The organism is Noviherbaspirillum suwonense (assembly GCF_900182955.1).
Classification (GTDB): domain Bacteria; phylum Pseudomonadota; class Gammaproteobacteria; order Burkholderiales; family Burkholderiaceae_D; genus Noviherbaspirillum_A; species Noviherbaspirillum_A suwonense.
In genome coordinates, this window is the sequence record NZ_FXUL01000011.1 from 1 (window position 1) to 114,487 (window position 114,487).

Here is a 114,487-nt window from a genome sequence, read left to right on the forward strand (position 1 = left end):
CCGGCATTGCTGCCGGCGCACTCCATCAAGTGCCCACACTTATCGGCTGTTAGTTGTTAAAGAACCGTCATTCTGTCTGCTTCGGCGCCTGAAGGGCCGGGGCTGCGAAGCGTTGTGTTCGTCAGCAGCAGAGAGATGAGATTATGCGGCGTTTCTTGTAGGACGTCAATACCTTTTGGCGCTTTGCGTTCAAAAAATACTGCCGGACGACCGCTTCTTTCCTCGCCCCGCTGCGCTGTTCCGCGGCGGGGGACGAACTATAGCAAGAACCCGATTTGGCTTGCAAGCGACGAATGCGAATTGATTTGCTGCCGCGCTCAGGATCCCAGCAGAGGCGTCTTCACGGGGATCTGCGTGGCCAGCACCTTGTCGATACGCATGCCGTCGAGATCGACGATTTCAAAGCGCCACGATTCCCACGTGCAATGGTCGCCGGTCTGGGGCAATTTGCCCAGCAGTTGCATGACCATTCCGCTCAGCGTGTGATAGTGGCTCCGGCCTTCTTCAGGCACCGTGGTCAGGACCAGCAGGTCCTTGAGTTCAGGGATGGGGATCAGGCCGTCGAGCAGCCAGGAGCCATCTTCGCGCTGCACCGCCCATGCGTCTTCGGCATCCTGCGTCTTGAATTCGCCGGCGATGACTTCCATGATGTCCTGCGGCGTCACGATGCCCTGCACTTCGCCATATTCGTCGACCACGAAGGCAAACTGGACCGACGCATTGCGAAAATGCTCCAGCAGGTCCAGGCCGGTCAGGATCTCGGGCACGTAGATCGGCGCCTGAAGGCTGTCGAGCAGGCTGGGCTGCTGGCCGCGCAGCGTCTGGGCCAGCATCTCGCGGGCGCTGGCCACGCCGATGATGTCGTTCCAGCCACCGCGCAAGACCGGAAAACGGCTATGGCGGCTATGCTCGAACTGCTGCAGATTCTCTTCCAGCGGGCGGTTCACATCGAAATATTCGACCTCGCCGCGCGGCACCATGAAAGACGAGACCTGCCTGTCGTCGAGCCGGAAGATGTTGCGCACCATCTTGTGTTCCTGCTGTTCGATGATGCCCGACTGCGTGCTTTCGTCCAGCACCATATGCAGCTCTTCCTCGGTTAGCTGATGCCTGCCGCGGTCCCGCACGCCGATCAGCTTCAGCATCAGTTCGGTGGAGATCGACAGCAGGTGCACGAATGGCTTGGCGATCAGGGCCAGCCAGGTCATTGGACGGGAAACGCGGCGCGCGATCGGCTCAGGAGAGATCTGGCCGAGCCGCTTGGGCACCAGTTCGCCGAGAACGATCGAAAAATAGGTGATCATGATGACGACCAGCGCGGTCGCGGTGTAGCCGGCGTACGGCATTTCCATGCCCTGCGCCTGCAGCCAGATACCCAGCGGCCCGGCCAGCGTCGCTTCGCCGACGATGCCGTTGAGGATGCTGATCGAGGTGATGCCTATCTGTATGGTGGAAAGGAACTTGTTCGGGTCGTCGCCGAGCAGCATCGCGGCCCGCGCACCGTGGTCGCCCGCCTCGGAAAGCTTCTGCAGGCGTGCCTTTCGGGATGTCATCAGTGCAATTTCAGACATCGCGAACAGTCCGTTGAGCAGGACAAGTCCCAGTACTATCGCAATTTCCATCGTTGTTTCAGCGCTCGGTCAGGATCGAGCAGCCAATTCTACAGAGGAGCGGCGACAACGCCGCCCGGTGCAGGCAGCGGCTTTGATCCGGCACGGTGGCGGTTCAGGCGCCCACCGCGGCAAATGCGGAGGCGTTCTCGGCCAGCCAGCGGCTGGAAAGCGCACTTTCCTGCTGGGAAGGATGGAAATCCCGGCGCAGGTAATCGCGCCATGGGCGATATGCATTGCGTATCAGGCCACGCTTGCCGAACAGGTAGCTGGCGCCGCTTTTCCAGGTGCTCCACTTCCAGAGCGTGCCGTCCTGCCGGAGATTGCTGACCGTCTGGCGCAGCGTGTCGGCGAGGAACATCACGGTGACGCGGCGGAACCACTTGATCCGCCATTCATGGTTGCCGCCCAATGCCTGGTACAGGTCGAACGCGGTGCTCTTGTGCTCGGCTTCCTCGGCGCTGTGCCAGAGCCACAGGGTTTTCAGGCGAGGGTCGGCGCCATCGAGCAGGTCGCTGTTTTCAAGCATCCATTCGGCAAATATCGCGGTGAAATGTTCGTTGGCGGCAGTGATGCCCAGCCAGTGGCGCGGGTGCACGCCGTCCATTTTCTTCAGGCGGCGCTGGGAGCGCGGCGCCCAGTGATTGACCAGCCCCTGTTTTTCCAGGTGCCCGTTGAACAGCGCATGAAGCCGGCGGTGGGTTGCTTCCTGGCCGACGAAGCCCTGGACTTCGGCCTTATACTTCTGCTGCTCTGCAGCAGGGAGCTGCTTGTAGCCGTTACGCACCGAGTCGATGAAAAATTGCTCGCCGACCGGGAAGCTCATCGACAGCGCATTGAAAAACGCGGTGCGAAAAGCGTCGCCGTTGCACCAGTGGCGGTCGAACGGGGCTTCCAGGTCTATCAGCAGGCGACGGACGACGAGATCGGTCATGGCTAGGCTCACAAGAAAAAGTGCGGTGGCGGCAATCGGACAGCCGGTACAAATCAGTACCAGCGATCATGTCCTCAATCTTTGGTACTGTCAAGTACCAGCAGCATGGATCACTAGATGAAAACAGAAAAACCGGAATTGCCCGAAGATCCTAACGGTCACCGCAGGCGGCTGCTTGAAGGAATGGGAAAGGTCGTCGCGGAGAAGGGATATGCCGATGTGACCATAGCGGATATCGTCGCCGCGGCCGGGGTCTCGCGACGCACCTTCTATGAACATTTCAAGACCAAGGCGCAGTGCCTGACCGCGCTGTACGCGGCGGCCAGCTCCAATGCGCTGGACGTGCTGCGCAATGCGATCGACCCGACGCATGACTGGGAGACCCAGGTGGAAAAGGCGATTTCGGCCTACTTCGGCTGCCTTGCGCAGAACCCGGTGCTGTTGCGCACGCTGTTCATCGAGATACTGGGACTCGGCGTGGAAGGCCTGGCTGCGCGGCGGCGGGTCAACCAGGAGCTGGCGGATTTCATGCTGCAGGTCATCAATGTGCCCGCACGCGCCCGCAAGAACCGGCCGCCGCTGCATCCGGATATTGCGATGGCGGTGGTGGGCGGCATCAACGAGCTGATCCTGGACGCGATCGAGCGAAACCGGACCGACCGCCTGCAGGAACTGGTGTCGCCGTCGCTGCAGCTGGTCAGGGCCGTGACCTGATACCAAGTCCAGGTCATGGCGTAACGGATGAGCGGGATGGGTGCGATCCGTAGGGTGCAATAAGCGTAGCGCACTACCGCGCTGGCCAATCAGCCATCGTCGCCTGTTCCCTCCCGATGGTGTAATGCGCTTGTGCTTGTTACACCCCACGGAGTTTCATGGCGCCTCGTGAAACGGGGCTGGCATGAATTACTGGCCCTGCGATTTCCGGTATTCGCGCCGTTGCGCAGCCTGCTCGAACCGCCGCTTCTGGTCCTCGGTCGCGGGTTCCAGCGGCGGCACCTGCACCGGCTTGCGGTTTTCATCCACGGCGACCATGGTGAAATAGCAGCTGTTGGTATGCCGCACCAGGCCCTGCTGGATGTTTTCCGTGATGACCTTGATGCCGATTTCCATCGACGTGGCGCCGGTGTAATTGACTGCCGCCAGGAAGGTCACCAGTTCGCCGACATGGATGGGCTGCCTGAACACAACGCGGTCGACCGAGAGCGTGACCACGTAGCTGCCGGAATAGCGGCTGGCGCAGGCGTAGGCCACGCTGTCGAGGTACTTGAGGATCGCCCCGCCGTGCACATTGCCGGAAAAGTTGGCCATGTCGGGCGTCATCAGCACCGTCATGGAAAGCTCGTGATTGCGGATATTCATCAAACTCAGACGTCCTCGTCCGGGATCAGGTGGCCGAGCTTGGACGCCTTGGTCTGCAGGTAGCGGCGGTTGAACGGATTGCGGTTGACGATCAGCGAGACCCGTTCGGCAACCGCGACGCCGTATTGCTTGACCGCGTCGATCTTGCGCGGATTATTGGTCATCAGCCGCAGGCTGACGATGCCGAGCTTTTCCAGCATCGGCTTGCAATGGCTGTAGCTGCGCTGGTCGGCCTGGAAGCCGAGTTCATGATTGGCCTCCACCGTGTCGGCGCCGGCATCCTGCAGCCGGTAGGCGCGGACCTTGTTGATCAGGCCGATGCCGCGCCCTTCCTGGCGCATGTAGAGCACGACGCCGCGCCCTTCCGCGGCGATGCTGCGCAGCGCGCTCTCGAGCTGGGCGCCGCAGTCGCAGCGCTGGCTGAACAGCGCGTCGCCGGTCAGGCACTCGGAGTGGATGCGGCCCAGCACCGGCCTGCCGTCCGAGACATCGCCCAGCGTCAGCGCCAGATGCTCCTTGCCGCTCTGGGATTCCACGAACGCATGCAGCGTGAAGGTAGCCCACGGCATCGGCAGTTCGCAGGAAGTCACGTATTCCAGCGGGTCCGGCCCGGTTACGGCCGCGATGGTTTCTGGTTGGAGTTGCATGGCGCTTTGCTTGATGAGAGTCATTAGTGCGGCGAAACCGACAATATTAACCGATCGCGCCCTCCCCTATTAACCGTGCTGTAGCTGTGCGGCAATTTCAAACGACCGCAGGCGTGCATCGTGGTCATACATCAGGGCGGTCAGCATCAGTTCATCCGCGCCGGTCTGCTCGGTGATTGCGCGCAGCCTGGCCGCCACGGTGTCGGGCGAGCCGACCGCCGAACAGGCGAGCGAACGGTCGATGTGGCTCTTCTCATCCGGCGCCCACAGGCCGTCCATGCTGTCCACCGGGGGGTTCAGCTGGCCCGGCATGCCGCGCACCAGGTTCAGGAACTGCTGCTGGAGCGAGGTGAACAGCCTTTGCGCGGTCGCGTCGTCGTCGGCGGCGAACAGGTTGACGCCGACCATCACGTGCGGCTTCTGCAGCGCCGCCGATGGCTTGAAGCGGCTGCGGTAGATCTCGATGGCATGCTGCAAGTAGCCGGGCGCGAAATGGGACGCGAAGGCGAACGGCAGGCCCAGCTCGGCCGCAAGCTGGGCGCTGAACATGCTGGAGCCGAGCAGCCAGATCGGCACATCCAGCCCCGCGCCGGGAACGGCGCGCACGGCCTGGCCGGGTTTAGCAGGTTCGAAATAGGACTGCAGCTCGAGCACGTCCTGCGGGAAGGAATCGCCGGTGTCGCCCATGTTCCGGCGCAGCGCGCGCGCGGTGCGCTGGTCGGTGCCGGGCGCGCGGCCAAGGCCGAGGTCGATGCGGCCCGGGTACAGCGCGGCCAGCGTGCCGAACTGCTCGGCGATGACCAGCGGCGCATGATTGGGCAGCATGATGCCGCCGGCGCCTACCCGTATCGTGCTGGTGCCGGCGGCGATGTGCTGGATCACCAGCGCGGTGGCGGCGCTGGCGATGCCTTCCATGTTGTGATGCTCGGCTACCCAGAACCGGCGATAGCCCCAGCGCTCGGCATGCTGGGCAAGGTCGCGGGTATTGTTCAGCGCCTGGGCGGCGGTGCCACCCTTGACGATGGGGGAGAGATCGAGGATGGAAAAGACGGCCATGGTCTCATTCCTTTCTATGGTTGTTCATTCAGGTGGATGGGATGCCAGGCGCCTCCAGGGCGCCGATGAAGACAGCGATTTCTTCCAGCGCGCTGTGTTCGCGCGCGCAGCGGCAGCGCGCGAGCCCGTCGTTCAGCGGCAGCGGCGGCAGGCGGCATACCGTGGCGCGGACGCCGGCCGCCGCCAGGCGCGCGCCGTACTGTTCGGCTTCGTCGCAGAGCGGGTCTTCCTGCGCCGACAGGATCAGCGCGGGCGGCAGGCCCTTGAGCCGGCTCGACTGCAGCGGCGACGCATACGGATGCATGCGGTCCGCCACCCTCGGCAGGTAACCGCGGTATCCGGCCGCGCAGGCATCGGCCACGCCGGCGATGTCGGGGTTGCGCTTGAGCGCGCGCATCGAGCCGCTGGTGAGGCCGGGGTCCAGCATCGGCATGACCAGGATCTGGCCGGCCAGCGCCGGGCCGCCGCGGTCGCGCGCCATCAGCGCAGCCACCGCGGCGAGGTTGCCGCCGGCCTCGATGCCGGCGGTCAGCAGGCGTTCGCCGGTCCAGGAAAGGGTTTTCGGGCAGCGTGCCGCCCATTGCAGCACCGCATAGGCGTCCTCGACCGCCGCCGGAAACGGCTGCCGGCAAGCCAGCGTGTAGGAAGCGGACAGCACAGCGGCGCCGGAGCGCAGCGCGAGCGCGCGGGCAAACTCGTCGCACTCGTCGAGGCTGCCGCCGATGAAGCCGCCCTGGTGAAAAAACACAATCAGGCCGGACGACGGCGCCCTGGCGGCGCGCAACCTGTACAGCCGCGCCGGCAGCGGCCCCGTAGCGCCCTGCGCCTTGAGGGACTTGATCGTCAGGCCTGCATGGGCTTCCTGCCCGTCCTGGACATCGTTCATTTCGGCGCCGCGGGCTTGGCGATGCCGGCGCCGAACAGTTGCTTGGCAAGCGCATCGAAGCCGGCGTACTCGGCCTGGACCTGCTGGCTGCCATGCAGGTTGTCGGTGGCGACGGCCAGCAGCAGCAGGCTGGCAAGCAGCAGGACGATGGCAAGAAGTGCTGCGACAGGTTCGTGGTGGGACATCATGATGCGCTCCGCATTCGGGTGATTTTGCTGCATAGCACAAACTATAGGCATGATTTATCATCGGATAAAGAGCAGCAAACGGAATTGACTGTTCAGGATCCTGAACAATCCAGAAACAGGCCGGCGAAACGGCAATGGGCGCACATGGACAAGCTGCAGGCGATGGAAGTATTCATGAAGGTGGTCGACGCCGGCGGCTTCACGCGCGCGGCGGAGCAGCTGCATATGCCGAAGGCCACGGTGTCCACCCTCGTCCAGTCGCTGGAAAACCGGCTGTCGGTCAAGCTGCTCAACCGCACCACCCGCCAGGTCAATGTCACCGCCGACGGCGCCGCCTACTACGAGCATTGCCGGCGCATCCTGGCCGACATCCGCGACACCGAGGACTCGCTGTCGCGCACCCATGCGAGCCCCAGCGGGCGCTTGCGGGTCGAGGTGCCCAGCGGCCTGGGGCAACGGGTGATCATCCCGGCGCTGCCGGATTTCTACCGGCGCTATCCCGACATCGCGATGGAAATGGGCTGCGGCGACCGGCCGGTGCATCTGATCGAGGAAGGCGTCGACTGCGCGGTGCGCGGCGGCGCGCTGGCCGACTCGACGCTGATTGCGCGGCGCATCGGCATCCTGCATTTCATCACCTGCGCGACGCCGGCCTACCTGGCCCGGCATGGCCGGCCGGCGCACCCGGACCAGCTGGCGCAGCATGAATGCATCAACTACATCACGTCGACGACCAAGCAGCTGCTGGCCTGGGATTTCGAGCGTGATGGCGAAAGCCTGCGCAGCACGCCGCCCGGGCGTTTCGCCGTCAACAGTTCGGAAGCGCTGATGATGGCGGGGCTGGCCGGGCTGGGCATCCTCCAGCTGCCGTCGTTCCTGGTCGACGACTACCTGCGCAGCGGGGAGCTGGAGCGGGTGCTGGGCGACTGGGACACCGACCCGGTGCCGCTGCACGTGGTGTACCCGCAGAACCGGCATCTGTCGGCCACGGTGCGCGCGTTCGTCGAATGGGTGGCCGAGCTGTTCGCCGGCGACGCGCGGCTCAACGGCGCGCCGGCGAACGGCACGGACCGCTAGCCGGCGTCCCGCAGCAGGTTGCCGAGCACGCGGCCGGACATGCCGTCGGCGATCTCGCGCTCGCCCATGATGGTGTGATTGGCGCCCTGCTTCTCCAGGTGCAGCCGCTGCGCATTCGAATGGGCGCGCGCGATGATGTCGACGTCGGCATTGCGCTTGCGCGCCTCGGCGACGACCTGGCCGCCTTCCAGCGCGTCCGGGATGGCCAGCAGCAGCCAGCGCGCGCGCTCGACCTGGGCAAGTTCCAGCAGGCCCGGCGCCACCGCATTGCCGTACAGCGCGGGGATGCCGTCGCGCCGCAGCGCCTGGACCACGTCGAGGTCGTCCTCGATCACCACGAAAGGCTGCTGGTGCTCGGTGAGCGTCAGCGCCACCATGTGCCCGACGCGGCCGAAGCCGACCAGCACCGCGTGGCCGGACAGCTCGGGCAGCGGCGGCCCTGCCGGGTCGGCGGTATGCGCCTGTTCAAGCGGACTGCCCCTGCGTTCGCGCAGCCGGTCGATCGCGAAGAAAAGCAGCGGGTTGAGCAGGATGGAAATGATCGCGCCGCCCAGGATCAGGTCGCGCCCGTTTTCCGACAGCAGCCCGAGCGACAGGCCCAGCGTGGCGAGGATGAAGGAAAACTCGCCGATCTGCGCCAGGCTGGCGGCAATCGTCAGCGCCGTCGAGGACGGATGGCCGAACGCACGCACGATGGCCAGCGCCGCCAGCGACTTGCCGACGACGATGATGCCTACCGTGGCCAGCATCAGCAGCGGTTCGCGCAACAGGATGGACGGGTCGAACAGCATGCCGACCGAGACGAAGAACAGCACGGCGAACGCATCCCGCAGCGGCAGCGACTCCTCGGCCGCGCGGTGGCTGAGGTCGGACTCGCCCAGGATCATGCCGGCGAAGAAGGCGCCGAGCGCGAACGACACGCCGAACACATATGCGGCGCCCAGCGCGAAGCCGAGCGCGATGGCCAGCACCGCGAGCCGGAACAGCTCGCGCGAGCCGCTGGCGGCGACGCGCTCCAGTATCCACGGGATCAGGCGCCGGCCGACGACGAGCATGGCCAGCACGAAAGCCGCCACCTTGCCCAGCGTCGCCGCCAGCGTCCACAGCAGCGCGCTGGTCGACAGCGACTCGCCGCTGCCGCCGAGGATGCCGGACAGCGCCGGGATCAGCACCAGCGCCATCACCATCGCGATGTCCTCGACGATCAGCCAGCCGATCGCGATCTGGCCGCGCTTCGTTTCGACCAGACGCCGTTCCTGCAGCGCTGTCAGCAGCACCACGGTGCTGGCCACCGACAGCGCCAGCCCGAATACCAGTCCCTCGCCGACCGGCCAGCCGATGGCCCAGCCCAGCCCCATGCCCATCAGCGTCGCGATCACGATCTGCGCCAGCGCACCCGGGATCGCGATGCCCTTCACCGCCAGCAGGTCCTTCAGCGAAAAATGCAGGCCGACGCCGAACATCAGCAGGATCACGCCGATCTCCGCGAGCTGCTGCGCCAGGTTGACGTCGCCGACGAAGCCGGGCGTGAACGGACCGATGGCGATACCGGCCACCAGGTAGCCGAACAGCGGCGGCATCCTGAAGCGGTAGGCGATGCTGCCGAAGATAAAGGCCAGGACCAGGCCGCCTACGATGGTCGTGATGAGTGGAACGTCATGGGGCATGAGCGGTGGGATCCTTCGCATTGATGGCTGATGCGGGCCATTGTACCGGCAGGGTATCGGCGGCCGCGACGGCCGGTCCGGCAGAATGCGGTCAGGAGAGCGCCGGATAGCCGGCGCGGATCAGCCACGCATGGATGGGCAGGGTGCGCACGAAGTTGATTGCATGCAGCGTGTGGATGTCGTCGAACCAGACATGGTCGCCGACCATGAAGGCGGCCAGCCAGGCGAGGCCGACGATGATGATGTCGCAGCGCCCGCTGTTCCACAGGTTCAGCGAATGGCGGCCGGCAATCCATGGCACGCCGAGCGGATTGGGCCAGTCGGCCAGCAGGTGCATCAGGCCGCCGGCGGCGAAGCCCAGGGCCGGCACCGCCATCAGGTGCGTGCCGAGCGAGGTGTAGGACCAGTACAGCAGCGCCAGCCAGCCCACGCCCCAATGGGTCAATGTGCGGTGCGTGATCCAGAGGCGCCTGCGGCGGGTCCACCATGCCACTTCGAGCCAGTCCGGCGCGGTGCCGCCGAGGATGCCCATGCAGAACGCGAACATCGTGCCGATGTGATAGCTGCCGCCGGCGCCTTCATGGGCGACGACCGCCGCTGCGATCAGGCCGGCTGCCCAACCGGTGGCATGGTGTGCTTTGCTGGAAGCCATCGCGCTTGCGGCTATCGTGGAAGGTTTGAAAAAAGGACTGCAATATTGGCAGAAGGCTGCACAAAAATACAGCAGTCAGGCACCCTGCCCGCAAATATATTTCACATTTCCGGCGATTTCAGCGTCGCCGCGACGGTGTGCGGTTGCGATCGAAATATTCCGGGTCTTTTTTCCGCACCCAGCCGACGAATTTTCGTATTTCGTCGTTCTCCAGAAGGCGCTCCGGCGTGTGGTAATACCGCGCCAGTTCATGCTCGGAAAAGACCGTGTGGATCTTGCTGTGGCAGATGCGGTGCATGGTCACGGTGTCGCGCCCGCGGTGGCTGCGCGGCACCATGTGATGCTCGTTGACGGATGGACCCGGCACCAGCGGCCGGCCGCACAACGGGCAGGCTTGCAGGTCGGTTTCAGGCGGCTTCATTGCTGATCAGACAGCCGGCCGCCGGATTGGTGCCCGCCGTTCTACTTGGGCACCGCGTAATTCACCGGCAGCCACACATATCCGCGGCCGCTGGGCCGGACCCGTCCGATGCCGGGGAAGGACACGTGCGCGCCGGCCACCAGGTAGCCGTGCAGCGCGGCGTCGGCGAAGGCGCGCTTGCGCTGGGTCGCGGCGGCCCGGGTGTTGGTGTCGAAGGCGATCGTCACCGCGGGCTGGTCGAACTGCATCGCGCCGACGTGCAGCAGGTCGCCCCACAGCATCAGCTTCTGGCCGCGGCTTTCGACCAGGTAGGTGCTGTGGCCGGGGGTATGGCCATGGCGCGGCATGGCGGTGATGCCGCCCGCAAGCGGGGTGCGCCCGTCGAACGGACGGAAGCGATGCGTTTCGATGTAGGGCTGCAGCGATGCGCGCGCGCCTTCGAAGCCGGGCTTGTCCTCCCTTGCGGCCTTCTCGAGGTTGGTCTCGCTGAGCCAGAAATCGGCATCGGCGCGATCGGCGCGCACGACCGCATTCGGGAACGCCGCCGCGCCCTTGCTGGCCAGGCCGCCGACATGGTCGGGATGCAGGTGCGTCAGGTAGATTTCGTCGACCTGTTCGGGCTGGTAGCCGGCCGCCTTCAGGTTGTCGACCAGCCTGCCCAGCGTCGGGCCGAACAGTCCGGCCGCGCCGGCGTCGATCAGCACCAGCTTGTCGCCGGTGTTGACCAGGTAGCCATTGACCGAGGTTTCCAGCGGGCTGGACAGGCCTGAGCGGGCCAGCGCGCGGTCGACCCGCGCCCTGGTGGTGTTCGACAGCAGCCGGTTAACCGGCAGCATCACTGTGCCGTCCGACAGCGCGGTGATCTCGAAGTCGCCCAGCATCATCCGGTAATAGCCGGGCGCCTGGGTCTTCGCCATCGGCGCGGCAGCCTGCGCCACGGCGGCCCCGGAAAGCAGGAAGGCGAGGCACAGGCGCATGCAGCGTGGAATCATGGCGTTCTCCGGATTGGCTGAAATTGGACACGGGCGGCGAAACGGCAGGATGCCGGATCGACATGAATTATGCCCGCAAAGCGGCATGCCGACTGCGCACGCCGGCAAGGCGAGGAACATCGCTCCGGCGGCCGGGTCGAACCGTCTTTGCTTTCCGAAAGGAACATCATGCACACGCAATCGACTGCGGCCGTGACGGTTGCCACCGCTGCCGCCCCGGGCATCCCGGCGTCTTCCGGCCAGCGCAATCCCGGCGATGAATCGGCGTCCGGCGCGCCGCAGACGGCCGAGGACATTTGCCCGGAATGCCAGGGCAGCGGCAAGCTGGCGCAGGGTTCCTGCGCCAACTGCGGCGGCACCGGCCGCATTGTGAAGATCATCGGCGACGCCTGAGCCTGTCCGCCGGCCCGGAACTGATTGATTCAACTCAACGGCCTTCCGGGCCAGGCTCGTTACAGTAATGCACACATTCGACGGAGCCACCATGAAAGCATTGAGCAAGGAACAGCTGGCCGGATTCGAAAGCCGCCTGCAGCAGGACCGCAAGGCAGCGCTCGAGAGCGTGCAGGAAGAGATACGGCAGACCGGCGACCCGGACGACGCGTCGCTGGAAAAAGTCCCGAACGACACCGGCGACCGTTCCGAGATGGACCGCGAGACCGACACCACGATCACGATGGCGCAGCGGCATGCGGTCGAGCTGGAGGAAATCGACGCGGCGCTGGGCCGCATCGCCGAAGGCACGTATGGCGAATGCGAGGAATGCGGCGGCGACATCGGCACGGCGCGGCTGGAAGTGCAGCCGACCGCGCGGCTCTGCATCGAATGCCAGGAAAAGCTGGAACAGCGGCCGGGCGCGCCGGGCCATCCCACCATGTAGTCCCGAAACGCAACGCCCGTCGCACGGGCGCTGCGCAGCCTGCTGCTATCTTTCCAGCACGTAGCTGCCGGGCGCGTCGCACAGCGCCTTGCCCATCGCCGGCGGCGCCACCATCTCCCCCGCCCTCACGGCCAGCCAGCGCTCCCACACAGGCCACCACGATCCCTGGTGCACCGGCATGCTTTCCAGCCAGGTCTCCGGATCGATATACGGCGCATGATGCGAGCGCGTGCTGATCTGGTAACGCCGGTTGGCCTTGCCCGGCGGCGACACCACGCCGGCATTGTGGCCGCCGTTGGTCAGCAGGAAGGTGACCTCGGTGTCGGTCAGCAGGTGGATCTTGTAGGCCGAGCGCCAGGGCGCGACATGGTCCGTCAGCGTTCCCACCGCAAAGATCGGCGCGCGGATGTCCGTCAGCGCGATCGGCACGCCGTCGATCAGGTAGGCGCCTTCCGCCAGGTCGTTTTCCAGGAACAGGTGATGCAGGTATTCGCTGTGCATCCGGTAGGGCATGCGCGTGGCGTCGGCATTCCATGCCATCAGGTCGTTCTGGATGTCGGGCTGGCCCAGCAGGTACTGGTTCAGCAGGCGCGACCAGATCAGGTCGTTCGAGCGCAGCAGCTGGAAGGCGCCGGCCATCTGCGTGGTGTCGAGATAGCCCTGCTGCCACATCGACGCTTCCAGCATCGCGACCTGGCTTTCATCGATGAACAGGGACAGTTCGCCCGGGTCCTTGAAGTCAACCTGGGTCGCGAACAGCGACAGGCTGGCCAGCCTGTCGTCCTGCTCGCGCGCCATCGCGGCCGCGGCGATCGACAGCAGCGTGCCGCCCAGGCAGTAGCCGACCGCATTGACCCGGTCGGCGCCGGTGATCTCCCCGATGGCGCCCAGCGCGGCCATCACGCCAAGCTTGCGGTAGTCCTCCATGCCGAAGTCCCGTTCGGCCGCGCCGGGGTTCTTCCATGAAATCATGAACACGGTATGGCCCTGCCCGACCAGGTAGCGCACCAGCGAATTTTCGGGAGACAGGTCGAGGATGTAGTACTTCATGATCCATGCCGGCACGACCAGCATCGGCAGCGCATGGACTTGCGGCGTCGCCGGCGCGTACTGGATCAGCTCCATCAGCCGGTTGCGCAGCACCACCTTGCCGGGCGTGACCGCGACTTCCCTGCCCGGCCGGAACATGTCGCTGGCGGGCGGGCGCTGGCCCTTGAGGTAGTGCAGCCAGTCGGCCACCAGCTGGACCGCGCCCTGCGCCACATTGGCGCCGCCGGTCTGCAGCGTATGCCGCAGCAGCACCGGGCTGGTGGCGATGAAGTTGGATGGCGCGGCCATGTCCAGCAACTGGCGCACGGTGAAGGTCACCACGTCCTCGTGATGGGGCGCGACGCCGCGCACGCCGAAGGTGGCGCGGTGCCACCACTGCTGGGCCAGCAGGAAATTCTGTGAATAGACATTGAACGGCCATTGCTGCCAGCCCGGGTCGTCGAAGCGCCTGTCCTGCGGCAGCGGCGCGACCAGCGGCGCGCAAGGGGCCTGGCCGGGCGCGTGCGGCGCGGACAGCGCGTACAGGCCGAGCCGCAGCCAGCGATTGCCCAATTCCGCCAGCAGTTCCTGCTGCTTAGACGGCGAAACCTGCAGGTGCAGCGCCCAGTCGATGAAGGCCAGGATCAGCGACGTCGGCGAGACATGGCTGGAAAACCGGGCGATCCATGCATGCATCAGGCGGTCGATATCGGCGCCGGCCGGCTGCTGGCCCGGCGCGGCATGGCTGGGCGCCCCCAGCCATGCGCTGGCCTTGCGTTCTGGCAGCTGGTGCAACGGAAGCGGGGCCACGTCGTTCATCGCGGTGTCCTTCGGGAAGTGCCGGGGGAAGCCGCACCTTAACCGCCCTGCCCGCAACTAAAATTGACCCAGGTCAAGCGGCTCCATGAGCCTGGAAGCTGCCTTCCAGCAAGGCCGCCGCCCGCTCGCTCAGCACCAGCACCAGCTTCATGCGGGCCCGCGTCATGCCGACGAACAGCTTGCGCACCGTGCGGTCGTCCAGCGCCTCGAAATCGACCTCGGTGAAGATCACGGCCGGCGCGCTCTGGCCCTTGAACCGGTAGACCGATTCGGCAAGCAGCTGGCCGTCGCGATAGATCGGGACGCCGAGCAGGTCGTAGTCGCCGGTGAAGGAGCGCAGCGTGTGCTGCCCCAGCCGGTCGGCCTGCAGTAGCGCCGAATGGGCGCGGCCCTGGAAGGACAGCAGCGCAATGTCGCTGCGGGCGAAATTGGCGGCCAGGCAACGGGTGATGGCCTGCTTGGTGGCCTCGGCCATCGCCACCGCGTCGCCGGACGGATAGACCAGCCGCTCGACGTCGGGGCCGATGAAGGGGCTGGCGGGCTGGATGCGCTCGCTGTCCGGGATGATGCCGGCCAGCAGGTCGACGATCTGTCGCGGGCTGCGGTAGTTGGCCTGCGAATGCAGCGTGACCCAGCCTGGCAGCGGCACCGGCGCGCGGCCGTACAGGTTCTGCATCGGGTCTTCCAGCCATAAAGCCCGGCCTTCCGGATGCAGCAGGCGCAGCATCGCGTCGCGCCAGCTTTCCGCGAAATCCTGTCCTTCATCGATGATCAGCACGTCATGCATCCAGGACTCGGGCAGGGACGCGCTGTCGAACACCTTCTCGATCTCGGCAAAGGCCCCGGGCGCGCTGTAGTCGGGCGCCATGCCGGTCTCGCGGGCAAAGCTGTCGCACAGCATGTGGAAGGTGCCGACGCGGCCGCCCGGCGGCACCAGCTGCTGCACGTGGTCCGCCAGCGGCCGGTTGTAGCAGACGTACAGCGGACGCTTGCCGGCGTCGATCGCGGCGCGGTATTCCGCCAGCGCCAGCTGCGTCTTGCCGCTGCCGGCCGTGCCGACCACGCGCAGCCGGAACGGCGTGAACGACAGCTGCCGCGCCCATACGGCCAGGCCCTGCGACAGCCGCGTCACCAGTTCCTCGGCGCGGCCGGACATGGCGCTGGTGTCGGGCGTGAGCTGCAGCATGTCGCCCAGGAACTTGCGCACGCGGCCGTACTGCGCGGTCTCGGGCGTGACCGGCAGCAGCTGCGTGACCAGCTCCACCAGCCGCGTCCGGTTGCCCGCATCGACCACGCGCGACGGCTCGATGCCGGCCAGCGCCGGGTCCTTCACCTTGTAGTCGGGGAAGTACAGCAGGTAATCGATGTCGGGCCGGCCGCCGCCGCCCTTGTCGAAGCGGGCTGCCAGGCCGTCGACCATCTGCAGCATCTGCTGGCGCACGTGCTCGGTGCGGCCCGGATAGTTCTTGACCAGCCCGTCGGGCGTCTCCGACAGGAAACCCGCCTTCTGCTCGATCAGCAGCATCCGGCCATTGGGCGCGACGATGATGAAGTCGATCTCGCCATAGACCGAGAAGCCGTCCTCGAGCCGGGTCCAGTGCACGCCGTGGAAAACCGTCAGCGCATCCGGCAGGCGCGCGGCAAACAAATGGAGGGTCTCGATTTCACGGGCGGCGGCGCCGGTGACGGCCAGTTCGCGCCAGCCGGAAGGCAGTATCTGCGGCATGCAGGAGAGGCGCCCTGGAGCGCGTTGATGAGAATGACGCAATTGTATTGCAGGCTCCGCAAGGCAAGGCCGCCGGCATGCCCCAACCTTGCGCTGCGCATCACCGGCGTGCCCCGCAGGTCCGGTGAAATCCTCACTTTGTCCTACATCAGCTTGGTAGATACGCCGACAGACCTGCTCATCCGTATTGCCTAATATGCAATCCTTACTTAAATGAGGAGATCAACATGGCTGATACTTACGAAAACAAGAATCCCCGCATGGTGACTGGCCTGTTCAATGACCGTGACAGCGCCGAGCGCGCCTACAACGCCATTTCCGAGCGTGGCTATTCAAAAGACGACGTCAACCTCGTGATGTCCGATGAGACTCGCAGCCGCTACTTTTCCGGCGACCAGTCGATTGAAACCGAATTGGGCAGCAAGGCAGCAGAAGGCGCCGGCATCGGCGCAGGCATCGGCGGCGCGCTGGGCGCGATTGCCGCAGCCGTGGCTGCCGTGGGCACCTCGATTGCACTGCCTGGCCTGGGCCTGGTGATTGCCGGCCCGCTGGCCGCAGCACTGGCTGGCGCCGGCGCCGGCGGCGTGACCGGTGGCCTGCTGGGCGCACTGATCGGCTCCGGCATCCCGGAAGAGCGCGTCAAGCACTACGAAGAAGGCATCCGCAACGGCGGCATCCTGATGGGCGTGACCCCGCGTTCGGATGAAGACGCGATGCACCTCGAGCAGAAATGGCGTGAAAGCAGCGGCGAGCACATCGTCGGCACCGGCCTCGGCGCTGGCGGCGGCGCACTCGCGGGCGCTGCAATCGGCGCAGCGGCCGGCCCGGTAGGCATGGCGGCTGGCGCGGCGATCGGCGCAGTGTCCGGCGGCCTGGCTGGCAAGGGCGCGGCGGAAGTCGTGAACCCGAAGTCGGACGATGACCTGGGCGACCACAACATGGCCAAGGGCGTCGGCGCAGGCGGCGGCGCGATGGCTGGTGCGGCAGTCGGCGCTGCCGGCGGCCCGATCGGCATGGCGGCAGGTGCGGCAATCGGCGCAGTGGCAGGCGGCATGGCCGGCAAGGGCGCAGGCGAAGTGGTGAACTCGAATCCGCAGGATGACCGCGGCGAGCACAACCTGTCGACCGGTGTCGGCGCAGGCGGCGGCGCAATGGCCGGTGCGGCAGTCGGCGCAGCCGGCGGCCCGATCGGCATGGCGGCAGGCGCGGCAATCGGCGCACTGGCTGGCGGCGCAGCAGGACACGGCGCAGGCGCAGTGGTCAACCCGGCCGAGGAAGACGCGTACTGGCGCAATTCGTACGCGAACGAGCCCTACTATTCGAACAGCTACACGTACGACGACTACGCGCCGGCCTATGGGCTGGGCTACAACAGCCGTAGCCGCTACAACGGCGACTTCGACAGCGCAGAGCCAAGCATGCGCAACGAGTGGGAAAACGTGCGCGGCAATTCCCGCCTGAGCTGGGAACAGGCGAAGCAGGCGACGCGTGCCGCATGGCACCGTGTCGAGCGCGCCATCCCGGGCGACGCGGACCGCGACGGCAGGTAATCGCCGCCTGACGTTCCCGCAATAGAAAACCGGCCGTTCGCGGCCGGTTTTTTTTACGTCCGTGCCGCTCCGGACAAACCCTGCGCCGGCACTTCCGCCCGCCGCCGCAGTCACATGGCCGTCAACCCCGCAAAGGAGAAACGGCCATGTTCGACCGGGCAGTCATCAGGGCCATCAAAGCCGCCGCGGTTCCCCTCCATGGCGTGACGGACACCGACGCCATCGTCGAGGCGATAGGCGACGCTTCCATCGTGCTGCTGGGCGAAGCCACGCATGGCACCCACGAGTTCTATCGTTCACGCATGGAAATCAGCATGCGCCTGCTGCGCGACAAGGGCTTCGCCGGCATCGCCGTCGAGTCCGACTGGCCCGATGCGCTGGACGTGAGCCGCTATGTGCAGGGCCGCGGCGCGGCCGGCACGCCGCAGGAGGCGCTGAAGTCCTACGAACGCTTTCCGCGCTGGATGTGGCGCAATGACGATGTGCTGGAACTGGTGAAGCGGCTGCGCGCCTTCAACGACGGCATTGCCGACGAGACGCAGCGGGCCGGCTTCTTCGGGCTCGACCTGTACAGCCTGCGGCGCTCGATGCAGGCCGTGGTCGCCTATCTCGACCAGGTCGACCCGGACGCGGCGCAGCGCGCCCGCGCGCGCTACGAGTGCTTCGACCATCTCGCGGAAGACCCGCAGCGCTACGGCTACGCCACCACGTTCGGCATGAAGAAGGATTGCGAGGCCGAGGTGATGCGCCAGCTGATGGGCATGACCGCCAATTTCGAGCGTTACGCCGGCCTGGACGGCGCCGAAGGTTTCGATGAGGCGTTCTACGCGCAGCAGAATGCCCGGGTGGCGCAGAATGCCGAGTCGTACTACCGCGCGATGTTCGCGGGACGCCATGCATCATGGAATGTGCGGGACACGCATATGGCGGACACGCTGGACGCATTGCGCGAACACCTGACGCGGCGGCGCGGGTCGCCGGCCAGGATCGTGGTGTGGGCGCACAATTCCCACATCGGCGACGCCCGCGCCACCGAGATGGGCCGCCAGGGCGAAGTCAATCTCGGGCAGCTGGTGCGCCAGCGGCACGGCCCGGAACAGTGCTGCCTGCTCGGCTACACGACCCATGCGGGCACGGTCACCGCGGCGTCGGAATGGGAGCAGCCGGCCGAGCGAAAGAATGTGCTGCCTTCGCTGGAAGACAGCGTTGAAAACCTGATGCACCGCGCTGGCCACGATTTCCTGCTGCCGCTGTGCGGCAACGCGGAACTGCAGAAGCAGCTGGGGCAAAGGCTGGAACGGGCCATCGGCGTGATCTACCTGCCGCAGTCCGAGCGCATCAGCCATTACTTCCGGAGCGAGCCGGCCAGGCAGTTCGATGCGCTGATCCATTTCGACACGACCCGTGCGGTCAGGCCGATGGATGCGCCGGCCGAGATGCTGCATGAAGAGACGCCGGAGACTTATCCGACCGGCATCTAGCCAGGCCGGGCGCGGCGGCCATCGCGCCTTTCATTGATCGCGACGGGTATGCACGCGGGCGAAACGTTGAACCTGCGCCGCCCGCACGGCGTCTATCTGATTTATTTCATAACAACAGGACCAATATGCAAGTCAAGATCACCCACCAGATGGCCGACGGCACCAGCCAGGACTTCGGCACGCAGGCACTGAGCCACATGCCGCCCATCGGCGAGCCGTTCTCGGCGGATCACAAGACCTATTACAAGACCAAGGCTTATTTCGGGCCGGACGACAGCGGGCATTACCTTCTGGTGCTGGAAGGCGACCCGCTGCCAGAACGATCCTGACGCAAGGCCCGCCGCGGCGCCGCCCGGCGCTTGCGGGCGGCGGGTCAGACGGTAATGCTTTCCTCGCTGCCCTGGCCGTCCGACAGCAGGTTGGGCGACACGGTCTTGTGATGGTCCAGGATCACCGCGTGGATGAACCGCAGCTTGTTGCGCACCGTTGGCGACAGCGTAAACGGGTAGGCGTCCGGCATGCCGATGCTGCGGTTGAGGCTGTTGAGCACATAGGTCAGCGCAAACCAGTCGGCCATCATGTCATTGAAGGACGCGGTGCTGAGCGGCTGCTCTTCCAGCACCAGCTGCGGTTCGTCAGTGCGCTTGGGCTGCAGGGTCATGCCGCAGGCAAATGCGGTGTCCAGCGTATCGAGCATGTGCAGGTAATGCGCCCAGCTTTCGGCCCAGTCTTCCCATGGATGGGCGCTTGCGTAGGTGCTGATGTACTGCTCGTTCCAGTGGTCGGGCGGGCCTTCCTTGTAATGCCGCTGCAACGCGGCGCTGTAGTCGGCGCGCTCGTCGCCGAACAGCTTGCGGTACTGGTCAATCCACTTGCTTCCCACGATCAGCCGGTCGAAATAGTAATGCCCGCTTTCATGCCGGAAATGGCCGAGCAGCGTGCGGTACGGCTCATGCATCTGCTCCCTGACCTTTTCGCGGAAGGCTGGATCGGCTTCGGCGATGTTGAGCGTGATGAGGCCGTTGTCATGCCCTGTCATCACGCGCCGGGTCGGCAGGTCCTGCAGGAATTCGAAGGCCAGGCCGGTTTCAGGCGACTTGGCCTTGGAAACCGGCGTCAGGTTCAGCTCGATCAGCGAATACAGCAGGCGCCGTTTCGCCGCTTCCAGCCGGCGCCAGTACAGCCGGTTCTGTCCCGACAGCATCGGGATCGAATGCGTAAGCTGGCAGGACGCGCACAGCTCGTCGGAGGTTTCCGCCGGCAGCACCCAGTTGCACACCTCTTCGCGGGAATAGTTGATGCACTGCTTGAACAGGCGGCCGGCGTTGGCCGGGTTCAGGCTGCGCCACAGGCCGTCGCCGGCCGCCTCGAAGGTGGTGATGCTGCGCTGCTCGGGCTGGTAGCCCAGCATGCCGCCGCAGTTTTCACAGCGGATGTTTTCAAAGAAGACTTGCTGTGCGCAGCGATCGCAATGGAATGTTTTCATGGAGGCATGTTGCACGAAACGATGAATGCATCAGGGCTGGCAGCATCCATTCGCATCATATGATATTGAAAAGCGCCATCAGCCCGACTGCCAGAAGGATTGTCAGGAGGGCAAACGCGATGAGCATGCGCTTGTTGGAGAAGAGTCCAGGCATTTCGCTCGCCTTTTGTGTGAGGGAATCCGCGATTGCGCAACCTGAAGGCAGGTTGGCCCAGGCGGACAAAGACAAAAGTCTAACCGAGCGGAGCCAGGCACGGCGTCAGATAATTTCCTGATCGGGCGTAGGACAGCGCCTTGTTCGGCGGCCCCGGGGCCGCAACGCGGGAAAGCGGCGGGCGAATGCCAAAAAAAAGCCGCATCCGGCAATCCGGATGCGGCGATGGCGACGGCAGCCTTTTCCGGCCGCCCATCGGCCGGGTCAGCAGCGCATCAGCGGTTGACCACGTGCTTGGGCACGGTCAGCACGATGGCGGCCGCGGCCAGCAGCGACACGGCGATGCAGTACAGCCCGACGTCGGTGCTCAGTGTCAGGTCCTTGATCCAGCCGACCAGGTAGGGGCTGACGAAGCCCGCCAGGTTGCCCACCGAATTGATCAGCGCAATCCCGGCCGCCGCCGCGGCGCCGCCAAGAAACGCCGGCGGTATCGACCAGAACTGGCACAGCGCGCCCAGTATGCCGACGGTGGCGACGGTCAGCGACAGCACGGCCAGCACGGTGTTCTGCGGCACGAAGGTGCTGGCTGCCAGGCCGATTGCGCCCAGCACTGCCGGCAGCGCCACGTGCCAGCGCCGCTCCTTGTTACGGTCCGAGCTGCGTCCGATCGCGACCATCGCGACTGCCGCGGCGCCATACGGAATCATCGTCAGCAGGCCGACGTCGAAGCTGTCGGTGACGCCGGACGCCTTGATCAGCGTCGGCAGCCAGAAGCCGATGCCGTACAGGCCCATGATGATGCCGAAGTAGCAGGCGCTGAGCACCCAGACCCGCTTGTTGGTGAACGCGCCGGCGGCGCTATGCACTTCGATATGCCCCGATTCGCTGGCCAGGCCCTTTTCGAGCAACGCCTTTTCTTCCGCGCTGAGCCACTTGGCCGAGGCGATCCTGTCGTCGAGGTAGGCAAGGACCACGAAGCCGGTGACGATGGACGGGATGGCTTCCAGCAGGAACAGCCATTGCCATCCCGGCATGCCGCTCATGCCATGAAAATGGTTGAGGATCCACCCCGACAGCGGGCCGCCGATGACACCGGCGATCGGGATGCCCGTCATGAACAGCGCGGTGATCTTGGAACGGCGCGAGGCCGGGTACCAGTAGGTCAGGTACAGGATGATGCCCGGGAAAAAGCCTGCCTCCGCCACGCCCAGCAGGAAGCGCAGCACGTAGAACATGGTGGGCGATTTCACGAAGATCATCGACGCGGAAATCACGCCCCAGCTGATCATGATGCGGGCGATCCACTTGCGCGCGCCGAAGCGGTGCAGCGCGATATTGCTCGGCACCTCGAAGATGAAATAGCCGATGAAAAAGATGCCGGCGCCCAGGCCGTAGATGGTTTCGCTGAACTTCAGGTCGGACAGCATCTGCAGCTTCGCAAAGCCGACGTTGACGCGGTCGAGGTAGGCAAAGACGTAGCAAAGGAACAGGAAAGGGATCAGGCGCCAGGTCACCTTGGCATAGGTATCTTCCTCGCTGCTACGCTGCGCGACGGCGTCGCCGTAAGCGGTTTTCAACATGGTATCTCCGTTGCTTGTTATTGCAGGCGGAGCGCAGCCCGGGCCGCGCTCGCCTGTTCTTCATGCGGGCATGCTTAACTGAACATATCCGGGTTGGTCTGGACCAGCTGCTCGTAGATGGGCTGGAAATGCAGCCAGCCGATGTACTCGCTGCCGACATGCTCGCGGCTGTAGCGGGAGCTGTGCTCCGGCACCATCACCGGCTTGATGCCGGTCGCCTCGACCAGCAGCTGCTGCTGGCAGCAGCGCTCCAGCGCGATGAACCAGAATGCCGCCGCCTCGATGCTGTGGCGGCTCACGGTCAGCAGGCCATGGTTCTGGTGGATCGCGGCCTTCACGTCCTTGAAGTAATCAGCGACGGACAGGCCGGCCTTTTCCTCGACCGCAACGGCGCCGGCCTCGTCCCTGATGACCACGTGGTCCTCGAAGAATGCGGCCGCATCCTGCGTGATCGGGTCCAGCGGGCGTCCCAGCGCGGCGAACGCGGTGCCATACACCGAATGCGCGTGGCACATCGCCACGATGTCCGGATTGGCTTCATGCACCGCCGCATGCAGCACGAAACCCGCGCGGTTCAGCGCATGGCTTCCCTCGACGACCTTGCCGGTGTGGTCAGCCAGGATCAGGTTCGACAGCCTGACCTGCGAAAAATGCACGGCCATCGGGTTGGTCCAGTAAAGGTCCGGGTATTCCGGGTCGCGCACGGTCAGGTGGCCGGCAAAGCCATAGTCCAGGTTGTGCAGCGCAAATGCGCGGCATGCGGCGACCAGGCGCTCCTTGCGATGCTGCCTTTCCTCGGCAAAGGTGGAAAAGTCCGGGATGCTCGGGAATTTCAGGCCGGCCTGCTTGGGCCGGTAGATCGAATTATTCGACGGATGGGAAACGGTGCGCCGCAGTTCTGCCTGCTGCGCGCGCGTGTCGATCGGCGCCTTGCTGCTCATGCTTGCCTCCTGTGACTGGGGTGGAACGGGGATGAATGAATGGCGTCACGATAAGGCAGCCGCCGTCGCCGATCCAGACACGGGGCGCGATAAGATTTATTACAGCAGGGAATAAATAGCGGCTTGCCTGCCGGCCTCGGCCGCTATTGCGCATGCCAGGGCGGCTCGCGGAACGTGTCCACGAAGTAATCGATGAAGGCCCGTATCCGCGGCACCACCTGGCGTTCCGGCAGGTAGACCGCATGGATCGCGGTGTCGTCCTTCGCCTGGTATTCGGCAAGCAGCGGCACCAGCTTTCCGGCCCGGATCGCCGGCAGCGCAAGGTGTTCTGCCAGCCGCATGATGCCCACGCCGGCCACGCAGAGCTGGAACAGCGTCGTGCCGTCGGTGCTGCGGAAATTGCCGTGGACCGCGACTTTTTCGATTTGGCCGTTCAGCATGAACGGCCACTGGTTCAAGTGCTCGCGCGGCGATTCCCAGGTGAGGCAAGCATGCCGGGACAAGCCCTGCGGCGTCACTGGCTTGCCATGGGCCGCGACATATTGCGGCGCGGCGACGACCACCCGCTGGAGGTCGCACAGCTTGCGGCTGCGCAGCGAGGAGTCCTGCAGGCGTCCCATGCGCACGGCGACATCGAAATTGTCCTCGATCAGGTTGACGTTGGAGTCCGACAGCGAAAAATGCACGCACAGCTTCGGGTAGGCCGCGAGGAAGCGCGGCAGGGCCGGCACCAGCTGGTCCATGCCGAATGCATGCGAGGCGCTGATGCGCAGGTTGCCGGTGGGCTCGCCCGAGCGCACCTGGGCTTCCGCTTCCTCGACGCTGTCCAGCACCTGGCCGCATGACATCAGGAAGCGCTCGCCTTCGCTGGTCAGGCGCTGGGTCCGGGTCGAGCGGTGCAGCAGCTGCACGCCCAGCCTGCGCTCCAGGCTGTTGATGCTCTGGCTGACAAACGGCTGGCTGACATTGAGGAAATTGGCGGCGGCGGTGAAGCCGCCCGCCTCCACCACCGCCTTGAAGACGCGCATCTCCAGGAGTCGATCATCTTTCATCGCTAAAGTCTATTCGTAAGCAAGGCCGGATAATTTATACCAATCCTCATCCGTCGCGCGCCGCGGCGTTTCCGCGCGCTGCGCGGCCCGTATGGGCCGCAGGAATGTGCGACATTAATGGATCGCGGCGACGGCGCCATGCATATCCGGCAGCCGAGGGGCGGCCGGCATTCCCGGCGCCGGCAAACGCCGTAAACCAACCATCAAGGAGACGAACGATGACCGGCAAGAACACGATCTGCCTGTGGTACGAAGGCGGCGCCCATGACGCCGCGAGGTTTTACGCGAAGACATTCCCCGACAGCGCGGTCGGCACCGTGCACCGCGCGCCGGGCGACTACCCGGACGGCAAGGAGGGCGACGTGCTGACGGTCGAGTTCACGGTCGCCGGCATTCCCTGCATCGGGCTCAATGGCGGCCCGCATTTCAAGCATAACGAGGCATTCTCTTTCCAAATCGCGACCGACGACCAGGCAGAGACCGACCGCTTGTGGAATGCGATCGTCGACAACGGCGGCCAGGAAAGCGCATGCGGCTGGTGCAAGGACCGCTGGGGCGTGTCATGGCAGATCACGCCGCGCGCGCTGCTGGCCGCAGTGACGGACCCCGACCGCGCCGCCGCCCGGCGCGCGTTCGACGCGATGATGACGATGCGGAAGATCGACATCGCCGCGATCGAAGCGGCACGGGCAGGCCGCGCGCCGGACCCGGCCTGACCGGCTGCCGGGGCTTCCCGACGGCGCCCCTGCTTCAAGGCCCCCGGCCGGATTGCGCTGGCTGGCGGCGGCGAACCGGGTATTCCGGGTCGCATTGCGCCGGGCGACCTGGCAGCCAGGGATATTACTGAACGTTGTTCATCAGAACTTGTCAATTTGCTAGTCCCGTGGCGGCAAGGCCGGCATGGGGTCAAACGACAGGTGTCGGCTGGCGTCTTTCGCCGGCGACATGACTTCAACTTTTCCGACAGAGGCGCATATGGGCATACTCAGCAATATTTTCCACAAGATCTTCCCTTCTTCCCATCCCGCAGTCGCCCAGGCAGACACGACCGCCGCGGCGCCTGCGGCCGGCGCGGCCACCGCTCCCGCGGCCCCGGCCGCACCCGCATCCGCACCGGCCGCCGCGCCGGCGCAGAACATGCCGGAAGTCGATGTCGAACAAATCCTGAATGGCATGGCGCAGTCGGGAGGGCAAACCCTGAACTGGCGCACTTCCATCGTCGACCTGCTGAAACTGCTGAACCTCGACAGCAGCCTGCAATCCCGCAAGGAGCTTGCCGGCGAGCTGGGCTATAGCGGCGACACCAACGACTCGGCGTCGATGAACGTCTGGCTGCACCGCCAGGTGATGAACAAGCTGGCGGCGAACGGCGGCAAGGTGCCGGCAGACCTCAAGGACTGAAGTCCGGGCGTCTGCCCGCCGCATCGATCCCGTGGGATGAATTGAAGGGAGGGCTGGCCTGCTGCCTGCCAGCCTTTTGATCCACGGCGCCCGGCGCGTCCGGGAAACTGACACCCTCGAACGGGGAAATCCAATGACTCAAAAAGAAGGCGACGGCCACCAGGCGGCCGACAAGCGCCAGACGATTGCCGATTTCAAGCAGGCGGTCAACATGACGGCTGCCCAGCTGGAGAAATGGCTGGACAGCGAGGATTCGAAACGCGTGGGCCAAAAGCACGGCGATGGCGAATCGGTCGGACACCATTCCGGCCGGCGCATCATCGAGCTGCTGCATCGGCCTGCGCAGGAGTTAAGCGAGGACGACCTTGCCCACATGCGCAAGGTGGTCGGATACGTCCACCGGCACCTGGCGCAGGGGCCCAGCAAGAGCGATCCTGCGACGAGCGACTGGCGTTACTCGCTGATGAACTGGGGACACGATCCGCAAAAGGACTGATGCCGCGGCGGCCCAAGGCGATTGCGCCCTAGCGGCGGCCAGCCAGGATGGACAGCGTCAGCGCAGCCAGCGCGACGAAGTACAGCACCGCGCCGGCCGCATGCGAGTATTCCCACTGGCGCCGAAGCGCTTCCCACTGCGGCGGCAGCATGGTCCAGTTCTGCGTTGCCTGGTTTGCCGGAAAGGTGAACAGGAAGAACGCCGCGAGGCCGAGCGCGATGCATAGCGTGGCGGCAAGCGAAAGGTGGAAAGCGGCGCCCGCACGCCGCTGGAGCAGCGTCAGTACGGCGGTTGCGACGAGCGCGCCGACCACGAACACACCGAGCAGCGCCCAGCCCCGGTAGATCTGCTGCACCGTCAGGTAATCGTCGTGGGAGAGCGCCATCTTGGCCGGGAGTTCAAGCAGGTGCGCCCAGCCGGCGGCCATGGACACCGCGGTAAAGAGCATGGCGATGAACTGTACCGTCCTGATCATCATGACCTCCTGGCCTGCAGCGCGCCGTCAACACACGGTGCAGGCATCCACGCACCGGGAAAGACCCGTGCCGGCTAGCCCCGCTTCGGCCGCGTTGCCAGGGCCACTACCGTGATGCCCGCGGCGACGATCAGCGCGTCCTCTATCAGGCCGCTGCGGGTCTGGCCGATGCGCGCCATGGCCTGCTTGCGGCCGGCCAGCGTCAGGTAGGCAAGCGGCACCGCGGTGGCGACCGCGAGGGCCGCGCCGGCCTGCTCCTCGCCGCGCGGCGCCAGCGCCGCGCCGGCGATCCCCGCGCTGGCCACGCGCGCCAGCAGCCCGAGGAACACGGTGCGGTCAGGCGCGCTCTTCATCTTGTCGCCGAACAGCTCTCCGACGCCCATGGCCAGCGCGCCGAACTTGAACACCGGGTGGTCCAGGAGAACGAGTTCACCTGTCGTACGACGGCCGGCGAGGCGTGCCGCGGCTATCGTCGCCATTGGCGTCATCGACCGTGCGCTTGCAACGGCGCCGATCAGGACGGAGGAAAGCAGGCTGCGAATTTTCATTTTTATAACTCCTGTGCAAGTGGGATCTTGTCGAACCGCCGAAGCAGCCTTGAGGCGGCAAATCACGTCACCGGGGCAAGCGACGCAAGGTACGACGCCCCCCTGCACGATTCTATGAAAACTGGCTGAAGTCCGGCTTGCGCTTTTCGAAGAAAGCGGTGAACGCTTCCTTCGCTTCCGGCGCGGTCAGCATCCGGCGGAAGTGCTCGCCCTCCGCCGCCATCTGCTCGTCGATCTCGGCCGCGGCGCCGCGCTTCATCAACTGCTTGGTGATGCGCACCGACGAGGCCGGCAGCGCCGCCAGCTTGGCCGCCTGCGCCGCCACGAAGGACTGCAGTTCGTCGGCCGGCAGCACGCGGTTGACCAGGCCCATCTGCTGCGCCTCATCGGCCAGGAACGCTTCGCCGAGCATCAGCTTCTCGGCGGCGCGCTGGTAGCCGGCCAGGCGCGGCAGCAACAGGCTGGACGAGAATTCGGGGCACAGGCCCAGCTGGCTGAACGGCATCGAAAACCTGGCATTGTCGGCCGCATAGACCAGGTCGCAATGCAGAAGCATCGTGGTGCCCACGCCCACCGCCGCGCCGGCCACCGCGGCCACCACCGGCTTGCTGGCGCCTTTCAGCGCCGACATGAACTGGAACACCGGGCTGGCGCCGCCGGTCGGCGGCTGCTTCATGAAGTCCTCGAGGTCGTTCCCGGCCGTGAAGATGCCGGGATGGCCGGCCAGCACGATGACCCGCACCGACGGGTCGGCCTCGGCCGCGGTGAAGCCGTCGGCCATGCTCTGGTACATCGCCGCGGTGATCGCGTTCTTCTTTTCGGGCCGGTTGAAGCGGATGGTGCAGATGCCGTTTGCCTGTTCGATGCTGATATCCATGTCGTCTCCTCACTGTTCAATGAAAAAAGGCCGCGCGGCATGACGCCGCACGGCCCCTGGTCCAAGCGCTTACATCCGCTCGAAGATGCCTGCCGCGCCCATGCCGGTGCCCACGCACATGGTGACCATACCGTACTTCAGGTTCTTGCGGCGCAGCGCATGCACCACGGTGGCCGCGCGGATCGCGCCGGTGGCGCCCAGCGGATGGCCGAGCGCGATCGCGCCGCCCATCGGGTTGACCTTGGACGGGTCCAGGCCCAGGTCCTGGATCACCGCCAGCGCCTGCGCGGCGAACGCCTCGTTGAGCTCGAACCAGTCGATCTGGTCCTGCGTGATGTTGGCCGCGCGCAGCGCCGCGGGAATCGCTTCCTTCGGGCCGATGCCCATGATTTCCGGCGGCACGCCGCGCACCGCGAACGACGCAAAGCGCGCCAGCGGCGTCAGGTTGAACTGCTTCAGGATCTTTTCGCTGACCAGGATCAGCGCGCCCGCGCCGTCCGAGGTCTGCGAGCTGTTGCCGGCCGTGACCGAGCCCTTGGCCGCGAACACCGGGCGTAGCTTGGCCAGTCCCTGCAGGCTGGAATCGGCGCGCGGGCCTTCGTCGAGGCTGACGGTGCGGGTCTTGACGTCGATCTCGCCGGTGGCCAGGTTGGGGAATTTCTCGATGATGTCGACCGAGGTCATTTCATCGCTGAACTCGCCGGCCTGCTGCGCGGCCAGCGCCTTCAGGTGCGAGTCCAGCGCAAACTGGTCCTGCGCCTCGCGCGACACCTTCCATTGCTTCGCGACGTTTTCCGCGGTCAGGCCCATGCCGTAGGCCATGCCGATGTTCTCGTCCTTGAAGATGCCCATGTTCATCGATGGATGGTGGCCCATCATCGGCACCATGGACATCGACTCGGCGCCGGCCGCGATCATCACGTCGGCCTGGCCGACGCGGATGCGGTCGGCGGCCATCGCCACCGCGGTGATGCCGGAGGCGCAGTAGCGGTTGACGATGACGCCGCCCACGGTCTTGGGAAGGCCGGCCAGCAGCACCGCCATGCGGGCCAGGTTCAGGCCCTGCTCGGCTTCCGGGAACGAGCAGCCGACAATGGCGTCCTCGATCAGCGCCGGGTCCAGCCCCGGCACCTGGGCCACGGCCGACTGGATCGCACGCACCAGCAGGTCGTCCGGGCGGGTGTAGCGGAACATGCCGCGCGGCGCCTTGCCGATCGGCGTGCGGGTGGCGGCGACGATGTAGGCGTCCTGTAGTTGTTGGCTCATTTTCTGTTCTCCTTAATTACGGACCGGCTTGCCGGTCTGCATCATGCCCATGATCCGCTCTTGCGTCTTCGGATTGCCCAGCAGTTCCATGAAGGCTTTACGTTCCAGGTCCAGCAGCCATTGCTCCGACACCAGGCTGCCCGGCTCGATGTCGCCGCCGCTGACGATCTCGGCGATCATCATGCCCAGCTTGTAGTCATGCGCCGAGATGAAGCCGCCGTCGCGCATGTTGACCAGCTGCGCGCCGATGGTGGCCATGCCGTAGCGGCCCGTGACCGGCACCAGCGCCTTCGCCGGCGCGCGGTAGCCGGCGTCGAACAGCGCGCGGGCTTCCACTTTCGCCACGTGCAGCAGCTCGTACGGGTTGAAGACGATGGTGTCGCTGGCAGCCAGGTAGCCCATCTTCTTCGCTTCCAGCGCCGACTTCGACACCTGCGCGGTGGCGGCGTTGGTGAAGCCGTTCTTCAGGAACTGCAGCAGGTCGTTGCCCTTGGCGTCGGCCGCCGCGCGCAGCGCCGCTTCCTTCAGGCCGCCGCCGGCCGGCACCAGGCCGACGCCGACTTCGACCAGCCCCATATAGCTTTCCAGCGCGGCCACGCGCTTGGTTGCATGCAGCGCCAGCTCGCAGCCGCCGCCCAGCGCCAGGCCGGCCACCGCAGCCACGACAGGCACGTTGGCATACTTCATGCGCATCAGCACGTTCTGCAGCTTGGCGACCTCCGGCCCGATGGCCTTGATGCCGCCCGACATGAAGACCGGTAGCATGGCCTGCAGGTCGGCGCCGGCGGAGAATGCGCCGCCCTGCGCCGCATCGGCATTCCAGAGCACCAGGCCCTTGTAGTTCTGCTCGGCCTCGTCCAGCGCACGGCTCAGGCCGGCGATGACGCCGGGGCCGATCACGCGCATCTTGGTCTTCAGCGACAGCACCAGCACGTCGTCGCCCTGGTGCCATGCGCGCACCGAATCGTCCTCGAACACGGTCGTGCCGCCATTGGTGGCGTCGCTGCCGCCCTCGCCCAGCACCGGCGCGCGGAACGGCTGGCGGCCGTACACGGCGAGGCTGGAACGGGGGATATAGGCCTTCTTCGCCGGCGACCACGAACCTTCCGCGGTGTGCACGCCGGTGCGGTCGTCGAAGACCCAGCCAGGCAGCGGCGTGTCCGACAGCGCGCGTCCGGCGTCGATGTCTTCCTTGACCCAGGTGGCGACCTGCTGCCAGCCGGCTGCCTGCCAGCTCTCGAACGGCCCCTGGTTCCAGCCGAAACCCCAGCGCAGCGCGAAGTCGACATCGCGCGCATTGTCGGCGATGCTTTCCAGGTGCACCGCGATGTAATGGAAGGCGTCGCGGAAGATGGCCCACAGGAACTGCGCCTGCGGGTTGGTCGAGTCATGCAGCGCCTTCATGCGCTTGGCCGGGTCCTTTTCCTTCAGGATGCGGCCCACCAGGTCGTCGGCCTTGCCGCCGCCGGGCACGTAGTCGCCCTTGGCCGCGTCGAAGCGCTGGATGTCCTTGCCCACTTTCTTGTAGAAGCCGGCGCCGGCCTTCTGGCCCAGCGCGCCGGCCGCGACCAGCTTGCCCAGCAGCTCCGGCGTCTCGTAGACCGGGAAGAACGGGTCGTCCTTCAGGTTGTCCTGCATGGTCTTGATGACATGGCCCATGGTGTCCAGGCCCACCACGTCGGCGGTGCGGAAGGTGCCGGACTTGGCGCGGCCCAGCCGCGCGCCGGTCAGGTCGTCGACCACGTCCACCGACAGGCCGAACTTCGCGGCTTCGCGGATAGTCGCCAGCATGCCGAAGATGCCGACGCGGTTGGCGATGAAGTTGGGCGTGTCGATCGCCCGCACCACGCCCTTGCCCAGCGTGGACGCGAGGAAGCCTTCGAGCTGGTCGAGGATCTCCGGGCGGGTGGCCGCGGTCGGGATCAGTTCCACCAGGTGCATGTAGCGCGGCGGGTTGAAGAAGTGGACGCCGCAGAAACGGGCCTTGAGTTCGGCCTCGAAACCGTCGGACAGCGCCGTGATCGACAGGCCCGAGGTGTTGGACGCGAAGATCGCATTCGGCGCGATGTAGGGAGCGACCTTCTTGTACAGGTCATGCTTCCAGTCCATGCGCTCGGCGATGGCTTCGATGATCAGGTCGCAGTCCTTCAGTTCCTCGAGGTTGTCCTCGTAGTTGGCCACGCCGATCAGCGCGGCCTGGTCGCGGTCGCCCAGCGGCGCAGGGCTCAGCTTCTTCAGGTTTTCGATGGCGCGCAGCACGATGCCGTTCTTGTTGCCTTCTTTCGCTGGCAGGTCGAACAGCACGACCGGCACGCGGGCATTGACGCAGTGGGCGGCGATTTGCGCGCCCATGACGCCGGCGCCGAGCACGGCGACTTTCTTGACGATGAAATTTGACATGGTTGGATTCCTGGGACGTTGGATGCAGACCGCCGCGCCGGCCCGTCGTTGAAGACGGGTCGGCGGGCGGTGCGGCGGTTTCCTCTTGCTTGGACTTAGATCAGGTCGGCGTCGAGCGCCATCAGGCTGGCGGAGCCCGAACGCGCCTGGCGGATCAGCATCGCCGTTTCAGGCAGCAGGCGCGCGAAGTAGAAGCGCGCGGTGCCCAGCTTCGACTTGTAGAAGCTGTCGCCGGAGTCCTGCTTTTCGAGCGCGATCTTCGCCATGCGGGCGAAGAAGTAGGCGAACACCAGGTGGCCGGCAACCCGCAGGTAAGGCACGGCTGCGGCGCCGACCTCGTCCTGGTTCTGGAAGGCCTTCATGCCGATTTCCATGGTCAGCTTGGTGACCTTGTCGCCGAGGTCGGCCAGCGGCGTGATGAATTCGGACATCGCCTCGTCGCTGCCGTTTTCCTCGACGAAAGCCTGCACCTGGGCGCCGAACTTGCGCAGCTTCGCGCCATTGTCCATCAGCACCTTGCGTCCCAGCAGGTCGAGCGACTGGATGGTGTTGGTGCCTTCGTAGATCATGTTGATGCGCGAGTCGCGGACGTACTGCTCCATGCCCCACTCGGCGATGAAGCCGTGGCCGCCGTAGACCTGCATCGCCTCGGAGGTGGCGATCCAGCCGTTGTCCGTCAGGAAAGCCTTGATGATGGGCGTGAGCAGCGCAACCTGGTCGGCCGCGTCCTTGCGCACTTCCTCGTCCGGGTGATTCAGCTCGCGATCGATCATCAACGCGATGTAGTAGCTGAATGCGCGGCCGCCTTCGGCAAATGCCTTGGCGGTCAGCAGCATGCGGCGCACGTCCGGGTGCACGATGATCGGGTCGGCCGGCTTGTCCGGCGCCTTCACGCCCGACAGGCTGCGCATCTGCAGCCGGTCTTTTGCATAGACCAGCGCGTTCTGGTACGCCACTTCGGTCAGGCCCAGCGACTGCATGCCGACGCCGAGGCGCGCCGCGTTCATCATCACGAACATCGCGTTCAGGCCCTTGTTGGGCTGGCCGATCAGCCAGCCGGTGGCGCCGTCCATGTTGATCTGGCAGGTCGCGTTGCCGTGGATGCCCATCTTCTCTTCGATCGCGCCGCAGAAAATGCTGTTGCGCGCGCCCAGCGAACCGTCCGCGTTGGGCAGGAACTTGGGCACCAGGAACAGCGAGATGCCCTTGGTGCCGGCAGGCGCGTCCGGCAGGCGGGCCAGCACCAGGTGGATGATGTTCTCCACCATGTCATGCTCGCCGGCCGAGATGAAGATCTTGCCGCCGGTGATCTTGTAGGAGCCGTCTTCCTGCGGCTCAGCCTTGGAGCGCAGCATGCCCAGGTCGGTGCCGCAATGGGCTTCGGTCAGGCACATGGTGCCGGTCCATTCGCCGGACACCAGCTTGGGCAGGTACAGGGCCTTCTGCTCGTCGGTGCCATGCTCGTGCAGGCACTCGTAGGCGCCGTGCGACAGGCCCGGGTACATGGTCCAGGCCTGGTTGGACGAGTTCAGCATTTCATAGAAGGCGTTGTTCAGCACGACGGGCAGGCCCTGGCCGCCGTATTCCGGGTCGGCCGACAGCGACGGCCAGCCCGCCTCGATGTATTGCCGGTAGGCTTCCTTGAAACCCTTCGGCGTGGTCACTTCATGGGTTTCCTGGTTCAGCCTGCAACCTTCGTGGTCGCCCGTGCGGTTCAACGGGAACAGGATGTCGGAAGTGAACTTGCCGCCCTCCTCCAGCACCTGGTTGATGATGTCGGCATCGACTTCCGCATGCTTCGGCAATTGCTTCAGTTCGTTCTCGACTTGCAGCAGTTCGTGCAGCACGAATTGCATATCCCGTACCGGGGCGACGTATTGACCCATGATGTTTCTCCAGAAGAGCAGTGGATTGTTGAATTTCAGGCTGTCTTGTCGACAGCGATTTTTGCTGTGGGTGTCGCATCGATGCCGCCGGCCGCTGTTGCGGCGCGGTAGCTTTCAAGCAGGCGCTCGAAACCCGCCTGGGCGCGGCCTACACTGCCGGGACGCTTGATGAAGCGGGCGTCATGGTGCAGCGCCAGCACCAGTCCGTACATTTCGTACACCATCTGCTGCGGGTCGGTGTCGGCGCGGAGGTGGCCGCATTCGACGGCCTGCTCGACGCAGCGCCGCAAGGCTTCCTGCCATGCCTTGACCATCCCCACCAGCTCTTCGCGTATTGCGCCGGGACGGTCGTCATATTCGACCGCGCCGCTGATATAGATGCAGCCGGAAGCCAGCTCCATGGTCACGCGCTTGATCCAGCGGGTAAACATGCTTTGCAGCCGCGGCAGGCCGCGGGCGTCCTTCATGCTGGGATAGAACACTTCCTGCTCGAAATGGTGGTGGTACAGCTTCAGCACTTCGATCTGCAGGTCCTCGCGCGAGCCGAAATGCGCGAAGACGCCGGACTTGCTCATGTTCATCTTGTCGGCCAGCAGGCCGATGGTCAGGCCCTCGAGGCCGTCGCGGCTTGCCAGTCCCAGCGCCACATCCAGGATCGCAGCGCGTGTGAGCTCGCCCTTGCGCATGAATTTTGGTGTCGTGTCAGTCATGATGGGACGCAATGAGACCTTAGTGGATGCTGGGGAAAATCAGGAATGAACGTAATGCGAACGTTCGTACTATTATGCAGACACTCTTAAATGTCAAACTGCAACCTAGAGTGGATGTTCTAGACCGGCCGGTTCCATGCGCGATGCATCGAACCGGCGTCATCACGACTGGGAGCGGCTGATCAGCCGCCGGTCGCGCTTGGTCGGACGGCCTTTCATGTCGGCGCCGGGTTCGCGGAAATAACGGCGGTCTTCGGCAGCGCGTGCGCGCTTTTCGACGCTTTCGCCGGTTTCCTCGTACAGCGCCTGCGCGAAGCTGGCCGCACGGCGCACATCGGACAACTCCTTCACCACCACTTCCCATTCGGTCGACCCGTTGTCGACATCGACCCGGTCGCCCAGCTTGACGCCCCTGGCCGGCTTGACCTTGTCGCCGTTCAGCTTGATCCTGCCGCTGTCGACCGCGTCGGTAGCCATGCTGCGCGTCTTGAAGAAACGGGCTGCCCACAGCCACTTGTCTATGCGTACACTCTCATTGCTCATCGTTGGAGATCCTGTATAGCCGATTCTTCCTATATCGAGGGTTACGTCGAAATTTCAATTACCGGTGTCATCCATCGCAGGCGGTTTCTGCGTAGAATTCCCCCGAAATTCGCCGCCGCAACTAAAAACGACCTCAGGAGGGACGCCTTGTCCAGTACCGATCCAGAAAAGCTCAGGAAACTGCTGGCCGCCGTCGCCCGCAAGGATGGCGCCGCCTTCCGTTCATTATATGAAGCAACATCGCCGAAACTGTTTGGCTTCGCGCTGCGTATATTGAACAAGAGGGAGCTGGCGGAGGAAGTCCTGCAGGAAAGCTTCGTCAGCATCTGGAACAATGCCGGCGGCTACCAGGCCGGCCTGGCGGCGCCGCTGACCTGGATGACCACGATCGTACGCAACCGTGCCTTCGATACGCTGCGCCGCACCGACGCCGTCGTCGAGATCGATGCGGATACTTTTGACAAGGATGTCATGGATGCACTTGAGAGCACCGAGCCTGGCCCGCTGGACGCGCTGCAGATGAGCGCCGACGCAAAGGCGTTGGCGCAGTGCTTTTCCAGGCTGGAGGGCCTGCACCGGCAGGCGATTGCGCTGGCCTTCTATCACGACCTGTCGCACAGCGAAGTGGCCGAGCAGATGAAGCTGCCGCTGGGCACGGTCAAGACCTGGGTCCGGCGCGGGCTGGAACGGCTGCGCACCTGCCTGACGCGCCTGGAGCGCGCATGAATATCGAGCGCAATCCCGAACTGGTGGACAAGCTGGCCGCCGAATACGTGCTCGGCACGCTGCGCGGCGGCGCGCGCCGCCGCTTCGACACGCTGCAGGCACGGCACGCGGTGATCCGGCGCGCCGTCCAGGAATGGCAGGACCGGCTCCATCCGATGGCGCAGTTCGCTCCGGATGCGGCCCCGCGGCCCGAGGTATGGGACAGCATTTCCCGCCAGGTCGGCCTGCGGCAGGCACCCGGCGCCGGCTGGCTGGCGCGGCTGCGCGACAGCCTCGGCTTCTGGCGCAACCTCGGCATGGCCTCGACCACCCTGGCCGCGCTGCTGGTGGTCGTGCTGCTGACCCGCCAGTTCAATGCCGAAACGCCGCCGTCCTTCGTCGCCATGCTGGCCGACGACAGGGCGCAGCCGGTGGCCGTCGTCACCGGCAATGCGCATACCCACAGCCTGACGGTGAGGCTGGTTGCGCCGCAGGCCGTGGCGGCCGACCGCAGCCTGGAACTGTGGGCGGTGCCGAAACAGGGCAATCCGCACTCGCTGGGCCTGCTGGCGGCGGACGGCAGCATCACGCTGGCGCTGCCGGCCGATGCGACGCCCGACACGGCGCCGCTGCTGGCCGTGACGCTGGAGCCGAAAGGCGGCTCGCCGAAGGCGGACGGGCCGACCGGCCCCATCGTCTTCAAGGGCGCATGGGTGAGGATCTAGCCGGCTTGCCGTTCGTTGCCGTGGCGGGCGCGCCGGAATGACGCGCCCGCCACGCCATGGGCGCGTTCAGGTGTACCTGCCCATCGTGATCACCCGCAGCATCGCGCGGTAGATCAGGAAGGCCGTTCCGTACCATGCCCGCTTGTGCCACGGCGTGTTGCGGAATTCCTCGGCATGGATGCGGACCGCGTCATTGACGCCATGCCGGATATGGTCGCGCAGCGCGAGCGCGAAATCCTTGTCCTTGACCACGATGTTGGCTTCCTGGTTCACGAACAGCGAGAAGCCGTCGTAATTGCTCGACCCCACGGTCGACCATTCATCGTCCACCACCGCCACCTTGCCGTGCAGCTGGGTCTTCTGGTACTCGTAGATCTTGACGCCGTGCTTCAGCAGCTTCGGGTAGAACGAGCGCGCCACCGCGTCCTGGATCTTGAACTGGCCCACGCCCAGCAGCAGCGTCACGTCGACGCCGCGCTCGGCGGCGCGGCACAGCGCGTCGCGCATCTTGCGGCCCGGCGCGAAATAGGGATTGGCCAGCCAGGCGGTCTCGCGCGCGTGGCCCAGCGCATGCAGGTAGGAGCGCTGTATCGTGCGGCGGTTGCGCAGGTTGTCGCGCACCACCAGCGCGGCGAAGGCCGGCGCACTGACGTCCTCGACATGCGTCGTGCGCAGCTTGCGCATGCGGTCCAGCCGCGACTTCAGGTCCAGCTTTCCCAGCCGCGCCCACTGGGTCGTGATCTCGTCATGGATGAAAGACACCAGCGGCCCGCTGATGCGCACGCCGAAGTCCCAGCGCGGCGCAGGCAGCGGCATCGCCGAATCGTCGTCCGAGATCAGGTCGTCGTTGATGTTCAGGCCGCCGAGGAAGGCCAGCTTGCGGTCGACGACGCACATCTTCCTGTGGGTGCGGGCGACGCCGCGCCGAAACCACGGGTTGAAGCTGCGATGCTTGACGCCGCCGGCCAGGAACCGTGCCTTGAGCCGCTTCGAGTTGCGATGGCCGCTGCCGGTCCAGTCGGTGATCACGTACACGCGCACATGGCGCTTGGCTGCGCGGATCAGCGCCTGTTCGATCCGGTGCGCGGTTTCATCGTCCGCGAAGATATAGGTTTCCAGGTAGATCTCGGAAACTGCGTTGTCGCATGCCCGCTCAAGCTCGGGAAAAAACTCGGCGCCGCAATGCAGCAGGGTGAGCCTGTTATTGGCGGTGTAGGAAACCGGACGCATGGAATGCCGCTTCGGGAAAAGCGGCTATTGTAGGCGAAGCGGCGGCGCGGCGGCCTTGCGGGCGATTACGCCAGTTCAAGCTCGGCGACGATGGGCGCATGGTCCGACAGCCGGCTCCACAGGATGCCGTGCATCACCTTGGCCGACCCGACCTTGAAGCCGCGCACGTAGATACGGTCGAGCTGCAGCATCGGCATCGCGGCCGGAAAGGTGCGCGCCGGCTGGATCTTGGGCCCGCGGCCCGCGAGTAGCCGCAGGTAGGTGCCGAAGCCGCGCCGGCTCAGGTTCTCGTCGAAGACCTCGGTCACGCCCAGGCCGGTGCGCAGGGTGTCGCTGAGCCGGTTGTTCCAGTCGTTGAAGTCGCCGGCGATGATGACGGGCGCGCCCGGCGGCGCCGATGACGACACCGCTTCGATCAGCGCGTCGGTCTGGCGCTTGCGGCTGCCCGCGAACAACCCCAGGTGGACGACATAGCAATGGACCGCGATATCGTTGCACTGGACCACGCAATGCAGGATGCCGCGCGATTCGTAGGCATGGTCGGACACGTCCTGGTTGCGCGAGGACGCGATCGGGAAGCTGCTGACCAGCGCATTGCCGTGGTGGCCGTGGTCGTACACGGCATTGACGCCATAGGCGCAATGCTTGTCCTCGCCGGCGAAGAACTCGTGCTGGCCCTGCGACGGCCAGTTGGTGTTAGCTGCATGCTTCAGCGCCAGCAGGTCATGCCGGCCCTGCACTTCCTGCAGGAAAATCACGTCGGCCTCCAGCGCGGACAGCGCCTGCTTGAGCGCGTGGACCCGGGGCCGGCTGCCGATGGTGGAGACACCCTTGTGAATATTGTAGGTGGCGATGCGCAGCTTCATGAAGGTTGATCCTGTTTCTGGTTGTGCTGTTTGCCTGCGCCGGCAAATTGCCGCATGCGCCAGGGCAGTTGCAATATCGCTTCGGCATTCGATGGCGAGAAGCACTTGTCCGCCGCCGCGAGGTAAGGCAGCCAGACGGCGTCGGTATGTTCCCTCGGCGCCAGCGTGACGGTGATGTCGCGCGGTACCTCCAGGCTGAACACGTGCTCGGTGTTATGCGTCACGTCGGGCGCATAGCGGTGCCGCCATACTGGATAGATGGCGTAAACATTGGAAAGTTGCCAGTCGCGAAGATGATCCGGCGCAACCATGATGCCGGTCTCCTCCATCACCTCGCGCGCGGCGGTGACTTCGAGCGGCTCGTCCACGGTGTCCTTGCTGCCTGTCACCGACTGCCAGAACCCGGGATTGGGCGTGCGCTCGATCAGCAGCACGTCCAGGTCGGCGGTATGGATGACGACCAGCACCGATTCGGGGATTTTATAAGGCTTGGCTTGCATGGCGGCGGGATTCGGGCAGAAAGGCCAGTATAGCCGCACGGACAAGAAAAAATGCCGTTCACGGCAAGGTGAACGGCATTGTCATTGACTGGCCGCCTGTCCGGGCGGCCTGCCGCGTTGTTACGCCTTGACTGCCGGCTCCGTGTTGCGCAGCCGGATATGCAGCTCGCGCAGCTGCTTCTCGTCGACTTCGGACGGCGCCTGGGTCAGCAGGCACTGGGCGCGCTGGGTCTTGGGGAAGGCGATCACGTCGCGGATCGATTCGGCGCCGGTCATCATCGTCACGATGCGGTCGAGGCCGAAGGCCAGGCCGCCGTGCGGCGGCGCGCCGTATTGCAGCGCATCGAGCAGGAAGCCGAACTTCAGCTGCGCTTCCTCGGCATCGATGTTGAGCGCGCGGAACACCTTGCTTTGCACGTCGGCGCGGTGGATACGGACCGAGCCGCCGCCCAGTTCCCAGCCGTTCAGCACCATGTCGTAGGCCTGCGCGATCGCGCGGCCCGGATCGGTCTCGATGAAGTCCTCGTGCCCTTCCTTGGGCGCGGTGAAAGGGTGATGCAGCGCGACCCAGCGGTCGGCTTCCTCGTCATGCTCGAACATCGGGAAGTCGACGACCCACAGCGGACGCCAGCCGTCTTCCAGCAAATCAGCCTTGCGACCGAAGTCGCTGTGGCCGATCTTGACGCGCAGCGCGCCGATCGCGTCATTGACGACCTTGGCCTTGTCGGCGCCGAAGAAGATCAGGTCGCCGTCCTGCGCGCCGGTCTGCTCGACGACCTGCGCCAGCGCCGCGTCGTGCAGGTTCTTGACGATAGGCGACTGCAGGCCATCGCGGCCCTTGGCCTTCTCGTTGACCTTGATGTAGGCCAGGCCCTTGGCGCCGTAGATGCCGACGAACTGGGTGTAGGCGTCGATCTCGGAACGCGGCATGATGGCGCCGCCCGGAACGCGCAGGCCGACCACGCGGCCGCCTTCCATGTTGGCGGCGCCGGAGAACACCTTGAAGTCGACGTCCTTCATCACCGCGGTCAGGTCGGTGAACTGCAGCTTGACGCGCATGTCCGGCTTGTCGGAGCCGTACAGCGCCATCGCGGTGGCGAAGTCCATCACCGGGAACGGGTTGGGCAATTCGACTTTCAGCGCATTGCGGAACACCAGGCGGATCATGTCCTCGAACAGGTCGCGGATGTCCTGCTCGCTCATGAACGAGGTCTCGCAGTCGATCTGGGTGAACTCGGGCTGGCGGTCGGCGCGCAGGTCCTCGTCGCGGAAGCACTTGGTGATCTGGTAATAGCGGTCGAAGTTGGCCACCATCAGCAGCTGCTTGAACAGCTGCGGCGACTGCGGCAGCGCAAAGAAATGGCCGGGATTCACCCGCGACGGCACCAGGTAGTCGCGCGCGCCTTCGGGCGTGGACTTGGTCAGCATCGGCGTCTCGATGTCGATGAAGCCGTTGGCGTCCAGGAATTTGCGCACTTCCATCGTCACCTTGTAGCGCAGGCGCAGGTTGTTCTGCATCTGCGGACGGCGCAGGTCGAGCACGCGGTGCGTCAGGCGGGTGGTTTCCGACAGGTTGTCGTCGTCGAGCTGGAACGGCGGCGTGACCGACGCGTTGAGCACCTGCAGTTCATGGCACAGCACCTCGATCTTGCCCGAGCCCAGGTTGGCGTTGCTGGTGCCTTCCGGCCGGCTGCGCACGACGCCGGTGATGCGCAGGCAATACTCGTTGCGGACCGACTCGGCGGTCTTGAAGACGTCGGCGCGGTCCGGGTCGCAGACCACCTGCACCAGGCCCTCGCGGTCGCGCAGGTCGATGAAGATGACGCCGCCATGGTCGCGGCGGCGATGCACCCAGCCGCACAGGCTGACGGTTTGGCCCAGCTGCGCCTCGTTGACGAGGCCACAGTAATCAGTACGCATAGAAGACATAGTCGCTTTCCAGTTCAGTTTGCTTTGCTCGATGCCGGCAGTCTGCTTCAGACCTTGGCCGGGTCGATGATCAGTTTCTTTTCGAAGTATTCGGGCGCCACCACGCCCATCGAAACAATGTACTTCAGCGCCTCATCCACGTTCATCTCGAGCTCGATGGTGTCGGCCCGCGGCACCATCAGGAAGAAGCCGGAGGTGGGATTGGGCGTGGTGGGTATGTAGAGGCTGACATAGTCGCCCTGCAAATGGTTGCGCACGTCGCCGCCCGGCACGCCGGTCAGGAAGCCGATGGTCCAGCTGCCTTCGCGCGGATACTGGACCAGGAGCGCCTTGCGGAACGCGTTGCCCGACGAGGAAAACAGCGTGTCGGAGACCTGCTTGACGCTGGAATAGATCGAGCGCACGACCGGGATGCGGGTCAGCAGCGCTTCCCATGCCCAGACGATGCGCTTGCCGACGAAGTTGCGGGTCGCCAGGCCGGTCAGGAAAATGACCATCAGCGTCAGGATGGTGCCCAGGCCCGGTATGTGGAAACCCACCACCGCCTCGGGCCGCCAGCGCTCGGGCAGCAGCAGGAGCGACTGGTCCATGGTGCTGATGATCAGGTTCAGCACCCAGATCGTGATGGCCAGAGGCACCAGGATCAGCAGGCCGGTAACGAAATATTTACGCATGATCGGAGCTCACGGCGTCGTGGCGGCGGATGCGCGTCACTTCGCGTCGCCGGTGGTGCCGGTCGCGGGCGCGGCCGGGGCGGCGGGCGCGGCGTCGGACTTGGATTCCGTCTTGCCGCCGTTCTCGCCCGTGGCTACCGCGGGCGCGGTGGTGCCGCCCGAACCGCCCTTGAAATCGGTCACGTACCAGCCCGAACCCTTGAGCTGGAAGCCGGCGGCGGTCACCTGCTTCTTGAATTCGGGCTTGCCGCAGGAAGGGCAGACGGTCAAAGGCGCATCGGACATCTTTTGCAGCGCATCCTTGGCAAAGCCGCAGGCGGCGCAACGGTAGGCATAGATCGGCATAATTCCCCAGCGAAAATCGTACAAAACCTTGGATTATAAAGGCTTTCGCGTGGGCACCCCACTATTATCGGCCCTGGCGCGGGACAGCCTTCAGCGGCTGCCGGCGATGCCGGCATCGTGCGCCCGCCGGCCGGGACCCGCGCGCAGCCATTGCGGCAGCACCGAGCCCAGCACCATGCCCGTGAAACTGACCAGCAGCCCGACCAGCTGCGGCGGCCAGATCGAGTCGCCGCCGAAGCGTTCCATCAGCAGCCAGGACGCGAGGCCGCCCAGCACCGCGCACAGCGCGCCCTGGTTGCTCGCCCGCTTCCAGTACAGGCCCATGACCAGCGGGATGAAGGCCGTCACCAGCGTGACCTTGTACGCATTGCCGACCATGTCATAGATCGGCGTGCCCTGCGACAGCAGCGCGAACACCGTCACCACGCAGGCGAAGCAGACCACCACGATGCGCGTGGCCAGCAGCAGCTGCCTGTCGTTCATCGGAAAGTATTCGCGCAGCACGTTCTCGGTCAGCGTGATGCTGGGCGCGAGCAGCGTCCCGCTGGCGGTCGACATGATGGCCGACAGCAGCGCCCCGAAAAACATAACCTGCGCGAACACCGGCGTGTTGTCGAGGATCAGCGTGGGCAGGATCATCTGGGCGTCGGTGTCGAGCAGCGCGGACACCATCTTCGGGTCGATCAGGTAAGCCGAGTAGGCAAGGAACATCGGCACGAAGGCGAACAGAAAATAAAGCACGCCGCCGGAAATCGCGCCGGTGGCGCCGATCTTCTCGGAGCGCGCCGACATCACGCGCTGGAACACGTCCTGCTGGGGTATCGAACCGAACATCATCGTGACGATGGCGCCGGTGAAGGCCAGGATTTCCTTCGTGCCGACCGCCGGCGCGAAGTCGAACTTTCCGGCGGCCGCCGCATGCGCGACCACGTTCTGCGCGCCGCCGGCCATGCCCGAAACCAGGTAGGCGATGTACAGCAGCCCGACGCCGATGATGCTCATCTGAAACAGGTCGGTCATCGCCACCGACCACATGCCGCCGAACAGGGTGTAGACCAGCACGATGGCCGCGCCGATGCACATGCCGGCCGGCATGCTGATGGCGCCCTTGGACAGCACGCTGAACACCAGGCCGAGCGCGGTGATCTGGGCCGACACCCAGCCGAGATAGGACACCACGATGCACAGCGACACGATGATCTCGACCGTGCGGCTGTAGCGCTGCCGGTAGTAGTCGCCGATGGTCAGCAGGTTCATCCGGTATAGCTTCCTGGCGAAGAACAGTCCCACCAGCACCAGGCACATCGATGCGCCGAACGGGTCCTCGATCACGCCGCCCAGGCCATCCTTGACGAATTTGGCCGGTATGCCCAGCACGGTTTCCGAACCGAACCAGGTCGCGAACACGGTGGCGATCACGACATAGAGCGGCAGCGACCGGCCGGCGTTGGTGTAGTCGCCCGAGGTCTTCACGCGGCGCGCCGCATACAGGCCGATGGCGATCGAGGCCGCCAGGTACAGCAGGACGAAAATGGCCAGCGTGCTCATTATTCAGGTGCCCCAGAGAAAATTTTCCGGATTATAACGTTGGGAACCGCTGCCGGATTCGAATGCAAAATTCGCGCCCTGATCCGTGCTGACAGTGTTGCTTCCATGCAAAACACCGGCGCTTCCGGCCATTCGCCCGCGGGAAATGGCGCGCCCGGCCGGGGCGGCGCCGCCGGCCGCCGGCGCCGTTCCCGGTGTCAGCTCACTCCAGCAGGTAATACCAGCGCAGGAACAGCTGCACCACCACCACGCCGACCGCCAGCCCGCCGCCGAAATAGACCGCCACGCTCAGCAGCATGTTGGTGCGCCGCTGCTCCGACAGCACGCGCTTGAGCAGCTCGGCGTTTTCCCGGCTGTCGTTGCCCTGGCTGGCCTGCAGCGCCTGCGCCGCCAGCCGCGGCAGCTGCGGCAGCAGCTGGCTGTAACGCGGCGCTTCCTCGCGCAGCCGTTCGAGCAGACCGCGCCAGCCTATCTGCTCGTTCATCCAGCGCTCCAGGTAGGGCCGCGCGGTTTTCCAGAGGTCGAGGTCGGGGTCGAGCTGGCGGCCCAGGCCTTCGATATTGAGCAGGGTCTTCTGCAGCAGCACCAGCTGCGGCTGCACCTCGACATTGAAGCGGCGCGAGGTCTGGAACAGCCGCAGCAGCACCTGGCCGAACGAGATATCGCGCAGCGGCCGGTCGAAGATGGGTTCGCAGCAGGCGCGCACTGCGGCTTCGAGCTCGTCGACGCGGGTGTCCTTCGGCGCCCAGCCCGATTCGATATGTGCTTCCGCCACCCGCTTGTAGTCGCGCCGGAAGAAGGCCAGGAAGTTCTGCGACAGGTAGTCCTTGTCGAAATCGGTCAGCGTGCCGACGATGCCGAAGTCCAGCGCGATGTAGCGGCCGAAGGTTTCCGGCGCGACCGAGACCAGGATGTTGCCAGGATGCATGTCCGCATGAAAGAAGCCGTCGCGGAAGACCTGCGTGAAAAAGATCTCGACGCCGTCGCTGGACAGCTTCTTCAGGTCGACGCCCTCGGCCAGCAGCCGGTCGATCTGCGAGATCGGGATGCCGTTCATCCGCTCCATCGTGATCACCGACTCGGAACAGAAATCCCAGTACATTTCCGGCACCAGCAGCATCTTCGACTCGGCGAAGTTGCGGCGCAGCTGGCTGCCGTTGGCCGCTTCCCGCATCAGGTCGAGTTCGTCATGCAGGTACTTGTCGAACTCGGCGACCACCTGGCGCGGCTTGAGCCGGCGGCCGTCGGCCCACAGCCGCTCGACCCAGCCGGCGACGATGTGCATCAGCGCCACGTCCTCGTCGATGGTCTTCTTCATGTTGGGACGCAGCACCTTGACCGCGACCTCGGCGCCGTTGCGCAGGCGGGCGAAGTGCACCTGGGCGATCGAGGCGGACGCGACCGGCTTGCGGTCGAACCAGGCGAACAGGTCGTCCGGATGCGCGCCCAGCGAGCGGATGATCTGCGCTATGGCGAGGTCGGAGTCGAACGGCGGCACGCGGTCCTGCAGCAGCGCCAGCTCGTTGGCAATGTCGGGCGGCATCAGGTCGCGCCGGGTCGACATCACCTGCCCGAATTTCACGAAGATCGGCCCCAGCTCTTCCAGCGCGCGGCGCAGGCGCTCGCCGCGGGGCGCGCTGATGTCGCGCCAGAACAGCAGGCGCTTGGTCAGCAGCGCAATGCGCGGCGTGACGCCGGACATCGCGATATTGTCGAGGCCGTAACGCAGCACGACCGAGAGGATCCGGAATACCCGCAGCAGGCGCCGGATCATGCGAGCCCTCCGCGCAGGCGCTCGATGCGCTTGGCAAGCCGCTCGACATCGTCGCGCAGTTCGGCGACATCGGCGCTGAATTCGGCCACCGCCTGCGGCCGCACCAGCAGCGGCTGTTCTTCAAGGAAATATTCGGCGACGTTCTCCTCGATCCGTCGGCGGGTCGCCTTGGCGGCGCCGAACACGGCCCGGCCGCCGGCGACGATGCGGCGCGCGGCGATGTCGCCGACCAGCCGCGACAGGTCGTCCTCGGCTTCCCAGCGCACGCCCTGGGACACCTGCGACACTGCGTTGGCGAACTCGGCGTCGCCCTCGACCTGCACGTAGGAAAACGCGCGTTCGCGGTTCTGCATCATCAGCGGCAGGTCGGACAGCTTCATGCGTATGGTGACATTGGGCACGGCATCGGCCGCGGCGGCTTCGACCAGGCCGTCGGCCGCCACCTGTAATTGCAGGACGACAATACCGGTGTCGATGCGGGCGACCTTGCCGGCATGCAGCGACAGCTTCCGGGTGGCCCAGGCTTCCTGGACCAGCAGATGGTTGATGACAGCGGGAACGGGAGAGGGAATCATGGGACCGGAAAAAGAAACCGCCCGTGAACGCCACGGGCGGCCTGGAGTTTAGCAGTTGCCTGGCGGGACGTGTCTGCTCAGGATAATTGCTGCAGCCCTGCGAGCACCCAGCCGCCCTGCCCCGAGGTCGGCTTGGACAGGTTCCAGATCTCGGCGAACTCGGTGGCGGACGCGTCCGGCGCTTCCTTGATCAGGCCGGAAAACTTCACGCTTGCCAGGTAGTCGTTCGGGCCGGTCTCGATGCCCAGCAGCTCGGCATTGAGCTGGACCACGTCGGTGACGTTGGGCGACGCGCCGCGTTCCTGGATCTGCATGCGCAGTTCGGCGAACATTTCCGGCGTGGTGAATTCGCTGATGTCCTTGACGTCTGCCTTGTCCCAGGCATCCTGCAGGCGGATGAAATACGTCTTCGCATGGCGCAGGAAACCCGGCACGTCGAAGTCGGCCGGCACGCCCTGCGCTGCTGCGCCGGTCGCCGCCGTGTAAGCGCCTGCAGCCGCGCCGGCGCCGGCCGCGGACGGCATCGAATCGGGATACGAGCGCACGCCGGAACCGATCTCGGGCGTGCTGCTGCGGGCATAGCCGCCGGCATAGGCCGGCGTCGCGCCATTGGCGCCTGCGTCCTTGCGGCGGAACAGGCGGATGATGAACATCAGCGCCACGCCCAGCAGCGCGACCATCAGCAGCGTGCTGATCACGCTGGCGAAGGCGCCGCCGATGCCGAAGTGCGACAGCATCGCGCCCAGGCCCAGGCCGAGCAGCGCGCCGCCCAGCATGCCGCGCCACGGGCTGGCCGGGCGGGTTGCAGGTGCGGCCGCAGGCGGCGTCGCCGGACGGGGCGCGGCCTGCTGCTGCATCGGCGCCGACGACGGCGCCGGGCGGCTGAAGCCCTGGGACTGGCGGCCGAAGGAACCGCCGCCGCCCAGCCGTTTTGCGTCGGCGTCGACTGCCACCATCGACAGCGTGCTCGCTACCAGCATCAGCATGGCTATGTACTTTTTCATTACGCCTCCTAGAATTTGATGCCGGTGTGCAGCGCTGCCACGCCGGCGGTCAGGTTGAAGTACTGGACACGTTCGAGACCCGCATCTTCCATCAGCTTCTTCAGTGTGTCCTGGTCCGGGTGCATGCGGATCGATTCGGCCAGGTAGCGGTAGCTGTCGGCATCGTTGGCAATCTTCTTGCCCAGCCACGGCAGCACCGAAAACGAGTACACATCATACGGCTTCTTCAGCGGCTCCCAGACTTTGGAGAATTCCAGCACCAGCAGCTTGCCGCCCGGCTTCAGCACGCGCCGCATTTCGGCCAGCGCGGCGTCCTTGTGGGTCATGTTGCGCAGGCCGAAGGCGACGCTGACGCGGTCGAAATAATTGTCGGGGAAAGGCAGGCGCTCGGCGTCGCACAGCAGGACCGGGTTGGCCAGCCCGTTGTTGAGCAGCCGGTCGCGTCCCACGCGCAGCATCGACTCGTTGATGTCGGTCAGCCAGACCTCGCCGGTCGGCCCGGCCTTTTTCGAGAAGGCCATCGCCAGGTCGCCGGTGCCGCCGGCAATGTCGAGCACCTTGAAACCCGGCCGGATGCCGGCCTGGGCAATGGTGAACGCTTTCCAGACGCGGTGCAGGCCGGCCGACATCAGGTCGTTCATCACGTCGTACTTGGCGGCGACCGAGTGGAAGACCTCGGCAACTTTATGCACCTTGTCTTCTTCGTCGACGGTCTGATAGCCGAAATGGGTCTGGGTCATGTCTGGCCTGGCTTATTGGATGATTGCGCATTATACAAGTGGGGACCCGCCAGGCTGATTGCAAGTTCCCGTCCGCTTGGAGCGCGCGCAAGCCCGCCCGCCGTGGCGGCGGGCGGGCCTGGCGAAACGCGGGTCAGTGCGCGCCGAGGTAGGCCTGGGCCAGCGCGTCGTCGGCAGCGATTTCCGCCGCCGTGCCCTGCGCCACCACCCGGCCGCCTTCGATCACGTAGGCGCGGTCGGCCAGCGCCAGCGCCAGCGCCGCCATCTGGTCGACCAGCAGGATGGTCATGCCTTCGCTGCGCAGCCGGTCGAGCGCGGCGAACAGTTCGGCGATGACCTTGGGCGCGAGGCCCAGCGACGGCTCGTCCAGCAGCAGGATGCGGGGCCGCGACATCAGGCCCCGCGCCACCGCCAGCATCTGCTGCTCGCCGCCGGACAGCAGCCCGGCACGCTGGTGCAGCCGCTCGCGCAGGCGCGGGAAGCGCTGCAGCATTTCTTCCACCCGCTTGTCCATGTCGCGCGGGTCGAGGAAGGCGCCGAGGCGGATATTGTCCAGCACCGACAACTCGCCGAACACCTGGCGGCCTTCCGGCACCAGCACCAGGCCGCGGGCGACGATGGCTTCGGCCGGCAGCCGGGTCAGGTCGACGCCTTCGAAGTGGATGCCGCCGCGCACCGGGCGCTGCAGGCCGGCCAGCGCGCGCATCAGCGTCGACTTGCCGGCGCCGTTGGCGCCCAGCAGCGCGACCATCTCGCCGCGCCTGACCTGCAGGTCGATGCCGTGCAGCACCGGCTCGGCGCCGTAGCCGGTCACCAGCGCGCCCACGCCCAGCACTTCGGGCGTGTCGGCGGCTGCGCGCGCGACGCGGCCGCTGCCATCGAGCATCGCGGCGTCGCCGAGGTAGGCCTGGCGCACCGCCGGGTCGTCCTGGATCTCGGCCGGCGTGCCGACCGCCAGCCGCTGGCCGGCATCCAGCACCACCAGCCGGTCGGAGATGTCCATCACCAGCGTCATGTCATGCTCGACCAGCACCACGCTGACGCCCGCGTCCGCAATGCGGCGCAGCAGCTGCGCCAGCTTGCGCTTGTCGTCGCTGGACAGACCGGCGGCAGGCTCGTCGAGCAGCAGCACATCCGGGTCCGCCGCCAGCGCGCGGGCAATTTCCACCAGCCGCCGGTCGACGTGCGCAAGGTCGGCGGCCGGCGTGTCCAGCGCGCCCTGGTAGCCGCAGTACAGCAGCAGCTGCCGGCTCAGCTGGCGCACGGCCGGCGCCGCATAGCGGGCCGAGCCCAGCAGCATGCCGAGGCGGCCGCGGCAGACCGCCAGCGCCACGTTGTCCTCCACGCTCAGCGTGCCGAACAGCTGCGAGGTCTGGTAGGTGCGGGCGATGCCGCGGCGGGCGACCTGGAATGCCGCCAGCCCCTGCAGCGCCTGGCCGCCGAGGCTGAAGCCGCCCGCGGTCGGCCGGTAGAAGCCGCTCAGCATGTTGAGCGCGGTGGTCTTGCCGGCGCCATTGGGGCCGATCAGGCTGGTCACCGCCGCGACCGGCACCTCGAACCCCAGCTTGCTGACGGCCCGCACGCCGCCGAACGTCATGCCGAGCTCGTGCGCGGCCAGCGCCTTGCGCTGCCGTCCCGGCAGGATCAGGGCCGGCAGCGCGGCCCGCCAGGCGGACGGCGCTGCCGGCGACTGCAGGCGCTGCAGCAGCTTGCGCAGCGTGCCGACGATGCCGTCCGGCGCAACCCACAGCACCAGCAGCAGCAGGCCGCCGAAAAACAGCAGGCGGTATTCCGCCAGCGCCGACAGCAGCTCCGGCAGCAGGCCGACCACCAGCGCGCCGGCCAGCGGCCCCGCCGTGGCGCCGGCCCCGCCCACGACCACCACCAGCATGAACAGGATGGACTGCATGAAGCCGAAGCTGTCGGGCGTGACGAAGCCCGACAGCGGCGCGAACAGGCCGCCGGCGAGGCCGGCCAGCATCGCCGACACCGCGAAGGCGACCGTCTTGATGACCAGCGGGTTCAGGCCGATGGACTCGGCCGCGGTCTCGCTGTCCTTCACCGCGCGCATCGCCGCGCCCCAGGTGCCGCGCGCAAGCCGCGCATAGGCCGCAAACAGCAGGGCCGCGGCGAACAGCGCGAGCAGCGCCACCACCCGCTCGCCGCCGAGGTCGACGCCCAGCGACGGCGCGGTCACGCCCATGATGCCGTTCTGCCCGCCGGTGAGCCCGCGCATCTCGACGATCGCATGCTGGACGATGAAGGAGAACGCGATCGTGATCATCGCAAGATACGGCCCCTTCACGCGCAGCGCCGGCAGCGCCAGCAGCAGGCCGAAGGCGCCGGCGATCAGCGCGGCGGCCGGCCAGGCCAGCCAGAAGCTCCAGCCCATGCCGGTGGTCAGGATCGCGACCGCATACGCGCCGATCGCATAGAAGCCGACATGGCCGAACGACACCTGGCCGGTCAGGCCCAGCAGCACGTTCAGGCCGATGCCGACGATGGCGGTCAGCGCGATGGTGACGATGACGAACACGTAGTAGCTGTTCAGGGTCAGCGCCAGCCCGCAGGCCAGCGCCAGCAGGGCCAGCCCGGCCGCCAGCTGCAGGCGGCTGCCCAGGCGGGACAGCGCGCGCGGCGCGGGAATGGCGGCGTCAACCGCGATCGGTGGATTTTTCATACCTTCCTCACTTCCGCCCGTCCGAACAGGCCGTTGGGCCGCAGGGCCAGGACTGCGATCACCAGCGCGAAGGTGATGATCTGGGTATAGCCCGAGCCCACCGTCGCCGTGATCAGCGCCTCGGCCACGCCGAACAGCAGGCCGGCCAGCATCACGCCCCAGGCGCTGGTGATGCCGCCCAGGATCGCCACCGCGAAGGCCTTGATGCCGAACAGCGTGCCCATGTCGGCGTTCACATTGAACAGCGGCGCAATGAGCACACCGGCAATGCCCGCCAGCAGCGCCGACAGCGCGAACGCCAGCGCCACCACGCGCCTGATCGGTATGCCCATCAGCTGCGCGGCGGAACGGTTCTGCACCACCGCCAGCATCGCCGTGCCCCAGCGGGTGCGGCGCGCGACCAGGTGCAGCAGCGTCGCCAGTGCCAGGCCCAGCATTGGGATGAGCAGCTGCAGCGGATAGACGCCCAGGTTCAGGCCGCCCAGCTCGACCGGCGTCTGCGCCAGCGTGGATGGCAGGCTGCGCGGCTCCTTGCCGAAGGTATGCATGACGAGGTTGTCGAGCACGATGCCCAGCGCCACCGTCGACATCAGCCACGCGTTGGAGCCGCGGCTGGCGAACGGCCGCACCGCGATGAACTCGACCAGCAGGCCGTACAGCGCGCACAGCAGCAGCGCCAGCGCGATGGCCAGCGCCATCGGCAGACCCAGGGTCTGGGCGAACGTGTAGCACAGCACCGCGCCCAGCATCATCGAGCTGCCCTGGGCGAAGTTGACGGTGGCGGAAACGGCGTAGGTGATATAGAAGCCCAGCGCCATCAGGCCGTACATGCTCCCAAGTCCTATTCCGCTAATGAGCGCAGAGGCCAGCATGGCGATGCCTCCCTAGTTGCTGCCGACCGGCAGGATGCGGTTGTCGATGAACTGCGCCCACACGTAGTCGTTCTCGTTGAGGGCGTCCTGCACCGTCGGGCTGAACGGATTGGTATAGGTCTTGATCAGCCCCTCGTAGCGGTCGATCTTGTAGAAGCCTTCGCGCACCGCCGGGCCATTGGTGGAGCCGGCCTTTGCGATGGCCAGCGCAGCCAGCTGCATGCCGTCATAGGCATTGGCCACGCCCACCGCAGGCGTGATGTCGTCCGGCCCCTTGATGGCCGGGTACTTGGCCTTGAGCGCGGCGATCACCTTCTCGCCGGTCGGCGACTGCTTGCCGAAGAAGCTGTAGGTCTGCACGAAATGCACGTTCTTCGCGTTCGGCCCGGCCAGCTCGGTGAAGCGCCCGCCGGCCGGTCCCCAGTGCGACACCACCGGCACCTTCCAGCCCATGCGGTCCATCGACTTGACGACCTGCGACGACGGCCCGACATTGCCCACCATGAACAGCGTGTCGGCGCCGGCCGCCTTGAGCCGGTTCAGCTGCGGCGTGACATCGACGTCGCTGCCCTCGAACTTCTCGATGCCGGCCGGCTTCATGCCCTTCTCGGCCATCGCCGCGGTCAGGCCTTTCTCATTCGACTCGCCCCATGCGTTGTTCACCAGGATCATGCCCGGCTTGGTCGACTTGAAGGTCTTCTGCGCATACTGGAGCATGCCCTTGTCGACGATCTCGTCGACCGCCGAGACGCGGAATGCATAGTTGGGATTCGCGCCGTTCTTGGTGATGCCGGTGCCTGCCGCCCACGGCCCCATGAACGGCACTTTTTCCTGGTTGGCGATGGGCACGATGGCCATCGACACCGGCGTATCGAGGCCGCCGAACAGCACGGCGACCTTTTCCTTGAAGATCAGCTCGCGCGCGGCGACCACGCCCTTGGCCGGGTTGCCTTCGTCGTCGCGGCTCACCAGCTCCACCTTGCGCCCGCCCAGCAGGCCGCCCTTCGCGTTGATCTCGTCGATCGCCACGCTCAGTCCGCGCGTGATCGCCTCGCCGGCCTGCGCCGACTGGCCGGACAAGGCCGTCACCAGGCCGATCTTGATGGTGTCGGCCGCCTGCGCGGCCGGTATGGCGGCAGCGCCCAGGGCTGCGATGCATGCGGCGATGACGGTGCGACGCTTGAAGGAAATCATGGTGCCATCCTTTGTGTGAAGTGAAATGTGATTGAGGTGAACTGCGGAACTGTCCCGGCATGACTTATGCAAGGGCTATGCCATCGCGGCAAAACCTGGCATGTTTTGCCGACAATCCCGGCATTCCATCCGCGGCAATCCGGCAGGCGGGCAGGAAGCGGGACCGGCGCAGCGGCAGCACCGGCACGATGACAGTGCATGACAGCGCACCAAATGGAGAAAACGATGCAGAACGCACCAACACAGGACACTGCGCAGCCCGCCAGCCCGGCTGCCGTCGTCGACGAATACCTGAGGCTGCTGATGATTCCCGACCCGGACGCGGCCCGCCGCCTGGCCGCGCCGGACCTGCAGATCCGCTTCACCGGCGGGCGCGCGATGCGCGAGCCGTCCGAATGCGCGGCCTTCAACGCCAGCCGCTATGCCTGGGTCAAGAAGCGCGTCGAGGCCACCGAGGTGATGAGCGGCGCCACCGATGCGCACGCCATCGTCTACAGCCGCGGCACGCTGCATGGCGCCTGGCTGGACGGCACGCCGTTTGAGGGCAACCGCTATGTGGACCGCTATGTCGTGAAGAACGGGCTGATCGCACAGATGGATGTCTGGAACGACAGCGCCGAGTGGCTGCTGGCGCGGGCCGGCCTGGCCGAACTGTAGGCGGGCGGCACAGCGATGAACGCAAACGACTTCACACGCCTGCCCGGCCATGACCGCTTCCCCTATTCCGGCATCCGCGACCGGCCGCATTACCGCTGGCCCAACGGCGCCGGGCTCGCGGTCTACATCGGCTTCAACGTCGAGCATTTCGCTTTCGGCGAGGGCCTGGGCGCGCGCTTCGGCCCGGTCTGCCCCGAACCCGACGTGCTCAACTACAGCTGGCGCGAATATGGCAACCGCGTCGGCGCATGGCGCTGCCTGGACCTGTTCGACAGCCTCGCCATGCCGACCGGCGCGCTGATCAACACCGCGCTGTACGACCATTGCCCCGATCTGGTGGCGGCGCTGGCCGCGCGCGGCGACGAGCTGATAGGCCACGGCCATACGAATGCGCACCAGCAGGGCCTGCTGCCCGAGGCGGACGAACTGGCGCTGCTGGCGCACTGCCGCGAGCGCATCCTCGCGTGCAGCGGCCAGGCGCCGGCGGGCTGGCTGTCGCCGTGGATATCGGAGAGCCACGCCACGCCCGACCTGCTGGCCGAGAGCGCCTACCGCTATACGCTGAACTGGTGCCACGACGACCAGCCGGTGCGCATGGCCACCCGCAACGGCGCGGGCCTCTGGTCCATTCCCTATCCGCAGGAACTCAACGACATCCCGATGCTGGTGGGCCGGCAGATGGACGCCAAGGACTTTGCCCAGGTCATCATCGACAACTTCGACGAGATGCTGGACCAGTCGCGTGCGCAGCCCCTGGTGATGGGCATCGCGCTGCATCCCTACCTGGTCGGCCAGCCCTACCGGCTGCGCCACCTGCGGCGCGCGCTCGCGCACATTGCGCAGGCGCGCGACCGCGGCGACGTATGGTTCACCACGCCGGGCGCGATCTGCGACCACGTCGACACGCTGGATACACTGAGCAAGCCGGGAATGCCGGCGCCTCCGTTCAACACTGACAAGGAAGGACCCGCATGAACAAGGACGCACTCCCGCCATTCCCGATCGACGACCACGTCGGCGCCTGGACGCCGCACGGCCGCTTCGTCATCGAGGGCGCCGCCATCGGCCCGCTGGCCGGCCTGACCTTCGCCGCGAAGGACCTGTTCGACGTCGCAGGCCATCCGACCGGGGCCGGCAACCCGGCCTGGCTGGCGACCCACCCGGCGCCGGAACGCAGCAGCCCGCTGGTGGATGCGCTGCTGGCCGCCGGCGCGACGCTGGTCGGCAAGACCCTGACCGACGAACTGGCCTACAGCATCAACGGCGACAACGTCCACTACGGCACGCCGCTCAATGTGCGCGCGCCGGGACGCGTGCCCGGCGGCTCGTCGAGCGGCTCGGCGGCGGCGGTCGCGGCGGGCCTGTGCGACTTCGCACTCGGCACCGACACCGGCGGCTCGACACGCGTGCCGGCCAGCTACTGCGGCATCTGGGGCTTGCGCACCACGCACGGGCTGCTCTCGCGAGACGGCCTGGTCCCGCTCAACCCCGGCTTCGATACGCCGACCTGGCTGGCGCAGGATGCCGCGACCTTCCTCGCCGTGGCCCGCGTGCTGCTGCCGGAGACCCGCACCCGCTTCACGCGCGCGCTGCTGCTGGAGGACACGCTGGCCCAGGCCGACGACGCATTCCGGCCGGCGGCCGAGCAGGTATTCGATGCATTATCCGCAGGATGCGACGCCGTCCGCACGACCGTCAGCGGCGGCAAGGACGCCGATGAGGCCGCAGCCACGCTGGAGCAGTGGCGGCAGACCTATATCACCGCATCGGCGCGCGAGGCATGGCAGGTGCACGGCGAATGGATCGGCGCGAACACGCCGGCCTTCGGACCCGCGGTGGCGGCGCGCTTCAACGCGGCCAGCGGCATAGCCGCCGACGCCGCCGACGCCGCGGTCGCGCGTCAGGCCCGCATCCGCGCATCGGTGCGCGCGATGCTGGGCGAGGACGGCGTGGCCGTGCTGCCGTCCGCCGCCAGCGTCGCGCCGCGGCTGGACGCGTCCGGCGCCGAAGTCGACGAGGTGCGCAGCCGCACCTTCCGCATCACCTGCGTGGCCGGGCTGGCCGGCCTGCCGCAGGTCAGCCTGCCCTTCGTTTCGGCATCGGGCCTGCCGGCAGGAATATCCCTGCTGGGCCCGGCCGGCAGCGACCTGGCGCTGGTGGCGCTGGCGGTGTCGCTGTGGCAAAGGCTGCAGGGCGGCGGCGGCGCATCATGAGCAGGATGCCGCCCCGGGACGCGCCGCCGGTGCGCCAGGACGACCCGGCCAGCGCATCCGACGCGATGGTCAAACACATCTACCAGACCGTGTTCGAGCGGGTGATGAGCCAGCAGCTCGCGCCGGGCACCAAGCTGCCCGAGGCGGCGCTGTGCCAGCTGTTCAATGTCGGCCGCACGACCGTGCAGAAGGCGCTGCAGAAGCTTGCGCATGAACACATCGTCGAGCTGCGCCCCAACCGCGGCGCCATCGTCGCGATGCCGACGCCGCAGGAGATGCAGGAGATCTTCGAAGCGAGGCGCTCGCTCGAAGCCGCGGTGCTGGCGCTGGCGGTCAGGCGCGCGACGAAAAAGGATGTCGCCGCGCTGCGCCGCCAGCTCAAGGAGGAACAGGCGGTCATGCATACCTACCGCCAGGCCGACTGGGCGCGGCTGGCCAGCAGCTTCCACCTGCGCGTGGCCGAACTGTCGCGCAACCCGATACTGCAGCGCTACCTCGGCGAACTGCTGTCGCGCTGCTCGCTGATCGTTGCGCTGCATGAACCCGGCGGCCATGCGAGCTGCGAGCATGACGAGCATGCGCGCATCGTCGACTGCATCGCCAGCGGCGACGCCGACGGCGCGGTGCGGGCGATGGACGATCACCTGCAGGAACTGGAGCGAAGGATCAAGCTGGTGGCGCAGCAGTCGGGCACCAGCCTGGCGCGGATGCTGGGAGTGGGATGACGGGGACAGTTCCCGTTAGCTCCGCGCAGCGACAGTTGCCGTTGCCGTTGCTTGTGAAGTGGCCGTTGCCGTTGCAGTGGGTCCCCGTTGATGACGCCACGTCGCTGGTGCCGAAATCGGATAAAGAAGCGTCCGCTGTCTGAGCGAAGCGAGTTTCGGACGCTTCCCGATTTCGGTGCCAGCGGCGTGGGCACCCCGCGCAGCGGGGCGGCATCTCCGGGGTCGCCTTCTCTTGCCTACTTCTCTTGGCGAAGCAAGAGAAGTAGGTCGGCTGCCGGGCCGAAACCCGGCTAGGTCGTCCGGCAGGACAGACGGTATTGCTTCATCCGCCAGCCGGCGTACCGTCGCGAAGCCGCTTTTGCAGTTTGCGACGGCTGCACAACGCAAGGCGCCGATGCTGCGTCTGCTGACGGGTGAAACGTTGAGGCTTCACTACCGTGGGGAGTAGCCGGGTGTTCGGCCCGGCAGCCGACCCGCTTTTTTGCTTCGCCAAAAAAGTGGGGCAAAAAAGGCGACCCCTACGATGGCGGTCCGCTGCGCGGACTGCACGCGCCGCCAGCACCTGAAACGGGAAGCGTCCGAAACTCGCTTCGCTCAGACAGCGGACGCTTCTTTATCCGTTTCAGGCGCTGGCGACGCGTCGCCATCTAACGGGGATTCACTGCAACGGCAACCGCCACTTCAAAAACAGCGGCAACTGCAACTGCAACTACAACTGCAACCGTCGCTGCGCGGAGCTATACGATGCGGATACGGCGCATTGCTGCTCAGACTAGCCGCGTGAACCCGGACCGGTCTCCCATCACCATCTGCATCATCGACCGGCGAATGCCCGCACCGGACGTCCCTCTCATTTCCATGCACATGACCCGCCCCGATTAAACCGTAGCAGGCTGGCGCACCATTTTTTGTCTGGCGTTACGAATCGGGATCGGCGTTACAGCAACGCATTCCACAAATACTTCGGTTAAGGCGAAACCATGAGCATCGCATCAAGCATTAACAATCCCAAAGTGACTACAACGCCATTCATGCAGAACACCTTGACCCAGCCAGATGCGCCTTCGCTACCCATGCATGACGCTGTAAATGCTGCATCAGGAGAATTATCCTCCACGGCGTCTTCTCCCGACCACCCGACAGTCCAGACCCCGGTCATTACCACCCGGGAAAACAGCAAGGCGACAACCTTTGAATCCATGCCACGAGCGATAATTCAAGGGAATGCTGATGCCCAGGGCAATTTAAGCGTCATATCCGGACGCGAATGCGACGCCAAGACACACTATGCCAAGGCAGTAAAATGCTTTCGGCTAGCAGAGGAACAGCAGCTTGCTCGTGCCCAAGGCAAACCAGTCGAGAGTCGCGGATGCGGAGATCCCGTCGAGCGGAACTACGCCAAAGCAGTCAAGCACTATCATCTGGCGGCGGATCTGGGCCACATCAGTTCCCAACATAATTTAGGCATTATTTATGCGACGGGACAAGGCGTTGCGCAAAACCATGCAAACGCCTTCAAGTACTTTCAGCTAGCAGCAGAACGAGGGAATTTTAAAGCCCAATATAATTTAGGCGTCGCGTATGAATACGGCCGTGGTGTAGAGCCGAACCATGCAGAAGCATTCAGGTGCTATCGACTGGCAGCAGATCAAGGGCATGTTGCTGCCCAATATAATTTAGGCCTCGCGTATGAATACGGCCGTGGTGTCGAGTCGAACCATGTAGAAGCCTTCAGGTGCTATCAACTGGCAGCAGATCAAGGACATGTTGTTGCGCAGCTCAATGTAGGCGAAATGTATAACAACGGCTGCGGCGTTGCGCAAAGCGCTCACGACGCAGTCGGGTATTACAAACTGGCCGCAGATCAGGGAAATGCCCTTGCCCAGTACAGTCTGGGCTTCCTGCACCATTACGGAAACGGCGTTGAACGGAGCTTTGAAAAAGCAATTGAGTACTATCGGCTAGCGGCAGATCAAGGTGATGTTGAATCCATGGTCTCTCTAGGCACCATGTACGAAAAAGGCTGCGGCGTTGCAGTGCACCATGCCAACGCAATCCAGTACTATCAGCTTGCGGCGGCTCAGGGACATGCCCTCGCTCAATACAATTTAGGCGTCATGCATCAGAAAGGCGCTGGCGTTGTGCGCAATTATGTCAAGGCGGCTGAGTACTACGAACTAGCCGCTGAACAAGGCGATAACGAGGCGCAACGCAAGCTGGGGGAATTGTACAGGGACGGGAAAGGTGTCTTACCCGATGCGGAAAAGGCAATGCGCTGTTTTTGGAAGGCTAACCGGTCGACAAATGTCATCGATTTTTCCCATGCTGGCATTACCGACGAGATGATGCAGCATCTGCCTGGGTTGTTTGAAGAATTTGGTGCTTATATCCAGACGAACGAGCGCCTCGGGGTGACAAATCTCGACTTATCCATGAACTCCATGACGGATAACAGCGCCCCATTCATCGCGCTTATTCTCAGGCACACCAGGACCTTGACGGAGCTATCCATTGAATACTGCGGCATTACCGATCACGGCATGACACATATTCTCGATGCGCTTAAAAACTACAACACAAGTGTGGTTGACTTCGCGTTTTATGGCCTCAGCACAACGAATAAGGAAACGCTTGATACGCTCATTGAACAAAACAGGACCATCAACAAGATTCTGGGCGGGCTGGAGACTTGTTACCCTATGGAGGTCCCAAAAGCATTCGATATTCTGCCCATGGATATCTCACGCCAACTTCTGTCCACCATTGCAGTGGTGCATGCTAAAAACCCACCGCCTTCCAACATAATCAGTTTGATTGCTTCCCTTATTTTTCCTAAACCGGCAACCACCAGACAGGCGGTGGACGAAGCCTATAACTTTTTCATGAGCGATCCGGCCAGCACTTCGCGCAACGCAGGAATAAAACAGAAGCATTCCTGATTCCTGGTTTATTTATTCTGCATTGATGTTTTACCTGAGCCTCGATTTGCAGGCTTGCAGGGTATGACGAGCGGCAGCGCATTGCGCCATTGGCCAGTCGTGCCGAGCGATGGCCGTGTGCAAGTTATTCGAACGGGTTCGGCGGCCTGAATATCCAGTGCCGCCTTGCCGTTCGATTACAAGCTGTCAGCCGCACCCATGCCCGCCAGCCGCCTTCGCCACCATTGCCAGGTCGCGCCCGGCCTCCCGCCCGTGGCCCGCCGCGTCCAGCCGCGCCAGGTAATCTTCCCATAGCTCGGCCTGGTTGTTGCCCAGCCAGTACAGGTATTCCCATGAAAACATGCCGGTGTTGTGGCCGTCGTCGAAATGCGGCTGCACCGCATAATTGCCGACCGGCTCCAGCGCGGTCAGGTCGACGTTGCGCTTGCCGGTCTGCAGGGTTTCCTGGCCGGGGCCGTGGCCGCGCACTTCGGCCGACGGCGAATAGACGCGCAGCAGTTCGAAGGGCAGCGAGAAGCTGGCGCCGTCGTCGAAGGCGATGTCGAGCAGGCGCGACTGCCTGCGTACCGCGATCTCGGTCGGCGCCGGCGCGGGTGGGGTTTGCTTGGAGCCAGCCATGATGATTATTCCTCTGAAGTGGCGCGCGCCAGTGCGGCGCGCAATGCAGGCAGCGCGGCCAGGCGCGCGGCGAGCGCGCCGGCATCGGGCTGGCGCTGCGCGGCAGCCCAGACCGGCGACGGAAAATGCGCGTCGTCGTTAAAGCGCGGTATCACGTGCCAGTGCAGGTGCGGCGTCATGTTGCCCAGGCTGGCCAGGTTGATCTTGTCCGGGTTCAGGGTCTCCCTGAGCGCGGACTCGACCTTCATCACCATCTGCATCATCGCGCTGCGCGAGGCCGGCGGCAGGTCGGTCATTTCCTTCACGTGCGCATTCCAGATGACCCGGCAGAAGCCCGGGTACTGCGCATCGTCCACCAGCACCACGCGCAACTGCGCATCGCGATAGAGTTCCTCGCCGCCGCGGCCGTCGCACAGTTCGCAGCCGGTCGCCGCCGTGGCCGTCATACCAGCACCCGCTCGATGCCGCCGTTGTTGGCGCGGCCGACGTAGTCTTCCATCCAGCCCGCTCCCAGCAGGTGGCGCGCCATCTCGACGACGATGTAGTCGGCGGTAGTGCCCGAGTCCTCGTTGTAGCGCGACAGTCCCTGCAGGCAGGACGGGCAGGACGTCAGCACCTTGACGTCGCCGGTGAAGCCGTCGGCGCGCAGCTTGTCGGCGCCCTTCTCCATCTCGCTTTCCTTGCGGAAGCGGATCTGGGTCGACACGTCTGGACGGCTCACCGCCAGCGTGCCCGACTCGCCGCAGCAGCGGTCGTTCTTCTCGATCTTCTGCGCGTCCACCGTGGTGATCAGCGTGTTGACCGTCTTCAGCGGGTCCTGCAGCTTCATCGGGCTGTGGCAGGGGTCGTGGTACATGTAGCGCACGCCGCCGACGCCCTCGAGCTTCACGCCCTTCTCCATCAGGTATTCATGGATGTCGACGATGCGGCAGCCGGGGAAGATCTTCTCGAATTCATAGCCCTGCAGCTGGTCGTAGCAGGTGCCGCAGGACACGATGACGGTCTTGATGTCCAGGTAGTTCAGCGTGTTGGCCATCCGGTGGAACAGCACCCGGTTGTCGGTGATGATCTTCTCGGCCTTGTCGAAGTCGCCGGAACCGCGCTGCGGATAGCCGCAGCACAGGTAGCCCGGCGGCAGCACGGTCTGCACGCCGACGTTCCACAGCATCGCCTGCGTCGCCAGGCCGACCTGCGAGAACAGCCGCTCGGAACCGCAGCCCGGGAAGTAGAACACGGCCTCGGTGTCGGCGGTCGTGGTCTTCGGGTCGCGGATGATGGGGACGATCTTGTCGTCCTCGATGTCGAGCAGCGCCCGCGCGGTCTTCTTGGGCAGGTTGCCCGGCATCTTCTTGTTGATGAAGTGGATCACCTGCTCGCGCACCGGCGGCTTGCCGTGCGTGGCCGGCGGCGCCTTGGTCTGCTTCTTCGCGAACTTCTTCAGCACCTCGTTGCCGAGCCGCTGCGCCTTGTAGCCCCAGCCCATCATCACCTGGCGGGTGGCGTTGATGGTGGCCGGGTCGGTCGCGTTCAAGAAGAACATCGACGCGGTGGTGCCGGGGTTGAAGGACTTCTTGTCCATCTTCCGCAGCAGGTTACGCATGTTCATCGAGACGTCGCCGAAATCGATGTTGACCGGGCATGGCGTCACGCACTTGTGGCAGACCGTGCAATGGTCGGCCACGTCCTCGAACTCTTCCCAGTGCTTGATCGACACGCCGCGCCGGGTCTGCTCCTCGTACAGGAAGGCTTCGACCAGCAGCGAGGTGGCGAGGATCTTGTTGCGCGGCGAGTACAGCAGGTTGGCGCGCGGCACATGGGTCGCGCAGACCGGCTTGCACTTGCCGCAGCGCAGGCAGTCCTTGATGCTGTTGGCGATGGCGCCGATGTCGCTCTGCTGCATGATCAGCGACTCGTGGCCCATCAGGCCGAAGGACGGCGTGTACGCATTGCGCAGGTCCGAGTGCAGCGCCGGGTCGTTCAGCAGCTTGCCCTTGTTGAAGCGGCCTTCCGGGTCGACCCGGTGCTTGTAGTTGCGGAACTCGACGATCTCGTCCTCGGTCAGGAACTCGAGCTTGGTGATGCCGATGCCATGCTCGCCCGAGATCACGCCGTTGAGCGAGCGCGCCAGCGTCATGATGCGTGCCACCGCGGCATGCGCGTCCTGCAGCATTTCATAGTGGTCGGAATTGACCGGCAGGTTGGTATGGACGTTGCCGTCGCCCGCGTGCATGTGCAGCGCGACGAAGACCCGGCCGCGCAGCACCTTCTTGTGGATCGCCGTGCATTCGTCGAGCACCAGCTTGAACGCGCCGCCGTTGAAGATCTGGCGGAGACCGGCGCGCACGTCGCTCTTCCACGAGATGCGCACGGTGCGGTCCTGCGTCACGTCGAACAGGCTGGCGTCCGGCTGCTGCTGCAGCCGCTCGTCGAAGGCGGCCGCAAGCTTGTGCAGGCCCAGCACGTCGAGGTCGGCCCTGGCGTCGGCCAGCGGCTTGTCCATGTTGGACAGCAGGTAGGTCCAGCGCGCATGCACGCCGGCCAGCAGCTGCTCGGCCTGGCTGACCCGGTCCTCCAGCAGTTCGGCCGGCGGAATGCCGCCGCCCTCGGCGTCGTCGCTCTTGCCCAGCGGCAGGTTGCCCTTGGCGAAGAAGGCGCGCAGCTCATCCACCAGCTGCAGCTTGTTCCTGATCGACAGCTCGATGTTGATGCGCTCGATGCCGTCGGTGTACTCGCCCATCCGGTTCAGCGGGATCACCACGTCTTCATTGATCTTGAAGGCATTGGTGTGCTTGGCGATCGCGGCGGTGCGGGCGCGGTCCAGCCAGAATTTCTTGCGGCTCTCCGGGCTGACCGCGACGAAGCCTTCACCGACGCGGGTGTTGGCGATGCGGACCACTTCGGATGCCGCGCGCGCGACCGCGTCCTCGTCGTCGCCGACGATGTCGCCGAACAGCGCCATCTTGGGCAGCACGCCGCGCTTGCTCTTGGTCGCGTAGCCGACCGCGCGCAGGTAGCGCTCGTCCAGGTGTTCAAGGCCGGCCAGGATGGCGCCGCCCTTTTTCGTCTCGGCGTCCAGGTAGTCCTTGATCTCGACGATGGACGGGATCGCGTCGCGCGCCTGGCCGAAGAATTCCAGGCACACCGTGCGCGTGTGCTTCGGCATCTTGTGCAGGATCCAGCGGCCGGACGTGATCAGGCCGTCGCAGCCTTCCTTCTGGATGCCGGGCAGGCCGGACAGGAACTTGTCGGTCACGTCCTTGCCCAGGCCTTCCTTGCGGAACACGCTGCCGGCCACTTCGATGATCTCGGAACGGAAGGGCTGGTTACTGCGGCCGCGCGCGGCCGGCTTGGTCCACTCCAGGCGGAACTTCACCACCTTGGCGTCATGGATCTTGCCGAGGTTGTGCTCCAGCCGGGTGACTTCCAGCCAGTCGCCGTTCGGGTCCACCATGCGCCAGCTGGCGAGGTTGTCGAGCGCAGTGCCCCACAGCACGGCCTTCTTGCCGCCGGCATTCATCGCGATATTGCCGCCGATGCAGGACGCCTCGGCCGAGGTCGGGTCCACCGCGAACACGAAGCCGGCTTTTTCCGCCGCGTCCGACACCCGCTTGGTGACGACGCCCGCGCCGGTGAAGATGGTCGCGTACTCGCGGTCGACGCCGGGCAGCATGGTCATCTCGACCTCGCCCAGCTGTTCCAGCTTTTCGGTGTTGATGACGGCCGACAGCGGCGTCAGCGGGATCGCGCCGCCGGTATACCCGGTGCCGCCTCCGCGCGGGATGATGGTCAGCCCCAGCTCGATGCAGCCCTTGACCAGGCCGGCCATTTCCTCTTCGCTGTCCGGCGTCAGCACCAGGAACGGGTATTCGACGCGCCAGTCGGTGGCGTCGGTCACGTGCGAGACGCGCGACAGGCCGTCGAACTTGATGTTGTCCTTCTCGGTATAGCGTCCCAGCACCTTCACCGCGCGGCGGCGCAGGTCGTAGGTCTGGCGGAATTCCTCGCCGAAGTCGGCAACCGCGCGGCGCGCGGCCGTCAGCAGCGTCTCGACCGCGCTGCTGCGCTGCTGGGGGTTCATCTCGCCGCCCTCGGCATGCTCGGCGACATCCGCGCTCAACCGGCGCTTGTCCACTTCTGCCAGCCTGTGGTTGAGCGCATCGATCAATGCCTGGCGCCGCTTCGGGTTGTCCAGCAGGTCGTCCTGCAGGTAGGGATTGCGCCGCACCACCCAGATATCGCCCAGCACTTCGTACAGCATGCGGGCCGAGCGCCCGGTCTGGCGCGCGCCGCGCAGCGCGTCCAGCAATTGCCAGGATTCCTCCCCCAGCAGCCGGATCACGATTTCACGGTCGGAGAACGACGTGTAGTTATACGGAATTTCCCGCAAGCGGGTGGGCGCGGCGCCGGGCGGCGCGTCGGACAACAGGGCCTGGATTTGTGCTGGGGCGTTCATCTGGAAGGGGTACCGGGAGGGCTGACGCGAAAGGCGCATTTTAGCGTATTGCGCACTATCGGGCTGTCCGGGGAAATGGCGCCGGGGCGGCCGCCCGGAAAAGCAGGGCCATGCCGGTTTGCAGCCGGTTTGAAGCGACGCAATTCGTCCCGGCACAATCGAAAAATGGCAATGTGCCGGCGCCGCTCCTGGCAATGCGGAATTTCCTGTTGACGCCATTTATCCGGCTTTTAAGAACCGGATGGAAATAACGATGCGGCTTTATATTGGAATGAACCGGGCAGGCGGCGCTTTATCCGATTTTGCCGCGCAAACGCCGGGCGTCACGTTTTTAATAAGGACGGCCTGTCGATTGCGACAGGCCGGCGGCGCTTCACTTTAATTCGGCGTGGACGACCCGCCAGCCTCGTGCCACCCGATTGCCGGAACGCATGCGCTCAAGACTTGGGGACAAGCGGCGGACCGTCATGAAACACATAGTCAGCCATCTTTTTCGCGCCGCCCGGTTCGGAGAGTTCCGCTGCAATGCTGACGAGCGCGCCGCCGACGCCGGTGCCGTAGAAGAATCCCATCAACGCCCTTCCAAAATCGTCGCCGGCGCCGCCGGCCGCGACGAGGTCGAGCTGGGATTCCGTCAGTGGCCTCGTGTCAGGCGATCCGGCGGTCGATTCGAGGAATTGGTTCTGGTCGGCGGTATCGAATGGAATATTGCGGGCAGCGGCAATTTCGCCCAGCCATGTCATTCTTTCGGCAATATCCGGCGTCGACTGTAGTTTTTCCTGCAGGCCGGGATCCTGTTTAATGACATCTTTTAATGCTTCCAGCGCTTTTAAATTAATGGCCACTTGCTGCTCCTTCGAGAAAATTTGGTCATTGCCCGGGATTTCTGCATCCCGGACAGCCCGATTCCAGATGCGGGGAATCGCGGGCTTCTCATTGGAACCGGCCATTACGGCAATACCAAATTCTGATTGCTCATTACTTTCAATGCTTATCCAATTATTCAATCTGGAACAAGCCAGGCATAAAACCTACTAGGCGCCGATCCCGTTTCAGGGCGGCCGGGCCTACAGCATGTTGACGATCCGCTGCCAGAATCCGTCCGGCACATAGAGCAGCGCCGTGGTCACGCAGACGTAGCGCAGGAATTTGCCGATCGCCATGTAGGCGACGCTGGGCCAGAACGGCAGCCGCAGCCAGCCGGCCACCGTGCAGATCGGGTCGCCGACGCCGGGCAGCCAGGACAGCAGCAGCGTCTTGGCGCCGTACCGTTCGAGCCAGTGGAACCAGCGCGTCCTGCGCTCCCTGGCGAACACCTGCTTGGCGCTGTAGCCGAGCGCGTAGTTGACCATGCCGCCCAGGGTATTGCCGACGGTTGCCACCAGGATGACCGGCCAGAACAGGGTGTCGTTGCCCTTGATGACCGCGAAGACCGCCGGCTCGGAACCCATCGGTATCAGCGTTGCCGAGACCAGGCTGATAAAGAACACGGAAGTCAGCCCGACAACCGGGGCGGAAAGGAAATCAAGTAGCCATTGGATTGCAGACAGGATCATTCGATGTCGGGAAGCGCCCGCTTGGAAAATTGTTGGTGACGCATGCCGCCGCAGGCATGCGCCGGGGCGGTCCCGTCAAGGGGCGTCCATTATAATGTGTTGCTTTGCCGAACACGCCGCACCCTCCGCCAGGAAGCCATGACCACCGATTACCTGAAGAAAATCCTGACCGCCCGCGTCTACGACGTCGCCATCGAATCGCCGCTGGAGTTCGCGTCCAGCCTGTCCGAGCGCACCGGCAACCGCATTTACTACAAGCGCGAGGACATGCAGAGCGTGTTCAGCTTCAAGCTGCGCGGCGCCTATAACAAGATGGCGAACCTGACGCCGGCGCAACTGAAGCGCGGCGTCATCTGCGCGTCCGCCGGCAACCATGCGCAGGGCGTCGCGCTGTCGGCGTCGCGGCTGGGCTGCAAGGCGCTGATCGTGATGCCGACGACCACGCCGCAGGTGAAGATCGACGCGGTCCGGGCGCGCGGCGGCGACGTGGTGCTGCACGGCGAATCCTACAGCGACGCGTATGCACACGCGCTGACGCTGGAGAAGAAGCAGAAGCTGACCTTCGTCCACCCGTTCGACGACCCCGACGTGATCGCCGGCCAGGGCACGATCGCGATGGAAATCCTGCACCAGCATTCCGGCCCGATCCACGCGATCTTCGTGGCCATCGGCGGCGGCGGGCTGATCGCCGGCATCGCCGCGTATGTGAAGGCGGTGCGGCCCGAGATCAAGGTGATCGGCGTGCAGACCACCGACTCCGACGCGATGGCGCAGAGCCTGGCCGCCGGACGCCGGATCACACTGCCCGACGTCGGCCTGTTTTCCGACGGCACCGCGGTCAAGCTGGTCGGCGAGGAAACCTTCCGGCTGGCGAAGATGTATGTCGACGACATCATCGTGGTCGACACCGACGCCGTCTGCGCGGCGATCAAGGACGTATTCCAGGATACCCGCAGCATCCTGGAGCCGGCCGGCGCGCTGTCGATCGCCGGCGCCAAGGCGTATATCGAGCGCGAGCGGCTGGCGAAGCGGCCGCTGAAGAACGAGACCCTGGTCACGATCGCCTGCGGCGCCAACATGAACTTCGACCGGCTGCGGCTGGTGGCGGAGCGGGCCGAGGTCGGCGAGGCGCGCGAGGCGGTGTTCGCGGTGACCATCCCGGAGCAGCGCGGCAGCTTCCGCCGCTTCTGCGAACTGATCGGCGCGCGCAGCGTGACCGAATTCAATTACCGGATCAGCGGCGAGGCCGAGGCACACGTGTTCGTCGGCCTGCAGATCGCCAACCGCGAGGAGCCGGGCAAGATCGCGAAGGCCTTCGAGAAACAGGGCTACCGCACGCTGGACCTGACGCACGACGAGCTGGCCAAGATGCACATCCGCCACCTGGTGGGCGGCAAGAGTCCGCTGGCGCAGGACGAGATGCTGTACCGCTTCGAGTTCCCGGAACGCCCGGGCGCGCTGCTGCGCTTCCTCGACAGCATGGCGCCGAACTGGAACATCAGCCTGTTCCACTATCGCAACCAGGGCGCCGATGTCGGCCGCATCCTGGTCGGGCTGCAGGTGCCGAAGAAGGAAATGAAAGCCTTCCGCGCGTCGCTGGCGAGCCTCGGCTACCGCTACTGGGACGAGAACGACAACCCGGCCTACAAGCTGTTCCTGTAAGCCGCTGTCAGACCCGCGTCAGCGGAATCTGGCAAAATGCCCGCTTTTCGCCGAGTTCCGTTGCCATGACTACGCCAGACACGCCGCAAGATTCGCCGCTGGGCAAGCCCGCTACCTACAAGAGCGAGTACGATGCCGCCCTGCTGTTTCCCATCGCGCGCCAGGGCAAGCGCGACGAGCTGGGCCTGACGGGCACGCTGCCGTTTTTCGGCATCGACATCTGGAATGCCTATGAAGTCTCGTGGCTGAACATGCGCGGCAAGCCGCAGATCTGCATCGCCAGCTTCATGATCCCGGCCGACTCGCCGAACATCGTCGAATCCAAGTCGTTCAAGCTCTACCTGAATTCCTTCAACCAGACCCGGCTGGGAGGCACCGATGCGCTGCTCGAACTGCTGCGCGCCGATTTGTCGGCCGCCACCGGCGCGCCGGTGCAGGTGACGCTGACCCTGCCGGAGGATTTCGGCAAGCAGAAAATCGGCACGCTCGACGGCCTGCTGCTGGACCGGCTGGAGATCGAGGTCGACCAGTACACGCCGGACATCGCCCTGCTGAAAACCGCGAGCGAGGAAGCGCCGGTCGAGGAAGTGCTGGTTTCGCACCTGCTCAAGTCCAACTGCCTGGTGACCGGCCAACCTGACTGGGGTAGCGTGCAGATCCGTTATGTCGGGCCGGCAATCGATCAAGAGGGCCTGCTCAAGTACCTGATAGGCTATCGCAATCACAATGAATTCCACGAGCAGTGCGTCGAACGGATCTTCATGGACCTGATGCGGCATTGCCGGCCGCAAAAGCTCGCGGTCTATGCCCGCTTTACGCGCCGCGGCGGCCTGGACATCAATCCGTGGCGCAGTAACTTTTCCACCGGCCAGCGTCCTTCCAACGCCCGTTTGCCGAGGCAGTAGACGACAGCCTGGAGCATCGTATATTTTGCATCGGAAACATTTCCTAAATACATTGCCTCGCTGACGCTTCGCGTATAAAGTGCGACTGGAAACACGCCAGGTCACACCCATATACGAGGACAGCGGCCATATCGAGGCCGCCCTGGCATAGGTGGACTGCGCGCTACGCGGCCCTGCCTATAATCCGCAGCGACGAGCCACTTATATTGCGCATCGCATCATGACCCATTTCAGCCAAATCCTCCCTCTCGAAAACGTCGTGCTTGATATGGACGTGTCGAGCAAGAAACGCACTTTCGAACAGGCGGGATTGATTTTCGAAAACAATTTCGGCATTGCCCGCTCGGCGGTGTCGGACAACCTGTTCGCCCGCGAACGGCTGGGTTCCACCGGGCTAGGTCACGGCGTTGCCGTGCCGCACGGCCGCATCAAGGGCCTGAAGGCGCCGATTGCCGCATTCGTCCGGCTTGCCGCGCCCATCCCGTTCGAGTCTCCCGACGGCCAGCCGGTCAGCCTGCTGACCTTCCTGCTGATTCCGGACAATGTGACCCAGCAGCACCTCGAAATACTGTCGGAGATTGCCGAAATGTTTTCCGACGACGCCTTCCGCGCCGGGCTGCTGCAGGACCCGGACGCACAGTCCGTGCACCAGCGCATCGTAGGCTGGCAATCCAGCATGCAGAACGTCGCCTGATCGACCCACCCTACCCGCGCCCGCCAGATGCCGCTCTCCACTCCCCTGTCGATCCAGCAGCTGTATGACGATAACCGCGAAGCGCTGCAACTCGGCTGGTTTGCCGGCTTTCCCGGCGGCGAGCGGCTGATCTCGGGCGACGCCGCGTCGGCGGCGGACCAGGTCGGCCACCTGAACCTGATCCACCCGGGCCGCATCCAGGTGTTCGGCCACCAGGAAACCGCGTACTACAAGAAGCTGTCGCCGCTGTCGCGCCAGCACCAGACCGAGGAGCTGGTGGCCGGATCGCCGCCGGCCTTCATCATTGCGCAGGGCCTGGAAACGCCGGCCTACATCCTGGCGATCTGCGACGAAAAGAATATCCCGCTGTTCTCCACGCCGCTGCCGGCCGCGCAGGTGATCGACTACCTGCGGGTCTACCTGTCCAAGAAACTGGCGCAGCGCATCACGATGCATGGCGTCTTCATGGACGTGCTCGGTGTTGGCGTGCTGATCACCGGCGAGTCGGGCCTCGGCAAGAGCGAACTGGGGCTGGAGCTGATTTCACGCAACCACGGGCTGGTGGCGGACGACGTGGTGGAATTCGCCCGGATCGCGCCGCACATGATCGAGGGCCGCTGCCCGACGCTGCTGCAGAACCTGCTGGAAGTGCGCGGCCTCGGCCTGCTGGACATCCGCACGATCTTCGGCGAGACCGCGGTGCGCCGCAAGATGCGGCTGAAGCTGATCGTGCACCTGGTCCGGCGCAGCACGCTGGAAGAGAACTATGAGCGGCTGCCGCTGCATTCGCAGACCGAGGAAGTGCTGGGGCTGCCGATACGTAAGGTGGTGATCCCGGTCGAGGCCGGCCGCAACCTCGCGGTGCTGCTGGAAGCCGCGGTGCGCAACACCATCCTGCAGCTGCGCGGCATCGACACGCTGAAGGATTTCATGGAGCGCCAGCAGAAGGCGATGGACGACGACGCCTAGCGTATTCGCCCGCCTAGGCCGGAGGCGCTTTACGGTATGATCCTGAAATGCGCATCCTTATCATCACCGGCATTTCCGGCTCCGGCAAATCCATCGGACTGGCAGCTCTCGAAGATGCCGGTTATTTCTGTGTAGACAACCTTCCGCCGACGCTGCTGCGGGCGCTGGTGGAGACCCGGCAAAAGGATGGCGCCGCCAAGCTGGCGGTTGCCGTCGACGCCCGCAGCGCGCTGTCGCTGGCCGAACTGCCGGCCGACATCCGCTGGCTGAAGCAGCAGGGGCACGATGTCAAGGTCCTGTTCCTGACCGCCAAGACCGAGTCGCTGATCACCCGTTTTTCCGAGACCCGCCGCAGCCACCCGCTGTCGCACCGCGAGGCGACCGACAAGAGCCCGACCGACAGGCCGACGCTGGTCGAATGCATACGCCGCGAGCGCGAGATGCTGGCCGACATCGAGGGCCTGGGCCAGGTGATCGACACGTCCGGGCTGTCGGCCAACAAGCTGCGCGCCTGGATCAAGGACCTGGTGGGCAGCGACCATACGCCGCTGACGCTGCTGTTCGAGTCGTTCGCGTTCAAATATGGCGTGCCGCTCGACGCCGACCTGGTGTTCGACGTGCGCATCCTGCCGAACCCGTATTACGACCTGGCGCTGCGCCCGCTGACCGGGCGCGACGAGCCGGTCATCCATTTCCTCGACGCGCTGCCCGAGGTCGCCGACCTGATGGCCGACATCCGGCATTTCGTCGAGAAATGGCTGCCTTCCTTCAAGAACGACAATCGCAGCTACCTGACCGTCGCCATCGGCTGCACGGGCGGCCAGCACCGTTCCGTCTATTTCGTCGAAAACCTGGCGGCGCATTTCCACGACGCGGCCAGGGTGCTCAAGCGCCATCGCGAACTGGACTAAACCTACCTCTCCCGACCATGTCCGACCAAGCCTGGCTGCCGCTCTTTCCTCTCGACACCGTGCTGTTTCCGGGCGGCGTGCTGCCGCTGAAGATCTTCGAGGCGCGCTATATCGACATGGTGCGCGACTGCATGAAGCGCGACGCGCCGTTCGGCGTGGTGCGCATCAAGTCGGGCAAGGAAGTGGGCGCGGCGGCCGAGCCAGACCGCATCGGCTGCCTCGCGCATATCGTCGAATGGGACATGCCCGATCTCGGCCTGCTGATGCTGCAGACCAGCGGCAGCCAGCGTTTCCGCATCCTGGAGACGCGGGTGCTGCCCGACCAGCGGATCGAGGCGATCACCGAGCCGATACCGGACGACGCCGAAGTCCCCGCCAGCATCGAACTGGTAGCCTGCGCGCGGGCATTGAAAACCGTGATCGAGGATATTACCGAGGCGGCCGGCGACGGCGGCTTCCGGCCCTTCCCTGCCGAACTGCGCCTGGACAGCGCCTGCTGGGTCGGCAACCGCTGGTGCGAGATCCTGCCGATTTCCACGCTGGCCCGGCAAAAGCTGCTGGAGCTGACCGATGCGCAGACCCGGCTTGGCATCGTCCACCAGTACCTGCTGCAGCACGGCATCATCGAAAAAACCACCGGCTACTCCTGATCGCATTCCCCGCCTCCGGGCGGCGCGTGATGTACCTGGGCCGGAATCAGGCCTTGGCCGGGACGCCCGCGACAGGCCCGGCCGACTTCCCGGACCAGGCGACGAGCGGCACCGCCACGGCCGCCGCCAGCGCGATCGCCGCCGCCACATAGCCGATGTTGCCGGCACCCCAGGCCGGGATGCTGGCCCCGCCGACGACCGCGCCGAGCGCGATGCCGGCATTGGCCGCCGAGACGTTGAGCGTGCCGGCCAGCGCCTGCGCATGGGACGCGGCCTTCATCACGCGGATCTGGCAGACCGGATAGAGCGCCGTATTGGCGATGCCCCAGACCGCCAGCGCGACGGCCAGCCAGACCAGGTTGCCGGCCGCCATCATCGCGAAGGCCATGCCGCCGGCCAGCACGACGCTGAAGGCGGCGGTCGTCGCCAGCGGATGCCGGTCGACCCACTTGCCGCCCATCCAGTTGCCGACCAGGCCGACCGCGCCGAATCCCATCAGCCACCATCCGACCCGGGCCGGCGCGATCCCGGCCACCGTTTCCAGCGTGTCGGCCAGGTAGGTATAGGCGGTGAACATGGCGGTAAACACCACGACCGACAGCGCGACATTGGCGAGAAAGTAAGGATCGCGCAGGATGCGCGCCTGTTCGGCCAGCCGCATGCGCTGCGACGCCCGCTGCGCCGGCATGCACCACTGCAGCAGGATGGCGACGAGCAGGGAAAGCGCGGCCAGCGCGTAGAACGCGCCGCGCCAGCCGATGGCGTCGGCGGCCAGGGTGCCGAGCGGGATGCCGAACAGCATCGCGGCGGATATGCCCAGGTAGACCGTCGAGACCGCGCGGCCGGCGCGTTCCGGCCCTGCCAGCTGTGCAGCCGTTTCGCTGGCCGTGCCCCAGAACACCGGCAGCGCCAGCGCCGGAACGATGCGGGCGATCGCCAGTATCCACAGGTTGGGCGCCACCGCGGCGAGCGCATTGGCGCCCGCGAAAAGCAGCAGGATCGCGACGAACAGGCGTTTCCTGTCGATATGCGACAGCCACGCGGTCAACAGCGGCCCGGACAGCATCACGACGACCGCGAACAGCGTGACGAGCTGCCCGGCGGTGGAAATCGGGATGGCGAGGTCGCGCGCCAGCGCAGGCAGCAGGCCGACGATCAGGAACTCGGTCGTCACGATGACGAAGGCCGCGACTGCCAGGATCAGGGTGGCCAGCGCCGGCCCGCGCGCGGCGGAAGGTCCGCCGGCGCTGTCGGCCGGCAGGGATTCGGGATGGGACATGGTGGGTGAAGCTCCTGGAGGAAAGGCGGTCCAGCAGCATATTGAAGAACTGGATTCTTATCTCCGATATATTTTCTATAGACTATGGAATTAAATTCCTATATCTCTGATCGGCAACATGATCCAGTCCGAGCGCCTCAAGGGCATAGAAGCATTCGTCGCCACGGCCGACGCAGGAAGTTTCACCGCCGCGGCCGGGCAGCTGCACCTGACCAATTCCGCCGTCGGCAAGGCGGTTGCCCGGCTCGAGGAACGGCTGAACACGCGGCTGTTCGACCGCACGACGCGCCGACTTGCGCTGACCGACGCCGGCAATGCCTTCTACCGCATCTGCGTGCGTGTGCTCGGCGAGCTGGAAAGCGCCGAGCAGGTGCTTGCCGCCGAACAGCTGGAGCCGTCGGGCCGCCTGCGGGTGGACCTGCCGGCCACTTTCGGCCGCCTGAAGGTCCTGCCGCTGCTGCTGTCCTTTTGCGAACTGCATCCGGCGGTGCAGCCCCATATCTCGTTTACCGACCGCATCGTCGATATCAGCGACGAAGGCATCGACGTGGCCGTGCGCATCGGCGGGCCGGAAGCCTGGCCGGCAAGCGTCGGGCACCGCTTCCTGGGCGCCGAGCGACGGATCTTCTGCGCGTCGCCCGGCTACCTGGCGCGACGCGGCGCGCCCCGCACGCTGGACGAGGCGGCCGCGCATGACGCGGTGACTTATGGGACGGCGGATGGCGCCGCCAGCCCCTGGCTGATTGCACGGGGCAATGCGCCGGTCGAACGCCGCGCCGTCGAAGGCCGCATCGTGGTCGGCAATGCCGAGGCCCAGGTGGCGGCTGTGCTCGCCGGCTTCGGCATTGCGCAGCTTGCAACCTGGCTGGTCGACGACCACCTGCGGGAAGGCCGGCTCGTGCAGATCCTGCCGGACTGGGCGGCGGACGGGCTGCCGCTGCACCTGGTCTGGGCGCGCAGCCGGCAGCTGCTGCCCAAGGTCGACGGCCTGCTGGCCTATCTGGCCGACACGCTCATCATCCGCTGACGGCGCAGCAGCGATGCCGGCCTGGAAGACAGGGGGACCGCCGCCAGTGAAACATGATAAGTTTCTCCGGCTTTAACATTTCACCGCCAGATGCCGGGCAATCAAGCATCCCATCGACACATTAGAAGACCAATGACAAAACTCACTTCCCTTGCCGCCTCCCTTGCATCCTCTTTTGCCCTGCTCGCCGCCACCGCGGCCCATGCGCAGCAGGCGCAACCCGTAGTCACGCTGATCGCCACCGGCGGCACGATCGCAATGAAGATCGACCCCGTGAAGAAAGCCCCGGTCCCGGCGATCTCCGGCGATGACCTGCTCGCCACCGTTCCCGACGTCGCCAAGTATGCGAAGGTCGAGGTCAACAATATTTCCAATGTCCCGTCCGACTACATGGATCCTGCCCGCTGGGTGCAGCTGACCAAGGCGGTCCAGGACGCGCTGGCGCGCCCCGAGGTGGCCGGCGTCATCGTTTCGCACGGCACCGATACGCTGGAGGAAACCGCCTACTGGCTCGACCTGACGGTGAAGTCCGACAAGCCGGTGGTGCTGATCGGCGCGCAGCGCAATGCCTCCGAACCGGACTTCGACGGCCCGCACAACCTGCTCGGCGCGGTGCGGATCGCCGTCGACCCGCAGGCAAAATCCAGGGGCGTCATGCTTGCCATGAACAGCCAGATCAATGCCGCCCGCGACGTCACCAAGACCCATACGTCCAGCGTCGAGACCTTCAAGTCCGGCGATTTCGGTTTCCTCGGCGTGGTCGATTTCGACCGCGTCACCTTCTCGCGCAGCCCGCTGCGCCGCCAGTTCGTGCCGGTGCGCACCGACAAGATGCCGGACGTGGAAATCGTCTCGATGTACGGCGGCGCCGACGGCAAGCTGCTGCGCTCGGCAGTGGACAATGGCGCGAAGGGCATCGTGGTGCAGGCGCTGGGCTGGGGCAACATGAACATCCCGATGTTCAACGCGGTCAAGTACGCGCTGTCGAAGAACGTGCCGGTCGTGATCTCGACCCGGGTGCCCAATGGCCGGGTGCTGCCGAATTACGGTTTCGAGGGCGGTGGCAAGACGCTGGCGGACGCCGGCGCGGTGATGGCCGACGACCTGTCGCCGGCCAAGGCGCGCATCCTGCTCATGCTGCTCCTGCAGGACGGCGTCGGCGGCCAGCGCGACCTGCAAGCCGCATTCAGCCGGTAACTTCCAGCCGCTGACTTCCAGCCGCCGATCGCCGGCGGCGCATTTGTTCGGCGGACCGAGGCGGCTTAAACCCCGCCGCGCTTGGCCAGGTACATCGCCTCGTCCGCCCGCTTGAGCAGCGCTTCGCCGCTGCTTCCATGCTCCGGGTAGAACGCGATGCCGATGCTGGGCAGCACCTGGAGCAGGTGCGGGCCGACCTGCACCGGCTGGCTCAGCGCCTCGTGGATCTTGGCGGCGACGGCGGCCGCGTTCGCCGCCAGTCCGGCGCTCTCCAGCAGCACCACGAACTCGTCGCCGCCGAGGCGGGCGACCGTGTCGGAATCGCGCACGCAGGTCTTCAGCCGGCGCGCAACCTCCTGCAGCAGCGCGTCGCCGGCGGCATGGCCGAACGAGTCGTTGACCTCCTTGAACTTGTCGAGGTCGAGATACAGCAGGGACAGCCGGCCCTGGCTGCGGCGCAGGCGCGCGAGCGCGGTCTCCAGCCTGTCGTAGAACAGCCGCCGGTTGGGCAGGCCGGTCAGCTGGTCATGGTTAGACGCATGATTCAGCCTCTCATGCAGCCGTATGCGTTCCACCGCGCTGGCGATCTGCGTCGAGATGAAGCGCAGCAGCTCCTTGTCTTTCTCGGTGTAGCAGGCGTGGGTCAGCAGGCTTTTCAGGAACACCGCGCCGATCGCGCCATGCTGCGTGGACAGCGGCACCGCCAGCCAGCACAGCGTGCCGCCGGCGACCAGGTCCTGCACCTCGGCGGCAAAGCCGGCGGCTGTCTGCGGCGTCAGCAGCAGCGGCTGCCCGGTGCGCTGCAGTTCCGCATACATCAGCGCGGTGGCCGGCTCGAAGTGGGCCGGCTGCGTGTCGTCCTCGTCCAGCCGGTAGGGAAAGGACAGGCTGCCGGCATCATGCAGGCCCACGCTGAAATTGCGCGCGGGCAGCAGGCCGTCGATGATCCGGTGTATCCGTTCGCACAGGTCGGGCAGCCCCTCGGCCGCATGGGTGGCTTCCGAGATCGCATACAGGGCGACCTGCATCGATTCCGCCTGCCGGCGCGCGGTGACGTCGCGCGCCACGGCGATGCGCAGCTGGTCCTTTTCCGACCAGCGCGCGGTCCACATGATGGTCACCAGTTCGCCGTCCTTGCGGACATAGCGGTTCTCGAAATAAAACTGCTCGTCGCCCGCCATGACCCTGGCGGCCGCGGCCAGCGTGCGCTCCCGGTCGGCGGGCGCGACCAGATCGATCATCGGACGGCCGACCAGTTCCTGCTGCGTGTAGCCGAAAATACGTTCGCAGGCGGCGCTGACATAGACGAAACGCCCGTCGGTATCGACCGCGCATATCGCATCGAGCAACAAGTCGATAAATCCGGTCGGCTCATAGCTGGTCCTTGTTTCAATCTGCATTCATCACCTGGGAAGTTGCGTCCTTGTCAGCAGGGCTGGCAAGGCTCCCGGTGCAAATGCGCCCGGAAACTGCCAACATTTTCATGATGGCATGAATTTGCATGCACTTGGGCACGACCTGCGATGGTAATCGCGGCGTTTATGTTCGATCACCGGCATTACCAACCTTTTGATGTACAGCAAGTGCCTACCCGGCCAGGCTTTTACATTGGAAAGGACGCCAGTTTCCGATGGTCCATCGCTGTCGCCGGTCCTGCATCCCGCCATTCCACGGCCGGACAGGCCGGGCAAGGGGGGCAGACCTGCCGCTGCAGGACCCCGATGACAACAGGCAGGCACGGAGCCAACCGCATGACGACTGCCGACGACAGCAACAGCCGCTTGCCGCAACCGAAGCCACCGGCGCAAACGCCGGTGCCAGTGCCGCTGTCGCTGTCCGGCCGCGAGACCGGAGCCAGGCTGCCGTCGCTGCTGAACCCGGTCATGCGCGGCGGCGGCCTGGACGATCCTTTTCTCCCCGCTGGTTTCCTGACGCCGGTCAGGACCTGGGACGTCGACCCGCTGGCGCGCGGCGCCGCCCTGGCCGATGGCGCGGCCGAGCAGCGGCACGATGCCGGCGCCGACGAAGTGGTGGTGCTGGAGCTGACCGACGGCAGCATCTTCATCAGCAGCGCGGCCCGCCTGCAGGCGACGCTGCAAGTGAGCCGGCCGCAATTGCTGGCGCCGGACGGCACGGTGCTGCTGGAGAAACTGCGGGTCGAGGGCGCACAGGCGCGCGGCCTGCTCGGCGAGGCGGCCGGCGGGCTGCTGCGCCGGGTCAGCACGCTGGTGGTCGGCCGCACCGACCCGGTGCTGGAACAGGCGGCGCGGCTGGCCCGCCCGGTCGAACTCGGCATCAGCTGGGCCGGCACCAGGGCGCTGATGATGGCCATCGAAAGCCGGCTGTCCGACCCCGGCCCCGGCCTTTATCGCTGGAACGGCGCCGACAGCGCCGGCCCCGCGCTGCGGCCGGCTGCCTTCGGCGACGGCGGCGCGCAGCCGGACCCGGCGCGCTCTCCCATCCTCGTCTTCATCCACGGCACCGCGTCCAGCACGCTGGGCAGCTTCGGCGACCTGCGCGGCGCCAATCCTGCGCTGTGGTCGGCGCTGGAGCAGCGCTATCCCGGCGGCCTCTACGGTTTCGAGCACCGGACGCTGTCGGAAAGCCCGATCGAGAATGCGCTCCAGCTGGCCGCGGCGCTGCCGGCCGGCGCCCAGGTCAGCCTGGTGTCGCATTCGCGCGGCGGCCTGGTGGCCGACCTGCTGTGCCTGGGCGACTTCGACGCGCTGATCGGCGACTATGCGTATGCGTTCGAAGGCACCGGCGACGCTGATCCGGCCGAGGCGGCGCGGGTGCTGGCCGAACTGGCCGGCGCGCACAAGGAGCAGCGGGTGCAGCTGCGCCAGCTGGCCCGGCTGCTGCGCGAGAAGCGGCTGCAGGTCCAGCGCTATGTGCGCTGCGCCAGCCCGGCCCAGGGCACGCGGCTGGCCAGCGGCAACTTCGACCTGTTCCTGTCGGGCATCCTGACCCTGATCGGCCAGGTGCCGTACTTCTTCGGCAATCCGCTGTATTCGGCCTTCAAGCGCGTGGTCATCGAGATCGCCCGCAACCGCACCAACCCGCACCTGGTGCCCGGCATCGAGGCGATGCTGCCGGATGCGCCGATGGCCAGGCTTCTGCGGGACGCGCCGCCGCGGCTGCCGCTGCAGATGGCGCTGATCGCCGGCGACATCGAGGGCGGCAACCTGCTGAAGCGGCTGGGCGTGCTGCTGACCGACTTCCTGCTGTTCGAGAATGTCGACAACGACCTGGTGGTCGACACCGCGTCCATGCTCGGCGGCATCGCGCCGCACAGCGCGGCGCGCGTGCTGTTCGACCGCGGCGCCGACGTCTCGCATTTCCGCTATTTCGACAACGACGACACCCGTTCCGCGCTGCGCGACTGGCTGGTGGCCGCCGACCCGGCGCAGCTGGCGGCATTCCAGCCGCTGCAGGCCGGCTTCACCAGCATGGACGCCGCCGGCATCGTCGCATCCCGCGGCGGGCCGCCGCTGCCGGACCGGCCGGTGGTGGTGGTGCTGCCCGGGGTGATGGGCTCCACCTTGCGGGTGAACGGCGACGACCGGGTCTGGTTCGACCTGCCCGACCTGATCGCCGGCGGCCTGGAAAAGATAGGCTGGGACCGGCAGCAGGTGGAAGCCGAGACGCTGTGGGACCGCTATTACGGCAGCCTGTGCGCCTACCTGGCCAAGAGCCACCGGGTGCAGCCGTTCGCCTACGACTGGCGGCAGCCGCCGGACGTGCTGGGCGAGCGCCTCGGCGAATTCCTCGACGCGCTGATGAAGGAAACGCAGCAGCCGGTGCGGCTGCTGGCGCACAGCATGGGCGGCCTGGTGGTGCGCGCCTGCGCGGCCCGGCGGCCCGGCGTGATGGACATGCTGATGCAGCGCGACGGCGCGCGCCTCGTCATGCTGGGCACGCCCAACCAGGGCGCCTGGTCGATGGTGGAAAACCTGCTGGGCAAGGGCAGCACGCTGCGCACGCTGATCCGGCTCGACCTGCAGCACGACATGCAGCAGGTGCTGGACATCGTCGCCGCCTTTCGCGGTCCGCTGGCGCTGCTGCCGCGGCCCGGCTTCAGGGACATGTTCCAGGGCCAGCCAGACGGCGGCGGCGACTATGCGCTGCAGGACAGCGCCACCTGGGCCGCGTTCAGGGACAAGGTGCGCGACTTCTGGTTCGGCGACCATCATTCGGCGCTGCCCGCCCAGCAGGCGCTGGACGACGCATCATGGCTGTGGCGGCAGGATGCCGCATCCTCCCCGGACGGACGGCCGACGCTGCCGGCGACATGGGCCGCCAAGAGCATCTACGTGCATGGCGTGGCGGCCACCACGCCATGCGGCGTGCGCGAGGAAGGCGGCCGGCTGAAGATGGTCGGCACCAGCCGCGGCGACGGCACCGTGACCTGGGAGTCGGGACGCATCGGCGGCATCGGCAGCTTCTACTACATGCCGGCCGCGCACGGCGACCTGCCGGCCACCGCCGACTACTTCCCGGCGCTGGCCGAGCTGCTGGCGGGCGGCGCGACCGCCGCCCTGGCGCAGCAGCCGCCGGCGCTGCGCGACGCGCTGCAGGCGCTGCCGGTCACCTACGACGCCGGCCCGCCGACCGCCGACGATGCCGACGCCATCGAGCGCGGCCTGATGGGCGGCGCGCTGCGGGCGCAGGTGGCGCCGCGCGCGAAGCGGCGGCTGGAAGTGGCGGTCCGGGCGATGGACCTGCGCTTCGTGTTCGAGCCCATCATGGTCGGCCATTACGAGAACGATGCGATCGCCGGGCCGGAAAGCCTGATCGACCGCGAACTGCTGCAGGGCGACCTGAGCGAGCGCCGTTCGCTGGGCCTGTATGCGGGGCCGCGCGGCACGGTCACGGTCGCGCTGCGGGTGCAGCGGCATGGCCGGCAGGCCAGCGAGCTGCTGAGCGGCGCGGTGGTGACCGGGCTCGGCGCCTACGACGGCGCGCTGTCGCTGGCCGAGCTGACCGAGTCGGTGCGCTCCGGCGTGCTGCGCTACCTGCTGCAGGTGATCGACGTGCTGGGCGAGGCGCCGCGCGAGCTGTCGCTGGCCACGCTGCTGCTGGGCTATAACTCGTCGGCCAACCTGAGCGTGGCTGCCTCGGTCGAGGCGCTGGTGCGCGGCGTCATCGAGGCCAATGCCCGCTTCCAGCAGACCACGCGGCTCGACATCCGCGTCGCGCGCCTCGACATCGTCGAACTCTATCTCGACACCGCGATCACCGCGGTCTACGCGCTGCGCGACCTGGCGCCGACGCTGGCCGGCTACGCGGCGGACCAGGGCGCGCTGCTGGTCTGCCGCGATGCGCTGGAACAGGGCGACGGCGTGCGCCAGCGGCTCTTCGACAGCCGCGCCGGCAGCTACTGGCCGCGGCTGATGGTGACCGACGCCGCCCGCAGCGGCGATGTCGGCCACGAGCGCCGCACCGGTCCGCAGATCGCCGACCGGCTGCGCTTTCTCTACATCGGCCAGCGGGCGCGCGCCGAGGCGGTGGTCCAGCAGCGCCAGCCGGGGCTGGTCGAAACCCTGGTGCGGCAGCAGATCGGCAGCGCGGTGTGGCAGGACAGCTTCGGCCGCATGCTGTTCCAGCTGATGGTGCCGCATGATTTCAAGGAAGCCGCGCGCGAGCTGGAGCGCATCGTGCTGGTGGTCGACGCGTACACCGCCAACCTGCCGTGGGAACTGATGCTGGCCGACGACCCGTCGCGCAGCGACCGCCAGGCGCTGCCGCTGGCGGTGCGCACGCCGGTGATCCGCCAGTTCGCCACCAACGACTTCCGGCGCCAGGTGCGCCAGGCCATTGCCCATACCGCGCTGGTGATCGGCAACCCGTCCACCCGCGGCTTCGGCGCCGCCTTCCCCGACGAGCGCGGCGCGCCCGGCCCGGAGCTTGCGCCGCTGCCGGGCGCGCAGGCCGAAGCCGAGGCGGTGGCCGCGGCGCTGTTCGGCCTCGGCTACGAGCTGCGGCAGGTCATCGGCGCCGGCAACGGCGCCACCAGCGTGCTGGCCGAGCTGTATGCCGGCCCCTACCGGGTGCTGCACGTTTCCGGCCACGGCGTCTACAACCTGCGCCACCGCGACGGCCGCGGCCGCGGCGGCGTGGTGCTGTCGGACGGCCTGCTGATCAGCGCGGCCGAGATCGGCGCGATGGAGACCGTGCCGGAACTCGTGTTCCTGAACTGCTGCCACCTGGGCCAGATCGAGGGCACGGTCAGCGACGGCAACCGGCTGGCCGCCAGCGTCGCGCGCGAGCTGATCGACATCGGCGTGCGCTGCGTGGTGGTGGCGGGCTGGGCCGTCAACGACAGGACCGCTGGCCTGTTCGCCACCGCGTTCTACGAGCAGCTGTTCCAGCACAAGCATGCGTTCGGCGACGCCGTGTTCGAGGCGCGCCAGCAGACATGGAAGGCGGCGCCGGCCGACATCACCTGGGGCGCATTCCAGGCCTACGGCGACCCCGGCTGGCGGGCCGACCCGCGCACCGCGGCGGCCGGCCCCGACCGGCCCGGGCTGTATGCGTCGCCCGAGGAGCTGCTGGACGAGCTTGCCAGCGTGCGGGCGGAACTGTCGCGCCGCACCAGCCTGCTGTCCCAGCGCGACGCCGAGGCGCAGGCGCAGCGCGTCGAGCAGCTGCTGAAGAGCCGCACGCCGCCCGGCTGGGCGATGCTGCCGGCGCTGAATTCCGCGCTCGGCGGCACCTGGCGCGACCTCGGCCGCTTCGACCGTGCGCGCGCGGCCTACCTGGCGGCGATCCAGGCCGAGGATGCCGCCGGCCGGGTGCCGATCCGGGACATCGAGCAGCTTGCCAATGTCGAGACCAGGCTGGCCGAGGAAAAGGCGGCGCAGGAACCGGACGCGCGCAACGGCGGCGCGGCGGGAGCGGAAACCGCGGAGCAGCTGCTGGACCTGGCGCTGGCCCGGCTCGACGGGCTGGAGAAGCTGGTGTCAGCCGGCGGGCGCCAGCCGAACGCGCCCGTCTTCAACGCCGAGCGCAGCATGCTGCTCGGCAGCGCGCTGAAACGCCGCGCCAGCCTCCATGCGCGGCGGCTGCTGGCAGCGGCCGGCCAGGACGGCAACGGCGAGCGGGAACGCGACATCCAGCGCAATGCCGAAGTCATGGCGGCAACGCTGGAACAGGCCGTGGCTGCCTACCGCAATGCCGAAGGCACGCCCGGCGACAGCCGCTTCACCCCGGCCGCAGCGCTGAACCGGCTGGCGCTGGACGCGCTGACGCCCTGGACCGACGGCGCCGCCCGCGACGCCGCGCTGGCGCTGGCGCAGCGCTGCCGCGAGGACGCCGTGCAGCGCCAGGCGAAGAGCCCGACCGTCTGGGGCGCGGTGCTGCTGCCCGAATCGCTGCTGGTGGAAAGCCTGCTCGACGGCAGCCTGGGGCGCGCCGGCGATGCCGGCCAACGCGCCTACGAACACCTGGCGCAAGCCTATTCGGACACGCTGGCGGAACTCAGCCTGAAGCCGGCAGACATCGACACCATGGTGTCGCAGATGGCGCTGCTGGCGCTGTTCTTCGACGCGCTCGCGATGCTGCGCGACGACGATGCGCTGCGCCGCACCGCGCAGCGGCTGCAGGACATCGCGCAGCTGCTGCAGCCCGGCCGCGAACGGCGCGAGCCGCCGGCGGCGCCGGACCGGGCAGTGGCCAGGAAAGCCGCGCGGCATGCGGTGGCGAAGAAAACCAGGCCGCGCAAGGCTTGATGTGAAACGCAGGCGGGACGAGCGCAGGCTCGGCGGCTTGCGTTATGGAGGATTGACGCAAAGTGCCATGTTCACAAGACCTCGCCGCCGCCAGTGGCTGGTAGCACAGCGAGCAACTTCTTCAATAACTCCTGGGCATCGGCATGACCTTGTCCGGCTGCCCTGCGTAGCCAGCGAATCGATTCCTGCGGATCTTTTGCAGCACCCACACCTTGGAAATAACAGAGTGCCAGGTAGTACTGGGCACCACGATGGCCTTGGTCGGCCGCCTGCCGATACCAGTAGACCGCCGCCGTGTCGCTCTTGGTCGCGTCTTCGGCATACTGATAATAGACACCGAAGTTGTATTGGGCTTCGGCATGGCCATGCAGGGCCGCCTTCTGATACCAGAGGATCGCCTCCTTTGGGTTCTTCGTCACGCCAATACCTTGTTGATAACAGCAGCCGAGGCTGTGTTCGGCAATGGCAAAGCCCTGGTCGGCCGCCTTTCGATACCAATGGACTGCCTCCTTCTCGTCCCTCTCCACGCCTGTCCCTTGGTGATAACAGTTGCCGAGGTTGGTTTCGGCAGCAGCAAGGCCCTGGTCGGCCGCCTTTTGATACCAGCGGACGGCCTCCTTCTCATCCCTTGCTACGCCTATGCCTTGTTCGAAACAGCGACCCAGGTTGAACTGGGCGTCGCCATCACCCCGATCGGCCGACCGTCGATACCAGCGGACCGCTTCCTGCTCGTCTTTCAACACGCCGCTGCCATGTTGATAACAGTAGCCAAGGCTGTTTTCGGCGGCAGGATAGCCTTGCTGAGCCGCCTGTTGGAACAAGCGACTTGCTTCCTTCTCGTCTTTCGCCACGCTGATGCCCTGTTCATGACAAATGCCCAAGGCAAACTGGGCGGCAGCAAAGCCCTGCTGGGCCGCCTTTTGATACCAGCGGACTGCCTCCCCTTCGTCCAGCGCTACGCCTATGCCTTTTCCATAACAGTCGCCAAGGCTGTATTCAGCGTCGGCAAGGCCTTGCCGCGCAGCCAGACGATACCAGCGGACCGCCGCCTCTTCATTCGCCGCCACGCCTATGCCATGCTGAAAAGAGTAGCCCCATTTGAATTGATCATGAGCATTGCCTTTCTCGGCTTTCCGCAATTGCGAGGCAATCGCTTGTTCACCCAATTTGATCAATGCGTCGGGCACGACCTGTTGAAGGAATTCGGTAGCGTATCTGTCATTCGCTGCAACCTGTATTGACCTGATCGGATCGAGCTTCGCCAGAATGTCCTGGACGCCCTTCATGATTGGTGGCTTGCGCGCAAAGTGGCTACCCCCAGTGCTTCCTTCACCGCCGCCGTTTGCCGTTCCAGAAAGCATTTGAGCGCTGCGCCGAACGCGGGGCTGTAGAGAAGCACTTCGTCCATCAGCAGTTCCAGGAATTGCGCCGTTTGCGCTGGTGCGACATAGGCTTCATGCGCAATGATCCAGGCCACCACTTTTTCATTGCCGGCTGCTATCGCATGGAACAGTGCATTCCTGCCCGACTCATCGTCCTTGTTCACCAGCTCGGGCTGGCTGCGTGCCAGCTCGCACAGCCGCTTCAAGTCGATGCCCCCCTTGTTTTCAAGCAGCGCAAACCATTGCTGTCCCGGCTTCTGCGGTCGGGCTCTCGTCGTATTCGGAGCGGGCTTGTGCTTTGCCTGCGGCCCTTTCCTGGCTGGCTTGGCGGCGCTCGAAGTGGTGGTCGATGTAGCGGTGCTGCTGGATGTCGTGGTGGTCGCCGTGGTCGATGATGTGGCCGTGCTCATGCCAGTGTCGGACCACGTCGGCCATGACGCATCCACCTCCGGCACGGGTGCGTGGCGCGACTCGTTGCGGGCCACCTTCGCCGGCATTTGCCACTCGCCTTGCGTTGTCCTGTCACGCTCCTGCCGCTGCGCAGGCGCCGGTAGCGTGGAAGCCGTCAGCGGCGATGCCGCCGGCACCTCCACCAGCTTCGTTAGGCCCGGAATCGCCCGCGGAAGATCCACCGGCGGCGCTGCAGGCGCCGGCGCCGGTGCACTCGCCGGCAGCGCAATCGCATCGGGCGGCAACGCAAGCACCGTTTCCTCGGCTACACCCAGCCCCTTGATGGCCTGCGCCAGGTCAGCCGCCGTATAGCCACTCGATGCGCCGGCCGGTCCCCGCAACAACACCGCCAGCGCCGGCTGCGCCGCCCCCAGCGTGATCGCGTCCATCTCGATGAGCACCTGCAGCGCCGGCAGCATCACCTTGCGCGACTTGTCGCCCCAGCGCGCCGCGTCGATGCCGGCGACGCTGCGCATCAGGTCGGCGATCCATTCGCGTTCTGTCCCAAACGGCAGCACCAGGCCCTGGCGCCACAGATAGCACAGACCCGACAGCAAGCCACCGATCGCTTCGACGCCGTGAAACTCGTCCGCATCATGCTTCATGAGCTGGCCATACAAGGTGCGGGCTGCATGGATCAGGTCGGCCTGGCTGAACGGCTTCTTGCCCGTACTCGGCTGCTTGAGCCGCTTGTCACACAGCTTGACGAAGCTCATCAGGTTGGAGATGCCCTGGCTGCTGACGCACCCTTGCGCATACGCCGGGCCATTGATCGCTGCGATCAGCTGCGTGGATGCGTTCTCCAGCGCCTGGCTCATGTCGGGCTGCGCATGAAGGCCCATTTCGAACAGGGTGCGCACGAAGTTGCTGCAGTTCGACAGGGTCTGACTAGTGCCGGCGCACAGTTGCTGCGGTGTCAGGTGCAGCATCAGGTTCAGCAGCCGCGATATCGGCGCGGCCAGGTCGCTGTCATCGGCTTGCAGCACGCGATTGTCGAGCAGTGTCCTGAAGGCGTTGCACAGGTTGATCAGGGACACCGCATCGACCGTACGCTGCGCGCTGCTGCTGCTACTACTGCTACTACTGCTACTGCTACTATTGCTACTGCTACTATTGCTACTGCCAGCTGCACCGGTATCGAGACGTGCCAGCGCAGCCGGTGAACCCAGGCCCATCGCGCATCGCCTCAGGAAGGCCCGGTTGTCTGCGCATTGCGTCAGCAGCAACTGGTCGGTCACGCCCTGCGTCGTATCGGCTTTCAGCGGCACCAGGCTGCGCTTGACCATCAGGTCGATCTGCACCGCGCATTTGGCCAGTTGGTGAACGCTCAGGAAGCCACGTGTATGATCGCTGCCGAGCCAGCTGGCAAACAGTTCCAGCGCCTGGCCATAGCTTGCCTTTATCACCTTGCTGCTTTCGAGCAGCTCGCTCTTCAGACCCCGACTGACCCAGTTCAGTATGTCCAGCACCGTGCCGTTGGCGCCGGCCGATTCGGGCATGCCCAGCACTGACAGCTGCTTGAGCAGGCACTCGGTGACGCTTTGCAGCGCAGGGCAGACCCGGCGCTGCTGGGCCGTATCGAAAAGCACGCCGGCGCTCGGGCTGGCGCATACCGAGAGGCCCAGGCAGAGGCTGCGGATATCGGACGCGTCGAGGCTGTCGCACAACTCGGGCTGCTCGGCGAGCGCGCGGTTGAACGCCCGCAGGAATGTCACCAGCGCATCGCTCAGGCGCAACACGGGCACACTCTTCGGGGCATGCCTCAGTGCGCGCTCGATGCAGGCAGCGTAGTCCTTGAGCGCTGCGAACGGGCGCACAATATCGGCCAGGTTGGCGCTGTCGGGCGCCTTGAGCTGCTTGAGTTGATAGCTCAGTGCGTCCAGCGCGGCGGCATCGAACTTGCCCGGTGCGGTTGCGAAGTCGTCGTTGTCTGCGAAGCTGCTGGTCGGCCGTTCCGGCCGCGACTGGACGCTGGGAGCGAGGACGCCTGCGGGCGGCGCCGGCTGGCCATGCGGCGCGCCGACGGACAGTGCTGCAAAGGAAGTGTTCATGGAACTGCCTGTGTCGGGGCGCATGGTGTGCTTGTCCTGGGGTGGTTGGGAATAGGTAAAACGGCCAGCTTCGTAACCGCCGGCATGCCTATGCTCACCGCTCGCATGCGATTGCTGGCGCGCAAACGCAGTCGCCGATCCAATGTGAACCAGGGCACCGACAAACGCCCTTTCTACCCCCTACTCTAGTAGATTGATCCCAGCCAGGCCACCCCATGCCGTCCCCAAAAAAGCCCTTGCCTTTCACCCCGTCCGGCTATGTCCGGGTCCGCGGCGCCCGCGAACACAACCTGAAGAATGTCGACGTCGATATTCCGCGGGATGCGCTGGTGGTCTTCACCGGCGTCTCCGGCTCGGGCAAGTCCTCGCTGGCGTTCGGCACGCTGTATGCGGAAGCGCAGCGGCGCTACCTGGAATCGGTGTCGCCCTATGCGCGGCGGCTGTTCCACCAGATGGCGGTGCCCGAGGTCGACGACATCGACGGCCTGCCGCCGGCGGTGGCGCTGCAGCAGCAGCGCGGCACGCCGACCACCCGTTCGTCGGTCGGCAGCGTGACCACGCTGTCGAACCTGATGCGCATGCTGTACTCCCGCGCCGGCGACTACCCGGAAGGGCAGCCGCTGCTGTACGCGGAATCATTCTCGCCGAACACGCCGGAAGGCGCCTGCCCCGAGTGCCACGGCCTGGGCCGCGTGGTCGAAGCGACCGAGCGCTCGATGGTGCCGGACGACAGCCTGACCATACGCGAGCGGGCCGTGGCCGCATGGCCGACCGCGTGGCACGGGCAGAACCTGCGCGAGATCCTGATGACGCTGGGTTACGACGTCGACAAGCCCTGGCGCGACCTGCCCAAGAAGGACCGCGACTGGATCCTCTATACCGATGAGCAGCCGAGCGTGCCCGTGTACTCCGGCTTCAGCGCGGACGAGGTGCAGGACGCGTTGAAACGCAAGGCCGTGCCGAGCTACCAGGGCACGTTCACCAGCGCCCGCAAGTACGTGCTGCAGACCTTCGCCACCACCCAGAGCCCGCTGATGAAGAAGCGCGTCGCGCGCTACCTGGTCGGCAGCGACTGCCCGCTATGCGAAGGCCGTCGGCTGCGCCGCGAATCGCTGTCGGTGACCTTCGCCGGCCATGACATCGCGTCGATCTCGCGGCTGCCGCTGAAGCAGCTGGCGGCCCTGCTCAAGCCCTATGTCGAACAGACCGCGAAAGGCAATGCAAAGCATGACCGCGCGCACCCGGAACAGGTGATCGTGCGCCAGCGCATTGCCGCCGACCTCGCCGCGCGGCTGTCGGTGCTGCTGGACCTGGGCCTGGGTTACCTGACGCTGGAGCGCAGCACGCCGACGCTGTCGCCGGGCGAGCTGCAGCGGCTGCGCCTGGCCACCCAGGTGCGTTCCAACCTGTTCGGCGTGGTCTACGTGCTCGACGAGCCGTCGGCCGGCCTGCACCCAGCGGACACCGAGGCGCTGCTGACCGCGCTGGCGCGGCTGAAGGCCTCGGGCAATTCGCTGTTCGTGGTCGAGCATGAGCTGGACGTGATACGCCAGGCCGACTGGATCGTCGACGTCGGCCCGGCAGCCGGCGAACAGGGCGGCATGGTGCTCTACAGCGGCCCGCCGGACGGCCTGGCGAAAGTCGAGGCGTCGCAGACCCGGCGCTACCTGTTCGATGAAGCGCCGCCGCCGGCCCGCACGCCGCGCGCGCCGTCCGGCTGGCTGAAGCTCGAAGGCGTGACCCGCAACAACCTCGACCGGCTCGACGCCGCCTTCCCGCTGGGCGTGCTGACCAGCGTGACCGGCGTCTCCGGCTCGGGCAAGTCCAGCCTGGTCAGCCAGGCGCTGGTGGAACTGGCGGCGGAGTCGCTGGGCCACGCGGCCGCGCCGGAGGAAGAGGAAGCCGATGCGCTGGCGCCGACCGACACCGCGCCGACCGGCGGGCGCATCGTCGCCGGCATGGACAAGGTCAGGCGCATGGTGCGGGTCGACCAGAAGCCGATCGGCCGCACGCCGCGCTCCAACCTGGCGACCTACACCGGCCTGTTCGACCATGTGCGCAAGCTGTTCGCCGCCAGCCCGGACGCGCGCCGGCGGCGCTTCGACGCCGGCCATTTCTCGTTCAACGTCGCCAAGGGCCGCTGCCCGACCTGCGAGGGCGAAGGCCAGGTGATGGTGGAGCTGCTGTTCCTGCCCAGCGTCTACACGCCCTGTCCGGCCTGCGAGGGCGCGCGCTACAACGAGCGGGTGCTGGCCGTGCGCTACCGCGAGCGCAACATCGCCGACGTGCTGCGCATGACGGTGGATGCGGCCTTCGACTTCTTCGCCGACGACGAGCCGCTGCGGCGGCCGCTGGGCGTGCTGCGCGAGGTGGGCCTCGGCTACCTGCGCCTGGGGCAGGCAGCCACCGAGCTGTCCGGCGGCGAGGCGCAGCGCATCAAGCTCGCCACCGAGCTGCAGCGGCCGCAGCGCGGCGACACGCTGTACATCCTCGACGAACCCAGCACCGGCCTGCACCCGTCCGACATCGACCGCCTGGTCGCGCAACTGGATGCGCTGGTGGATGCAGGCAATACCGTGATCGTGGTCGAGCATGACATGCGCATCGTCGCCGCCAGCGACTGGGTGGTGGACATCGGCCCCGGCGCGGGCGACGAGGGAGGCCGCGTGGTCGCCAGCGCGCCGCCGGCCGAGGTGGCGCGGGCAAAGGGCAGCCGGACCGCGCCTTATCTGGCCAAGGCCCTCTGAATGGCCGCTGCGCCCGCATCCCGCCGGCGGCCTCCTGCAGGGGCTGGCGGCGTCTTATAGAATGCATCGTTCATGGGCAGCCGCGGCGCTGCCGCCATCATCTTTATCACCGGAGGAAACATGTCAGGCTACAGCATCAACATCGAGGAACGCACGCTTGCCGGAAACAACTTCCGCGAGGTGCTTTACACCACCAAGCGCAGCCAGCTGGTCATCATGACGCTGCAGCCCGGCGAGGAAATCGGCATGGAGCACCATGAAGGCCATGACCAGTTCATCCGGGTCGAGGAAGGCACAGGGGTGGCGATTCTCGATGGCGAGAAGCATGCGCTGGAAGACGGCGTCGCGGTGGTGATCCCGGCCGGCACCGAGCACAACGTGATCAACACCTCGACTTCCGCGCCGATGCGCCTCTATACGCTGTACACGCCGCCGGAGCACCCGGACGGCATAGTCCACAAGGACAAGGCCGAGGCCGACGAGTACGAGAAGCAGCACGGTCACTGAGCCGCCGCCGCCCTCCCGCTTCCTTCCTTCCCTCAAGCCCGCCGCTGGCCGGCGCCGATGCGCGCCGGCAGCGCCGCGGGAACCGTCCGCAGCAGCTGATCCAGCGCATCGGCCTGCATCGGCGGGCTCACCATGTAACCCTGCACCGTGTCGCAGCCGCAGCTGGCAAGGTAGATCAGCTGCTCCGGCCGTTCGACGCCTTCGGCCACCACCGTCAGCCCGAGGCTGTGCGCCAGCGAGATGATGGCGGCGACGATAGCCGCGTCGCTGGCGTCGCTGACAATGTCGCGGATGAATGAACGGTCGATTTTCAGCACGTCGACCGGGAAGCGCTTCAGGTAGGCCAGGCTGGAATAGCCTGTCCCGAAATCGTCGACCGACACATGCACGCCCAGCCCCTTGAGCGCGGCCAGCGTCGTCACCGCCTGTTCGACGTCGGCCATCATCAGGCTCTCGGTGATCTCGATCTCCAGCAGCGACGGCTCCAGGCCGGAGCGCTGCAGCGCGGCGGATATGGTGGCGACCAGCCCTTTTTGCGCAAACTGCCGGGCCGACAGGTTGACCGCCATCCGCAGCCGGGAGGAGCCGCTGCGCTGCCAGGCCACCGCCTGCGCGCAGGCGGTCTCCAGCACCCAGTCGCCCAGCGGCACGATCAGGCCGGTCTCCTCGGCGATGCCGATGAAGTCGACCGGCTGCGTCAGGCCGGGCCGCGCCTGCTGCCAGCGCAGCAGCGCCTCGACGCCGACGATGCGGCCGGTCGCCAGGTCCATCTGCGGCTGGTAATGCAGCACGAACTCCCTGGCCTCCAGCGCGCTCCTGAGTTCGCTTTCCAGGCGCAGCCGGCGCATTGCCAGCGCATTCATCTCGGCCTTGTAGAAGTGCGCGTTGTTGCGGCCGGCTTCCTTGGCCCGGTACATCGCGACGTCGGCACGCTCGACCAGCAGCTCGGCGGTGCCGGCGTCGCCCGGGTAGACGGCGATGCCGGCGCTGCAGCTGATCGTGATCGCGTTGCCGCCGGCGGCGAACGGCGCGCGCACCGCGTCCAGCATCTGCTGCATCAGTCCCAGCGACAGGCTGCCCGCCGGCCAGTCCGACAGCACCAGCACGAACTCGTCGCCGCCCAGCCGGGCGATGGTGTCGGACGGCCTGAGATGGCTTTGCATGCGCTGCGCCACCCCTTGCAGCAGCAGGTCGCCTGATTTGTGGCCCAGGCTGTCGTTGATGCGCTTGAAGCGGTCGAGGTCGACGAACACCACCCACAGCGCATGGCCGTCGCGGTCGGCCTGCGCGATCGCATGTTCGAGCCGGTCGAGCAGCAGCAGGCGGTTGGGCAGGCCGGTCAGCGCGTCATGGTGGGCCTGGAAATGAATGCGCTCCTCGGCCTGCTTGTGCTCCGTGATGTCGCGCCCGGTGCCGTAATAGCCGAGGAACATCCCGTCCGGATCGAACAGCGGCTCGCCGGAGAGGCTGAGCCAGCGCAGCGTGCCGCTGTCGTCATTCGACTGGCATTCGAGATTGACGAATGGCAGGTGCGCGGCGCTGGCCTCGGCATAGGCTTCCCAGCTGGTGCGCGGCGGCGCCTGGGCAACCTGGGGCAATGTCCTGCCGATCAGCCGCGCCGGCCCGATGCCGGCCTTGGCCTCGAGGCCGGGCGACAGCGTGGTGAAGCGCAGCATGCTGTCCTGTTCCCAGTACCAGTCGGAGGACAGCGCGGTCAGCCGCCGGAAGCGCTCCTCGCTGTCGCGCAGCCTTTGCATCGCGGCGCGCCGCCCCGCCATGATCTGGCCGCCGACGATGGTGAAGAGCGGCAGCACGGTCGCCAGCGTCAGCCAGCGCGCCGCGTCGACCAGCAGCCCGTCGCCGGCCGGCCTGCCATGCCAGTGAAGAAAGATCACCACGCCGTAGCCGAGCAGCATCAGGCCGGCATGCTGCAGCAGCGTGCGCGTGGTGTAGCGGAACACGCCGAACAGCAGCACCAGCCCGAAAAAACTGACGAAGGTGTCGCGCGCAATGTCGGACCCGGCCATCACGTACAGCACGCACAGCACCGCCACCATCGTCATCGGCACCGTCAGGCTCGGGTCCGTCGCCCTGAGGTTCAGGCGCCAGCGGAACACCAGCGCGAACGCCAGCACGCTGCCGAGGATCAGCGCCGCGCCGCTGGCCGCGACCGCGCCCGGCATCAGTCCCAGCAGGTACAGCGCCGCCATCAGCGCGCACAGCGCGACCGAGCAGATGGCGGCCATCACGAAGCGCATCCGGCGCAGGACGGTGCGATGCAGGTGCGATGCGTCGGCCGGGGCGGCATCGGCTGTGCCGCGGGCCACGGGCAAGGCTGGTCGGTCTGGCTCCTGGGTTTTCGGCATGGCGGTCTGGTTCGTTCCGGTTCATGCGCATCATAACCCCGGCATGTCGGCCCCGCCGCCAATCACCGGGCGATACCGTGCGGAACATTGCGGCGCCTGCGGCGTCGGAACAGGAGTCCGGCCTCGGGCCGCCTACCCACGCACGTCAAGGAGAGCAGATGATTACGCTTTACACATGGACCACGCCCAACGGCCGCAAGGTGCCCATCATGCTGGAAGAACTGGGCTGGCCGTACGAGGTGCGGCCGGTCAACCTCGGCAAGAACGAGCAGTTCGCGCCCGACTTCCTGAAGATTTCACCCAATAACAAGATCCCGGCCATCGTCGACCATGATGTGGACGGCGGCCCGCTGTCGATCTTCGAAAGCGGCGCAATCCTGACTTACCTTGCCGAGAAAAGCGGCCGCTTCCTGGCGCCGTCCGGCCCCGAGCGCTTCCGCGCGATGGAGTGGCTGCACTGGCAGATCGGCAGTCTCGGCCCGATGCTGGGCCAGCTCGGTTATTTCGCCAAGCGGGCCGAGGAAAAGACGCCGGCCGCGATCGCGCGTTTCACCGAGGAAGGCGAGCGGCTGCTGGGCGTCGTGGAACGGCAGCTGGCGCAGTCGCCCTATCTGGCCGGCAATGCCTATTCGATCGCGGACATCGCCGCCTATCCGTGGATGCTGGCCGCCACGACCTTCCTGAAGGAGCCGCTGGCGGAAGCGCTGGCGGACAAGCCGGCGACGGAACGGTGGCTGCAGGAAGTGGGCGAGCGCCCGGCGGTGAAGAAAGGCATGCAGGTGCCGCAGGTCTGAGCGGCACGCCGCCGCGCGGTGATGCATGGCGTAGCTTGGCGTTTCCGCCATTCACCCTTCCGTCATGTCGCCGCGCATGAAAAAACCCTGCGCGCCGGTCTGGCGGGCAGGGTTTCCGCACGGCCGCGCATCGCCGATGCCGGGCGGTGCGGGCCGGAAGTTGCTGACGGGAACCTAGCTTTCGAGCTTCGCATCCATCGTGATGTTGGCTTTCAGCAGCTTGGAAACCGGGCAGCCGGCCTTGGCCTTGTTGGCGATTTCCATGAATTTCGCCTGGTCCGCGCCTGGAATGCGCGCCACCACGGTCAGGTGGCTGGCGGTGATCTCGAAACCGTCGCCGACCTTGTCCAGCGTGACCGCCGCCTTGGTGTCGATCTGTTCCGGCGTCAGGCCGGCCTCGCCCAGCATCAGCGAGAGCGCCATCGAGAAACAGCCGGCATGCGCCGCGCCGATCAGTTCCTCGGGATTGGTGCCCGGGCCGTTTTCGAAACGCGACTTGAAGCCGTACGGGGCTTCCTTCAGCACGCCCGTCTCGGTGGAGATCGTGCCGCCGCCATCCTTGATGCCGCCACGCCATACTGCCGATGCATTCTTGATCATGTTTTCTCCTGTCATTGTCTGCTGGAATAAAGTCCGCCCTGGGGCGGCGCCGACAGTAAGACAGCCGCAATCCAAAAAGATTGCATGAATGGCCACGCTGCAGCCGATGCGCGGGGCTGATATAGTCTCGGGCTCAATTTATCGCGCAGGCAGCCATGACCATCAAGCTGAAAAATGACAAGCAGATCGCGCAGATGCGCGTCGCCGGCCAACTCGCCGCCGAGGTGCTGGCCATGATCCGCGAATACGTGGTGCCGGGCGTGACGACCGAGGAACTGGACCGTCGCTGCCACGACTACATCCGCCGCGTGCAGAAAGCCACGCCGGCCAACGTCGGCTACCACGGCTTCCCGAAAACCCTGTGCACCTCGGTCAACGGCGTGGTCTGCCACGGCATACCGAACGACCGGGAAGTGCTGAAGGACGGCGACATCGTCAATATCGACGTGACAGTCATCAAGGATGGCTGGCACGGCGACACCAGCCGCATGTACCACGTCGGCCAGCCGGGCGACGCGCAGAAGCGGCTGGTCGACACCACCCATGCCGCCATGATGGCCGGCATTGGCGCGGTGCGCCCGGGCGCCCGCCTCGGCGACGTCGGCCATGCGATCCAGGCGCTGGCAGAGGCGGCCGGCTACACCGTGGTGCGCGAGTATTGCGGCCACGGCATAGGCCGCGTCTACCACGAGGAACCGCAGGTGCTGCATTACGGCCGCCCCGACACCGGACTGCTGCTGAAGAAGGGCATGACCTTCACGGTCGAGCCGATGATCAATGCCGGCGGCGCGGCGGTGCGCCAGATGAACGACGGCTGGACCGTGGTCACGGCGGACGGCTCGCTGTCGGCGCAGTGGGAACACATGATCGCGGTCACCGACGACGGCGCGGAAATCCTGACGCCATGGCCCGACGCATGATCTGCACGCCTCAGGTGTAGGCCAGCAGCCTTCCGCAGGCGATCACGCTGAGCCACAGCAGCATCGACAGCGCCGCATGCGCCCGCGCCGACGCCGGCGCGGCCTGCCCGCTGTCCCATTTCGCCACGCCCCGCCATACCCCCGTATGAAAGATGGCCGCGTTCAGCCCGGCGGTCATGATCAGCGTCATCTTCAGCAGGAACACCCGGTTGCCGATGAAATCCTGCGGATGCGCGGAAAACATCAGCAGGCCGGCCGGCACCACCAGCAGCAGGCTGGCCATGGACCAGCGCAGCAGGTGGCGCGACATCAGCGTCAGCGGGAGCTGCCGGTTCAGGCCCAGCAGGCGCAGGTCGAACATCAGCACCGAACCCACCAGCAGCACGAAGCCGAAGATGTGGACGATCTCGACGATCGGATACAGCCAGCGCGCGCTGCGCATCAGGTGGCCCAGCGCGCCGCCGTCCAGCGCCAGCGGCGCGGCCAGCGGGTTCAACGCAGTTCCGTGGTCTTGCCGCCAATGGTGATGCGCTCGGCGCGCAGCTCGTCGGGCTTGCTGCGGCTCGGATAGCCGTTGACGATGGCGTCGGCGCCGGCGGCCAGCGACGCCTGCTCCAGCCCGCGGCTGGCCATGCGGCCGGGCGGCGCCAGCACCACGGTCCAGGTCTTGCCGCCGGCTTCGAGGCGCAGCGTGCCATGCGGATTGTCATAGCCGGCCGAGCGTATGACGCCCTTGAGTTCAAGCGGCTTGCTGTCGTCGTATTCGCTCCAGCCATGGTGGGCCAGCGCAAGCGGGGCTACCAGCAGCAGCGCGGCGGCAAGGTTTCTCATGTCGGTATTCCTTTCTGTGTATGCCCCGGTTCGTAGGGCAGGACTTTCTCGCGTTCATTGGGATCGTTGCGCGCGACGACGGCGCGCGCCGCCTCGGTCTGGCTCAGGTTGCGCGCCTCATGCGGCACGCCGGGCGGTATGAACAGGAAGTCGCCCGCCGCGCTCACCACCACCTGCTCGAGCTGCGGGCCGTAGCGGGTTTCGACCTGTCCCTGCAAGACGTAGATGCCGGTCTCGTAGCCCTGGTGCACATGCGGCCGCGCAGCGCCGCCCGGTGGGATCACCACCAGGTGCATCGCCAGCCCGCGCGCGCCGGCGGTGTCGGCGGAGATGCCGGTGAAATAAGGCAGTCCCTGCGTCGTTGCGATTTCCGGGCCGGGACGCAGGGCGGTCACTTGCTGCAGGGGATGGCTGTTTTCCATGGCGGTCCTCCGGGTTCGGGAACGCAGACAAGTCTAGCCGATTGCGGGCGGCCGCGTTGCAGGCCACGGCATCAGGCATCAGGCATCAGGCGTCCGGCATCAGCCCAGGTCGGCCTGCCCCAGCCCTTCCCGCAACTCCTCCATCAGCTGCGCCACGCTCCAGTTGCGCGCCAGAGGCGCCGCCTGCCCGGCCCACAGCGACAGAAACTCGGCGCGGCCCTGGCGGCTGGCCGCCTGCCGCATGTCGCGGGTCAGCGCATTGGTCACCGGGTAGGCCGGCGCGCTGGCTTCGAACGCCTGCATCTCGTCCATGTAGCGGTTGCGCACGCCGCGCGCCTGCCGCCCCGAAAATACCCGGGTCAGGCCGGTCACGCGGCTGCCCGGCCCGGTCAGCGCCAGCTTGTAGGCGTCCGACACCGACGACTCGATGGTGCTCAGGAAAGCGGTGCCGACCGCCACCGCGGATGCGCCCAGCGCCCGCGCCGCGCGCACGCCGCGGCGGTCGGCGATGCCGCCGGCCGCGACCACCGGCAGGCGCACCGCGTCGGCCACCTGCGGCACCAGCGCCATCGTGCCGATCATCGCGTTCTCGAATGCGTCGCTGAGGAAGGTGCCGCGATGGCCGCCGGCCTCGGCGCCCTGCGCGACGATCGCGTCGACCCCGCGCCGCTCCAGCTCGACCGCTTCATCGACCGTGGTCGCGGTGCCCATCACCCAGGTGCCGGCGGCCTTCAGCGCGTCCAGGTGCGGCGCCGACGGCACGCCGAACGTGAAGCTGAACACCGGCACCCCGGCCGACAGCACCGCTTCCATCTGATCGTGGTAATTCTCTTCCAGGCTGGCCGGCAGCGTCGGCGCGGCGATCCCCAGTTCGGCGTGATAACGCGCCAGCGCCGCGGTCATTGCCTCGACGCCGGTGCGGTCGCGCTCGCCCGGCGCCATCACGAACAGGTTGACGCCGAAGGGCCGGCTGGTGAGCGCGCGGATCTCGGCAATGGTGGCGAGCAGCTTCTCGGGCGACATGTAGCCCGCGCCCAGCACGCCCAGGCCGCCGGCATTGCTGACCGCCGCCACCAGCGGCGCCTTCGCCGCCTCGCCGGCCATCGGCGCGAGCAGGATCGGGTAATCGATATGCAATCGTTGCGCTAGCGTATCGGACATGTCTGGTCTCCATGGTCAAGGGAATGGTCAGGCAACGGCGCGGGCGCAGGCGCCGCGCATTGCACGTATACTTGCCGACATGATAACCGTACACCACCTCGAAACTTCCCGCTCGCAGCGCGTGCTCTGGCTGCTCGAAGAGCTCGGCCTGCCCTACGAGATCGTCCGCTACAAGCGCGACCCCAAGACCCGGCTGGCGCCGCCGGAACTCAAGGCCATCCATCCGCTGGGCAAGTCGCCGGTGATCACCGACGGCGGCATCACGGTCGCCGAATCGGGCGCCATCCTCGAATACCTGGCCGAAACCTATGGCGAGCAGGCCGGCGTCGCGCTGATGCCGCGGCCCGGCACGCCGGAGCACAGGCAATGCCGCTTCTGGATGCATTACGCCGAGGGCTCGCTGATGCCCTGGCTGGTGATGAAGCTGGTGTTCAAGGCGATCCCGACGCAGCCCATGCCCTTCTTCGTACGCCCGGTCGCGCGCGGCATCAGCGGCCAGGTCCAGGCCAAACTGCTCGACCCCAATCTCGCCACCGCGCTCGAATTCATGGACAAGCACCTCGCCAGCCATGCATGGTTTTCCGGCGACCAGCTGAGCCTGGCCGACTTCCAGATGAGCTTCGCGGTGGAAGCGGCAATGTCGCGCGCGGCGAATGCGGCATCGTATCCGCACCTGAAAGCCTACCGCGACCGGATGGTGGCGCTGCCGGCCTACCGCAGGGCGGTGGAAAAGGGCGGGCCGGTGGTAATGGGTTGAAAACAGGTATCAGCAACGGGCTCCGAGCAGCCCGCGCCTGTGTTCCCCGGTGTTTGCCTTTGAATTAATCGTGGGACTTTTACAGTCTTGCTGCACCGCGGGATTGCTCAGAATCCATGCCAGCCCATGTTGGCCGCAATGAATGGAAATCGTCTGTGCTAAACAGGAAGCTATCCTTTTCCAGCCGCCATCCATCATGCCCGCCAAGCCCGCCGCCACTCTTCGCCTTCCCACCGCCTCGGATGACGCGCCTGCCGTCGCCAGGAAGATCGGCCTGCGCTACGTCGACGACGGCAAGCCCGGCATCAGCCGCAGGAAAACCGCCGCCGGCTTCCGCTACATCGGGCCGGACGGCAAGCCGGTGCGGGACGAGGACGAACTCAAGCGCATCCGCGCGCTGGTGATTCCGCCGGCCTGGACCGATGTCTGGATCTGCCCGCTCGCCAACGGCCATATCCAGGCAACCGGCCGCGACGCCAGGAAGCGCAAGCAGTACCGCTACCACGCACAATGGCGCAGCGTGCGCGACGAATCCAAGTACGAGCGCATGCTGAGCTTCGGCAGCGCGCTGCCGCGCATCCGGGCGCAGGTCAATGCGGCGCTGGCCCTGCCCGGCCTGCCGCGCGAAAAAGTGCTGGCGACCGTGGTGGCGCTGCTGCAGGAAACCATGATCCGCATCGGCAACGAAGAGTACGCGCGCACCAACAAGTCCTTCGGCCTGACCACGCTGCGCAACCGCCATGTCGAGGTCAGCGGGCGCGAGATCGAATTCCACTTCCGCGGCAAGAGCGGCGTGATGCACACGATACGGCTGCGCGACCCGAAGCTGGCGCGCATCGTCAAGCGCATCCGCGAGCTGCCTGGACAGGAGCTGTTCCAGTACGTCGATGACGACGGCGAGCGCCGCAGCATCGACTCGGCGGACGTCAACGACTACCTGCGCACGCTGACCGGCGAGGACTACACCGCGAAGGATTTCCGCACCTGGTCCGGCACCCTGCTCGCCGCGCTGGAACTGCAGGCGCTGCGGGCCTGCGCGTCGGAAGCCGAGGCGAAGAAGAACATCGTGCTGGCCATCACCAATGTCGCGCAGCGGCTGGGCAACACGCCGGCCGTCTGCCGCAAGTGCTATGTGCATCCGGCGGTGCTGGACTGCTACCTGCAGGGCGCGATGCACGAGACCTGGGACGCGCTGATGAAATCGGTGAAGGCGGCCGACGATCCGCATGCGCTGAAGGTCGAGGAAATGGCGGTGCTCGCGCTGCTGCAGGCGCGGCGCGAGGCGGCATAGGCCGGGGCTTACGGCCCGGTGTGCCGTGCCCGGAATCCGGCGGGCGTCAGGATGGATTCACTGCATCATGAAAGTCTGGTATTCCAGCCGCTCCATGGTCCGCCCCAGCATCACGAATCCCGCCAGCACCACCGCCAGCAGCGCCAGCGCGAAGCCGTAGCCGTAGAAGGCCGGCCCCATCAGGATCGAGAGCTGGGTCAGCGCCACGTTGAGCAGCACGAACGAGCCTGTCAGCGCCAGCACGATGCGGCGCTTGTCGAGGTAGAAGAAGACGTTGAGCACGCCCAGCAGCACCACCTGCAGGCTGGCGGCGATGACGTCGATATAGAGCAGCGGCAGGTAGAGCGTGGAAATGCCCATCCAGGCCAGGATGCGCTCGCCCAGCACGAACACCGCGAGCGACGCGAGCGCCTGTATCTTGACGATCTCGAAGATGCCCAGGCGTATGGTCTCGACCATGCTGTTCCTGTGCTCCTCGATGATTTCCAGCGAGCCACCCGAGCGCACCGCGTTGTAGAACGCGTCGTAGTACTCGACGAAGTCGGTCTCCATGCGCACCAGAAAGATCGCCATGCCGGGAATGATGGACAGGTAGGCCAGGAACACCGGCAGGTCGTAGATGACCGATGCACGCAGCGGCCCGATGATGGCCTGGCTGGTGTCGGCGGTGAACCAGAAAATGAACTTGTCGACCCAGACGCCGAGGTTGTAGAACAGGCCGATCGCGCACAGCGACGGATAGAACATCCTGCGGTCGAAGAACTCGAAGGAGATGAAGCGCTGCGCCGGGAAGTTGCGCAGGATGAGGGCCATCATGCCGGTCAGGATCAACGCCTGGCCCATCACGAAGCCGGCCATCAGGCCTTCGAGATTCAGGAAGCGCAGCGCCAGCGCGGCCGCCACCGTGGCGGCGTAACCGACCAGGTACAGCAGCACGATGGCGCGGTACTGCTTCATGCCGGACAGGAAGATGGTGGCGATCCACACATTGCTCATCAGGACGAAGGCGGCCAGCAGCAGCAGCCGGTACATCACGCTCTGCTGCGGGAACAGGAACAGCGCGGACAGCACCCCCAGCACGCCGCCGACCGCCGTGACGGCCAGCGCCACCGCATGGAAATTCGGCAGCACCGTGGCATCGTTCTTCTCGAACAGCCGGTCCGCGGCGAAGCGGGTGAAGGACAGCTGGAACGGGCCGGTGAAGATCAGCGACACCGCGATCACGTAGGTCACCGACACCTGGAACTGCGTGACCAGCAGGTCGGGCACCACCATCGAATAGCTCAGTATGCCGATGATCAGGATGCCGACGATGGACAGTATCCACGGGCCGGAACTGATGACGGCCGCATACGAATAGGCCTGCATCAGCGACAGCAGGTTGTCGCGCTTCAGGATCTTGCGCAGCTCGAAACCGATGCCGGCCATGTCAGCGCGGCCTCATGCAGCGCGGCGCGGCATCCTGCCCACGGGCCGCGTCGGGCGCCTGCAGCGCCTCGTCGTACAGCTGCCTGTATTGATTGAACATCAGGTCCTCGGTGTAATAGCGTTCGACGCGGCGGATGCCGGCCTGCTGGGCCGCGTGCCAGCGTTCATGGTCGGCCAGCAGCGCCACCGCGGCCTCGGCCAGCGCCTGCGGCTCGGCGATGCCGACCACGGCCCCGGCCGCGCCCAGCGCGCTGTCCTCGCCTTCCATGCCGTGGATCAGCTGGCGGCAGGAGCCGACATCGGTGGACACCGCCGGCACGCCGGCGGCAAAGCCTTCCAGAAGCACCAGCGGCAGCGCCTCGCTGATGGACGACAGCACCACCAGCCCCACCTGCGGCAGCAGCGCGCCGATCTGCTGGAAGCCGAGGAAGCGCACCTTGTCGCGCAGGCCCAGGCTGTCGACCAGGTTCATGCATTCGCGCGCATAGTCCGGGTCCTCGTCGGCCGGACCGGCGATCCAGCCCTCGGCTTCGGGCATCAGGCTGACCACCGAGCGCATCGCGCGGATGAAGGTCTTCACGTCCTTGATCGGCACCACGCGGCCGATCAGGCACAGCACCGGCGGCGGATTCTGCGGCCGCAGCGCGCGCAATGGCGCCAGCCGCGCCAGGTTGACGCCGTTGGGGATGTTGCGGGTGCGCGCCGCCGGAGCGCCGTCGCGCAGCTGCCGCTGGCGGTTGGATTCGTAGAGCGCGGTGATCTGGTCGGCGCTGTCGTAGCAGAGCATGCCCAGCGCCTCGAAGAAGCGTATCCACAGGTCGCGGAAATAGGACAGCTGCGACGCATCCTTCTCGAACACGCCGCGGTTGTCGGCGATCCACTCGCTCTGGAACAGGTCGATCTTGCGTTCCTTGGTATAGATGCCGTGCTCCGACAGCAGCAGCGGACGGCCGCTGCGCAGCTTCATCATCGCGCCCAGCAGGCCGGCGTAGCCGGTCGACACCGTGTGATAGCAGCGCGCCGGGATCATGGTCTCGGCGATCCGCGACAGCACCCAGATCGGCGCATGCATGATGCGCACGGTCCAGAAGTAATCGACGAAGGACGGGTCGGTGCAGAAGCTGCGGTACTGGTCGGTGATGTACTGCCAGGAGGTCTCGCTGTGCAGGAAGGCGGCCTCGTCCAGCGGCTGGCGGTCGGCCAGCAGCGGCAGCAGCGCCGCCATGCCGGCGGACAGGCTTTCGTTGTCGGGCCGGCTGCGGTGCGGCGTGCGCAGCGCCTGGTGCAGCTCGGCCATCTGTGTGAAGGCGGCGGCGTCGCCGCGCTGCTTCCTGCGCGCCGGCTTCGCCGCTTTGGCCTCGTGCAGGTAATGGTCTTCGAAATGCACCACGTTGTCCGGCAGCGCGTAGCGCGCGCCGTCGTAGTCGCTGCGGCGGCTGCCGATGAAGCAGATGCCGAAGCGGATCTCCGGGAAGGCGCGGATGATCTGGTTGACCCAGCTCGACACGCCGCCGCTGACGAAGGGAAAGGTGCCTTCGAGCAGCAGCATCACGTCGCAGTCGGCGGCGCGGCGGCGCAGGGTCGGGTCGGTTTGCTCGGTACGGTTCATCGGTCAGCCACGCAATTGTGCGGGGCGCGGCGGGCGAGCGCGCCGCGCCCCTGGTCAAGGTCGGTCCGGCATGCAGGCATGCGGGCCCGCAGCCGGCGCAACGCGCCGCACCGGCCGCGCAGGAAGGTTTTCACGGTATCCAGTTCATTTCTCCCAGTACCCGCGCATCGCCCGGACTGCCGGCAATGTCGAGGTCGCCTGCAATTCGCCGAACAGCCGCCGCACGTCGCCGTAGCGGCGCTGCAGGAAACGCAGCTCCGCGATATACGGCAGCAGCCGCTCGCGCGCGAAGCCGGTTCGGTGCGCCTGCTCCAGCGCATGCGCGGCAGCGTCCACGTCGGCCGCCTGCAGCTCCAGCCTGGCCAGCATGAACCACAGCCCGGCGTCGCTGGCGTCATGGCGCTGGGCGTCGCGGACATGCAGCCTGACCTGCTCGCCGGCGAAGCGGCGCATGTCGCCCTGCACCAGGTCCTGGTAGATCAGTTCGTAGTACAGCTCGGCGATGCGCTTGTGGCCCGCGTAGCGTTCGCCCTCGTCGGCATTGCCGGCGCCGAGCAGGCGCTGGTTTTCCTGGATGCGCTGCATGATCTGCTTTTCCTTGCCATCCAAAATACCGTAGGCCAGCAGGCGCATGTCGTCCGCCGGGTCCGACAGCAGCTTGCGCAGCAGCGCGCCGGTCGCATGCGCCGGCGTGTCCTGCAGCGCCACCAGCGCCTTGAGCCGCTGGTCCAGCGGCGCCGCCTGATTGGCCAGCTGCGCCCGCACCTGGCCGCCGCGAAAGCCGGTGCCCTCATGGTTGCGATGGGTAGTGAAGCGCGGCGGCACGACGCTGGCGTAATCATGGCCGCGCGACAGCCGGGGCAGCCAGATGCCCAGCGCGAAAGCCACCAGCGTGCAGGACATGCCCAGCACCGGCATGAAGAAGTTATAGGCGAACAGGAAGGCCAGCACCCATGCGCGCGGCTCGGCGTAGCGGCGCGGCAGCAGCAGCCGGATCGCCAGCGCGATCAGCACGCTGGCCGCGCCATGCATCGCGAGGAAGCCCAGCAGCACCGACATGCTCTGGCTTTGCCTGAGCAGCAGCGCCAGCGCCGCCGCTTCCAGCCCGAACGCCGAGAAGGAAAGCTTATAGAGCACAGCGTTCCACCAGCCGCTTCAGGCTTTGCGCCGGCGCGGTCTCGTCCAGCTGCTCGATATGCAGCACCACGTGGCCCGACAGGAAGTCGACCCCGTGCTGCGACATGATGGCCGACTCGATGCGGCGCAGGTAGCCCTCGACCGCGGCCGTGCCGGCCAGCGGCAGCAGCGTCAGGATGGCCTTGTGCCGCGGCGTGGCAAGCTCCCATGCGATGTCGACGCCGCGCCGGGTGCGCCGCACCTGCTCGTAGATATCCAGCGCGACATCGCTGCGCTCGAACACCAGCGCCACCAGCGCCGACTCGATGCCGACCTCGGCGCGGATGCGGTGCAGCCGCACCAGGTCCAGCGCCATCTCGGGCGGGCAGTCCGGCACCGCGGTGGTGACTTCGCGTGCGACCGACGCGGCCTGCACGCCGTCGGCGTAATAGCCGATCAGCACCGACAGCAGCTTCAGCAGGTCGTCGTTGAGCGCGAAGAACGGCAGCTTCTCGACCACCAGCAGGCCGACCGCCGGGCCGCGCGACGGCATCAGCGGCGCGCAGATCAGGTAGCGGCTGCTGTCGCGCGCCTCCTGCGGCGCGACGTCGCCCTGCACGTGCACGAGGCCGCCCTGCTCCAGGCTGTAGCGCAGCAGCGGGTCCTGCAGGTCCAGCGGCCCGGGCGTGCCCAGCGCCGCATGCGGGGCCGCCAGCGGCAGGCCGCGCGCGTCCAGCCCATGGACCGCGGCAATCTCGAGCTGGCAGCTCTGGCCCAGCAGCTTGATGAATTCATCCACGCCGGCCAGCCGGCCGTGGCCGTCGAGGCCGCTGGCGTCTGACGCGCCGCGCAGCCGCTGCAGCGTCTCGCGCAGCGTCAGCGGCTTGGCCAGCAGGTCCTGCTCCAGCCGCTCGTGCGACAGGCGCAGCAGGAAGTGGTTCTTGGTCAGCGTGTTGAGGCGTTCGTCCAGGTAGGCATTGACCGCGCGCAGGCGCCGGCTGCGGGCGTTCCAGACATCCGAGAACTGGCCGCAGACCAGCACCAGCGCCAGCCCGCCCAGGAAATACTGCTCGGGAAAGCTGCGCACCGGGTCCACGGCATTGGTGAACATGTTGGCCAGCGCGAACCAGCCGACCAGCATCATCAGCGTGGCGATGATGCCGATGCCGGTGCCGTAGCGCATGGCCAGCAGCGCCGGCGCCAGCCACAGCCACGGAAACTGCGCATGCAGGCCGAACGGGTCGGACGGGTCCAGCCACACGCCGCAGGCAAGGGCCGCGGCGCAGATCAGGCCCGCTTCCAGCACCGCCCAGGCCCAGTTCGACGTCGCATGCAGCGTGGCGCCGAGCGCCGTGCCGACGAACGCATCTGCCAGCGGCCTGGCCTGCTGCGCGCGCACGCCGCCGCGCGGGAACAGGCGGCGCAGCAGGGTGCGGGCGCGCGCGGGCCGGCGCTTCAGCGGAAGCAGGGTCGACATGGCCGGTCTCAGGAAGCGCTGGCCTGGCCGGCGGCCGGGACGATGGGCGCGAGCAGCCGGCGCATCAGCTTCTGCGCGACCGCCGACAGCGCCTCGCGGCTCCAGCCGGTGGCGCCGCCGGTGGAGGCCCACAGCACGTCGCCGCTGGCGACATCGATCAGCTGCAGCGTGATGCCGGCGGCCGGTTCGCCATCGACGCCGACCTTGTAGCGCCATTCATCAACGCTGCCGGTCAGCGCATAGCGCACGCCGGCGCCGCGGGCCCAGGCCAGCGCGGCGTCGGCCTGCTTGCGGTCCATCGGCTCGAACAGGGTCTCGGTGGCGACGCTGGCCGGATAGCGCTTGAGCCTGGTCGCGCCCTGGCTGCGCAGCAGGTTCTCGGCGATGGCTTCGGCGCGCAGGCCGGCCTGCGGCGTCTCGGTATGGTTGGCAAAGGGCAGCACCGCCCACTGCGCGTTCGGCGCGAGCACGGGCGCGCGGCCCACGTCGACGGTGGAGCAGCCGGCCAGCAGCGCCAGGAGGGTCAGGAGTAGGGTCAGGAGTCGCATCGGTGTCAGGCTCGCAAGGTGATGGAAGTTGAATGAAGGGTTCGTGGTTCAGTAATAAAGGTGGTAATCGAGGCCAAGCTCGCGGCTGCCCTGCTCGGCCGACGGATTGCCGCTGACGCGCTGCCAGCGCATGCGCAGCACGTCGCCGCCGAGCACGCTGCCGGCAACGCCGGCGCGCAGCTGGCGGCCGGCGCCGGTGACGCTGTTGTGCGTCAGGCCGATCTCGCCATACGGCCGCCAGGCGCGGTGATATCCGTTCTCGGCGCTGGTGCCGGCGCCCAGCAGCAGGCCCCAGGTCTGCGACCCTTCCGGCAGGAGCCGGGTTATCGCGGGGTCGGCGCCGGCGGGCAGCAGGCCGGCCAGCCGCGCATCCTGCCCGTCCGGGCTGAAGCGGTTGCCCATCACGAAGCCGCGCAGCGTCAGGTCCGGGTATTCCAGCCGCAGCCGGGTGCCGAGTTCGACCCGCCAGGTCGCGCCGCTGCCCAGCCCGGCGCCGCCCTGCGCGCGGTAGCGCCGCCAGCCGATGTCGATGCGGCCGTACTCGCGGGTGCTGAATGCATAGGTCGCATTCAGGTCCAGCCCGCTCTGCATGCCGCCCACGCGCAGCAGCACCGAGTCGGTGCTGACCTGGTTGACGCCTGCCGCCATGCCGATGCGCAGGTCGCGCGCCGGCGCGATCTCCATTTCAAGCTTCAGGCCGTTGCTGCCGGCCAGCGCCTCGCGCCGCTGCAGCGTAGCCGTCAGGATGCCGTTGTCGAGCCGGCGGCTGACGGCCAGCGCCAGCACGCGGTCGCTGCGCGGCACCGCGGACAGCAGCGCTTCGTCGTCGCTGTGCTGGCGGCGTTCCGACAGCGTGGCCGACATCTTCAGCCCGGCGCCCAGCGCGACGCTGCCGCGCAGCACGGTGTCGGTGGCGACCAGTGGCGATTCGCGCACGCTGGCGACGCTGGCCTGCAGCGGCGCCGGATCGGCCGTGCCCAGGCTGACCACGCGCTGGTGCAGCGCCTCGTCCTGCGGCAGCCGCGCAAGCTGGTCGAAGGCCAGCGTCTGCGCCAGCGCCGGGCGGCCGGCGCGCTCTGCCGCATCGACCCGGTCGACCATCGGCAGCCAGTCCGGCATGTCGTCGAGCAGCGCGTTCAGGCGGTCGCGGTCGCCGCCCTGCAGCATCAGCGACAGCTCGCCCCACAAGGGCCGCGCCAGCTGGCCGGCATAGCGGCTGGCCATCCAGGCGCGCGCCAGGTCGCTGGCGTCATTGTTCAGTGCATAGGCCAGCGCCACTTCGCGCGCGCTGGCCGAGAGCCGGGCGTCATCGCGCGGGCCGGCCTGCGTGAACAGGTCCTGCGGCCCCGCCGGCGTTCCCGGCGCAGCCGCCGCGGCGCCTGCCGGCGCGGCCTGGTCCGCGGCCAGCAGCTGCAGCAGCTCGCGGCCGTCGCGCGCCGGCTGCGGCGCATCTGCCGGGCCGGACTGCGCCGCAGCCGGCTCCGGCTGGCCGGTGCGCAGCAGCGCCTGCATGATGCGCCACGCCGCCTCGCCGCCGGTGAAGGCCGGCGCCAGCGCCGCCAGCCGTTCGCGCATCGCCGCGTACTGCGCCGGCTGCAGCTGGGCCAGCAGCGCCGGCTTGCGCAGTTCGGTCCAGACATGGCGGCGGATGCGCCAGGCCTGCTCGGGCTGGCTGTTGGCGTCCAGGCATTCGGCATAGCTCATCAGCCACAGGTAGTCCTGCTTCTTGATGCCGGACTTGCGGAACCAGCGCAGCGCTTCGTCCTGCCGGTTCAGGCTCATCAGCGCGGCCGCATACGGGTCCCACAGCGCCTCGTTGTCGTTGGCGTCGGCGGCCCATTGCCGCAGGCTGTCCTTCAGCGCGCCGGTGTCGCGCAGCGCCAGCATCACCCAGATTAGCGACGCCCTGGCCTCGATGCTGGCCGGGTCGATCTGCAGCACCGCGCGCAGGTCGCGGCGGGCGCCGGCCAGGTCTTCGCCGAGCTGCGCCAGGCTGGCGCGCAGCAGCAGGAAGCCGGTGCGCCCTTCCAGCGCGCGGCGCTGCGCGCCGTCGAGCCGGGCCAGCAGGCCGCGGGCGGCCGCATGGTCGCCCAGCTGCAGGTAGATGCCCAGCGCTTCCTCGGCCAGCGCCGGGCTGCCGTTGCGCTGGAAGGCATAGAGCGCCAGCGCGGCGGCTTCGCGCGGCCGTTCGGCGCGCCATACCGCGGCCAGGTTGGCGAGGTCGGCGTCGGACTGCGCATTGGCCGCCAGCAGCGCGCGGTAGCCGCGCTCGGCGCCGGCGTCGTCCTGCAGCAGGCGCGCAAGCTCGGCATAGTTGCGCCAGTAGAGCACGTCGTCCGGCGCGGCCGCGCCGCGCGCCGCTTCCAGCGCGTCGTAAGCGAAGCGGAATGCGCCCTGGCGATAATGGAAGTCGGCGATCTTCAGCGCATACGCGGTGCGCGGCCCGTTCTCGCGCTGCAGCTGCAGCGTCGTGGCCAGCGCGTCGGCATCCTGCCCTGCCCGCTCCTGTATGCCGGCCAGCAGTTCGAGTTCGCGTATCCGCCCGGCGCCTTGCGCCAGGCCGCGCTGCGCCAGCCGTCCCTTCAGCAGCGCGATGGCCTCGCCCGGCGCGCCGGACGCTTCATGCAGCGCCAGCAGCCGGTTCAGCCATTGCTGGCTGCCGGGCGCGGCCGCGAGCTTGTGCTCCAGCGCCAGCCGCAATACAGCCTGGTCGACCAGGCTGTCGGACAGGCGCAGGGTGGCGTCCCATGCGGCCTCGCTGCCGGTCATCTGCGCATAGGCCAGCCACTGCGCCAGCGCATCCTGCGGCGCGCCGGCCCACTCGCTGACCTCGGCCAGCCGCTTGCGCCAGGCGGTGGACTGCGGCTGCTGCTGCACTGCCGACTGGGCGACGCGGCGGGCGTCGGTCAGGTTGCGGTTGGCGAGGAAGATCTGGTAGCCCATGCTGTAGGCCTCCTCGTCGAACGGCAGCGCCGGGCCGCCCGCCGGCACGGCCGCGCTGGCAAGCTCGACCCGCATGCCGGCCAGGTAGACCGGCGGCGCGTACTGCGGACGGGTCCATGCCGCCAGCCGCCGGTCCTCGTGCGCCTGCCAGCGCTCCAGCAGCGACAGCTCGAGGAAACGCTTGGCGTAGCGCTCGGCGACATCGGGCCGGTTCGCGGCCTGCGCCAGCCGGGCCAGGAACTTCAGCAGCGCGATGTCGCGCCCGAACGGGCCGATGCGCTTTTCGGCAGCGCCCAGCGCCTCGTTCATCAGGCCGCCGGACTGCAGCGTGCGCAGGCCTTCGATGAAGTAGGCGCGCTGCGCGTCGCGGCTGGCGCTGCGGTCCATCGCGATGAACAGCAGCGCGGCGCTGAGCCGGTACTCCCCGAGGCCCAGCGCGCCGCGCGCGGCTTCCGCATAGCGCTCGGCGGCCAATTGGCCGGGGGCGGCAGGCAGGCGCCGGAACGCGGCCAGGGCCACGTCGGACGCGTCGACGCCCAAAGCGCGCGCGCCCAGCAGGTCGAGCTGGTGCGCCGACAGCCGCTTCTGCTGCATCAGCTCGCGCAGCTTGTCCCGCAGCTGCGCGAGCAGCATGTCCCGCGCCGGCGAGCGCATGTCCGCCGCGAAGAATTCCTGCTCGGCCAGCATCAGCCTGATCCAGCCGGCCTCGGCCATGAAGGCCGGGTCGCGGGCCGCCTGCGGCGCATCCATCAGCTTCCTGGCGCCGGCATAGTCGCCCTGCGTCACCAGCTTCCTGATCAGCTGCAGCCGCAGGCCGCTGTCGCCGGGGTCGGCCTTCAGGAAGACTTTCAGGTATTCGATGGTCAGCGACGTGTCGGCGCGGCCGGCCGCGCTGTCGGCGGCCGTCAGCCGCTGTTCCAGCGTGCGGTGCGGATAGACGAGCAGCAGCCCCAGGCTCAGCGCGAGCCCGAATCCAACCACCGTCCATGGCGAGAACAGACGCTGCCGCTCAAGCGGCGCATCGAACGCGTGCCAGGTACCGTGTCGTTTGAAGGGAGCTGGGGGAACCGAATTCATAGTAGCTGGTGTTATTCATCCTTTTGTCGGAGGGCGCTTGCGCGGTGGTGGTAAAGCGTCCGGCGCCGGGCCGCACCGGCGTCACCGGCTTGCCGTCGATGGAAAGGCTGCAGGCCGCCGGCGAGGCCAGCGCCAGCAGGCCCAGGCCGGCGCCGTTGACGGTGAGCGTGAACTGCAGCTCGCCGGGACCGCGCCGCAATTCGCTGATGGCGCCGTTGGCCTCGGCCACGTAGACCTGCGGTGCGGCGCCGGCAGCCGCCGGCCCGATCCTGGCTTGCGCGCCGGACAGCGTCAAGTAGGTCGCGGCCGGCCCCGGCGTGAAGCCGGCGATGCCCTCGCCCAGGCCCGGCAGCGGCGCCGCCGCCGGCAGCCGCAGCGTGCGTAGGTCGGCGCCGGTGCGCACCACCAGTTCGCCGGTGGCATGGTCGCGGGCGATGGTGGCGGACTCGAAGTCCATCACCTTGCGGATGTACTGGGAGCCGAACACGCGGGTGGTCGGCTGCGCGACGGCCCACTGGTAGATCCGGTGCAGCGCGGCGATGGATGCCGGCTTGCTGGCCGAGTACACGTGGTAATAGATGTCGATGGGCTTGAAGCGGTGCGGCGCGCCGGTCAGTTCGAAGGTCTCGATGACCCGCTCGAAGCCGTAGAACGGGCCGGTCCAGTCATTGGTATAGACGTTCTCGTTCTGGTGCGGCGCATAGACCTGGTACCAGCCGCCCTTGCGTATGCCCTGCGACGCGATCTCGGTCCAGGAATTGCGGCTGCGGGTGATCGTGGTGTCGCCGCCGTTCAGGTTCAGGTAGCCGTGGCGTGCGGTCTCCGCGATCGCCGCGGCCGGCGGCACGCAGTCGCCGCTCCACAGGAAGACGGACGCGGTCTTGCCGGCCGGGAGCAGCCCATTGATATACGCCATCGAGCCCTGCACCTCGCGCGTCAGGTCCAGCGTGTAGCCGGGCAGCTTCAGGCGGTTGGCCGGGCCGGTGTCCTTCATGGCCGCGGCCCAGTTGAACGGGTGCGAATACGAATGGCTGGCCGCCTCCACCTGCGGCTGCGCATAGATGCGGCGGGCGATCGCCTCCAGCGCCGCCGATGCCTGCGGGTACAGGCCGGAGGCCGACAGCTCGCCCTCGATCACCGACACCGTGCTGGGCAGGCGGTAGCGGTCGATGAACTGCTTCTCCATGATTTCCGATGCATACGGCGTGCCGGGCACCTCGGCGCGGGACGCGAAGCCGTCGCCGTCGACATGGACCATCAGCATGCGCCGGCCGCCCTCGGTGGTGACGTCCGGCACCGGCAGCGCGGGCAGCGCCAGCGCCTCGCGCAGGAAGGCGAGCGGCTGCACCACCCAGTGCTGAAAGTCGGCGCCGGGCACTTCCTGGATCGCGAACGGCGCCAGCACATAGCCGCCCCAGGCGGTGATGGCGGCGGCGTCGTAGCTGTTGCCGCGGCTGTCGGCCAGGCGCAGCAGGCTGCGCGCCGGCGCGCCGTCGGCGAGGCGCAGCGGCGACAGCGCGCTGCGGTCGGGCAGCGGTTCGGCCTCGAAGCCGACCAGGCCGCTGTCGCGCGACTGTATCTGCAGCCGCCCCGGCGCGGGCGGCGGCTGCATCTGCAGGCCGAGCGGCTGCAGCAGCGCCTGGTCGGGCGTGAAGCCCAGCGCATTGAACATGGCCACCCGCACGCCCTCGGCCGCGCGCCGCGCCAGCCACGGCCCCAGCGCCGGATGCCGCTCGCCGCTGCGCATCCAGCTGACGACGCCGGCATAGCGGCCGGCCAGCACGCCTTCCGGCAGCGGCGTCGTCGCCAGGTCGAGCAGTTCGTAGCGCAGGCCCAGGTGGTTCAGCTGTATGCCGAGGAAACGCTGGCCCTCGCTGAGGTGCAGGTCGTTGCCGGCGCCGTTGACCAGCACCAGCACGGTGCGCGGCAGCAGCTCCAGCGTGCCGACGCCGAGCGAACCCAGCCCGCCGTCGGCGACCCACGGGATGAAGCCGTCGGCGCGGATGCGGGCCGCGGTCGCGCGCGCCAGTTCGCGCGCGCCCGGCGCGGCCGGGTCGACGTAATCGATGGCGATGGCCGGCAGGTGGTAACGGTCGCGCGCCTCGCGCAGCCGGTCGGACAGCCAGTCGCGGTCCGCCTGCGGCACCGGCCGGTACGCATTCGCCGCCGCGTCATAGCCCTGGTACAGCGATTCGGCCGCGACCGCGCTGACCAGCGGCGCGACCTGCGGCAGCAACTCGAAGCCGCGATTGAGCATCAGCTTGCCGTCGGGGTAGCGGCGCTTGAATTCCCTGAGGATGGCGACCATCGCCGCCTGCTGGGCGCGGCGGGCGTCGTCGGTGTCGGCGAACAACTGGTAGGAATCGAGCGTGTCGAGGAAAAAGCCGCGCCAGCCGCGCTGCCATAACGGCGCGATGACGGTGTCGAGGAAAAACGCCTGCCAGCCGGGCGCGGCCTGGTCGATCACCCGGCTGCCCCAGGCGGCGTTGCTGCCGCGCAGGCTGCCCGCCGGCAGGCTGGCGTAGTAGGACCGGGTCGGGTGGACCTCGCCCAGCGACACATAGGCATACAGCTCGTGCGCGCCGTCCGCCGGCGCGCGCGCATGCGCCCTCGGGTCCGGCACGAAGTCCGGCTCCACTACCGCGATGTCGAATGCCTTCAGGTCTGCCAGCGGCGGCTGCGCACCGTAGTAGAAGGCGACGCTGGGCGGCCGGGGCCGGGGCTGGGGCTGTGAATGAGCCAGTCCCGGCAGGCAGCCCAGCATCACCACGAAGGTCTGCCAGAGGCGGTTAAGAAAAAAGTTAGGCAATCGCACGATCCATCCGGACGCCGCAGGCGACAAGCCCCCGGCAGAAAACCTGTACGGCACGGCGGAAAACGACCTGAAAACCGCATGCCGTGTAGCAATTTTGTTAATCGAACGCATTAAACGTTAACCGAACGGATTATGAAGGCAGCAGGGAAATTGCGACAGCGAAATTTCCACTGATCAATTATTTTGGGCGTCGAGGATGTTGTTTTGACGTCTGACCGACCTCTTGTCCCGGTGCGACTGAAGCCATCCGTCGCCAGGGGATTACACTGCCCGCCATGCCGCCTGCTGCGGGAATGACATCGGCGCGTTCGGCAGCGGCGCAGGAACAGATGCCGGCGCGAGTCTTGCTTCCTACCATCGCGGCCGCGCAGCCGTGGCGGCCGCCTCGATCAACCATCACCATGGAAAACACCCGATGACCAAGACAATCCCGCCCCTGCGCTCCGTTGCCGCCGTTTCCGTCTGCACCACGATGGCGCTGCTGGCCGGCCCCGCATTCGCGCATGACGGCCCGCACCAGATGACCTACCTGCAAAGCCTGCTGCATGAACTGTCCCATGCCGGCAGCCTGGCCGCCGCGCTGGCGGTCGCGGTGCCGCTCGCGTTCGCCGCCTGGGGCATGCAGCGACGGCGGGCTGCGCGGGCCAAACTGTAGGATAAATCCCACAGCCGTATGCGATTGCCGCCGATACTGAATTTGCAACATTCCCGTTAGAGTTGCGACTCTGTCCAGCGTGTGACTGATAGTCGTAGCCATCCGGTCGAAAACAGCGCGGGCCATACTTAAACAGTACAAGGGGAGTTAAATGGGGAGAGCGCGCGTATTGCTCGTGGCGTCGGAAGCGGTGCCACTGGTGAAGACCGGCGGTTTGGCGGATGTAATCACGGCGCTGGCCGCCGTGCTCGTGGAGCATGGCGTGGACGCAACCATCCTGATGCCTGCCTATCCCGCCGCCGTCGAACGCGCGGCTGGCCTGCGCCAGATCGGCCAGATTTTCGATGATCTCCCCGGCGGCTCCGGCCGCCTCCTGCTGGGCTGCATGCCGGGCCAGCAAGTCCAGGTGCCGGTGCTGCTGCTCGACACCGAGCGCTTCGCCCGCCGCAGCGGCGACCCCTACGTCAACGACGACGGCAATGAATACGACGACAACGCGCTCGCCTTCGGCGACCTGGCCGAGGTTGCCGCGCGCATCTGCGCCGGCCGGACCATGGTGCCGGCGCCGCACGTGGTGCATGCGAACGACTGGCACACCGGCCTGGTGCCGCTGCTGCTGCGGGTCCGCGGCATCACCGGCGTCGGCTCGGCGCTGACCATACACAACCTGGCCTTCCAGGGCAATGTCGACATGTGCCTGGCGGGCCAGCTGGGCGTGCCGGGCCACATGCTAGATGCCGACGGCGTCGAGTTCTGGGGCAGGCTCAGCTTCATGAAGGCCGGCATCCTGTGCGCCGACCGCATCACCGCGGTCAGCGACACCTATGCGGCCGAGATCCTGACGCCGCGCTTCGGCCACGGCTTGGACGGCCTGCTCGACAGCCGCCGCGACGCGCTGCTGGCCATACCGAACGGCGTCGACACCGACGCCTGGAACCCGTCCCGCGACCCGTTGATCGCGCGCCAGTTCAGCCTGGCCGACATGACCGGCAAGGCCGCCTGCAAGCGCGACCTGCAAAAGCAGTTCGGCCTGCCGGTGGAGCCGTTCGCGCCGCTGGTGGCGCTGGGCAGCCGCATCACCCACCAGAAGATGGCCGACGTCGCGCTCGACGCGCTGCCGCGCCTGCTGGACCAGCATCCCCGGATGCAGGTGGCGGTGCTGGGCCGCGGCGACCATGGCTACGAGGCGCGCTTCAGGCAGCTCGCCGCCGACTACCCGGACCGGGTCGCGGTGCATGTCGGCTACGATGAAAAGCTGGCGCACGCGCTGCATGCCGGCGCCGACATGCTGCTGCACGGCACCCGCTTCGAGCCGTTCGGCCTGACCCCTATCTACGCGATGTTGTACGGCACGATACCGGTGGCCTCGCGCGTCGGCGGCCTGTGCGACACGGTGGCGGATGTCGGCAGCGCCGACGCGCCGGACGAGTCGGCAAGCGGCGTGCTGTTCGACGGCGAAAGCGCCGACGACATGGTCGCGGCGATGGCGCGGGCGCTGGCGCTGTATGGCCAGACCAAGCACTGGCAGCGGCTGCAGCGCAATGCGATGCAGGCCGATTTTTCATGGTACGGACCGGCGCGCAAATACCTGCGCATGTACGCCGACATCGCGCCCGAAAGCGCCCGCGCGCTGTTCAGGAGCACACTGCTGCCGCGCCCGTCGGCCAGCGGCGACAAGGCCGCGGCCGCTTCCTACAAGCGGGCCTGACTCTCCATGCACGGCGCTGAACGCAAACAGACAACTCGAGGAATTCATGCAGCAAGAAACTGAACAGGAACGCCGCGCCATCGTGTCGGCCGGCGAAGGCCAGATCCCCACGCACCTGATCGACGCGCTCGCCGAAGGCCGGGCGCAAGACCCGTTCAGCCTGCTCGGCCCGCACATGGCCGGCCGCAGGCTGCAGATCAGGACCTGGCAGCCGGGCGCGCAGCGGGTGCATGTCATCGGCCTGCGCGGCGGCATGCTGGGCGAACTGGCCAGGATCGACGAGCGCGGCATGTTTGCCGGCACGCCGGCGCGGATGCGGCCCGGCCAGGCCTACCGGCTGCGCATCACCTGGAACGACGCCGAAGGCCGCGAGACCATCTACGAGACCGAAGACCCGTACAGCTTCGGCCTGCTGCTGGACGACCATGAGCTGGGCCTGCTGTCGGGCGGCGTGCATTACCGCCTCGGCCGCTGCCTGGGCGCGCAGCCGATGACCA

At 66.6% G+C, this 114,487-nt stretch carries 96 protein-coding genes (1 of these 96 cut by a window edge); 35 read left to right on the forward strand and 61 right to left on the reverse strand.

What is annotated here, in order from left to right:
- Positions 1-317: 317 nt before the first annotated feature.
- Positions 318-1,622 (reverse strand): hemolysin family protein, encoded by a 1,305-nt coding sequence (locus QOL82_RS14690; RefSeq protein ID WP_283443039.1) that lies wholly within the window; start codon positions 1,620-1,622, stop codon positions 318-320.
- Between the two features lie 103 nt (positions 1,623-1,725).
- The gene (locus QOL82_RS14695; RefSeq protein WP_283443040.1) at positions 1,726-2,544 is read right to left on the reverse strand and encodes a metal-dependent hydrolase; all 819 of its coding nucleotides are present in this window, start codon (positions 2,542-2,544) and stop codon (positions 1,726-1,728) included.
- A 117-nt stretch (positions 2,545-2,661) separates the two neighbouring features.
- Here QOL82_RS14695 and QOL82_RS14700 point away from each other — a divergent pair, with 117 nt between their 5' ends.
- Complete coding sequence (locus QOL82_RS14700) at positions 2,662-3,258, forward strand: TetR/AcrR family transcriptional regulator (RefSeq protein ID WP_283443041.1); 597 nt, start codon at positions 2,662-2,664, stop codon at positions 3,256-3,258.
- Between the two features lie 189 nt (positions 3,259-3,447).
- Here the strand turns inward: QOL82_RS14700 and QOL82_RS14705 are convergent, their stop codons facing one another.
- The 5 genes from QOL82_RS14705 to QOL82_RS14725 form a co-directional block, all read right to left on the reverse strand.
- Complete coding sequence (locus QOL82_RS14705) at positions 3,448-3,903, reverse strand: acyl-CoA thioesterase (protein ID WP_283443042.1); 456 nt, start codon at positions 3,901-3,903, stop codon at positions 3,448-3,450.
- A gap of 5 nt (positions 3,904-3,908) precedes the next feature.
- Positions 3,909-4,550: a GTP cyclohydrolase II gene (gene ribA / locus QOL82_RS14710; RefSeq protein WP_283443043.1), complete on the reverse strand. Its 642-nt coding sequence runs from the start codon at positions 4,548-4,550 to the stop codon at positions 3,909-3,911.
- Between the two features lie 69 nt (positions 4,551-4,619).
- On the reverse strand, positions 4,620-5,606 hold the full coding sequence (locus QOL82_RS14715; RefSeq protein WP_283443044.1) for an LLM class flavin-dependent oxidoreductase: 987 nt from the start codon (positions 5,604-5,606) through the stop codon (positions 4,620-4,622).
- Between the two features lie 28 nt (positions 5,607-5,634).
- Entirely contained in the window at positions 5,635-6,492 is an 858-nt protein-coding gene (locus tag QOL82_RS14720) for an alpha/beta hydrolase (protein ID WP_283443045.1), read from the reverse strand.
- On the reverse strand, positions 6,489-6,680 hold the full coding sequence (locus QOL82_RS14725; protein ID WP_283443046.1) for a hypothetical protein: 192 nt from the start codon (positions 6,678-6,680) through the stop codon (positions 6,489-6,491). Before QOL82_RS14725 ends, QOL82_RS14720 begins: the two co-directional genes overlap by 4 nt.
- A 144-nt stretch (positions 6,681-6,824) precedes the next feature.
- Between QOL82_RS14725 and QOL82_RS14730 the strand changes: the two genes are divergently transcribed.
- Positions 6,825-7,757 carry a LysR family transcriptional regulator gene (locus QOL82_RS14730; RefSeq protein ID WP_283443047.1) on the forward strand — a complete coding sequence of 311 codons (933 nt, stop codon included), beginning with the start codon at positions 6,825-6,827 and terminating at the stop codon, positions 7,755-7,757.
- Here QOL82_RS14730 and ybaL read toward each other — a convergent pair.
- From ybaL to QOL82_RS14750, 4 genes are all read right to left on the reverse strand, one after another.
- Entirely contained in the window at positions 7,754-9,424 is a 1,671-nt protein-coding gene (ybaL, locus tag QOL82_RS14735) for a YbaL family putative K(+) efflux transporter (protein ID WP_283443048.1), read from the reverse strand. The genes QOL82_RS14730 and ybaL overlap by 4 nt on opposite strands.
- A gap of 91 nt (positions 9,425-9,515) precedes the next feature.
- Complete coding sequence (locus QOL82_RS14740) at positions 9,516-10,076, reverse strand: metal-dependent hydrolase (protein WP_283443049.1); 561 nt, start codon at positions 10,074-10,076, stop codon at positions 9,516-9,518.
- A gap of 118 nt (positions 10,077-10,194) precedes the next feature.
- Positions 10,195-10,497, reverse strand: coding sequence for an HNH endonuclease family protein (locus QOL82_RS14745; RefSeq protein WP_283443050.1), 303 nt, complete (start codon positions 10,495-10,497; stop codon positions 10,195-10,197).
- A gap of 41 nt (positions 10,498-10,538) precedes the next feature.
- A complete protein-coding gene (locus QOL82_RS14750) occupies positions 10,539-11,489 on the reverse strand; it encodes an MBL fold metallo-hydrolase (protein WP_283443051.1) in 951 nt (316 codons plus the stop codon).
- Positions 11,490-11,657: 168 nt separating this feature from the next.
- Between QOL82_RS14750 and QOL82_RS14755 the strand changes: the two genes are divergently transcribed.
- Together QOL82_RS14755 and QOL82_RS14760 are read left to right on the forward strand one after the other, a co-directional pair.
- Positions 11,658-11,882 carry a hypothetical protein gene (locus QOL82_RS14755; RefSeq protein ID WP_283443052.1) on the forward strand — a complete coding sequence of 75 codons (225 nt, stop codon included), beginning with the start codon at positions 11,658-11,660 and terminating at the stop codon, positions 11,880-11,882.
- A gap of 91 nt (positions 11,883-11,973) precedes the next feature.
- Entirely contained in the window at positions 11,974-12,369 is a 396-nt protein-coding gene (locus QOL82_RS14760) for a TraR/DksA family transcriptional regulator (protein ID WP_283443053.1), read from the forward strand.
- Positions 12,370-12,414: 45 nt separating this feature from the next.
- On the opposite strand, the gene QOL82_RS14765 is transcribed toward QOL82_RS14760, so the two are convergent.
- Positions 12,415-14,217, reverse strand: a complete 1,803-nt coding sequence (locus QOL82_RS14765) for a PHA/PHB synthase family protein (RefSeq protein ID WP_283443054.1) — start codon at positions 14,215-14,217, stop codon at positions 12,415-12,417.
- Between the two features lie 73 nt (positions 14,218-14,290).
- Positions 14,291-15,943 (reverse strand): ATP-binding domain-containing protein, encoded by a 1,653-nt coding sequence (locus QOL82_RS14770; RefSeq protein ID WP_283443055.1) that lies wholly within the window; start codon positions 15,941-15,943, stop codon positions 14,291-14,293.
- 227 nt (positions 15,944-16,170) lie between these two features.
- Here QOL82_RS14770 and QOL82_RS14775 point away from each other — a divergent pair, with 227 nt between their 5' ends.
- The 3 genes from QOL82_RS14775 to QOL82_RS14785 all read left to right on the forward strand — a co-directional run bounded on the left by QOL82_RS14775 (position 16,171) and on the right by QOL82_RS14785 (position 19,303).
- Positions 16,171-17,493: a hypothetical protein gene (locus tag QOL82_RS14775; protein ID WP_283443056.1), complete on the forward strand. Its 1,323-nt coding sequence runs from the start codon at positions 16,171-16,173 to the stop codon at positions 17,491-17,493.
- 146 nt (positions 17,494-17,639) lie between these two features.
- The gene (locus QOL82_RS14780) at positions 17,640-18,974 is read left to right on the forward strand and encodes an erythromycin esterase family protein (protein ID WP_283443057.1); all 1,335 of its coding nucleotides are present in this window, start codon (positions 17,640-17,642) and stop codon (positions 18,972-18,974) included.
- Positions 18,975-19,099: 125 nt separating this feature from the next.
- Entirely contained in the window at positions 19,100-19,303 is a 204-nt protein-coding gene (locus QOL82_RS14785) for a hypothetical protein (protein ID WP_283443058.1), read from the forward strand.
- A 44-nt stretch (positions 19,304-19,347) separates the two neighbouring features.
- Here the strand turns inward: QOL82_RS14785 and QOL82_RS14790 are convergent, their stop codons facing one another.
- The 4 genes from QOL82_RS14790 to QOL82_RS14805 all read right to left on the reverse strand — a co-directional run bounded on the left by QOL82_RS14790 (position 19,348) and on the right by QOL82_RS14805 (position 24,187).
- Positions 19,348-20,460, reverse strand: coding sequence for a zinc-binding metallopeptidase family protein (locus tag QOL82_RS14790; protein WP_283443059.1), 1,113 nt, complete (start codon positions 20,458-20,460; stop codon positions 19,348-19,350).
- 429 nt (positions 20,461-20,889) lie between these two features.
- Positions 20,890-22,194, reverse strand: coding sequence for an MFS transporter (locus tag QOL82_RS14795; protein ID WP_283443060.1), 1,305 nt, complete (start codon positions 22,192-22,194; stop codon positions 20,890-20,892).
- Between the two features lie 74 nt (positions 22,195-22,268).
- A complete protein-coding gene (locus QOL82_RS14800) occupies positions 22,269-23,135 on the reverse strand; it encodes a class II aldolase/adducin family protein (protein ID WP_283443061.1) in 867 nt (288 codons plus the stop codon).
- Positions 23,136-23,278: 143 nt separating this feature from the next.
- On the reverse strand, positions 23,279-24,187 hold the full coding sequence (locus tag QOL82_RS14805; protein ID WP_283443062.1) for a LysR family transcriptional regulator: 909 nt from the start codon (positions 24,185-24,187) through the stop codon (positions 23,279-23,281).
- A gap of 218 nt (positions 24,188-24,405) precedes the next feature.
- Here QOL82_RS14805 and QOL82_RS14810 point away from each other — a divergent pair, with 218 nt between their 5' ends.
- The 3 genes from QOL82_RS14810 to QOL82_RS14820 all read left to right on the forward strand — a co-directional run bounded on the left by QOL82_RS14810 (position 24,406) and on the right by QOL82_RS14820 (position 26,084).
- On the forward strand, positions 24,406-24,903 hold the full coding sequence (locus QOL82_RS14810) for a VOC family protein (RefSeq protein ID WP_283443063.1): 498 nt from the start codon (positions 24,406-24,408) through the stop codon (positions 24,901-24,903).
- Positions 24,904-25,162: 259 nt separating this feature from the next.
- Positions 25,163-25,588, forward strand: a complete 426-nt coding sequence (locus QOL82_RS14815) for a DUF3597 domain-containing protein (RefSeq protein ID WP_283443064.1) — start codon at positions 25,163-25,165, stop codon at positions 25,586-25,588.
- Positions 25,589-25,721: 133 nt separating this feature from the next.
- Entirely contained in the window at positions 25,722-26,084 is a 363-nt protein-coding gene (locus QOL82_RS14820; RefSeq protein ID WP_283443065.1) for a DUF3140 domain-containing protein, read from the forward strand.
- A gap of 28 nt (positions 26,085-26,112) precedes the next feature.
- On the opposite strand, the gene QOL82_RS14825 is transcribed toward QOL82_RS14820, so the two are convergent.
- The 8 genes from QOL82_RS14825 to QOL82_RS14860 form a co-directional block, all read right to left on the reverse strand.
- Positions 26,113-26,559: a DUF1772 domain-containing protein gene (locus QOL82_RS14825; RefSeq protein ID WP_283443066.1), complete on the reverse strand. Its 447-nt coding sequence runs from the start codon at positions 26,557-26,559 to the stop codon at positions 26,113-26,115.
- Between the two features lie 74 nt (positions 26,560-26,633).
- Positions 26,634-27,107: a hypothetical protein gene (locus QOL82_RS14830; protein ID WP_283443067.1), complete on the reverse strand. Its 474-nt coding sequence runs from the start codon at positions 27,105-27,107 to the stop codon at positions 26,634-26,636.
- 112 nt (positions 27,108-27,219) lie between these two features.
- Positions 27,220-27,984, reverse strand: coding sequence for an enoyl-CoA hydratase (locus QOL82_RS14835; RefSeq protein WP_283443068.1), 765 nt, complete (start codon positions 27,982-27,984; stop codon positions 27,220-27,222).
- A 69-nt stretch (positions 27,985-28,053) separates the two neighbouring features.
- Positions 28,054-29,250 carry an acetyl-CoA C-acyltransferase gene (locus QOL82_RS14840; protein ID WP_283443069.1) on the reverse strand — a complete coding sequence of 399 codons (1,197 nt, stop codon included), beginning with the start codon at positions 29,248-29,250 and terminating at the stop codon, positions 28,054-28,056.
- A gap of 12 nt (positions 29,251-29,262) precedes the next feature.
- The gene (locus tag QOL82_RS14845) at positions 29,263-31,650 is read right to left on the reverse strand and encodes a 3-hydroxyacyl-CoA dehydrogenase/enoyl-CoA hydratase family protein (RefSeq protein ID WP_283443070.1); all 2,388 of its coding nucleotides are present in this window, start codon (positions 31,648-31,650) and stop codon (positions 29,263-29,265) included.
- A 95-nt stretch (positions 31,651-31,745) separates the two neighbouring features.
- Positions 31,746-33,536, reverse strand: a complete 1,791-nt coding sequence (locus QOL82_RS14850; RefSeq protein ID WP_283443071.1) for an acyl-CoA dehydrogenase C-terminal domain-containing protein — start codon at positions 33,534-33,536, stop codon at positions 31,746-31,748.
- Between the two features lie 35 nt (positions 33,537-33,571).
- On the reverse strand, positions 33,572-34,222 hold the full coding sequence (locus QOL82_RS14855; protein WP_283443193.1) for a TetR/AcrR family transcriptional regulator: 651 nt from the start codon (positions 34,220-34,222) through the stop codon (positions 33,572-33,574).
- A gap of 186 nt (positions 34,223-34,408) precedes the next feature.
- Positions 34,409-34,789: an RNA-binding S4 domain-containing protein gene (locus tag QOL82_RS14860; protein ID WP_283443072.1), complete on the reverse strand. Its 381-nt coding sequence runs from the start codon at positions 34,787-34,789 to the stop codon at positions 34,409-34,411.
- Positions 34,790-34,936: 147 nt separating this feature from the next.
- On the opposite strand from QOL82_RS14860, the gene QOL82_RS14865 reads away from it, so the two are divergent.
- Positions 34,937-35,515 (forward strand): sigma-70 family RNA polymerase sigma factor, encoded by a 579-nt coding sequence (locus QOL82_RS14865; RefSeq protein WP_283443073.1) that lies wholly within the window; start codon positions 34,937-34,939, stop codon positions 35,513-35,515.
- Positions 35,512-36,219 (forward strand): anti-sigma factor, encoded by a 708-nt coding sequence (locus tag QOL82_RS14870; protein ID WP_283443074.1) that lies wholly within the window; start codon positions 35,512-35,514, stop codon positions 36,217-36,219. Before QOL82_RS14865 ends, QOL82_RS14870 begins: the two co-directional genes overlap by 4 nt.
- A gap of 66 nt (positions 36,220-36,285) precedes the next feature.
- Here the strand turns inward: QOL82_RS14870 and QOL82_RS14875 are convergent, their stop codons facing one another.
- The 14 genes from QOL82_RS14875 to QOL82_RS14940 all read right to left on the reverse strand — a co-directional run bounded on the left by QOL82_RS14875 (position 36,286) and on the right by QOL82_RS14940 (position 52,150).
- Positions 36,286-37,449, reverse strand: a complete 1,164-nt coding sequence (locus QOL82_RS14875; RefSeq protein WP_283443075.1) for a phospholipase D-like domain-containing protein — start codon at positions 37,447-37,449, stop codon at positions 36,286-36,288.
- Between the two features lie 65 nt (positions 37,450-37,514).
- On the reverse strand, positions 37,515-38,315 hold the full coding sequence (locus QOL82_RS14880; protein ID WP_283443076.1) for an endonuclease/exonuclease/phosphatase family protein: 801 nt from the start codon (positions 38,313-38,315) through the stop codon (positions 37,515-37,517).
- Positions 38,312-38,815: a dihydroneopterin triphosphate diphosphatase gene (gene nudB / locus QOL82_RS14885; protein WP_283443077.1), complete on the reverse strand. Its 504-nt coding sequence runs from the start codon at positions 38,813-38,815 to the stop codon at positions 38,312-38,314. The genes QOL82_RS14880 and nudB overlap by 4 nt, the downstream gene beginning before the upstream one ends.
- A gap of 120 nt (positions 38,816-38,935) precedes the next feature.
- Positions 38,936-40,735 (reverse strand): aspartate--tRNA ligase, encoded by a 1,800-nt coding sequence (aspS, locus tag QOL82_RS14890; protein WP_283443194.1) that lies wholly within the window; start codon positions 40,733-40,735, stop codon positions 38,936-38,938.
- Positions 40,736-40,791: 56 nt separating this feature from the next.
- Complete coding sequence (locus QOL82_RS14895; protein ID WP_283443078.1) at positions 40,792-41,418, reverse strand: DUF502 domain-containing protein; 627 nt, start codon at positions 41,416-41,418, stop codon at positions 40,792-40,794.
- Between the two features lie 36 nt (positions 41,419-41,454).
- The gene (locus tag QOL82_RS14900) at positions 41,455-41,763 is read right to left on the reverse strand and encodes an FmdB family zinc ribbon protein (protein ID WP_283443079.1); all 309 of its coding nucleotides are present in this window, start codon (positions 41,761-41,763) and stop codon (positions 41,455-41,457) included.
- Positions 41,764-41,853: 90 nt separating this feature from the next.
- Positions 41,854-43,311: a high affinity choline transporter 1 gene (locus QOL82_RS14905; RefSeq protein WP_283443080.1), complete on the reverse strand. Its 1,458-nt coding sequence runs from the start codon at positions 43,309-43,311 to the stop codon at positions 41,854-41,856.
- 202 nt (positions 43,312-43,513) lie between these two features.
- The gene (gene ubiB, locus QOL82_RS14910; RefSeq protein ID WP_283443081.1) at positions 43,514-45,085 is read right to left on the reverse strand and encodes a ubiquinone biosynthesis regulatory protein kinase UbiB; all 1,572 of its coding nucleotides are present in this window, start codon (positions 45,083-45,085) and stop codon (positions 43,514-43,516) included.
- A complete protein-coding gene (locus QOL82_RS14915) occupies positions 45,082-45,660 on the reverse strand; it encodes a ubiquinone biosynthesis accessory factor UbiJ (protein WP_283443082.1) in 579 nt (192 codons plus the stop codon). The genes ubiB and QOL82_RS14915 overlap by 4 nt, the downstream gene beginning before the upstream one ends.
- A 77-nt stretch (positions 45,661-45,737) precedes the next feature.
- Positions 45,738-46,664, reverse strand: coding sequence for a Tim44 domain-containing protein (locus tag QOL82_RS14920; RefSeq protein ID WP_283443083.1), 927 nt, complete (start codon positions 46,662-46,664; stop codon positions 45,738-45,740).
- Positions 46,665-46,672: 8 nt separating this feature from the next.
- On the reverse strand, positions 46,673-47,404 hold the full coding sequence (gene ubiE, locus QOL82_RS14925) for a bifunctional demethylmenaquinone methyltransferase/2-methoxy-6-polyprenyl-1,4-benzoquinol methylase UbiE (protein WP_283443084.1): 732 nt from the start codon (positions 47,402-47,404) through the stop codon (positions 46,673-46,675).
- A 133-nt stretch (positions 47,405-47,537) separates the two neighbouring features.
- On the reverse strand, positions 47,538-50,084 hold the full coding sequence (locus tag QOL82_RS14930; RefSeq protein ID WP_283443085.1) for a branched-chain amino acid ABC transporter ATP-binding protein/permease: 2,547 nt from the start codon (positions 50,082-50,084) through the stop codon (positions 47,538-47,540).
- A complete protein-coding gene (locus QOL82_RS14935) occupies positions 50,081-50,956 on the reverse strand; it encodes a branched-chain amino acid ABC transporter permease (protein WP_283443086.1) in 876 nt (291 codons plus the stop codon). Before QOL82_RS14935 ends, QOL82_RS14930 begins: the two co-directional genes overlap by 4 nt.
- 12 nt (positions 50,957-50,968) lie before the next feature.
- Positions 50,969-52,150, reverse strand: a complete 1,182-nt coding sequence (locus QOL82_RS14940) for an ABC transporter substrate-binding protein (protein ID WP_283443087.1) — start codon at positions 52,148-52,150, stop codon at positions 50,969-50,971.
- A 225-nt stretch (positions 52,151-52,375) separates the two neighbouring features.
- Between QOL82_RS14940 and QOL82_RS14945 the strand changes: the two genes are divergently transcribed.
- The 5 genes from QOL82_RS14945 (at position 52,376) to QOL82_RS14965 (ending at position 58,684) form a co-directional block, all read left to right on the forward strand.
- The gene (locus tag QOL82_RS14945) at positions 52,376-52,807 is read left to right on the forward strand and encodes a nuclear transport factor 2-like protein (protein WP_283443195.1); all 432 of its coding nucleotides are present in this window, start codon (positions 52,376-52,378) and stop codon (positions 52,805-52,807) included.
- A 15-nt stretch (positions 52,808-52,822) separates the two neighbouring features.
- Entirely contained in the window at positions 52,823-53,782 is a 960-nt protein-coding gene (locus tag QOL82_RS14950) for a polysaccharide deacetylase family protein (RefSeq protein WP_283443088.1), read from the forward strand.
- Complete coding sequence (locus QOL82_RS14955) at positions 53,779-55,020, forward strand: amidase (RefSeq protein WP_283443089.1); 1,242 nt, start codon at positions 53,779-53,781, stop codon at positions 55,018-55,020. Before QOL82_RS14950 ends, QOL82_RS14955 begins: the two co-directional genes overlap by 4 nt.
- On the forward strand, positions 55,017-55,745 hold the full coding sequence (locus QOL82_RS14960) for a GntR family transcriptional regulator (RefSeq protein WP_430438488.1): 729 nt from the start codon (positions 55,017-55,019) through the stop codon (positions 55,743-55,745). Before QOL82_RS14955 ends, QOL82_RS14960 begins: the two co-directional genes overlap by 4 nt.
- A 980-nt stretch (positions 55,746-56,725) precedes the next feature.
- On the forward strand, positions 56,726-58,684 hold the full coding sequence (locus QOL82_RS14965; RefSeq protein ID WP_283443090.1) for a hypothetical protein: 1,959 nt from the start codon (positions 56,726-56,728) through the stop codon (positions 58,682-58,684).
- A gap of 186 nt (positions 58,685-58,870) precedes the next feature.
- On the opposite strand, the gene QOL82_RS14970 is transcribed toward QOL82_RS14965, so the two are convergent.
- From QOL82_RS14970 to QOL82_RS14990, 5 genes are all read right to left on the reverse strand, one after another.
- Positions 58,871-59,302, reverse strand: a complete 432-nt coding sequence (locus tag QOL82_RS14970; protein ID WP_283443091.1) for a gamma-butyrobetaine hydroxylase family protein — start codon at positions 59,300-59,302, stop codon at positions 58,871-58,873.
- A 5-nt stretch (positions 59,303-59,307) separates the two neighbouring features.
- Positions 59,308-59,748, reverse strand: coding sequence for an HIT family protein (locus QOL82_RS14975; protein ID WP_283443092.1), 441 nt, complete (start codon positions 59,746-59,748; stop codon positions 59,308-59,310).
- On the reverse strand, positions 59,745-63,755 hold the full coding sequence (locus tag QOL82_RS14980) for an FAD/FMN-binding oxidoreductase (RefSeq protein ID WP_283443093.1): 4,011 nt from the start codon (positions 63,753-63,755) through the stop codon (positions 59,745-59,747). The genes QOL82_RS14975 and QOL82_RS14980 overlap by 4 nt, the downstream gene beginning before the upstream one ends.
- Positions 63,756-64,192: 437 nt before the next feature.
- On the reverse strand, positions 64,193-64,762 hold the full coding sequence (locus QOL82_RS14985; protein ID WP_283443094.1) for a hypothetical protein: 570 nt from the start codon (positions 64,760-64,762) through the stop codon (positions 64,193-64,195).
- Between the two features lie 60 nt (positions 64,763-64,822).
- Positions 64,823-65,311: a YqaA family protein gene (locus tag QOL82_RS14990; protein WP_283443095.1), complete on the reverse strand. Its 489-nt coding sequence runs from the start codon at positions 65,309-65,311 to the stop codon at positions 64,823-64,825.
- A gap of 42 nt (positions 65,312-65,353) precedes the next feature.
- On the opposite strand from QOL82_RS14990, the gene ilvA reads away from it, so the two are divergent.
- The 6 genes from ilvA (at position 65,354) to QOL82_RS15020 (ending at position 71,102) form a co-directional block, all read left to right on the forward strand.
- Positions 65,354-66,973, forward strand: coding sequence for a threonine ammonia-lyase, biosynthetic (ilvA, locus tag QOL82_RS14995; RefSeq protein WP_283443096.1), 1,620 nt, complete (start codon positions 65,354-65,356; stop codon positions 66,971-66,973).
- A gap of 65 nt (positions 66,974-67,038) precedes the next feature.
- Positions 67,039-67,878, forward strand: a complete 840-nt coding sequence (gene queF / locus QOL82_RS15000) for an NADPH-dependent 7-cyano-7-deazaguanine reductase QueF (protein WP_283443097.1) — start codon at positions 67,039-67,041, stop codon at positions 67,876-67,878.
- 220 nt (positions 67,879-68,098) lie between these two features.
- The gene (locus tag QOL82_RS15005) at positions 68,099-68,572 is read left to right on the forward strand and encodes a PTS sugar transporter subunit IIA (RefSeq protein ID WP_283443098.1); all 474 of its coding nucleotides are present in this window, start codon (positions 68,099-68,101) and stop codon (positions 68,570-68,572) included.
- 27 nt (positions 68,573-68,599) lie between these two features.
- Positions 68,600-69,541: an HPr(Ser) kinase/phosphatase gene (gene hprK / locus QOL82_RS15010; protein WP_283443099.1), complete on the forward strand. Its 942-nt coding sequence runs from the start codon at positions 68,600-68,602 to the stop codon at positions 69,539-69,541.
- 47 nt (positions 69,542-69,588) lie between these two features.
- Positions 69,589-70,452: an RNase adapter RapZ gene (gene rapZ, locus QOL82_RS15015; protein WP_283443100.1), complete on the forward strand. Its 864-nt coding sequence runs from the start codon at positions 69,589-69,591 to the stop codon at positions 70,450-70,452.
- Positions 70,453-70,469: 17 nt separating this feature from the next.
- Complete coding sequence (locus tag QOL82_RS15020; protein ID WP_283443101.1) at positions 70,470-71,102, forward strand: LON peptidase substrate-binding domain-containing protein; 633 nt, start codon at positions 70,470-70,472, stop codon at positions 71,100-71,102.
- 46 nt (positions 71,103-71,148) lie between these two features.
- Here the strand turns inward: QOL82_RS15020 and QOL82_RS15025 are convergent, their stop codons facing one another.
- Complete coding sequence (locus tag QOL82_RS15025; RefSeq protein WP_283443102.1) at positions 71,149-72,381, reverse strand: MFS transporter; 1,233 nt, start codon at positions 72,379-72,381, stop codon at positions 71,149-71,151.
- A gap of 118 nt (positions 72,382-72,499) precedes the next feature.
- On the opposite strand from QOL82_RS15025, the gene QOL82_RS15030 reads away from it, so the two are divergent.
- The gene (locus QOL82_RS15030; protein WP_283443103.1) at positions 72,500-73,408 is read left to right on the forward strand and encodes a LysR family transcriptional regulator; all 909 of its coding nucleotides are present in this window, start codon (positions 72,500-72,502) and stop codon (positions 73,406-73,408) included.
- A 132-nt stretch (positions 73,409-73,540) separates the two neighbouring features.
- Positions 73,541-74,605, forward strand: coding sequence for an asparaginase (locus QOL82_RS15035; RefSeq protein ID WP_283443104.1), 1,065 nt, complete (start codon positions 73,541-73,543; stop codon positions 74,603-74,605).
- Positions 74,606-74,670: 65 nt separating this feature from the next.
- Here the strand turns inward: QOL82_RS15035 and QOL82_RS15040 are convergent, their stop codons facing one another.
- Positions 74,671-76,005, reverse strand: coding sequence for a sensor domain-containing protein (locus tag QOL82_RS15040; protein WP_283443105.1), 1,335 nt, complete (start codon positions 76,003-76,005; stop codon positions 74,671-74,673).
- Between the two features lie 351 nt (positions 76,006-76,356).
- Between QOL82_RS15040 and QOL82_RS15045 the strand changes: the two genes are divergently transcribed.
- Positions 76,357-82,335, forward strand: a complete 5,979-nt coding sequence (locus QOL82_RS15045; protein ID WP_283443106.1) for a CHAT domain-containing protein — start codon at positions 76,357-76,359, stop codon at positions 82,333-82,335.
- A 71-nt stretch (positions 82,336-82,406) separates the two neighbouring features.
- Here QOL82_RS15045 and QOL82_RS15050 read toward each other — a convergent pair whose 3' ends face one another.
- Together QOL82_RS15050 and QOL82_RS15055 are read right to left on the reverse strand one after the other, a co-directional pair.
- Positions 82,407-83,621, reverse strand: coding sequence for an SEL1-like repeat protein (locus QOL82_RS15050; RefSeq protein ID WP_283443107.1), 1,215 nt, complete (start codon positions 83,619-83,621; stop codon positions 82,407-82,409).
- Positions 83,618-86,218, reverse strand: coding sequence for a hypothetical protein (locus QOL82_RS15055; RefSeq protein WP_283443108.1), 2,601 nt, complete (start codon positions 86,216-86,218; stop codon positions 83,618-83,620). Before QOL82_RS15055 ends, QOL82_RS15050 begins: the two co-directional genes overlap by 4 nt.
- 215 nt (positions 86,219-86,433) lie before the next feature.
- Between QOL82_RS15055 and QOL82_RS15060 the strand changes: the two genes are divergently transcribed.
- Together QOL82_RS15060 and QOL82_RS15065 are read left to right on the forward strand one after the other, a co-directional pair.
- The gene (locus QOL82_RS15060; protein WP_283443109.1) at positions 86,434-88,965 is read left to right on the forward strand and encodes an excinuclease ABC subunit UvrA; all 2,532 of its coding nucleotides are present in this window, start codon (positions 86,434-86,436) and stop codon (positions 88,963-88,965) included.
- 120 nt (positions 88,966-89,085) lie between these two features.
- On the forward strand, positions 89,086-89,472 hold the full coding sequence (locus tag QOL82_RS15065) for a cupin domain-containing protein (RefSeq protein ID WP_283443110.1): 387 nt from the start codon (positions 89,086-89,088) through the stop codon (positions 89,470-89,472).
- A gap of 32 nt (positions 89,473-89,504) precedes the next feature.
- Here the strand turns inward: QOL82_RS15065 and QOL82_RS15070 are convergent, their stop codons facing one another.
- Entirely contained in the window at positions 89,505-91,838 is a 2,334-nt protein-coding gene (locus tag QOL82_RS15070; protein WP_283443111.1) for a putative bifunctional diguanylate cyclase/phosphodiesterase, read from the reverse strand.
- Positions 91,839-91,996: 158 nt separating this feature from the next.
- Between QOL82_RS15070 and QOL82_RS15075 the strand changes: the two genes are divergently transcribed.
- Positions 91,997-92,632, forward strand: a complete 636-nt coding sequence (locus QOL82_RS15075) for a glutathione S-transferase family protein (protein WP_283443112.1) — start codon at positions 91,997-91,999, stop codon at positions 92,630-92,632.
- Positions 92,633-92,806: 174 nt separating this feature from the next.
- Here QOL82_RS15075 and QOL82_RS15080 read toward each other — a convergent pair whose 3' ends face one another.
- The gene (locus tag QOL82_RS15080) at positions 92,807-93,232 is read right to left on the reverse strand and encodes an OsmC family protein (protein WP_283443113.1); all 426 of its coding nucleotides are present in this window, start codon (positions 93,230-93,232) and stop codon (positions 92,807-92,809) included.
- A gap of 155 nt (positions 93,233-93,387) precedes the next feature.
- Here QOL82_RS15080 and map point away from each other — a divergent pair, with 155 nt between their 5' ends.
- Positions 93,388-94,152, forward strand: a complete 765-nt coding sequence (map, locus tag QOL82_RS15085) for a type I methionyl aminopeptidase (RefSeq protein ID WP_283443114.1) — start codon at positions 93,388-93,390, stop codon at positions 94,150-94,152.
- A gap of 10 nt (positions 94,153-94,162) precedes the next feature.
- Here map and QOL82_RS15090 read toward each other — a convergent pair whose 3' ends face one another.
- The 4 genes from QOL82_RS15090 to QOL82_RS15105 form a co-directional block, all read right to left on the reverse strand.
- Positions 94,163-94,648: a DUF6644 family protein gene (locus tag QOL82_RS15090; protein ID WP_283443115.1), complete on the reverse strand. Its 486-nt coding sequence runs from the start codon at positions 94,646-94,648 to the stop codon at positions 94,163-94,165.
- On the reverse strand, positions 94,645-94,983 hold the full coding sequence (locus QOL82_RS15095) for a DUF6152 family protein (RefSeq protein ID WP_283443116.1): 339 nt from the start codon (positions 94,981-94,983) through the stop codon (positions 94,645-94,647). The genes QOL82_RS15090 and QOL82_RS15095 overlap by 4 nt, the downstream gene beginning before the upstream one ends.
- Positions 94,980-95,405: a cupin domain-containing protein gene (locus tag QOL82_RS15100; protein ID WP_283443117.1), complete on the reverse strand. Its 426-nt coding sequence runs from the start codon at positions 95,403-95,405 to the stop codon at positions 94,980-94,982. The genes QOL82_RS15095 and QOL82_RS15100 overlap by 4 nt, the downstream gene beginning before the upstream one ends.
- A 99-nt stretch (positions 95,406-95,504) precedes the next feature.
- Complete coding sequence (locus QOL82_RS15105; RefSeq protein WP_283443118.1) at positions 95,505-96,566, reverse strand: NAD(P)H-dependent flavin oxidoreductase; 1,062 nt, start codon at positions 96,564-96,566, stop codon at positions 95,505-95,507.
- Positions 96,567-96,645: 79 nt separating this feature from the next.
- Here QOL82_RS15105 and QOL82_RS15110 point away from each other — a divergent pair, with 79 nt between their 5' ends.
- Together QOL82_RS15110 and QOL82_RS15115 are read left to right on the forward strand one after the other, a co-directional pair.
- Positions 96,646-97,323, forward strand: coding sequence for a glutathione S-transferase family protein (locus QOL82_RS15110; RefSeq protein ID WP_283443119.1), 678 nt, complete (start codon positions 96,646-96,648; stop codon positions 97,321-97,323).
- Between the two features lie 196 nt (positions 97,324-97,519).
- Positions 97,520-98,614: a DNA topoisomerase IB gene (locus QOL82_RS15115; protein WP_283443120.1), complete on the forward strand. Its 1,095-nt coding sequence runs from the start codon at positions 97,520-97,522 to the stop codon at positions 98,612-98,614.
- Between the two features lie 57 nt (positions 98,615-98,671).
- On the opposite strand, the gene pelG is transcribed toward QOL82_RS15115, so the two are convergent.
- The 7 genes from pelG to QOL82_RS15150 form a co-directional block, all read right to left on the reverse strand.
- Positions 98,672-100,042 (reverse strand): exopolysaccharide Pel transporter PelG, encoded by a 1,371-nt coding sequence (pelG, locus tag QOL82_RS15120; protein ID WP_283443121.1) that lies wholly within the window; start codon positions 100,040-100,042, stop codon positions 98,672-98,674.
- Position 100,043: 1 nt separating this feature from the next.
- Positions 100,044-101,651, reverse strand: a complete 1,608-nt coding sequence (gene pelF, locus QOL82_RS15125) for a GT4 family glycosyltransferase PelF (RefSeq protein ID WP_283443122.1) — start codon at positions 101,649-101,651, stop codon at positions 100,044-100,046.
- A gap of 144 nt (positions 101,652-101,795) precedes the next feature.
- Positions 101,796-102,788: a hypothetical protein gene (locus QOL82_RS15130; protein ID WP_283443123.1), complete on the reverse strand. Its 993-nt coding sequence runs from the start codon at positions 102,786-102,788 to the stop codon at positions 101,796-101,798.
- Complete coding sequence (locus QOL82_RS15135; protein WP_283443124.1) at positions 102,778-104,244, reverse strand: PelD GGDEF domain-containing protein; 1,467 nt, start codon at positions 104,242-104,244, stop codon at positions 102,778-102,780. Before QOL82_RS15135 ends, QOL82_RS15130 begins: the two co-directional genes overlap by 11 nt.
- An 8-nt stretch (positions 104,245-104,252) precedes the next feature.
- Entirely contained in the window at positions 104,253-104,792 is a 540-nt protein-coding gene (locus tag QOL82_RS15140; protein WP_283443125.1) for a penicillin-binding protein activator LpoB, read from the reverse strand.
- A 48-nt stretch (positions 104,793-104,840) separates the two neighbouring features.
- On the reverse strand, positions 104,841-108,812 hold the full coding sequence (locus QOL82_RS15145) for a tetratricopeptide repeat protein (protein WP_283443126.1): 3,972 nt from the start codon (positions 108,810-108,812) through the stop codon (positions 104,841-104,843).
- Positions 108,745-111,621 carry a bifunctional glycoside hydrolase/polysaccharide deacetylase family protein gene (locus tag QOL82_RS15150; protein ID WP_283443127.1) on the reverse strand — a complete coding sequence of 959 codons (2,877 nt, stop codon included), beginning with the start codon at positions 111,619-111,621 and terminating at the stop codon, positions 108,745-108,747. The genes QOL82_RS15145 and QOL82_RS15150 overlap by 68 nt, the downstream gene beginning before the upstream one ends.
- Before the next feature lie 421 nt (positions 111,622-112,042).
- Between QOL82_RS15150 and QOL82_RS15155 the strand changes: the two genes are divergently transcribed.
- The 3 genes from QOL82_RS15155 to glgB all read left to right on the forward strand — a co-directional run.
- Entirely contained in the window at positions 112,043-112,282 is a 240-nt protein-coding gene (locus tag QOL82_RS15155; protein WP_283443128.1) for a hypothetical protein, read from the forward strand.
- A gap of 151 nt (positions 112,283-112,433) precedes the next feature.
- Positions 112,434-113,990, forward strand: a complete 1,557-nt coding sequence (glgA, locus tag QOL82_RS15160; RefSeq protein WP_283443129.1) for a glycogen synthase GlgA — start codon at positions 112,434-112,436, stop codon at positions 113,988-113,990.
- Between the two features lie 46 nt (positions 113,991-114,036).
- On the forward strand, positions 114,037-114,487 hold the 5' end (the start) of the coding sequence (gene glgB / locus QOL82_RS15165) for a 1,4-alpha-glucan branching protein GlgB (RefSeq protein ID WP_283443130.1). 1,826 nt of this gene lie beyond the right edge of the window; the window shows 451 of its 2,277 coding nt (coding positions 1-451); its start codon is at positions 114,037-114,039; its stop codon lies off the right edge, out of view.

Excerpts from the sequence above, each read along its gene's own strand:
- QOL82_RS14690 (WP_283443039.1), bottom strand. The coding sequence starts at position 1,622 with ATGGAAATTGCGATAGTACTGGGACTTGTCCTGCTCAACGGACTGTTC.
- QOL82_RS14695 (WP_283443040.1), bottom strand. The coding sequence starts at position 2,544 with ATGACCGATCTCGTCGTCCGTCGCCTGCTGATAGACCTGGAAGCCCCG.
- QOL82_RS14700 (WP_283443041.1), top strand. The coding sequence starts at position 2,662 with ATGAAAACAGAAAAACCGGAATTGCCCGAAGATCCTAACGGTCACCGC.
- QOL82_RS14705 (WP_283443042.1), bottom strand. The coding sequence starts at position 3,903 with ATGAATATCCGCAATCACGAGCTTTCCATGACGGTGCTGATGACGCCC.
- ribA (WP_283443043.1), bottom strand. The coding sequence starts at position 4,550 with ATGCAACTCCAACCAGAAACCATCGCGGCCGTAACCGGGCCGGACCCG.
- QOL82_RS14715 (WP_283443044.1), bottom strand. The coding sequence starts at position 5,606 with ATGGCCGTCTTTTCCATCCTCGATCTCTCCCCCATCGTCAAGGGTGGC.
- QOL82_RS14720 (WP_283443045.1), bottom strand. The coding sequence starts at position 6,492 with ATGAACGATGTCCAGGACGGGCAGGAAGCCCATGCAGGCCTGACGATC.
- QOL82_RS14725 (WP_283443046.1), bottom strand. The coding sequence starts at position 6,680 with ATGATGTCCCACCACGAACCTGTCGCAGCACTTCTTGCCATCGTCCTG.
- QOL82_RS14730 (WP_283443047.1), top strand. The coding sequence starts at position 6,825 with ATGGACAAGCTGCAGGCGATGGAAGTATTCATGAAGGTGGTCGACGCC.
- ybaL (WP_283443048.1), bottom strand. The coding sequence starts at position 9,424 with ATGCCCCATGACGTTCCACTCATCACGACCATCGTAGGCGGCCTGGTC.
- QOL82_RS14740 (WP_283443049.1), bottom strand. The coding sequence starts at position 10,076 with ATGGCTTCCAGCAAAGCACACCATGCCACCGGTTGGGCAGCCGGCCTG.
- QOL82_RS14745 (WP_283443050.1), bottom strand. The coding sequence starts at position 10,497 with ATGAAGCCGCCTGAAACCGACCTGCAAGCCTGCCCGTTGTGCGGCCGG.
- QOL82_RS14750 (WP_283443051.1), bottom strand. The coding sequence starts at position 11,489 with ATGATTCCACGCTGCATGCGCCTGTGCCTCGCCTTCCTGCTTTCCGGG.
- QOL82_RS14755 (WP_283443052.1), top strand. The coding sequence starts at position 11,658 with ATGCACACGCAATCGACTGCGGCCGTGACGGTTGCCACCGCTGCCGCC.
- QOL82_RS14760 (WP_283443053.1), top strand. The coding sequence starts at position 11,974 with ATGAAAGCATTGAGCAAGGAACAGCTGGCCGGATTCGAAAGCCGCCTG.
- QOL82_RS14765 (WP_283443054.1), bottom strand. The coding sequence starts at position 14,217 with ATGAACGACGTGGCCCCGCTTCCGTTGCACCAGCTGCCAGAACGCAAG.
- QOL82_RS14770 (WP_283443055.1), bottom strand. The coding sequence starts at position 15,943 with ATGCCGCAGATACTGCCTTCCGGCTGGCGCGAACTGGCCGTCACCGGC.
- QOL82_RS14775 (WP_283443056.1), top strand. The coding sequence starts at position 16,171 with ATGGCTGATACTTACGAAAACAAGAATCCCCGCATGGTGACTGGCCTG.
- QOL82_RS14780 (WP_283443057.1), top strand. The coding sequence starts at position 17,640 with ATGTTCGACCGGGCAGTCATCAGGGCCATCAAAGCCGCCGCGGTTCCC.
- QOL82_RS14785 (WP_283443058.1), top strand. The coding sequence starts at position 19,100 with ATGCAAGTCAAGATCACCCACCAGATGGCCGACGGCACCAGCCAGGAC.
- QOL82_RS14790 (WP_283443059.1), bottom strand. The coding sequence starts at position 20,460 with ATGAAAACATTCCATTGCGATCGCTGCGCACAGCAAGTCTTCTTTGAA.
- QOL82_RS14795 (WP_283443060.1), bottom strand. The coding sequence starts at position 22,194 with ATGTTGAAAACCGCTTACGGCGACGCCGTCGCGCAGCGTAGCAGCGAG.
- QOL82_RS14800 (WP_283443061.1), bottom strand. The coding sequence starts at position 23,135 with ATGAGCAGCAAGGCGCCGATCGACACGCGCGCGCAGCAGGCAGAACTG.
- QOL82_RS14805 (WP_283443062.1), bottom strand. The coding sequence starts at position 24,187 with ATGAAAGATGATCGACTCCTGGAGATGCGCGTCTTCAAGGCGGTGGTG.
- QOL82_RS14810 (WP_283443063.1), top strand. The coding sequence starts at position 24,406 with ATGACCGGCAAGAACACGATCTGCCTGTGGTACGAAGGCGGCGCCCAT.
- QOL82_RS14815 (WP_283443064.1), top strand. The coding sequence starts at position 25,163 with ATGGGCATACTCAGCAATATTTTCCACAAGATCTTCCCTTCTTCCCAT.
- QOL82_RS14820 (WP_283443065.1), top strand. The coding sequence starts at position 25,722 with ATGACTCAAAAAGAAGGCGACGGCCACCAGGCGGCCGACAAGCGCCAG.
- QOL82_RS14825 (WP_283443066.1), bottom strand. The coding sequence starts at position 26,559 with ATGATCAGGACGGTACAGTTCATCGCCATGCTCTTTACCGCGGTGTCC.
- QOL82_RS14830 (WP_283443067.1), bottom strand. The coding sequence starts at position 27,107 with ATGAAAATTCGCAGCCTGCTTTCCTCCGTCCTGATCGGCGCCGTTGCA.
- QOL82_RS14835 (WP_283443068.1), bottom strand. The coding sequence starts at position 27,984 with ATGGATATCAGCATCGAACAGGCAAACGGCATCTGCACCATCCGCTTC.
- QOL82_RS14840 (WP_283443069.1), bottom strand. The coding sequence starts at position 29,250 with ATGAGCCAACAACTACAGGACGCCTACATCGTCGCCGCCACCCGCACG.
- QOL82_RS14845 (WP_283443070.1), bottom strand. The coding sequence starts at position 31,650 with ATGTCAAATTTCATCGTCAAGAAAGTCGCCGTGCTCGGCGCCGGCGTC.
- QOL82_RS14850 (WP_283443071.1), bottom strand. The coding sequence starts at position 33,536 with ATGGGTCAATACGTCGCCCCGGTACGGGATATGCAATTCGTGCTGCAC.
- QOL82_RS14855 (WP_283443193.1), bottom strand. The coding sequence starts at position 34,222 with ATGCGCAAGGGCGAGCTCACACGCGCTGCGATCCTGGATGTGGCGCTG.
- QOL82_RS14860 (WP_283443072.1), bottom strand. The coding sequence starts at position 34,789 with ATGAGCAATGAGAGTGTACGCATAGACAAGTGGCTGTGGGCAGCCCGT.
- QOL82_RS14870 (WP_283443074.1), top strand. The coding sequence starts at position 35,512 with ATGAATATCGAGCGCAATCCCGAACTGGTGGACAAGCTGGCCGCCGAA.
- QOL82_RS14875 (WP_283443075.1), bottom strand. The coding sequence starts at position 37,449 with ATGCGTCCGGTTTCCTACACCGCCAATAACAGGCTCACCCTGCTGCAT.
- QOL82_RS14880 (WP_283443076.1), bottom strand. The coding sequence starts at position 38,315 with ATGAAGCTGCGCATCGCCACCTACAATATTCACAAGGGTGTCTCCACC.
- nudB (WP_283443077.1), bottom strand. The coding sequence starts at position 38,815 with ATGCAAGCCAAGCCTTATAAAATCCCCGAATCGGTGCTGGTCGTCATC.
- aspS (WP_283443194.1), bottom strand. The coding sequence starts at position 40,735 with ATGCGTACTGATTACTGTGGCCTCGTCAACGAGGCGCAGCTGGGCCAA.
- QOL82_RS14895 (WP_283443078.1), bottom strand. The coding sequence starts at position 41,418 with ATGCGTAAATATTTCGTTACCGGCCTGCTGATCCTGGTGCCTCTGGCC.
- QOL82_RS14900 (WP_283443079.1), bottom strand. The coding sequence starts at position 41,763 with ATGCCGATCTATGCCTACCGTTGCGCCGCCTGCGGCTTTGCCAAGGAT.
- QOL82_RS14905 (WP_283443080.1), bottom strand. The coding sequence starts at position 43,311 with ATGAGCACGCTGGCCATTTTCGTCCTGCTGTACCTGGCGGCCTCGATC.
- ubiB (WP_283443081.1), bottom strand. The coding sequence starts at position 45,085 with ATGATCCGGCGCCTGCTGCGGGTATTCCGGATCCTCTCGGTCGTGCTG.
- QOL82_RS14915 (WP_283443082.1), bottom strand. The coding sequence starts at position 45,660 with ATGATTCCCTCTCCCGTTCCCGCTGTCATCAACCATCTGCTGGTCCAG.
- QOL82_RS14920 (WP_283443083.1), bottom strand. The coding sequence starts at position 46,664 with ATGAAAAAGTACATAGCCATGCTGATGCTGGTAGCGAGCACGCTGTCG.
- ubiE (WP_283443084.1), bottom strand. The coding sequence starts at position 47,404 with ATGACCCAGACCCATTTCGGCTATCAGACCGTCGACGAAGAAGACAAG.
- QOL82_RS14930 (WP_283443085.1), bottom strand. The coding sequence starts at position 50,084 with ATGAAAAATCCACCGATCGCGGTTGACGCCGCCATTCCCGCGCCGCGC.
- QOL82_RS14935 (WP_283443086.1), bottom strand. The coding sequence starts at position 50,956 with ATGCTGGCCTCTGCGCTCATTAGCGGAATAGGACTTGGGAGCATGTAC.
- QOL82_RS14940 (WP_283443087.1), bottom strand. The coding sequence starts at position 52,150 with ATGATTTCCTTCAAGCGTCGCACCGTCATCGCCGCATGCATCGCAGCC.
- QOL82_RS14945 (WP_283443195.1), top strand. The coding sequence starts at position 52,376 with ATGCAGAACGCACCAACACAGGACACTGCGCAGCCCGCCAGCCCGGCT.
- QOL82_RS14950 (WP_283443088.1), top strand. The coding sequence starts at position 52,823 with ATGAACGCAAACGACTTCACACGCCTGCCCGGCCATGACCGCTTCCCC.
- QOL82_RS14955 (WP_283443089.1), top strand. The coding sequence starts at position 53,779 with ATGAACAAGGACGCACTCCCGCCATTCCCGATCGACGACCACGTCGGC.
- QOL82_RS14960 (WP_430438488.1), top strand. The coding sequence starts at position 55,017 with ATGAGCAGGATGCCGCCCCGGGACGCGCCGCCGGTGCGCCAGGACGAC.
- QOL82_RS14965 (WP_283443090.1), top strand. The coding sequence starts at position 56,726 with ATGAGCATCGCATCAAGCATTAACAATCCCAAAGTGACTACAACGCCA.
- QOL82_RS14970 (WP_283443091.1), bottom strand. The coding sequence starts at position 59,302 with ATGGCTGGCTCCAAGCAAACCCCACCCGCGCCGGCGCCGACCGAGATC.
- QOL82_RS14975 (WP_283443092.1), bottom strand. The coding sequence starts at position 59,748 with ATGACGGCCACGGCGGCGACCGGCTGCGAACTGTGCGACGGCCGCGGC.
- QOL82_RS14980 (WP_283443093.1), bottom strand. The coding sequence starts at position 63,755 with ATGAACGCCCCAGCACAAATCCAGGCCCTGTTGTCCGACGCGCCGCCC.
- QOL82_RS14990 (WP_283443095.1), bottom strand. The coding sequence starts at position 65,311 with ATGATCCTGTCTGCAATCCAATGGCTACTTGATTTCCTTTCCGCCCCG.
- ilvA (WP_283443096.1), top strand. The coding sequence starts at position 65,354 with ATGCCGCCGCAGGCATGCGCCGGGGCGGTCCCGTCAAGGGGCGTCCAT.
- queF (WP_283443097.1), top strand. The coding sequence starts at position 67,039 with ATGACTACGCCAGACACGCCGCAAGATTCGCCGCTGGGCAAGCCCGCT.
- QOL82_RS15005 (WP_283443098.1), top strand. The coding sequence starts at position 68,099 with ATGACCCATTTCAGCCAAATCCTCCCTCTCGAAAACGTCGTGCTTGAT.
- hprK (WP_283443099.1), top strand. The coding sequence starts at position 68,600 with ATGCCGCTCTCCACTCCCCTGTCGATCCAGCAGCTGTATGACGATAAC.
- rapZ (WP_283443100.1), top strand. The coding sequence starts at position 69,589 with ATGCGCATCCTTATCATCACCGGCATTTCCGGCTCCGGCAAATCCATC.
- QOL82_RS15020 (WP_283443101.1), top strand. The coding sequence starts at position 70,470 with ATGTCCGACCAAGCCTGGCTGCCGCTCTTTCCTCTCGACACCGTGCTG.
- QOL82_RS15025 (WP_283443102.1), bottom strand. The coding sequence starts at position 72,381 with ATGTCCCATCCCGAATCCCTGCCGGCCGACAGCGCCGGCGGACCTTCC.
- QOL82_RS15030 (WP_283443103.1), top strand. The coding sequence starts at position 72,500 with ATGATCCAGTCCGAGCGCCTCAAGGGCATAGAAGCATTCGTCGCCACG.
- QOL82_RS15035 (WP_283443104.1), top strand. The coding sequence starts at position 73,541 with ATGACAAAACTCACTTCCCTTGCCGCCTCCCTTGCATCCTCTTTTGCC.
- QOL82_RS15040 (WP_283443105.1), bottom strand. The coding sequence starts at position 76,005 with ATGCAGATTGAAACAAGGACCAGCTATGAGCCGACCGGATTTATCGAC.
- QOL82_RS15045 (WP_283443106.1), top strand. The coding sequence starts at position 76,357 with ATGACGACTGCCGACGACAGCAACAGCCGCTTGCCGCAACCGAAGCCA.
- QOL82_RS15050 (WP_283443107.1), bottom strand. The coding sequence starts at position 83,621 with ATGAAGGGCGTCCAGGACATTCTGGCGAAGCTCGATCCGATCAGGTCA.
- QOL82_RS15055 (WP_283443108.1), bottom strand. The coding sequence starts at position 86,218 with ATGAACACTTCCTTTGCAGCACTGTCCGTCGGCGCGCCGCATGGCCAG.
- QOL82_RS15060 (WP_283443109.1), top strand. The coding sequence starts at position 86,434 with ATGCCGTCCCCAAAAAAGCCCTTGCCTTTCACCCCGTCCGGCTATGTC.
- QOL82_RS15065 (WP_283443110.1), top strand. The coding sequence starts at position 89,086 with ATGTCAGGCTACAGCATCAACATCGAGGAACGCACGCTTGCCGGAAAC.
- QOL82_RS15070 (WP_283443111.1), bottom strand. The coding sequence starts at position 91,838 with ATGCCGAAAACCCAGGAGCCAGACCGACCAGCCTTGCCCGTGGCCCGC.
- QOL82_RS15075 (WP_283443112.1), top strand. The coding sequence starts at position 91,997 with ATGATTACGCTTTACACATGGACCACGCCCAACGGCCGCAAGGTGCCC.
- QOL82_RS15080 (WP_283443113.1), bottom strand. The coding sequence starts at position 93,232 with ATGATCAAGAATGCATCGGCAGTATGGCGTGGCGGCATCAAGGATGGC.
- map (WP_283443114.1), top strand. The coding sequence starts at position 93,388 with ATGACCATCAAGCTGAAAAATGACAAGCAGATCGCGCAGATGCGCGTC.
- QOL82_RS15095 (WP_283443116.1), bottom strand. The coding sequence starts at position 94,983 with ATGAGAAACCTTGCCGCCGCGCTGCTGCTGGTAGCCCCGCTTGCGCTG.
- QOL82_RS15100 (WP_283443117.1), bottom strand. The coding sequence starts at position 95,405 with ATGGAAAACAGCCATCCCCTGCAGCAAGTGACCGCCCTGCGTCCCGGC.
- QOL82_RS15105 (WP_283443118.1), bottom strand. The coding sequence starts at position 96,566 with ATGTCCGATACGCTAGCGCAACGATTGCATATCGATTACCCGATCCTG.
- QOL82_RS15110 (WP_283443119.1), top strand. The coding sequence starts at position 96,646 with ATGATAACCGTACACCACCTCGAAACTTCCCGCTCGCAGCGCGTGCTC.
- QOL82_RS15115 (WP_283443120.1), top strand. The coding sequence starts at position 97,520 with ATGCCCGCCAAGCCCGCCGCCACTCTTCGCCTTCCCACCGCCTCGGAT.
- pelG (WP_283443121.1), bottom strand. The coding sequence starts at position 100,042 with ATGGCCGGCATCGGTTTCGAGCTGCGCAAGATCCTGAAGCGCGACAAC.
- pelF (WP_283443122.1), bottom strand. The coding sequence starts at position 101,651 with ATGAACCGTACCGAGCAAACCGACCCGACCCTGCGCCGCCGCGCCGCC.
- QOL82_RS15135 (WP_283443124.1), bottom strand. The coding sequence starts at position 104,244 with ATGTCGACCCTGCTTCCGCTGAAGCGCCGGCCCGCGCGCGCCCGCACC.
- QOL82_RS15140 (WP_283443125.1), bottom strand. The coding sequence starts at position 104,792 with ATGCGACTCCTGACCCTACTCCTGACCCTCCTGGCGCTGCTGGCCGGC.
- QOL82_RS15145 (WP_283443126.1), bottom strand. The coding sequence starts at position 108,812 with ATGAATTCGGTTCCCCCAGCTCCCTTCAAACGACACGGTACCTGGCAC.
- QOL82_RS15155 (WP_283443128.1), top strand. The coding sequence starts at position 112,043 with ATGACCAAGACAATCCCGCCCCTGCGCTCCGTTGCCGCCGTTTCCGTC.
- glgA (WP_283443129.1), top strand. The coding sequence starts at position 112,434 with ATGGGGAGAGCGCGCGTATTGCTCGTGGCGTCGGAAGCGGTGCCACTG.